Genomic DNA, 86829 nt, shown 5'->3' on the forward strand with positions numbered 1-86829 from the left:
GCCACAGTAGGTATGCGTCACATGTGCTCCGGACCCATATGTCCATGCGGCAAGATGACCGCGTGACCGATCGCGACGCCGCCGCCTCTGACGAACCCATCCTCGACCCCGCCGCGATGCGCAAGCACTACCGGGCCGAGGGACTCGAAGAGCACGACCTGGCCGCCCACCCCATGGACCAGTTCACCCGCTGGTTCGAACAGGCCGCACGGGCCGCCGCCGACGGCATGATCTACGAACCCAACGCGATGATCGTCGCCACCGCCGACGCCGAGGGCCGCCCCAGCTCACGCACGGTCCTCATGAAGCAGTACGACACCCGCGGGTTCGTCTTCTACACCAACTACGGATCCCGCAAGGGCCAGGACCTCGCCGAGAACCCGTACGTCTCGCTGGTCTTCCCCTGGCACGCCATCGCCCGCCAGGTCGTCGTCACCGGCACCGCCCGCCGCACCGGCCGCGACGAGACCGCCGCCTACTTCCGCACCCGCCCGCACGGCTCCCAGCTCGGTGCCTGGGCCAGCACCCAGTCCACGGTGATCCGCTCCCGCGCCGAGCTCGACGCCTCCTACGCGGAGCTCAGCGCCCGTTATCCCGAGGGCGAACAGGTCCCGGTCCCCCCGCACTGGGGCGGCTTCCGCATCGCCCCCCGGACCGTCGAGTTCTGGCAGGGCCGCCAGAACCGCCTCCACGACCGCCTCCGCTACGTGGCCGATCCCGACGGCACCTGGCACGTGGAACGCCTCAGCCCCTGACGCCGCCGCGGGCCCCGCGAACGCGGACGACCCGCGAGCTCGGGTCCCTCCGCCGGGGCGGAGGAGCCGGCCGGACGTACCGGCGAGCTCGCGGGTCGGGTGACTGCTTGGGATTGGGCCGACTGCATGTATCGGTCACATGCTGGTCCGGCACCGCACTGGTGTGGTGACGGGCCGCTAGCCCGCAGCCACCTCACGCGTCCGGTTGTCATACATCTGCCGAACCACCTCCCTTCTCGTGTGCCTCACAGCCTACGAAGCCGGCTGACGGCGCTCAAGGGATTTTTTTGAAGGTGACGTGCTGCGGCGGTAACCCCTACCGTCCCAGCCATGACAGAGCGGCGGGTGATTCTCAGTGGGTCGGTGTTCGAGGAGGAGATCGGGTACGCGCGGGCGGTGGTGGACGGGGACTGGGTGCATGTGTCCGGGACCACCGGGTTCGACTATGCGGCGATGACGATCTCGGACGATGTCGTCGAACAGGCCGAGCAGTGCCTGCGGAACATCGGGGCGGCACTGGCCGAGGCCGGGTGCGGGTTCGAGGACGTGGTACGGGTGCGGTACCTGTTGCCGGCGCGGGAGGACTTCGAGCCGTGCTGGCCGGTGCTGCGGCGGGTGTTCGGGCAGGTGCGGCCGGCCGCGACGATGATGGTGTGCGGGCTGTCCGATCCCCGGATGAGGATCGAGATCGAGGTGTACGCGCGGCGGGCGGCGGGAGACGGCGCGTGAGCGGTCTGCGGGTGGTTCCCGTGGCCGGGGACGAGGCGCTGGAACAGTGGCGGGTACGTGCACAACGTCGTCGTGCCCCCTGCCGCGATGTCGGCGGCGCGGGCGCGGGAGCGGCTCGCGCGGGGGGACCGGCTGGAGAACGCGTACGACGGGGACGTGCTTGTGGGGTGTTCCACGGTGCGGCCTGCCGTCGACGGGGTGGTGACGGTGATCGCGCGGGTGCTGCCGGAGTTCCGGCGGCGGGAGTTGTGAACAGTTGGCTGTCGATGGCTCTTGAGTGCGTTCCGGCGCGAACGGGTGAGTCTCTGGGCGGTGGGCGCGCTCTCCCTTCACGTGGGGAACGAGAGTTCTCGGGTCGAATGTGTGACCTTTGCCGGTGACAGTCGTTGGGTGGGGTGAGGGTTTTCTGCGGCGCGGAACCGGGGGTGAGACAAGGGGTGGGCGGACTACGGCAGGTGGCGGCGCCGTTCGTGGCAGCCGGTCCCTCGGGGGTTGCGATCCGTACGCGGCTCAAGGGCCTGACCGGCGGGGACGAGGAGGTGCTGGGCCTGGTCGGCGATCATCTCGGGGCGCTGGCTTCCCGTGATCTCAGGGCGCGCTGTTCGGCCGGGCCGGAGCATGACAGTGAGGGGTGGGCCGCGCGCAAGCGGGCCTTGACCTTGCAGTCCTCCTCCCGTTGGGCGGGCAGCATCACGAAGGCCAGTCATGACCAGTGGGCGCTGGCCCGGCGTGGTCTGCTCGCGTACATCCACGGTCTGGAGGCCGGTGTGCGCACCATCGGCCACCGGCTGTCGTTGCCCGTGGGTGAGAAGGGATCCAAGCGCGCGCCCGGCGGCTACCGCAGCGGGCGGGAGTGGTTCGCGAAGTCCCGGCGTCTGCGGGTCCTCGAAGACCGGCTTCAGGCGGCATGGGCCGACTGGGAGGCCGGTATCGTGCATGTGGTGCGCGGCGGCAAGCGGCTGCTGAGCACCCGCCACCACCTTGAGGCCGCCGGGCTTTGTGAAGCCGAATGGCGCCGCCGTTGGCGGGCCGGACGCCGCTTCCTCCAGGCGGACGGGGAGTCCGGCAAGCGGTACGGCAACGAGACCCTCCGCGTCACCCCCGACGGTGAGGTCTCCCTCAAGCTCCCGGCTCCGCTGGCGTATCTGGCGAACGCGCCGCACGGCCGGTACGTCCTGGCCGCCCGGGTGTCGTTCGCGCACCGGGGTGAGCAGTGGGCCGACCGCGTCAGCGCGAACCGGGCCGTCGCCTACCGCATCCACGAGGACACCGGACGCTTGCGCTGGTACCTGACCGCGTCCTGGACGCTGCCCCCCCCGTCCAGACGATCCCGCTGGATGCGGCCCGCGCGAGGGGTGTGGTCGGCGTGGACACCAACGCAGACCACCTGGCCGCCTGGCGTCTGGACGAACACGGCAACCCCGTCGGCGAACCGCTGCGCTTCGGCTACGACCTCACCGGCACCGCTTCGCATCGTGACGCACAGGTCAGGCATGCACTGATCCGGTTGCTGCACTGGGCCAGGCGGCATGGCTTGGCGATCGCGGTCGAGGACCTCGATTTCCAGGCGGAGAAGACCCGCGAGAAGCACGGCCACAGGAAGCGGTTCCGGAACCTGATCTCCGGCATGCCCGTGGCCCGGCTCCGGGCTCGGCTGGTGAGTATGGCGGCTGAACTCGGCATCGCTGTGATCGCCGTCGACCCCGCCTGCACCTCCCGGTGGGGTGCCCAGCACTGGCAGCGACCCCTCACCAGCAGCAAAAGGAAACCCACCCGCCACGACGCGGCTGCCGTGGCGATCGGAAGGCGCGCCCTGGGGCACCCGATCCGGCGACGGACGGCACCGCCCCGCACCCACCAGAGCGATGGATGCGGGCATCGGACCGTCCAGGCCGTATCGGTGGCCCCGGGGCGTGAGGGAAACCGCCCCCGCATCCCCGGACCACGGACACGATCCGTGCCGCCCGGACGCGGAGCGAACGCGGTCGACCAGAACGCCCAGCACCGTCCGGGGCGTTCGGCTGAGCACGAGACCTGGCAACAGGACTCACTCCCGCTCAGTCTCTAGGAACGGTTCGGGTCGGCGTTGTACGTGCTCGGGTTATGCGTGCGTGCGGGGTGCCGAGGTGGTCGAGACGTGTGTGCTGGGTGTCAATGAGGACGGGGTGCGGTTCGCCCGGAGGCACGGGTTCGTCGAGGCCGAGCGGTATGTGCTGGACGGGGAGAGCGACGAGTGGGTGGATCTGCGGCTCGTGCTGTGAGGTGGTGGCCGGCGGCGGCTTGCAACGATTCCTTCAATCTTGTGGGAACACAGTGTGGGCTGCGTCACGTTCGAGTTGAATGAAGGCAGTGAGTGAACCGACGCGCCGTGCGTGCGGACGCAGCCTGATGGGGGTCCAGGTGAGTGCTTCCCGGCGTAGTGGGGCCACCGACGAGCTGGGGCCCGACGAGCCCGAGCCGGAACCGGGGCGGGATGCTCCGGAGGACTCGGGCGGCTTTGACCTGCTCGCCGCGCTGCTCGACGGCATGGACGCGGCGCTGTGCGCCTTCGACGCGGACGGTTTCGTCACCCACTGGAACCGTGAGGCCGAGCGGATCCTGGGGTGGACGGCGGCCGAGGCGGTGGGCCGGCACGGGTTCGCCGGGTGGGCGGTGCGCGAGGCGGACGCGGACGAGGTCGAGGGGCGGTTGCTGTCGGCCATGCGCGCCCCGGGGCGGCAGGTGCACGAGTTCGCGCTGGTCACGAAGGACGGCGGGCGGGTGCTCGTACGGACGCAGTCGGCGGCGGTGCGCGGGCCGGACGGGAAGCCGGCCGGCGTGTACTGCGCGTTCAGCGAGGTGCACGCGCAGATCGACCTGGAGCGGTCGATCGCGCTGAGCGAGGCGCTGTTCGAGGACGCGGCCTGGGGTGTCGTGGTCGTGGACGCCGATCTGCGGCCCGCGGTGGTCAACGCATATGCCGCGCGGGCGCTCGGTATCGGCCGGACGTCGGCGCTCGGGCGGCCGCTCGGGGAGTTGCTCGCGCTGGGTGTGGAGGATCTGGAGAGCGCGCTGACGCATGTGCTGGCCGAGGGGGCGCCGCCCGCGCCGGCCGACATGTGGGTGAGCGTGCGCACGGCGGAGGGCGAGCAGCGGCGCTGCTGGCGGTCGGGGTTCCTGCGGCTGGCGTCGCCGCTCACGGAGGAGCCGGTGCCGCTCGGGGTCGGCTGGCTGTTCCAGGACGTCACGGAGGCCAAGCACGTCGAGCAGGAGGCCGCGACGCTGCGCTTCCGGGCGAACCAGCTGCATCGCGCGGCCCGTGCGGCCGCCGAGTGCGAGGATCCGGCGGAGGCGGCCACCGTCCATCTGGACTTCGCGCTGGCCGGGTTCGCCGACCACGCGGTGATCGACCGGGTGGTGGGAGGGTCCCGCGCCGACGGGGAGGTGGGGCCGGTCCGGCTGGTGCGGATCGCGGCCACGCCGTCCGGGACGCCGGGGCCGAGCATGCTGACGGGCTCGGCGGGGCTGCCGGTGCGCTACGAGGAGGGGCATCCGGCGTTGCAGTGCGTGGTGCGGGCCGGGAGTGTCCGGGCGGACGCCGGTTCGGTGCCGCCGGACCGGGCGCGGGCCTGGGCGCTGGACCGGCAGTGGCCGGGTGACGCGGTGCACGCGTTGTGCGCGGTGCTGCGCAGCCGGGGGCGGACGCTGGGCGTGGTGACGTTCCTGCGCGGGGCGGGTCGTACCCGCTTCGAGCGCGCGGACGCGACGTACGCCGAGGACGTGGCGGTCCGTGTCGCGACCGCGCTGGATCTCGCCCATCTCGCGAAGGACCGGCCGCAGTAGCGGTCCGTTCAGCGCTGGTAGAAGATCCGGTCGCGGTACTCCGCGAACACGCGGGCGTTCCATTCGTGGCCGCCGTCGACGTTGCCGGAGCGCAGCAGCGGGGGTTCGGTGCCGCGGTCGGCGAGGGTGGCCGCGGTGGTGGCGAGGACCGCCTGGAGCAGGGCGCTGGTGACGACGGTGGAGGCGGGTGCGAAGGGCGCCGGGATGGTGTCGAGGGTGAGTTCGGCGTCCCCGACGGCGATCTTCGAGTCGAGGACGACGTCGCAGTGGTCCTTGAGGTAGGTGCCGGAGGTGTGCCGGGAGGTGGTCTGGGCGGCGTACGCCACCGATGTCACGCCGATGACCTTGACGCCGCGCCGGCGGGCCTCGACGGCCATCTCGACGGGCAGGGCGTTGCGGCCCGACAGGGAGATGATCAGGAGGGCGTCGCCGGTGCGCAGGGGTGAGGTGTCGAGGACGGCGGTGGCGAGTCCGTCGACGCGTTCGAGGCGGGAGCCGAGGGTGGCGGGCATGACGTCGACGCCGACGAGGCCGGGGGCGGCGAGGAGGTTCATGAGGGCGAGGCCGCCGGCGCGGTAGACGACGTCCTGGGCGGCGAGGGAGGAGTGGCCGGCGCCGAAGGCGAACAGCCGGCCGCCGGAGGTGACGGTGTCGGCGAGGAGGGTGCCTGCGGCGGTGATGGCACCGGCCTCCTCGTCGCGGACCCGTTGCAGGAGGCCGATGGCGGCGTCGAAGAACAGGTCGGCGGGCGTGCCGTCGCTCATGCGGTGCCCCTTCGCAGCGTCAGCGTGGGTGTCTGTGCCTGTGTCGCCGATCACCCTCAGGTCTGGACCAGGGTGGTGTCAATACGGCCGGGGGTCCGTGCGGGTGGTGGGTACCGCGGTGGGGTGGGGCGCTTGCCTCGTGGGTCCTCGGGGCACGGTGGAGGCACGACTGCCCGCGGCCGCAGTGCCCTTCGGGGGCGCGGGGAACCGCGCGGCCGGCTCCCACCGGCCCGCAGGTGGGCGAGGGCCCGTGCCCCGTTCTTCCGGTGTCCCCCGCTTGTCAGTGGGATCCGGCAGAATTGGGGGCAGGGCCAGCGCACGCGGCCGGGGCTTCTGGCGAGGTAATCGAGGGGCACGTATGTCCGGACTGATCGACACCACGGAGATGTATCTCCGTACCATCCTCGAACTCGAAGAGGAAGGCGTTGTCCCCATGCGCGCCCGTATCGCGGAGCGGCTCGACCAGAGCGGGCCGACGGTGAGCCAGACGGTGGCCCGGATGGAGCGGGACGGTCTGGTGTCCGTCGCCGCCGACCGCCATCTGGAGCTGACCGACGAGGGCCGCCGGCTGGCGACGCGCGTGATGCGCAAGCACCGGCTCGCGGAGTGCCTGCTGGTCGATGTGATCGGCCTGGAGTGGGAGCAGGTGCACGCCGAGGCGTGCCGCTGGGAGCACGTGATGAGCGAGGCCGTGGAGCGGCGCGTCCTGGAGCTGCTGCGGCACCCGACCGAGTCGCCGTACGGCAACCCGATCCCGGGTCTGGAGGAGCTGGGCGAGAAGGACGGCGCCGATCCGTTCCTCGACGAGAGCATGGTGTCGCTGGCCGATCTGGATCCGGGCTCGGACGGCAAGACGGTGGTGGTGCGCCGGATCGGCGAGCCCATCCAGACCGACGCGCAGCTGATGTACACGCTGCGGCGGGCGGGTGTGCAGCCCGGTTCGGTGGTGAGCGTGACGGAGGCGGCCGGCGGGGTGCTGGTGGGCAGCGGCGGCGAGGCGGCCGAGCTGGAGGCGGACGTCGCCTCCCACGTGTTCGTCGCCAAGCGCTGAGCGACGGCTGCTGAGCTCCGTTCGGCCTCCTTTGCCCCTGGCGAGGCCGACGCCTCTGTCCGATGCCGTGCCGGCGGGTGTCGAACGCGTCGAATGCAGGATTCAGTGCGTGGAATCGCAGCGCTGGAACGCTTCGCGTGCGAGGCTGTCGCGAGAGGCATATGACCTGAGGGGGGCGGGGAGGATGTGCCGAGGACTTGGTGGGGGGATGGGCCCCGGCACCTTGCGGTGCCGGGGCCTGTCCTCCCCAGTGCTGACCCGGAGCCCCGAGCTCCCAGGGTCATCCCCGCGGACCGTTTTCCCCGAGCGGCCCGCCCCCCGCAGAAGAAATCCCCCCGGCGGCGCCGATCATGCCTGGGGAGGGGTCACTCGAATGAGGGGTGTTGTCCGCCGGAACCCGGTTTTCGAATAGAAGTTCGATAGCCTGCGGTGGTACCGAAGCACCACGAAGTGATGACGAGGCGACACTAGGCACGCGGAGCTAGGGGGGTGCCAGGCCCATGGCACGGCGCATCGACGTGACAGGAGCCGGCGGCGTACACCTCGCCGCCTGGGAGTTCGCGGACCCGCCCAAGACGGAGGAGGCGGACCGCTCGATTCCCGGCGTGCTGTTACTGCACGGCCTGATGGGCCGCGCCTCGCACTGGGCGTCCACCGCCCGCTGGCTCTCCGCGCGGTACCGGGCCGTCGCCCTCGACCAGCGCGGCCACGGCCAGAGCGGCAAGCCCCCGCAGGCCGCCTACACCCGCGATGCGTACATCGAGGACACCGCGGCCGCCGTCGAGCAGCTGGATCTGGCACCGGCCGTGCTCATCGGCCACGGCATGGGCGCGCTGACCGCCTGGCAGCTCGCCGCGAAGCGCCCCGAACTGGTGCGGGGCCTGATCATCTGCGACATGCGGGCGTCCGCGCTCGGCGCGGCCTCGCAGCGCGAGTGGGCCGACTGGTTCAACTCCTGGCCCGTTCCCTTCGCCACGCTCGCCGACGTACGCAAGTGGTTCGGCGAGGACGATCCCTGGGTGGAGCGGCCGAACCCGGCGCGCGGGGAGTTCTACGCCGAGGTGATGCACGAGGGCGCCGATGGCTGGCGGCCCGTGTTCGAGCCCGACCGGATGCTGAGGTCCCGGGAGACCTGGGTGTACGACGCGCACTGGGAGGAGCTGGCCCAGGTGCCGTGCCCCACGCTGGTGGTACGCGGGGTGGACGGGGAGCTGGGGCGGGCGGAGGCGCAGGAGATGGTCCGGGTGCTGCCGAAGGGGGAGTACGCCGAGGTGGCGGACGCCGGCCCGCTGCTGCCCTATGACCGGCCGGAGGCCTGGCGGGCGGCGGTGGAGCCGTTTCTCGACCGGGTGGGGGAGTGAGGAGCGCCTGCCGGGCCGGCGGCTGAGCGGTTTCGGCGGCTGCGGGCGCGCGGTGGTCTCTCGCGCAGTTCCGCCCCCGGCCTCCGGCCGGGGGGACCCCCAGCGCCCCTTGCGGGGCGCCCCTAACCCCTGCTGACAGCCACAAGGATCTCCGGCAGGTTCGCCGCCGCGCGCGGCGCCGCCAGGCGCAGCCCCGCCCATGTGATGCCCGCCCCGTAGACGGCCCCCACCGGCAGCAGCAGCCAGGTCCACTGCGCACCCCCCGCGCGCACGTTCAGCGCGATCGTCAGGGCGATGACCGGGGAGCACAGCAGGCCTGCCGCGACCATGCCGCCGAAGATGGCGATCCAGGCGAGTCCGGCCTGGCCGGGGGCGACGTTGCGGTGACCCTCCTGGGGGATGGAGTAGGGGAAGCGGGCGGAGGTCCAGGCGCCGGTCGCCAGCATCGCGCCGAGCAGGGCGAAGGAGAGGCCGAGCACCTCGGGCAGCCGGGCCCAGTCGCCCAGCATGGCCGTGGTCAGCACGGTCACCAGCGTGGCGTACGGCAGGGTGATCAGCAGCAGGGCCAGCGCCCGCCCGCGCAGTTCGGCGTAGGCGTCCCTGGCGGACGAAATGGTCGTCGCGACCATCCAGAAGGCGGAGGCGTCCTGCCCGAACTGGTTGTACATCTGGATGCCGAGCATCCCCGCGGCGAAGCACGCGAAGTAGATCGAACCGGTGCCCTGCAAGGCGTTGAAGACGGGCACGATCAGGCCGATGGCCAGCGAGGTCACCCAGGCGGCCTTGGTCTTGGGGTCGCGCCAGACGTAGCGCAGGCTGCGCGCCATGACCGTACCGGTGCGTCCGCCGGGCAGCAGCCGTCCGAGGCCGCCGTCCGCGGCGGAGCGGCTCCGGGCGGCCGTGTCGGGCGCCTGGAGGGTGGACCCGTCGGGTGAGGTCATCAGCCGGGTCAGCGTCCGCGCCCACGCGCCGACGAGCAGCGCCAGCGCGGCGAGGGCCAGGCCGAGCTGGAGCACCGCCGTGCCGTACGCCCCCTCGCTCGCCGACCGCACCGCGCCGATCGCCGACGCGGGCGGCAGCCACCGCACCACGTCGGCCACCGGCGCGAGCCGCCCGAGCCCGGCCGAACCGAGGCTCTGGGCGCCGAAGTTGACGAGCTGCGCGCCGACCGCGATCACCAGGCCGCTCAGGACGGCCAGGTCACGGCCCTTGCGGCTGCTGAGCAGCCGTACGTTCGCGGCGGCCACCGCGCGGGCGAGGGCCACGCAGACCAGCAGCGCGAGAGCCACGGCGAGGACCGCGACGCCGTAGCCGGCCGCGCCGTGCGCCACCGACACCGCGCAGCCCACCAGCAGCAACAGGCTGACCAGGGGGCCGATGCCGACCAGCGAGGCGGCCAGCAGGGCCCGGACCAGGGGCCGGGGCCGCAGCGGGAGCATCACCAGCCGGGTCGGGTCCAGGGTCTCGTCGCCGCCCGGGAAGAACAGCGGCATCACCGCCCAGCCCAGCGCCAGCACGGCGGCCCCCAGCACCGCCACCGCGTCCACGTGCGCGTGCCCGCGCAGTAGGACCAGGCCCAGCAGCTGCAGGGCCGCGAACAGCAGCGCGAGGACCGCCGACACGACGAACGCGGCCCGCCGGCCGCCGGACTGCCGCAGCCCGTTGCGCAGCAGCGACAGCTTCAGCCGTACGACGGTGGCGGTCACGTCCGTCATCGGCCCGCCCCGCCGCCCAGCCAGTCCAGATCGGAGGCGGTGTTCCGGCCGCTCGCCCCGACGAGTTCGAGGAACGCCGCCTGGAGGGTGGGATGCGCCCCGCGCACCTCGTCCAGGGTCCCCGTCGCGCGGATCCGGCCGGCCGCCAGCACCGCGACCCAGTCGCACAGCGACTCGACGAGCTCCATCACGTGGGAGGAGAAGACGACGGTCGCGCCGGAGGCGGTGTACCGCTCCAGCACGCCCCGGATGATCTGCGCGGACACCGGGTCGACGCCCTCGAACGGCTCGTCCAGGAAGAGGACTTCGGGGTTGTGGAGGAGAGCCGCGGCGAGCCCGATCTTCTTGCGCATGCCGGTCGAGTAGTCGACGACGAGTTTGTGCTGGGCTCCGGCGAGGTCGAGGACGTCCAGGAGCTGGGTGGCCCGCTTGTCGACCTCGGCGCCGGGGAGGCCGCGCAGCCGGCCGGAGTAGCCGAGCAGTTCGCGTCCGGAGAGCCGTTCGAAGAGACGGAGGCCTTCGGGGAGGACACCGATGCGGGCCTTCACGGCCACCGGGTCCCGCCACACGTCGTGGCCGACGACCTCGACCAGGCCCTGATCGGGGCGCAGCAGCCCGGTCACCATGGAGAGGGTGGTGGTCTTGCCCGCGCCGTTCGGTCCGACGAGTCCGACGAACTTCCCGGCGGGCAGCGACAGGTCGATCCCGCCGACGGCCACCTGTTGCCCAAACCGTTTCCAGAGCCCACGCACACGTACGGCATCGGTCATGGGCCAACCCTATGGGTGCGGCGGGTTCTGGGGGTGCGGGTGGGCGGGGCTGAGGTGGGGGTGGGGACGCTTACCGGCGCTTGCAGGGTGCCTCCCCCAGTCTTCGGCCGGGGGGACCCCAGCGCCCACCCGTGCCGCCCTGCGGCACGCCTGCCCGCGGCTGGGTAGCTGTGACCCTGCCCGCGGCTGTGCAGCTGACGCGACTGCAGCGCCCCTTCAGGGGCGCTGGGGGTACCCCCGGCCGAAGGCTGGGGGAGGAACTGCGCGATCAGCCACGAAGCACCCGCAGTCGCCGACGAAACAGGCACCCGGCAACCCAACAGGCGCTACCGGTCCCTCCCGCACGCATACGCCAGCGGCGAGATCAGTTCCTCCGCATCCGGCAGCCACCGGTTCGCCGGCGTCGGCCGGCAGACCCACTGGACCGCCCCTCGCGAGCCGTACCGGGTGGGCGGGGCGGGGAGGTACGCGCCCTCTCCCAGCGCCGTGAGGTCCAGTGAAGCCGGTGACCAGCCCAGCTTCCGTACCAGGTCCGGCACCTTCGCCGACGCGCCCGGCAGTACGAAGAACTGCATCCGGCGGTCGGGAGTCAGCGTCACCGGCCCCAGCGTCAGCTCCATCCGCTCCATGCGCGCCAGCGCGAGAAACCCCGCCGTCTCCGGGACGGACAGCGCGTCGAAGGTCCGCCCCGTCGGCAGCAGGATCGACGCCGTCGGCTGCCTCTGCCACATCCGGCGCGCCACCGTCGCACTACCGGTCGCCTGCGTCGCCCAGTCCGGGCGCGCCGCGTGCGCGCCGGGCGCCGCGCACGCGAACTCCCCGCAGGAGCAGCGCTGCACCCCCTCGACCGCTTCCAGCCAGGTGCCCGGGAAGACGTCCCAGTGGCGCTCCTCGGCGTAGCGTACGGCGGTGTCCAGCAGCGATTCCCCGCGCTGCTTCGGAATCTGAGCGGCTTCGGTGCCGACGATCGTCTCTTCCACGCTCAACACAACTCCCGCGCCCACCTGGAGTTACGGGCGTAGCGCGCGCGGGGGAGGAGCATCTTCTCGGTAACTGGGGCGCATGGATGCATGTGTGGGGGCGCGCGGGAGGAGCCGGGGCGTGAGCGGGTAGTCACACATGGGGGGTTGGCGGCGGCCGCAGCCACGGTTCCGCCGCGTTTACCCGGCAATCCTCGCATGTCCCGCATTTTCGGTATGTCCGCTGGGCAGTGATCGTAAAGGCCGGATCTTTTCCCTACAGGGAGTTCGCAGGGGGTACGCCATGGCCGCAAGGCCGCTTGTCGCGCGGCAGCCGAACGAACGGTTGCAGGCGCTCATCCAGGAGGCGGGGTGCTCGAACGCCGGGCTCGCCCGCCGGGTCAACATGTGCGGCGCCGAGCACGGTCTCGACCTGCGGTACGACAAGACGTCCGTGGCGCGCTGGCTGCGCGGCCAGCAGCCACGGGGCCGGGCGCCCGCGATCATCGCCGAGGCGCTGGGGCGCAAGCTGGGCCGTACGGTCACGATCGACGAGATCGGCATGGCCAACGGCAAGAACCTCGCCTCCGGTGTCGGTCTCCAGTTCTCGCCGACGGTGCTGGGGGCCATCGAGCAGGTCTGCGAGCTGTGGCGCAGTGACGTGGGGCGCCGGGACTTCCTGTCCGGTTCCTCGGTCGCCGCGTCCGCGCTGGTGGAGCCGAGCCGGGACTGGCTGATCTCGGCGCCGGACGCGCAGGTGGCGCGGCAGGCGGGGCCGCGGGTCGGGCAGTCGGACGTCGCGGCGGTGAAGGCGATGACGCAGGCCCTCACCGACCTCGACCACCAGTTCGGCAGCGGACACGTGCGCCCGGTCGTCGTGCACTACCTCAACAGCGTCGTCTCCGGACTGCTGGCCGGCTCCTACCGGGAGTCCGTGGGGCGGGAGTTGTTCGCCGCCGTCGCCCGGCTCACCGAACTGGCCGGGTACATGGCCGTCGACACCGGTCAACCGGGGCTGGCGCAGCGGTACTACATCCAGTCGCTGCGCCTCGCGCAGGCGGCCGGCGACCGTGGCTACGGCGGCTACGTGCTCGCCTCCTCCATGAGCCACCTCGCCGCGCAGCTCGGAAACCCGCGCGAGATCGCCCAGTTGGCGCGGGCGGCGCAGGAGGGGGCGCGTGGTCGCGTGACGCCGCGCGCGGAGGCGATGTTCTTCGCGGCCGAGGCCCGCGGCCACGCCCTGCTCGGCGATGCGCGGGCGGCCCAACTGGCGACGGGACGGGCGGTGTCGGCGATGGAGGCCGCCGATCCGGCGTCCGGGGACGACCCGGCGTGGATCAGGCACTTCGACGAGGCCTACCTGGCCGACGAGTTGGCGCACTGCCATCGCGACCTGGGCCAGGCCGAGGCGGCCGCCAGGTGCGCGCGGCAGTCGCTGGACGGACACCCGGAGACCCGGGCCCGGCGCCGGGCGATCGGCTATGTGCTCCTCGCCACAGCGCAGGTGCAGCAGCGGGAGATCGAACAGGCCTGTGCCACCGGGACGAAGGCGGTCGAACTGCTGGAGACGGTCCGCTCCAACCGGGGGGCGGAGTACCTGGAGGACTTCCAGCAGCGGCTGGAGCCGTTCCGGGACGAACCGGTGGTCAGGGAGTTCGGCGCGCGCCTGGAGCTGCGGGCGGCCGCGTGAATTCCTGCCCCGCGGCTGCGTGAACGGGTGGGAAACCCCACCCTTCCGTCGGGAGGCGGCGTATACAGCGCACCGCGGGGCGGTTTTGTTACTGCTGTCACAGGGAGCAAGATCGCTCCCCTGGCCGCGTGGCACCCTGCTGAGGTGACCCGGTAGCGTGAGCCCGATTCACAAGGTCCCCCATTAGTAGGAGTCCCGGTGACGCAGAGTGGACAGGGCGAGCCCGCGCGCGAAGGCATCGTGCTGCCCTCGGACGGTGGCGAGCCTCTGTTGCCGGGTATGACGGGCAGCCCCGTCCCCGTCGCGCAGCCGCCCGTCCCGGCCGCCGCGCCGCCAGAGGGCCAGTCCTGGGGCCAGCCGTGGGGCCCCGGCCGGCAGCAGAGCGCGCAGCCGCAGGCGGCCGGCCAGGACTGGCCGCAGGCGGCCGGCCAGGAGTGGGCCGCCCCTGACCAGCCGCAGCCACTGCCGCCGGCCTGGAGCGCCCAGTCGCACGCGCCCCAGAACCACGCCGGCCGGGCCCGGGCCCAGGCCCCCGGTGCCGGCCCGCTTCCGCCGGAGGAGGCGCCGGCCCCGTCGTACGGCGGCGGCTACGAGCAGTCGTACGGCTACGGCGCCGCCCAGCCCCAGCAGTCGTACGGCGCCCCGCTGCCCCCGGCGGCCGGCCACGACCCCTACGGCGCCCCGCAGGCAGGCCACGGCGGCTACGGCGGCGCGCTGCCGCCCGCCGACGAGGGGGCCACCCAGTACATACCGCCGGTGCCGGCCGCGCCGGTGGACGAGGGCGCCACCCAGTACATACCGCCGGTGCCGGCGGCCTCCGAGGGCGCCACCCAGCTGATCCCGCCGGTGGGACCCGGTGCGCTGCCGCCGGAGATCTCCCACGGGCAGAACGCCTTCCCCGGCCACCAGGCCGCCCCCGCGGCGCACTCCGACGCCGAGGCCACGCAGTACATCCCGCCGTACGCGGCCTCCGGTGGCCCGCAGGACGGCGGCGACCGGCAGCCGCCCGCCGAGTTCGACAACCTCTTCCGCAGCGCGCCGGGCGGCGAGCCCCCGGCGGCGTCCACGGCCCAGATGCCGCGCTTCCAGCCGCAGCCCCAGAGCGGCTACCAGCAGCCGCCGGCGTACACCCCGCCCCCCGCGGCGTTCGGCCACGACGACGACGGTGCCGGCGGCGGCCGGGGCGGCCGCAACAAGCCCAAGGTGCCGCTGATCGCGGCCGTCGGGATCGGCATCGTCGTGCTCGGCGTCGGCGCCGGTGCCCTGCTCAGCGGCGGCGGGGGGTCGGACGACGGCAACAAGACGGTCGCCGCCTCCGCCTCGGCCTCCGGCGGGGACTCGTCGGCCGCGGCCGACCCCGCGAAGGCGCAGGCCGTCGCCCTGGACAAGCTGCTCGCCGACAGCGGCAGCAGCCGGGCCTCGGTGATCAACGCCGTCGCCCAGGTGAAACGGTGCGAGAACCTGGACGGCTCCGCCACCGACCTGCGCGACGCCGCCCAGCAGCGCACCCAGCTGGTCACCCGGCTCTCGCAGCTGTCCGTCGACAAGCTGCCGGACAGTGCCGAGCTGAGCACCGCCCTCACCAAGGCCTGGCAGGCCTCCGCGAACGCCGACAACCACTACGCCGCCTGGGCCGACCAGGTCAAGAGCAAGCACGGCTGCCACAAGGGCCAGGCCCGCACCACCGGCCAGACCGCCGCCGGCAACCGTGAGAGCGGCACCGCCAGCAGCCAGAAGGTGAAGGCGGCCGCGCTGTGGAACACGATCGCGAGCAAGTACGGGCTGACCCAGCGGCAGCCGACCCAGCTGTGACGACAGCCGGCCCGCACGTGCAGGTCACGTGCGGGCCGGTCACGTCGTCCGGGCCGGTCATCCGCGGGCCGGTCGCGTGCGGGCGGCCGGTCAGCTGAGGTCGGCGTTCTCCAGGACCTTGGTCATGTCCAGGGCCTGCTTGTTCGCCGACTGCAGCAGGCCGTCCTTGACCGTCTGGACGTTCACGTCGGCGTTGACCAGCCGGGCGAAGCCGGCCGCGGCCAGCTTGCCCTGGTAGGGCCAGGACAGGGACGGGGTGAGGCCGCCGGTGGAGACCTTCAGGCCGTCGTTGAGGGTGCGGCGCACGCTGTCGGCGCTGACCTCGCCGTCGCCGATCTTCTCCAGCGCGGCGGTGAGGACCTGGTAGGCGATCCAGGTGGTCTGCACTCCGGCGTCGGCCGGATCGATCCGGTTGTCGCCGAAGGCCTCCTTGCTGATGACCTTCTTCATCTCGTCCCAGCGTGAGTCCGAGGCCACCGGGTACCAGCCGGTGATGTACGACCCCTCGTACGGGCCGCTCGCACCGCCGGTGGAGTTGATCACCGTCTGGTCGACGCTGCCGACCTCGGCGGCCGTCTTCACCCCCGGATAGCCCTTGCGGGCCCGCTGGAAGTTGTCCATGAAGGTGGCCGTGCGGTCCCCGAGCTCGGGCACCACACAGCCCGTCTTCGGCGTGTCCGAGGTGGCGCTCTCCAGCGCCTTCTGCGACTGCTGGTCGTACTCGCTGAGGTCCTCGGCCGCGAGCTGGTCGACCGCCTTGGCGTGGCCGCCCGCCGTGAGGCCCGAGTCGAGCAGCTGGGGCAGCTGGTCGCCGGCGATGCTGTCCGGGCGGACCAGGGTGACCGGGCCGCAGGAGCCGGCCAGCGCCTCCCCGAGCCCGGCGAGCAGGGTGAGCGAGCCACCGTTGACCGGGTAGGAGACGGGGCTGGTGAACTCCTCGTTCGACGCCCCGTAGCCGCCTATGTAGGGGATGGCCGCGCCCTCCAGCGGGGCGAAGTAGGAGTCGCCGAACTGGCTGTAGGAGCCGACCACCGCGACGACGTTCTCGTCGACCGCCCGTTGGGCGCAGGTCGCCGCGCCCACGCTGCTGTTGTGGTCGTTGCAGGTGACGAGGTCGAGCTTGCGGCCGTTGACGCCGCCCTGGGAGTTGATCCACTTGACGTAGGCGGAGGCCATGGCGGGCATGCCGGGTTTGTTGGTGGCGCTGGTCTCCTGCGGCGCCCAGGTCATCACCTTGATCGTGTCGTCCGTCGAGGTCGACATCCCTGGGACGGCGCCGCACCCGGCGGCGAGTGACGCGCAGGCCGTCATGGCCGCCGCGGACAGGGCGGCGGCTCTGACGCGCCGGTGGGTCGTGGGGAGGACGCTGCTGACGGTGGTGCTGGAGATGGGGCGCCTGCCGGTCATGGACACGCACGATTCCGTCACACCGCGAACCAGGAAGTGACCCACGGTCAATGAAAGGTGACGCACAGGTGAATTACAGGGGTGTGGTGCGGGCGTGTGACGAAGGAACGTACGATCGATGACCGTGCAAGGTTCGGAGAACTCTTCCCGTCGCGGCCGTCGCTCCTCCACCATGGGCGACATGCCACTCAATGACATGCCGTGGTGGCGCTGGCGCAGCAATGTGCGCTCCGCGCTGCACATGCTCTCCGACCCCGACTTCCAGCGGAACGTCTGGCTGGCCGGTCAGGAGGGGTACGGCGACGTGACCGACGCGGTCTACCGGCTGGTCGAGGACACCTGGCTGGACAACTGGTCCGCGGAGAAATACGTCGGGACGATATTCCGCGACTCGCAGGAGGCGGCGCTCGTCGACACCTCCGTGCTGCGGGTGCTGCGGATCATGCACCAGGTGGGGCCGGACGCGCCGGTCTCCGCGTACCTCGACCACCAGGCGTGGCCGGACGCGGTCCGGGCGGCCCGGGACGCGCACATACGCCTGGCGGTGAGCGACGGCGACGACCCGGACATCCCGCCGCGCAGCCTTGAGGTGCTGCGGATCATGACGCGGGCGGCCTGAGCCCGGCCGGTCGGTCCCGGTCCGGTCGGTCCCGGCCTGTTCGGTCCGAGCCCGGTCGGTCCGAGCCCGGTCGTTCCCGGCCTGTTCGGTCCGAGCCCGGTCGTTCCCGGCCCGGTCGGTCCCGGTCCGGCCCGTCCGCGTCGCGGACAGCGGCGGCCGGGGTGAGCGGGGCATGAGATTCTGTGGTGCATGACCGATCAGTCCACCCGAGCCCAGGCCACCCCGGCCGACCAGTACGTCCTCACTCTCTCCTGCCCGGACAAAAAGGGCATCGTGCACGCCGTGTCGAGCTACCTGTTCATGACCGGCTGCAACATCGAGGACAGCCAGCAGTTCGGGGACCACGACACGGGTCTGTTCTTCATGCGCGTGCACTTCTCGGCCGACGCGCCGGTCACGGTCGACAAGCTGCGGGCGAGCTTCGCGGCGATCGGTGACTCCTTCCACATGGACTGGCAGATCAACCGGGCCGACGAGAAGATGCGCATCGTCCTCATGGTCAGCAAGTTCGGGCACTGCCTGAACGACCTGCTCTTCCGCGCCCGCATCGGGGCGCTCCCGGTGGACATCGCGGCCGTGGTCTCCAACCACACCGACTTCGCGGAGCTGGTGGACTCGTACCACGTCCCCTTCCACCACATCCCGGTGACGAAGGAGACGAAGGCCGACGCCGAGGCGCGGCTGCTGGACCTCGTCCGCGAGGAGAACGTCGAGCTGGTGGTGCTGGCCCGCTACATGCAGGTCCTCTCGGACGACCTGTGCAAGCAGCTGAGCGGCCGGATCATCAACATCCACCACTCGTTCCTGCCGAGCTTCAAGGGCGCGAAGCCGTACCACCAGGCGCACGCGCGGGGCGTGAAGCTGATCGGTGCGACGGCGCACTACGTCACGGCCGACCTGGACGAGGGCCCGATCATCGAGCAGGAGGTCGAACGGGTCGGCCACGACGTCACCCCCGACCAGCTGGTCGCGATCGGCCGCGACGTGGAGTGCCAGGCGCTGGCGCGGGCGGTGAAGTGGCATGCGGAGCGCCGCATCCTGCTCAACGGCCGGCGGACGGTCGTCTTCGGCTGACGGTCGCGCGACGGGCTCCGCCCGAGGGGCCGGTGGTTCCGGTCGTGGCGCGAGTGCGGGTGCGTGGGGGCCGTTCGCGCAGTTCCCCGCGCCCCCGAAAGCCAAAAGCGGGGCGCCCCGTCTTTTTTGGGGGCGCGGGGAACTGCGCGGCCGGCCATGAACCACCCGCGGCCGCCGTCTACGGAACCCCCCGCCCCTCGGGCGAACGCCCCTACATCCGGCTCAGGCTCGCGGCAGCGAACAGGACGTCCCTGATCGCCGCCGGATCCCCCAACTGCCCCGCGGCGGCCTCCTCCGGAGGGACATGGCCCGCGGCCAGCCGGCAGAACTCCACGTCGTCCAGCGCCACGTGCGCCACCTCGAACTCCGCGGAGCCCACCGCCCCGGGCGAGTCCAGCGGGATCAGCCACTCGCCGCCGCCGTTGCCCTCGATCTCCAGCCGCAGGCTGCGGCCGGGCCGTCCCGCGGGGACCAGGTGGGGGGCCTGGCCGGGCGCCGCCAGCCCCGCCCGCCGGCGCTCGGCCAGCACGGCGGGCAGCATCCGGGCCGCGAGGTCGATCATCCCGCGCAGGTGTCTGGGGGCCGGCGGCTCGTAGGGATAGTCCACGGCCTCCGCGATGTCCTCCGCGTGCACCCAGCACTCGAAGGCGCGGTCCAGCATCGCGTCGTGCAGGGGCAGTTCGAAGTCGTCGTACGACACCCCGAGCCGCCCGGCGGTGCCGCCGGTGAAGGAGACGGTCTGCACGAGCCGGTGGCTCTGCTCCCGCCAGGGCACCCGCACCGCACGCGTCGGCGGGAAGTGCGAGGCCTGCCAGAACGCCTCGGTGCGGGCGGCCGGGCCCTGTGCCCGGTTCTCCCCGAGCGGGTCGTCGAGGCCCAGTGCCGTCGCCACCAGGCCGTCGACGGACAGCAGATGCGCGATCACGCCGGCGACCGTCGTACGGCGGCTCGCCGCCGCCTCGCCGTCGAACCAGCGCAGCCGCACCGGCGCGTGCCACTCCGCGTCGCCGATGTCCTGGAGCAGGGCGTCCAGGCGGGCGGTCTCCGCGTCGTAGGGCGCCGCCCACGCGGGGACCGGGATCCTGGCCGGCCGGCGGTCCAGGCAGGCCTCCAGGACCCGGGTGCGCAGGCCGGGGTCGAGGTCCAGGCTCTCCGGCTGGTGCAGCAGGCCGACCGCCTCGCGCAGCCGCCGCGCCTCGTCCGCGCAGGCCCCGCAGTCCCCGAGGTGGGCCTCGACGGCGAGCGACTCCGCCGCCGAGCACGCGGCCAGCGCCCACGCCCCGAGCAGCGATTTCAGGACGTCGTGCGACAACTCCGGCGCTGCGGGCGGCGGGTCGGCCGGCGCGGGCAGCGGCTGCCCGCCGTCCTCGACGGAGGCCCGGGGCAGCGGTATGCGCGGCGGCCGGCCGAAGTCGGCGCCGCCGCCCGCCGGCACGCCACCGGTCCCGTCCCCGGTGCCGTCGTGCGCCTCGGAGAACTCGGCGCCGTTCACAGCCCGCCTCCGGGTCCGGGCGGCGTCCCGGCGTCGTGCGCGGTGGACAGCAGTTGCAGGCCCAGGCGCAGCCGGCGGCGGGCCTCGTCCTCGGTGACGCCGAGGTCCACCGCGGTCTGCCGGTAGTCACGGCGCTGGAAGTAGGCCAGATCCAGGGCGGCGCGCAGCGGGGCCGGCATGGAGTGCACGATGTAGTCCGCGCGGGCGGCGACGGAGGCCCGCCGCACCTTGCGCTCCAGCTCCTCCGCGGCCCGCGGGGAGCCGCTGTCGCCCGGCGCGAGCGCGGCGGTCTCGGTGGCCCTGAGGCGCTGCACGGCGAGCCGGTGGGCCAGCGCGGCGAGCCACGAGCGCAACGGCCCCTGCCGGGGGTCGTAGGCGTCGGGATGCTCCCAGACCTGGGCGAAGACCTCGCGGGTTATGCCGTCGGCGGCCCGCTCGTCGCCGAGGACGCGATGCGCGAGCCCGTGCACGAGCGAGGCGAAGCGGTCGTACAGCTCACCGAGGGCGGCCGCCTCGCCGCGTGCGAGCCGTTGCTGCATCTTGCGGTCCCAGCGGGGCGGTACGTCCTTCTTCGCCATGCGGCCCCCTCTCCCTGCTCCTGTCCGTGTCCCTGCCCGTGTCTGTGTCTGTGTCTGTGTCTGTGTCTGTGTCCAGCGTGTCCTCGTCGTCTCCTCGAATGTAGTCGGCACGTCCGGCGGCGCACGCCCCTTTATGCCAATGCGCGCCCCTGGCGGACCGCGGGTGGTAGTGGGCGCTCCGGTTGTCGCCCCGCCGCTCCGCTGCTTCTCTGCTCTCCCGGTCGGGCCCGGCCGACACCTTCTGCTTCTGATCGAACAGGATCGGTAGTGACCGAAACAACCCCCTCCCTGATCGATGCTCGTTTGTCATCCGGGGTTTCGGGGAACGGCCGCTGGGCAGCCGCGCGACAACAAGCGTAGGAACTGGCTCCGTTTCCGGGCGGTTCCGGAGATCCGGCGAGCGGAGGGCTGAGCCGTGGCTTTCAAGGTGACCGGCGTCGAACAGGGCGAGTGGGCCGTGCTCGGGGTGTCGGGCGAACTGGACCTGGTGACCTCGCCGGTGCTGCGCCAGCGGGTGCACGACGTCGTCGCCGACGGCTGCCACAGCGTGGTCCTCGACCTCTCCGACGTCTTCTTCTGCGACTCCAGCGGGGTCGGCGTCCTCATCGCCGCCCGCCGCCTGATCCGCTCCTGCCGGGGCCGGCTGCGGCTGATACTGCCCGCCCAGGGCGCGAGTGACGGTTCGCACGTCAACCGGGTGCTCGGCGCCCTCGGCGTACGGCGGCTGTTCGATGTGTACGCCGACATCGACAGCGCGACCACCGACGAGGAGGACCCGCTGTCCGCGTAGCCGGGGCGGCGGGGCCACGCGGTCCTGTAGCCGAACGATCACGACAGTGCCACGTTGTTGTCGCGGAATTCCCCCGGTCTTGGCACAAGCGTCGTTTTCCGGCGTCCCGGGCGTCGCCGCGTCGTACGCTCCCTGGGAGATGAATCCCCACGTTAAGGCGGCCCGAACAGACATGGTCAGCACCGAGTACGAGCGACGGATCGCCGCCCGGTTCGCAACCTTCGACCAGGACGGCAACGGCTGGATCGCCCGCGAGGACTTCAACGCGGCGGCCAAGGCGCTGCTCGCCGAGTTCGGCGCAGCCGCCCGCTCCGACAAGGGCCAGGCCCTGTACGCCGGTGCCGAGGCCTTCTGGCAGGGCATGGCCGGCATGGCGGACCGGGACGGCGACCAGCGCATCACCCGCCAGGAGTTCGTGAGCGGCGCGGTCAAGCGGCTGCACGACAACCCCGAGCGGTTCGGCGAGATCGCCCGCCCCTTCCTGCACGCGGCCCTCGCCCTCGCGGACACCGAGGGCGACGGCACGGCGGCCGTCGAGGACACCGCGCGCGTGCTGCGCGTCCTCGGGGTCGCCCCGGAGCTCGCGCGGGCGATCGCCGCGGGCCTCGACACGGACGGCGACGGCAGGGTCGCGGAGGCCGAGATCGTCCCGGCGTTCGCCCGCTACTTCACGATCCCGGAGTAGGGCTCCGCGGAGCGGAATCCGCGGCTGCGGAACTCCCGGCTGTAGAACTCCCTGCTGCGGGGATCCCGGCCGGGGCACTCCCCGAGAAACGCTCGCGCAGCTTGTACTTGAGCACCTTGCGCAGCGTCTCGTTGCGCGGCAGGGCGTCCACCACCTCCAGCCGCTCCGGCAGCTTGTGCACCGACAGCCCTTCCGCGCGCAGATACGACACCACCTCCGGGAGCCTCAGCACGGCGGCTCCCGGCGGCTGTTCGACCACCGCGCAGACCAGCTCCCCGCGCTCCGCGTCCGGCAGCCCGACCACCGCCGCGTCGGCCACCGCCGGATGCGCGGCGAGCAGGTCCTCGATCTCCTTCGCCGAGATGTTCTCGCCCTTGCGGATGATCACGTCCTTGAGCCGCCCGGTGAGGACGAGATGCCCCGTCGCGGTCACCCGGCCCAGGTCGCCGGTGCGCAGGAAGCCGTCCTCGTCGAAGGCCGCGGCGGACTGCGCCGGATCCAGGTACCCCTGGCACACCGCCTCCCCGCGCAGCCGTACCTCGCCGCCCTCCGCGATCCTTATCTCCATCCCCGCCGGCGGCCGCCCCTCGGTCGTCGCCAGGTTCTCCGCGGTGTCGTCCGGCGCCCCCATCGTGATCATCGGCACCTCGGTCATGCCGTACCCGTGGGTCAGCTGCACCCCCATCTCGCGCACCACCGCGTGGTACACCTCCGGCGGCTTGGGCGCCCCGCCGCCGGCCAGCAGCCGCAGCGAGGGAATGACCGGCGCCCCCGGCCGCTTGCGCTGCTCGGCCAGGAACATCGAGTAGAACGCCGTGGACCCGCCCGCCACCGTCACCCCGTGCCTGCGGTACTCGGGCAGCGCGTCCGGCAGCGCGAAATGCTCGAACATCACCGCAGGGAACCCGTACAGCAGCAGCATCACGGTGTAGTCCGGGCCCGCGATGTGCGCGTACGGGAACGCCATCGAGCCCACGTCGTCCGCGGTGAGCCGCAGCGCGTGCGCGAGACACGAACCGCCCGCGATGAGCGAGCGGTCCGTGTGCAGAACGCCCTTGGGGTCGGAGGTGGTTCCCGAGGTCCAGTAGATCCACCGGACGGAGGTGCCCTCGGCGGGCGGGGCGGGCAGCGTGGCCGGATCGCCGTCGGGCAGCTCGTCGTACGCCTCGAAGATCCCCTTGGCGCCCAGCCGCCGCGCCATCCCGGTGTGGTCGAAGCCGCGCCACACGCCCGGTACGGCGAAGAACTCGGCCCTGGACTCGCGCAGCGCGAAGCCGACCTCGCGGTCCCGGTAGAAGGGGATGACGGGCGACTGGACGGCGCCCAGCCGGGCCAGCGCGAAGGACAGCACGGCCGTCTCGATCCGGGTGGGGAGCTGCCAGGCGACCACCGTGCCGGGTCGTACGCCCATGCCGTACAGCCCGGCCGCGACGCGTTCGGCACGCGCGCGCAGCCCGCCGAAGGTCAGGGAGCGCTCGCCCTGGAGGAACACCGGCCGGTGGGGGGTGAGTTCGGCGCGCCGGGCGGCCAGGTCCCAGAGCGTCGGGGCGGTGCTGAGTCCGTGCGCGGTGGCGTTCGTGTCGTCCATGACCGGGCCCCCTGCTCGCTCCTGTTAGCTGACGAGTCGTCAGATCGTAGGTCCTGGCGCCTTGCCGGTCCAGGGGTGCGGGGCTAGCCTGCCAGAATCTGACGAACCATCAACTCCATGTCTGACGAACCATCAGCTCCGTGGGGGTGCCTGCCGGTGGACCTGTCGTACACGCCCGAGGAGGAGGACTTCCGGGCGCGGCTGCGGGAGTGGCTCGCCAAGGTGCTGCCCGGCCTCCCGCCCAAGCCGAGGCCCGAGGACTGGCCGGGCCGCCGCGCCTACGACCTCGGCTGGCAGCGCACGCTGTACGACGCCGGGTATGCCGACGTCCACTGGGACGCCTCCCCGACCACCCGGCTGATCTTCCTCGAGGAGACCGAGCGGGCCGGCGCGCCCTATGTGGGCGCCAACTTCGTCGGCCTGCTGCACGCGGGCCCCACCATCGCCGCCGAGGGCACCGAGGCGCAGCGGGCCCGCTGGCTGGCGCCGATCCTGCGCGGCGACGAGGTGTGGTGCCAGGGGTTCAGCGAACCGGACGCCGGCTCCGACCTGGCCGCGCTGCGCACGCGCGCGTGGCGCGACGGCGACGACTACGTGGTGAGCGGATCCAAGATCTGGACCTCGCACGCGGAGGTCGCCGACTGGTGCGAACTGCTGGTGCGCACGGATGCGCAGGCGCCCAGGCACCGGGGCATCACCTGGCTGGCCATGCCCATGGACGCGCCGGGCATCACCGTACGGCCGCTGCGCACGCTCGCCGGATCCGCCGAGTTCGCCGAGGTGTTCCTCGACGAGGTGCGGGTGCCCGTGGCCAACCGGGTGGGCGCCGAGAACGACGGCTGGCGCGTCACCATGGTGACCCTCTCCTTCGAACGCGGCACCGCCTTCGTCGGCGAGGTCGTCGCCTGCCGCCGGGTGCTCGGCGAGCTCGCGCGCGTGGCGCGCGAGAACGGCACCTGGGACGACCCGGAACGCCGTCGCCGCCTCGGCCGCCTGAACGCCGAGTTCCGGGCCCTGTGGCGGCTCACCCAGTGGAACGTCAGCGAGGCGGAGGGCGGGCGCGTGCCCGGTGTCGGCGGCTCGGTCTTCAAGCTGCGCTACTCGCACGCGCGGCAGGAGCTGTACGACGTGGCGGCCGCCGTGCTCGGGCCGGACGCGCTCGACCTGGACCGGCCGTGGGTCCTCGACCGGCTCTCCTCGCTCTCGTACACCATCGCGGCCGGGACCTCGCAGATCCAGCGGAACATCGTGGCCGAGCGGATCCTCGGGCTGCCGAAGGGGCGGTGAGCGGGCGTGCGATTTCGACTGACCCGTGACCAGGAGGCGTTGCGGGAGGGCATGCGGGAGTTGCTCGGGCGCCGGTTCGACGGCGCGGCGCTGCGGGCGGCGGCCGGCGCGCCGGCGCGTCTCGACCGGCGCCTGTGGCGGGAGCTGGGGGCCGCCGGGTTCTTCGCGCTGCGGCTGCCGGAGGCCGACGGCGGGGTCGGACTCGGCCTGCCGGAAGCCGTGTTGGTGTTCGAGGAGGCCGGGCGGGCGCTGCTGCCCGGCCCGCTGCTGGCCACCCACCTCGCCGCGGCCGAGGTGCCCGGCGCGGCCATGGGGGAGACCGTGGTGGCCCGGGTGGACGGCGGCCTGGCCGAGTGGCTGGCCGAGGCGGACGCGGTGACGGGCGACGCGTCGGGGGCTCTGCCGGTGCGCTCGGTGGACCCGTTGACGCCCCTGCACCGGGTCCCGGGGCCGGCCGCCGGGCCGGCCGACCCCGTCGCCGTGCTCCTGACCGCCGCCGAGCAGCTCGGCACGGCCACGCGCGCGTGCGAGCTGGCCGTGCAACACGCCCGCACGCGCGTGCAGTTCGGGCAGCCGATCGGGGCGTTCCAGGCGGTCAAGCATCTGTGCGCCGAGCTGCTGGTGCGCGCCGAGACCGCGCGGGCGGCCGTCTATGCGGCCGCCGTGACCGCCGCGCCCGTGGACATCGCGGCGGCCCGGCTGCTCGCCGACGAGGCCGCGGTGCGCGGCGCCCGGGACTGTCTCCAGGTGCACGGCGGGATGGGGTTCACCTGGGAGTCGGAGGTGCATCTGCATCTGAAACGGGCGTGGGTGCGGGCACAGCGTGGCGGTGGCAACACGGAGAGTGAGGAAATGCTCGCCGTGGAGTTGCTCGGCTGAGCGTTCGATACGGCTCTGGTCTGCGCGGGTGCGGCTCGGGGCGGCCAGGATGTCGCGGATTGTGGCAAAACTGGAATCACGGAGCGTTGATACCGGGTTGTGTCCAACGCGTGACTCGTCACGGCCCGGAGTCGGCCGTCCCCTCGGGTACCTTCTGTGGGATGCGAGTGGTTCCGAGGACGAGCCATGCCGGCGGTGCCGTCGAAGCGGCCCCGCCGCCGATGCTGCGCCTCGCCGCTCGCAGGGCGGTAAGGGCTTGCGTTCCCGCCTGTTCGACTCCCCGCCGCGAGCGTCGCACAGTATGCCGCAGGCGTACTCCTTCGCGCTGGAATATGCCCGAAGCGCTTGTTGGGGTGACTGTACGTCAACCATGCTGTCTCGTAAGGGAATCACGTTCCGTGACCCTTGCTCTGGCCGTTGTTCTGGCCATGCAGAAAATGGCTACGATCGTGGCCCTCGCCGTCCTCGTCGCCGCGGCCCGCGCCGCGGTGACGGCTCGGCGCGGGTTCATGTGTCCGCCGGTTCGGATGGTGTGAGCGGTGCAGGTGCTTCAAGTGCAGCTGGAGATCCGGCCCGACCCCGCGGAGGTGGGGCGGGCCAGGAGATGGGCGCGCTCGCGCCTCGCCGGGTCCGGCATAGCGGCGGACGAACCGCTGGCCGAGACCCTGATCCTGCTCGTCTCCGAACTGGTCACCAACGCGGTGGTGCACACCGGCTGTCCGGCCGTGCTGCGGCTCTTGCTGCCGGGCACGGACCGCTCGGGCGCCGGGGAGTCGGTCACGGTACGGCTGGAGGTCGCCGACGCCAGCGGCCGCGCGCCCGTGCCGCGGTGCGCCGACGGCGACGCCACCGGCGGCCGGGGCCTAGCCCTCGTCGACGGGCTGGCCGACCGCTGGGGCTGGAGCCCCGAGGGCGCGGGCAAGCGCATCTGGTGCGAACTCGACCGGCGTGCGCAGCCCCGGCAGGGCGCGGCGGTGGCGTACGGGCGCGGGTCGGCCTCGCGTGAGGGGCTGGCCTTCGAGGCGGTGTGATCCCCGCTGTGCGGCCATGCGCCCGGCGTTGCATCCGTGCGCGCCCGTGACGAATCGGGGCATAAGTCGTAAAGCTTCACCCGGGTGTTGACGCCTTGTGACCATGTCCTCACGCTTGAGGTCTGCGATTCGCCGCGAGGGGACGACGAGGGACTTGATGACGGGCGCCCTTGTCGAGTGTGGGTCGAGCCGGACGGCGGCGCGCGGGACCGGGCTGGGGGCGGGCCGGTGCGCGCAGCCGTTCGGATGCAGGGGGGAACAGGGGGGAATGGGGGGAGGGCCGGTGTCGCGTCGCCTCGGGCGTGACACCGGCTTTCGCGGGTGGCACCCGCCGCGGCCCGGCGGCGCTCAGAGGACGGCCACGGGGGCGACCGGAGTGCCCGTCGCCCCGACGAACGGCTCGGGCATCGCCGACAGCAGGAACGCGTACCGGCCGGTTTCTCCACAGGCTGTGGACAACTCTTCGAGATTCCAGTTCTGCCCCTGGAGCATCCCCATCTCCACGAGATCCAGGGCGTGCACGGGCAGCCACAGGCCCTCGATCTCGGGCGGGAAGATCTCGAACGTGAGGGTGTCGTTCGCGACGGCGGCCACGTCGCGTGCGTGGAACCATTCCGGGGCGTGCACCGAGAGGCCCGGCGACGGGTAGCCGTACCCGTGCTTGTCCCCGGCGAGGTACACCTGCACCTGCCCGGTCCGTACGAGGACGATGTCGCCGCTGCGGACGGTCGTCCCGGCGAACTCCTCGGCCGCGTCCAGGTCTTCCGGGGTGACCGCGTGGCCGCCCTCCAACCGGTCCACGCCGCGCGCGCGTGCCACGTCCAGCAGCACCCCGCGCGAGACGATGTGCCGGGCCGTGGCGATCCCGCTGAACTGCGCACCGCCGTGCGCGGTCACCGTGTCCGCGGGGCGGCCGTTGTAGAGCTTCCCCGAGTGCGAGACATGGGTGAGCGCGTCCCAGTGGGTGCCGGCCTGCAGCCCCATGGTCACCGCGTCGTCGCTGCACGCGACGGTGCCCGGGCCGAAGAGCTCCTGGTTGATCTGCACCATGGCGTGCAGGGGGTTGACCCGCCCGGGGATCATCCCGGTCTGCACGCCGTCCTGTTGGAGGGGCAGGGCGAGCGGGACACGGCGGCCGGTGCGCACCGTCGCCGCCGCCTCCCGCACCACCTCGTCGGTGATCAGGTTCAGCGTGCCGATCTCGTCGTCGGCGCCCCAGCGCCCCCAGTTGTTGACGCGCTTGGCGATGTCGTGGAACGCGGGATGCAACGCCGGCAGTGACATTTGGGTCCTCCCCAGGCCTTGTGTCCGCACATCTGACGGGACATAAAATCTAACGGTCCGTCAGAAACCGCGGGAAGGGGCCGGGCGTGGGGAACTTCTTGGCAGGCAAGGTCGTCGCCGTGACGGGTGCGGGGCGCGGGATCGGACGGGCGGTGGCGCTGGCGGCGGCGGCCGACGGGGCGAAGGTCGTCGTCAACGACTACGGCGTCGCGGTCGACGGCGCCTCCCCCACGAGCGAGGTCGCCGAGGCCGTCGTCAAGGAGATCGGGGCGGCGGGCGGGGACGCGGTCGCGGTGGCCGACGACATCTCCACGATGGCGGGCGGGCAGCGGGTCGTGGACGCGGCGCTGTCGTCGTACGGCCGGCTCGACGGGGTCGTGTGCGTGGCGGGGATCCTGCGCGAGCGGATGCTGTTCAACATGACCGAGGCGGAGTGGGACCCGGTGGTCGCCACCCACCTCAAGGGCACGTTCACGGTGTTCCGGGCGGCGTCGGCGGTGATGCGCGGGCAACGCGCCGGCACCCTCATCGGCTTCACCAGCGGCAACCACCAGGGCTCGGTCTCGCAGGCCAACTACAGCGCGGCCAAGGGCGGGATCATCTCGCTGGTGCGGAGCGCGGCGCTGGGCCTGCACAAGTACGGGGTGACCGCGAACGCGGTGGCGCCGGTGGCCCGCACCCGGATGTCGGCGGGCGTGCCGACGGAGCTGACGGAGATCGGCGAGCCGGAGGACGTGGCCGCGTTCGTGGTCTACCTGCTCTCGGACGCGGCGCGGGACGCGGGGGTCACCGGGCAGGTCTACACGGTGGCCGGGCCGAAGATCGCGGTATGGGCCCAGCCGAGGGAGTTGCGGGCCGCGTACGCCGACGGGGGCTCCTGGACGCCGGAACGGATCGCGGAGTCGCTGCCCGGGAGCGTGGGGACGGATCCGATGCCGATGCTGGCGCGGCTGGCGGCGATGGAGGCGGCCGCGCGGGCGGGGGAGCGGCCGAACACGTGAGGGGGTGGGCCGGGCGCCTGCTCGCCGTCGCGGGCGGCGGGTTGTGCGCGGCTGCGGCGCCGTCGTGGTTGTTCGCGCAGTTCCCCGCGCCCCTGGGGGGTTGCTCCTGGCGGGGTCTGCGTGTGCGGGTTGTGCGGGCGGCGGGTTGTGGGCGGGTGCGGCGCCGTCGTGGTTGTTCGCGCAGTTCCCCGCGCCCCTTGGGGGTTGCTCCTGGCGGGGTCTGCGTGTGCGGGTTGTGCGGGCGGCGGGTTGTGGGCGGGTGCGGCGCCGTCGTGGTTGTTCGCGCAGTTCCCCGCGCCCCTTGGTTGCTTGTTCGCGCCGGCGTCGACAAGCCCTGGTCGCTGGTTTTGTCTCCGCCGGGACGGCGATCTGCCACGGCGGTGGTGTCCGGCGGGTTTCGTACGGCCGTAACCCCGAAGCGTCTTTGGAGGTCACCGTGGAGTTCGGCTTTGCGCCGGAGGACGAGGAGTTTCGCCGGGAAGTGCGGGGGTGGCTCGACGCGCACGTCGAGAGCGGTGTGGACCGGCGGAGTTGGGAGCGTGCGCTCGGGGCCGCCGGGTGGATCGGGCTCGGCTGGGCGGAGGGGGGGTACGGGAACCGGACGGCCACGCTCACGCAGCAGGTCGCCTGGGCCGAGGAGTACGCCCGGTCGGGCGCGCCGCCCCGCTCCGGGCACATCGGGGAGAACCTGCTGGCCCCGACGCTCCTCGCGCACGGCAGCGGTGAGCAGAAGGCGCGATTCCTGCCGCCCGTCGCCAGGGGCGAAGAGCTGTGGTGCCAGGGGTACAGCGAGCCCGGCGCCGGATCGGACCTCGCGGGTGTGCGCACCTCCGCCGTACGGGAGGCGGACGGCTACCGCGTCGTCGGCCAGAAGATCTGGACCTCGCTCGCGCACGAGGCCGACTGGTGTTTCGTGCTCGCCCGGACCGAGCCCGGCTCGCGGCGCCATCACGGGCTGAGCTTCCTGCTGGTGCCCATGGACCAGCCGGGCCGCATCGAGGTCCGCCCCATCCGGCAGATGACCGGCACCAGCGATTTCAACGAGGTCTTCTTCGACGGGGCGCACGCGCGCGCGGAGCACGTGGTCGGCGGCGAGGGCAACGGCTGGCGCGTCGCCATGAGCCTGCTCGGCTTCGAGCGCGGGGTGTCCACGCTCGCCCAGCAGATCGGGTTCGCGGCGGAGTTGGGGCGGGTGGTGCGGGACGCCGTGGAGAACGGAGCCGTCGACGACCCCGTCGTACGGGAGCGGCTGGTGCGGCAGTGGGCGGAGTTGCGGGTGATGCGGTGGAACGCCCTGCGGACGCTCGGGAACTCCGCCGCCGGGCCCGGTGCGCCCAGTGTGGCCAAGCTGCTCTGGGGCGGCTGGCACCAGCGGCTCGGTGAGCTCGCCGTGCTGGTGCGGGGCGCGGCCGCGAGCGTCGGCCCGGCCGGCTGGTCGGCCGCCGCGCCGTACGAACTGGACCCCGCCCAGCACCTGTTCCTCTTCTCCCGGGCCGACACCATCTACGGCGGCTCGGACCAGGTCCAGCGCACGATCATCGCCGAGCGCGTGCTCGGTCTGCCGAGGGAACCGAAGGGGGTCGAGTCGTGATGCGTGGGGTCGTGTTCGACGGCAAGCAGGTGCAGGTCGTCGACGATCTGGAGGTGCGGGAGCCGGGGCCGGGTGAGGTCCTGGTCGCGGTGTCGGCCGCCGGGCTCTGCCACAGCGATCTGTCGGTGGTGGACGGGACCATACCCTTCCCCGTTCCTGTGGTGCTCGGGCATGAGGGCGCGGGTGTGGTGGAGGCGGTAGGTGTGGGCGTCAGCCATGTGGCGCCGGGCGACCATGTCGCGCTTTCCACGCTCGCCAACTGCGGTGCCTGCGCCGACTGCGACCGGGGCCGGCCGACCATGTGCCGTAAGGCCATAGGGCGGCCGCAGAAGCCGTTCACGCGCGGCGGAAGGGCCGTGTACCAGTTCGCGTGCAACTCCGCCTTCGCGGAACGGACGGTCGTCAAGGCCGTGCAGGCGGTACGGATCCCCAAGGACATCCCCCTGACGTCGGCGGCCCTGATCGGGTGCGGGGTGCTGACCGGGGTGGGTGCCGTACTGAACCGCGCCCGCGTCGACCGCGGTGACACCGTGCTGGTCATCGGCACCGGTGGGATCGGACTCAACGTCATCCAGGGGGCGCGGATCGCGGGCGCGCTGCGGATCGTGGCCGTGGACGCCAACCCGGCCAAGGAGGAGGTGGCCCGGCAGTTCGGCGCGACCGACTTCCTGACCTCGACGCAGGCCGTGAAGGACCTGCTGCCGACCGGGGTGGACCACGCCTTCGAGTGCGTCGGCCGGGTCGAACTGGTCCGGCAGGCCGTCGACCTTCTCGACCGGCACGGCCAGGCCGTCCTGCTCGGCATGCCCGCCGCCACCGCCGAGGCGTCCTTCGTCGTCGCCTCCATGTTCCTCGACAAGTCCATCCTGGGGTGCCGGTACGGCTCCGCGCGGCCCCAGCACGACATCGCGCTCTACGCCGGGCTGTACCGCCAAGGCAGTCTGCTGCTGGACGAGTTGGTGACCGAGACCTACCCGGTGGAGGACTTCGAGAAGGCACGGGCGGACGCGGAGGCGGGGCGGGTGGCGCGGGGGGTGCTCACCTTCCGGTGACGACGCGTCCGGCCCCGGTGCTCCTGGTGCGTGACCGCCCTGGTGGAAGGTCAGCGCGGGGCGCCGGTGACGCCGCGGCCGCCCCCGCCCGGAACGTGCGTCGATACGCGGTCGGGGTGACGCCGAGTGCTGCCTGCAGGTGCTGGCGCATCGACTGGGCGGTGCCGAAGCCGGCGTCCCGGGCCACCTGGTCGACGGAGCGGTCGGTGGACTCCAGGAGGTGGCGGGCGCGTTCGACGCGTTGCTGGGTGAGCCACTGGCCGGGGCTGATGCCGGTCTCCTCGCGGAAGCGGCGTGTGAAGGTCCGTACCGACATGGCCTCCTGCTCGGCCATGTCGCGCAGCTGGAGGGGCTCGTGGAGGCGGCCGAGGGCCCAGGTGCGGGCCGCGGTGGTGGTGGCGACCTGCGGGTCGGGGACCGGGCGGTGGATGTACTGGGCCTGGCCGCCGTCGCGGTGCGGGGGGACGACGGTACGGCGGGCCACGTCGTTGGCGACGGCCGTGCCGTGGTCGCGGCGGACCATGTGCAGGCACAGGTCGATGCCGGCGGCCACCCCGGCGGAGGTGAGGATGTCGCCGTCGTCGATGAAGAGGACGTCCGCGTCCACCTCGATCCGCGGGAACAGGCGCTGCAGATGGTCCGCCTCGGCCCAGTGCGTGGTCGCGGGGCGGCCGTCCAGGTAGCCGGCGGCGGCGAGCACGTAGACGCCCGTGCAGATGGAGGCGAGCCGGGTGCCGGGGCGGATGCGGGCCAGGGCGGCGGCCAGCTCGGGGGTGAGGACGCCCTCCTCGAAGACCGGGCCCAGCTCGTACGACGCCGGGATGACGACCGTGTCGGCGGTGGCCAGCGTCTCCGGGCCGTTCGGCACGTGGATCGCGAAGTCGGCGTCGGTCTCGACCGGGCCCGGCGGCCGGACCGAGCAGGTCACGACCTCGTACAGGTGCCGGCCCCGGGCGTCCTTGGGGCGGCCGAAGATGCGGTGCGGGATGCCCAGCTCGAAGGGGAGCAGGCCGTCGAGGGCGAGGACGACGACGCGGTGCGGACGGAAGCCGGATTCACTGCTCATGGCCCGATCCTAGCGAAGGCTGTCCTTCGGGCCACTCGATGGAGCGAAGCCGCCGGCCCACGCTGTATGGCGTGACCCAGACAACCGAAGCCGCCCCCGCCGAGGACTCGAAGCCGATCCGCGCACCGCGCGTCCACCGTGCCTGGTTCGTCGCCGCCGTCACCTTCGTCACGATCATCGGCGCGGCCGCCTTCCGCTCCCTGCCCGGCCTGCTCATCGACCCGCTCAACCAGGAGTTCGGCTGGTCGCGCGGCACGATCGGCGCGGCAGTCTCCGTCAATCTGGCGCTGTACGGGCTCACCGCGCCCTTCGCGGCCGCGCTGATGGACCGCTTCGGCATACGGCGCGTGGTGGCCGTCGCCCTGACCGTGATCGCGGTCGGCTCGGGCCTGACCGTGTGGATGACGGCGGCCTGGCAGCTGATGCTCTGCTGGGGGCTGCTGGTCGGCCTAGGCTCCGGCTCGATGGCTCTGGCCTTCGCGGCCACGGTCACCAACCGCTGGTTCACCACCCGGCGCGGCCTGGTCAGCGGCATCCTCACCGCCGCCTCCGCCTCGGGCCAGCTGATCTTCCTGCCGTTGCTGTCCTGGATGGTCGAGACGTACGACTGGCGCCCGGCCGCCGTCACCGTCGCCCTCGCCGCCCTCGCGGTGGTCCCCTTCGTCTGGCTGCTGCTGCGCGACCACCCGGCCGACGTGGGCCAGAAGCCGTACGGCGCCACCGAGTTCGTGCCGAAGCCGGCGCCGGTCACCGGGGCCGCCCGCCGCGCGCTCACGGTCCTGTTCTCCGCCGTCCGCACCGGGCCCTTCTGGCTGCTCGCCGGCACCTTCGCGATCTGCGGGGCGTCCACCAACGGCCTGGTGCAGACCCACTTCGTGCCCGCGGCCCACGACCACGGCCTCCCCGTCACGACGGCGGCCTCGCTGCTCGCGGTCGTCGGCGTGTTCGACGTCGTCGGCACCATCGCCTCCGGCTGGTTCACCGACCGCTTCGAAGCCCGCCGCCTGCTCGCCGTCTACTACGCCCTGCGCGGCATCTCCCTGCTGTTCCTGCCGATGCTGCTGGGGCCGGCCGTCCGCCCGTCGATGATCTTCTTCATCATCTTCTACGGCCTCGACTGGGTCGCCACCGTCCCGCCCACCCTGGCCCTGTGCCGGGAGCGGTACGGCGACGACAGCGCCATCGTCTTCGGCTGGGTCCTCGCCTCCCACCAGATCGGCGCGGCCCTCGTCGCCTGGCTCGGTGGCGTCGCCCGCGACGTCTTCGGCTCGTACGACATGGTCTGGTACTTCTCCGGCACCCTGTGCGCGGCGGCCGCCCTGATGGCCCTGCTGATCCGGCGGCGGCCGGTGGCCGTGGCGGGAGACCCGGCGGTCGCGGCCGGACCCCTGCCGGCCTAGCCAGGGCAGGGCCCCGACCGGCTACCGGAAGCGGCCTCTGTGGAACAGCAGCGGTGCCCGGTCCGGGTCCTCGCCCAGGGCGGTCACCCGGCCGACCACGATCAGGTGGTCGCCGCCGGTGTGGACCGCGTGGACCGCGCAGTCGATCCAGGCGGCGGCGCCGGTCAGCCGGGGGGAGCCGGAGACCGGGGCCGCGTCGTAGGGGACGCCGGTGAACTTGTCCGCGCCGCTCACCGCGAAGGCGCGGCACAGCTCGCCCTGCCCCGCGCCGAGGACGTTGACGCAGAAGACGCCGGCGCGGGCGATGCGCGGCCAGGTGGCCGACGTACGGCCGACCATGAAGCAGACCAGCGGCGGGTCGAGGGAGAGGGAGGAGAAGGACTGGCAGGCGAAACCGGCCGGGGAGGGCTCGTCCTCGGCGGCCGGTGCGGTGATCACGGTCACCCCGGTCGCGAAGTTCCCGAGCACACGCCGGAACTCCCCCTGCTCGACCGGCGCCCGCTCGTCCGCGCGCACGCACCGCAACTCCGGGCGCGGCAGCGCCTCCACGGGCCCCGCCCCGGGGACCGACCTCAGATAACGGACGGCGGCCGCGGCCGCCCCTGCGTGTCCCATCACCCCTCCATTGAAGGTGACGGGTCGTCAGATGGGAAGGGACGCGGCCCGGGTATCGCCGTCACCGGCCCTGAAACCGGTCTCATCGGCCCTGGAAGTCGGGGCTTCTGCGCTCCACGAAGGCCCGTACGCCGTCCTGGGCGTCCCGGGTCGTCATGTTGATCTCCTGGGCGGCGGCCTCGGCGGCGAAGGCGGACGCCCGGTCGGTGTCCAGGGACGCGTTGACCAACTGCTTCGTCAGCGCGAGGGCACGGGTCGGGCCGTTCGCCAGGCGGACCGCCCACTCGCGGGCCGCCTTCGGCAGCTCCTCGTCCGGTACGACCCGGTTGACCAGGCCCAGGCGCTCGGCCTCCGGTGCGGAGAGGGCGTCGCCGAAGAACATCAGCTCCTTGGCGCGGTGCGGGCCGATCAGGCGGGGCAGGAGATAGGCGCCGCCGCCGTCGGGGACCAGGCCGCGTCGTACGAACACCTCGATGAACCGGGCCGACTCGGCGGCCAGCACCAGGTCGCAGGCGAGCGCGAGGTGCGCGCCGAGGCCGGCGGCCGTGCCGTTGACCGCCGCGATCACCGGCTTCTCGCAGTCGAGGACGGCGGCGATCAGACGCTGGGCGCCGAGCCGGATGGTGCGGGCCACGTCGCCGGGGATGCGTTCGGCCGTGGTGGGGCCGGGGGCGCGTTCGGCCGTCGTGGTGCCGGTTGTCGTGGTGCCGGTCGCCGTGGTGCCGGTCGGCGTGGTGCCGCGGAGGTCGGCGCCCGTGCAGAAGCCGCGGCCCGTGCCGGTGACGACCACCGCTCCGATCCCGGGGTCCGCGGAGGCCTCGGCGAGGAGGTGGATGACGTGGTCGCGCTGGTCGGGGGTGAGGGCGTTGAGGGCGTCGGGGCGGTTGAGGGTGAGGTGGGCGACCCGCTCCGCGATCACGTACCGGACGGTGTCCATCAGCGGCACACCGCCAGCGCGTCCAGCGCCACCGCGCCCTGGCCCTGCTCCAGCACCATCAGCGGGTTGATGTCGAGCTCGGCGAGCTGGTCGCCCAGTTCCAGGGCCATGCGCTGGACGCGGAGGATCACCTCGACGAGCGCGTCGAGGTCGGCCGGCGGCCGGCCCCGCACCCCGTCCAGCAGGGCCCGCCCGCGCAGCTCCGCGAGCATGTCCCGGGCCTGCTCCTCGCCGAACGGCGGCACGCGTACGGCCGCGTCGTGCAGGACCTCGACCAGCACCCCGCCGAGCCCCACGGTCACGGTCGGCCCGAACAGGTCGTCGTGGCTGACTCCCACCACCATCTCCACGCCCCGCTCCACCATCTGGCAGACCAGTACGCCGTCCAGGGCGACCCCCTCGTAGCGGGCGATGTCGGTCAGGTCGCGGTACGCGTCCCGGACCTGGCTGGCCGAGGTCAGGCCGATCTTCACCAGGCCCAGCTCCGTCTTGTGGGCGATCTGGCCGCCGGACGCCTTCATCACCACCGGGTAGCCGACCAGCCCGGCCGCGCGCACGGCCGCCGCCGCGCTGGTCACCAGCTGCTCGCGCGGCACCCGGATGCCGTACGCGCGCAGCAGCTGCTTCGCCGCGTGCTCGCTCAGCTGCTGCCCGGGCCGCATCAGCGCGAGCGCCTTGCGGAAGGAGGGCGAGGGGGTGCGCGGGGCCTCGTCGAAGGGGGAGCGGTAGTCGCTCACGAAACGGTGGTGGTCCAGGTAGGCGCGGACGGCGGTGAGGCAGTTGCCGACGGTGCGGAAGGTGGCCACCCGGGAGGAGCCGAGCAGTACGTCGCGGTAGGCGGCCTCGGTGCCGACCGGCGAGCCCCACACCACGCACACCAGCTTGTCGGTCGTCTCGGCCGCGTCGACCAGGTCCTGGACCAGCTTGTCGCTGAGCGGCGGGAAGGGGCCGGTGATCGGGCAGATCAGCACCCCGACCTCCGGGTCGGCCAGGATCGAGTCGATGATCTTACGGCCGCGCCAGTCGCCCACCGGGTGTCCGCCGTTGTCGACCGGGTTGGCCACGCTCAGGTAATCGGGTATCCACTGGTGCAGTTCGGCCTGTCGTTGCGGCGACAGCACCGGCAGCTTCAGCCCGAGGCCCGAGGCCAGGTCGGCGACGTGCGCGCCGGTGCCGCCCGAGATGGAGTAGACGACCACCCCGTCGGCGCGCGGCGCCCGCGCCCGGGCCAGCAGGGCGGCGGTGTCCTGGAGTTCGTCGAGGCCGTCGACGCGGATCACGCCGTACTGGCACAGCGCCGCGTCCACCACGTCGTCCGCGCCGGTCAGCTTGCCGGTGTGGGAGGCGGCGGTGCGGGCGCCGGCCTCGGTGCGGCCGACCTTCACGGCGACCACGGGCACCCGGCGGCGGGCCGCCCGGTCGGCGGCGAGCAGGAAGGCGCGGCCGTCCTTGAGGCCCTCGACGTAGCAGGCGATGGCGCCGACCTCGGGGCGCTCGGCGAAGTAGGAGATGAAGTCCGCGGTCTCCAGGTCGGCCTCGTTGCCGGTCGGCGCCCAGTGCGAGAGGCGGATGCCCAGTTCCTGCGCGGCGAAGACCGGCCGGCCCTGGTGGCCGGACTGGGTGATGAGGGCGATCGCGGGGCCCTCCAGGTCGTCGCGGAAGCGCTCGAAGGCGTTGAGGTTGGTGTTCGGACCGAGCAGCCGGAGCCCGGAGCGCCGTACGGCCGCCGCCAGGCGCGTCTGTGCGGCCGCGCCCTCCTCGCCGGTCTCCGCGAACCCGGAGGCGAAGGCGACCGCGAACCTCACCTTGGCCTCGGCCAGTTCCTCGATCACCGGCAGGGGGTCGGCGACCAGGAGTACGGCGAGGTCGACCTGCTCGGGCAGGTCGGCGACGGAGGGGACGCAGGCGATGCCGAAGACCGACGGCCGGGTCGGATGCACCGGGTGCACCCGGGCCCCGACCCGCCCCGCCCAGTCGAGCAGTTGCCGGGTGATGCCGGTGTTGGGCCGCCCCTCGGCGTCCGAGGCGCCGATCACGGCGACGGACTCGGGGCGGAAGAACCTGTCCAGATCCGGTACGTCCGCGTGCAGCGGCCGTCCGCTGACGTCCAGCGCGTCCGCGTCGTCCGTGTCGGCCGCGCGGCCGTGGACGGCGGGACCGGGACGCTGCTCACCGCAGGCGATGACCCGGGCCCGGCGGGAGTCGGTGGTGAGGGTGCCGTGGGTTGATCCAAGCATCGTTCCGCCCGCTCCTGTGTGACAGCCCAATAAACTGACGCAGTGTCAGATTACTGAACTGACACTGCGTCAGGAACTGCTCTGCACACAAAGTTGCCAAAGGAGCGGCCGGAAGTGCCCAGCCGGCTCACCCGAGGGCGGCCAGCACCTCCTTCGCCACCCGCTCGCCCGAGCGCACCGCCCCGTCCATGAACCCGGTCCAGAACGTCGAGGTCTCCGTCCCGGCCCAGTGGATCCCGCCCGCCGGCTCGCGCAGCGCGGCCCCGTACTCGGTCAGCACGCCGGGCGGTGCGTAGGCCACCGGACCGCCCCGCGAGAAGCCCTCATTGTCCCAGCGCTGCAGCACGAAGGAGGTGGGGGATTTGGCCTTGTCGCCGAAGTAGTTGGCGTAGTCGGCCAGTACGGCGGCCTTGACGTCGGCCTCGCTCGCCGCGTCGTACGCCCGCATCGCGTCGGCCTCGATGAAGCCCATCAGCGCGCCGTAGGAGCCGTCCGGCGGGGAGTTGTCGAAGGTCGAGCGGACCGTGCCGGAGTCGCTGACGGCCTGGCCGTTGAGGCCGTCGGCCCGCCAGAACGGGGTGTCGTAGACGGCGACGGCCTTGCCGATCGAGCCCATCGGCATCCGCTGGGTGAGCTGGTCGCGGGCGGCCGGCAGCAGCGGGTCGTAAGCGATCCGGGCGGCCAGCGGGGGCGGCAGGGCGACCACGACCCGGGTGGCGCTGACCGTGATGCCGTCGGCCGTGACGACGTACGCGCTCCCAGACCTGGCGATCGACCGGACCGGTGCGCTCAGCACCACCCGGTCGCCGAGGGTCGCCGCGAGCTTGATCGGGACCTGCTGGGAACCTCCGACGAAACGGGACTCCTGGGCGCCGTTCGCGGTGTCGGTGAGGCGTTCCAGGGTGCCGGGGTGGGACTCGTCACCGGCGGCGGCGATGTAGTAGAGGACGTAGAGCAGGGAGAGCTCGCGGGGCTGGGCCGAGAAGATCGACGTGCAGGCCAGGTCCAGCAGGAACTTGGCGGAGGGCACGACCGCGTTGGCGTTCAGCCAGCTCTCGAAGGTCTGCTTGTCCCACTCGGCGGCCTTGGCGGCCGTCCAGGGCGCGTCCACCGGGACCCGCGCGGCCATGCTGTCCAGTTCGGACTGCACGATCGCCGCGTTGGCGAGCCCGGCCGCGTCCACCGGCGGGACCGAGCCGAGCAGGCCGCTGGTGTCGTACGGGGTGCGCTTGCCGTCCTTGTAGAGGAGGTTGTCGCCCGTGTTGTAGGTGGTGAAGGTGGCGACGCCCAGGGAGTCGGCGAGGGCCTTGATGCGGTTCTGGGTGGGGCCGATGAACTCGCCGCCGCCCTCGGTGACACCCCCGTTGGCCAGCTTCAGGTTCACCACCCGGCCGCCGACCCGGTCCCGGGCCTCCAGGACGGCCACGGTCCTGCCGGCGGCCACCAGGTCGCGGGCCGCGGTGAGGCCGGCGATGCCGCCGCCGACGATCGCGACGTCGACGGTCCGGGAGGCGGCCGCCGCGGCGGTGCCCGCGGAGACCGCGGTCAGGCCCACGGCCCCGGCGGCGGCGCCGCCGAGCAGGGAACGGCGGGAGAGCTGTCTTTCACGAGCCACGTGCGTCCTCCGTGCTGAGCGAGAGGGGTGGAACCGGAAAGTTGAGCAGGGCTCACATTCTGGTCCCGGACGCACCCAGGCGCTACCGCCGGTAACAAACCGCTCCCGTCGCCTGCGTCACATGGGCAACAGGCGTGCTGAGTAGGGAGATTGACGCCTTTTACGCCGTCCGCTGCCGTTTGGCGAGGGCCTTCGCGATCTTCTCCGCGTCGAGGGCCATCTCGCGGAGGTTGCCGCTGATGGGGTTGGTGTAGCCGGTGAAGTAGAGGCCCGGCGCGTGCTTCGGGGTGCGGGGGCCGTGGACGACGGGACGGCCGCGGTCGTCGAGGACGTCGAGGTGGCCGACCAGGCCCTCCAGGGCGCGGACGTAGCCGGTCGCGGCGATCACCGCGTCGGGGGAGACGCGGGTGCCGTCGGCGAGGAGGACCTTGCCGTCCTCGAAACCCTCGACGGCGGCCACGATCTCGACCTTCCCCCGGCGCACCGCGTCGACGAGGCCGACGTCCAGGACCGGGATGGCGCCCTGCTTCACCCGGCTGTAGAGGCCGCTGTCGGGGCGGGGCAGGCCGTGCGCGGTCAGGTCGGGGACGCTGACCTTGGCCATGGTGCGGGCCAGCCGGTCGACGAGGGCCGTCGGGAGCCGTCGTACCAGGATGGAGTTGTACTGGGCGGCCCAGCCGGCGGTGGAGCGGCGGACGATGTGCGGGACGGTGCGGACGGCGAGCCGCACCCGGGAGGCGCCGCCCTCGGTCAGGTCGACGGCGATCTCGGCGCCGGTGTTGCCGACGCCGACGACGAGGACGTCCCGGCCGGCGAAGGGCTCGGCGTTGCGGTACGCGCCGGCGTGCAGGAACTCCCCGCCGAAGCGGTCCCGGCCCGGCCAGTCGGGGATGCGCGGGGTGTGGTTGAAGCCGGTGGCGACCACCACCGCGGAGCCGGTCAGCTCCCGCCCGCCCGAAGCCCGCAGCAGCCAGCCGGCACCCTCGGCCGAGCGCTCCACGCGGGAGACCTCGACGCCGGTGACGATCTCCAGTTCGTGGTGCTCGGCGTACTTCTCCAGATAGCGCACCACGTCGTCGCGGGAGACCCAGCGGCCGAAGCGGCGGGGCATGGGCAGCCCGGGGAGCGCGGACAGGCGCCGGGTGGTGTGGAGGTGGAGACGGTCGTAGTGACGGCGCCAGGACGCGCCGACGTCGTCCGACTTCTCCAGGACCACGGCGCGGATGCCCCGGGCCCGCAGCGCGTACGCGGCGGCGAGCCCTCCGGGGCCGGCGCCGATGACGTACACGGGCGAGCTGGTGGAGGAGAAGACGGCCATGAGCGCGAGCGTAATCACGCTTCACGTTGATGGGTCTCGGTCAAGACCGGAATTGGTTGCGGATTGATCACACCCGTAGGGGAAGTGGGCGGGACTTGTGACGTAGCCCACCTCATCTGCCGGAAAGCGGGCCGAAAAGCGAAAGACCCGTGACATCGGGCCCCGGTGCGCTGGAGCCCGATGCCATTCGTCTTCTGAGCACGCCCCGCGAGCACGGCCGCCTTCGGGCGGATGCTGCTCACGCCCGCGGCGGCCGGTCAATTGTGAGGGGCGCTCGCCTCACCGGATCACTCTTTCGGCGCGACGTCGGTGCAGTAGACGTCCTTGCCCGGCAGGTCGCCGGTGGTCAGGAAGCCGACGGTCGCCTTGTCGGCGCAGGCGGAGCCTTCGTCGTAGACGTAGTGCCCGCCGTTGTCCACGCCGACGAAGGCGGAACTGCCGCCGAGGGCCTGGTGCAGCCCTGTGCCGCCCTCCCACGGAGTGGCGTTGTCCCGGCGGTTCTGGAGGATCAGGGTGTTGCGCGGGCCTTCGTCGCTCACGGTCACAGGCCGCTCGGCCGGCTTCTTCCAGAAGGCGCACGCCCAGATGTTGGCCGGCATACCCGCGGTGAGGGGCCACGCCTTGCGGTCGGCAGCGGTGCGGGTGGCGTAGCCGTCGGTGTCGTGGGGCCACTCGGCGTCGCCGCAGACGAGAGCCAGGAACATGGTGGCCTGGTTGTCCTCGGGGACACCCGGAGCCGGCGGGGTGTCGGCGAGGATCTGCTGGAGAACCGCGTCGTCGGCGTCGGTGGCGCTGCCGTCGGCCAGGTCGGCGGCGGCTTTCCAGAAACGGGCCAGCGGTGCGAGGGTGTCGTTGTGCAGGAGCATGCCGTAGGTGACGGTCCGGAGCAGCGGACCGTCCAACGACAGCGACATGCCGGGCACCGGGACGGGCTCGCGGTCGAGCCGCTCGGCGAGGGTGAGGTAGCTCTGGGTGACCTGCTCGACGCTGTTGCCCAGCCCGAGGGTGCTGTCCTGGGCCGCGGCTGCGGCGGCCGCGTCGGGGAACCGGTCGGCCATGCCCTTGCCCCAGCGGTCCGCCACTTCGTCGGCCCACACCCTGGTGGGGTCGACGTTGCCTTCCAGGATCATCCGGTCGGTCCGGTCCGGGAACAGGGACCTGTAGACGGCTCCGAGGTAGGTGCCGTAGGACTGGCCCCAGTAGGAGATCTTCCGCTCACCGAGCGCCTGGCGGACGCGGTCCATGTCGCGGGCCGTGTTGGCGGTGTTGAAGTACTGCAGCCGGTCGCCCGCCGTGTCGGCGCACGTCTTGGCGTCGGCCTTGGCGAGGGCCACGTTCTTGGTGATCGAGCCGTCCGCGGCGGGGTAGGGGAAGAGCCCGGACACGCTGGGGTCCTTCAGACCGCAGCTCTGCGGCGTGCTGTGCTCGACGCCGCGCGGGTCGAAGCCGATCAGGTCGTAGCGGTCCAGCACGGACTTCGGCAGCGTGGCCGCCATGGTTGCGGGCATGAAGAGACCGCCCAGGGCCGGCCCGCCGGGGTTCAGCAGCAGGACGCCGCGCCGCTTCCCGGGTTCGGCGGTGGCCAGCCGCGAGACCGCCACCTCGATCTTCGTGCCGTTCGGATCGCGGTAGTTCAACGGGACCTTCAGCGTCCCGCAGGTCAGACGAGGATTTCGGGTCGTTCCCCCGGCCGGCTCCGGGCAGGTGCCCCAGTCGATCCCGGCGTAGTCCGCGGTCTGCCCGGCGACCTGGGCCCGCGGCGTGTCCGCGGCGTTCCCGTCGCATGCGGCCAGCCCGGTTCCGGCCAGCGTCGCCACGGCCAGGGCCGTGGCGACACGGCGGCCACCGGGAAATGCGGACTTCCCGGACCTGCGCGTCATCCTCATGGTATAGGCCTCCTGCTGTTCGGCACGGTCGGACCGTCGGCCCGACCGCTGCGTTGACAGTCACGGAGTCAACAGGCGGCCGCCCGTGCCGCGCTTCACCCCTGGGTGGACACATCAGGTAGCTCGCTCGGGGGACAACGCTTCCGAGGACGACGCCTTGACGGTCTCTCACCTGCCGAAGCGGACCGTCAGGCTCGGTCCCCGCGCCCCGTCACGCCCGCCCGGTACGCCAGAACCACTGCCTGGACGCGGTCGCGGAGGTGCAGTTTGGTGAGGATGCGGGAGACGTAGGTCTTCACGGTCTCGGGGCTGATGACCAGTTCGGTGGCTATCTCGGCGTTGGACAGCCCCTCGCTGATGAGGAGGAGGACCTCGTGCTCGCGGGGGGCGAGGATCTTGAGGCGGTCGCGTTCCGGGGACGCGGAGACGGCGGAGGGACGTACCCGTTCGGCGAAGCGGCCGATCAGGGCGCGGGTGACGGCGGGGGCCAGGAGGGACTCCCCACGGGCAACGGTGCGTACCGCGTTGACCAGTTCGTGCGGTGCGGCGTCCTTCAGCATGAAGCCGCTGGCGCCGGCGCGGAGAGCCTCGTACACGTACTCGTCGACGTTGAAGGTGGTGACGACCAGGATCTTCGCGGGACTGAGGGAATCGGGACCGGCCAGGTGGCGGGTGGCCTCGATTCCGTCGAGCAGGGGCATGCGGATGTCCATGAGGACGACGTCCGGCTTCAGTTCCTCCGTGCTCCGGATCGCTGCTCGGCCGTCCACGGCCTCCCCCACGACCTCCATGTCGGGCTGTGCGGACAGGATCGTGACGAAGCCGGTACGTACGAGGGCCTGGTCCTCGCAGACCAGCACCCGGATCGCGGAGGGCGGAACACTCACACGGCACCTCCCGTGGGGATGCGCGCGTACACCCGGAAACCGCCCTCGGAGCGGCGCCCCGCCGCGAACTCGCCGCCCAGCATCTCCACCCTTTCCCTCAGCCCGGTCAGACCCCGGCCTCCCGGGACGTGCGGGCCGCTGTTGCGCAGGGCGGCGGACTCGGTCGTGCCGTCGGCCGTCCCGGCGGTGGTGACCTCGACGTCCGTCCAGCCGGGGGTGTGCGCGAGTCGTATCAGCGTTCGGCTGCCCGCGGCGTACTTCACGGCGTTCGTCAGGGATTCCTGCACGACGCGATACACCGTGAGGTGGGCGCCTACGGCCATGTCCGGCTGCTCTCCGTCCTCGACCAGCTCGATCGGCTGGCCGCCCGCTCGTGCCTGCTCCACCAGGTCGGACACCCGGCCCGGCGACGGCGTCCGGGACGCCGAATCGCCGGTCGCCTCCAGCACGCCGAGCAGGAAACGGAGTTCGGCCAGCGCGCGGCGGCCGGTGCCGTTGATGGCGACGAGGGCCTCGCCCACGCGGTCCGGCGACTCGGCGACATACTGCGCCGCGCCGGCCTGCACCACCATCGCGGTCACATGGTGGGTCACCACGTCGTGCAACTCCCTGGCCATGCGGCTGCGTTCCGCGGCGACCGCCACCCGCGCGGACCGGGCCCGTCGCTCAGCCTCGTGCCCCCGCCGCTCGCGGACCAGGACACCCAGGGCCCACATCGCCGTCAGGGCCATGTAGTAGACCAGAAAGTCGGTCAAGCCGTTGGGCGATCCCAGCGCGTGCAGGGCGACGCAGAGGACCACGTATCCGCCCGTCGCCGCCAGTGGTACGACCCGCCGAAGACGTTCCTGGTGGGCACCCACCGAGTACAGCGCGACGTACAGGCCGAGGCTGGCGAAGGTCGGCGGGCAGCCGAGGGACTCGTGGAGTGCGAACGAGGTCCCCGCCACCGCGAGACAGAGGGCCGGCCACCGGGTGCGCATCGCGAGCGGCAGGGCCTGCCCCAGGGCCAGCAGGACACTCGCGACGGACGCGTCCCGGGCGGGAAGACCACCGAACTGCGCCCCGATCCGCGACAGCGGCGCCACGAACGACAGCACAGTGACGCCGAGCGCGAACACGCGGTCCCTGGCGGCGGGGGCGCGTGATTCCCACCATCGCGACAGCTGGCGGAGCCGGGCGGTTGCGGCGGACACCGGGCTCGTGCGTGCGAGGTCCGCCGGGGCGGGGGATGCAGAGCCCGATGGTTCACGGGCTGCTTGGTCTTCCACCGTCCTCCATGATTCCGCGGGTCCAGCGTTCAGCGGCCTACGGACCGGGCCACAGCCGTCCGCGGGCCGCCCGTTCGGTTCGCCCCGTCCGGCATCTGCACCACACGGTACGGCAGGGCCGGACTGTCTGGTGCTCTGACCGGGATGGTCCACCGGGTCGCGGTTCGCGGTGGTGGGCGCGGGGCCGATCGGATGTGAGCCGACGGGGCCGCACGTCCGACAGACGGAGGTGCGGTGGCTGGGCCCGTTCGAGTCCGCGGGCCGACCGTACGGCGTAGATGCCGCAGTCCACACCGAGCCAGAAGGCCCTCACCCATTTCAAGATCTCTCAGTCGAGAACTGCGTCACCAACCTCCGTGGGCAGAATATCTAGGCCGCCCCGCAGGATCTGACGTAACGTCAGGTCCATGGATGCGACGAGATCTGCCGGGACACGCGGCGAGCCTCCGCGCTACGACCGGCCCGAACCGGACGCCTTCACCCGCCCCTACTGGGAGGCCGCGGCCGAGGGCCGGCTCCTGCTCCGCCGCTGCGGCTCCTGCGGCCGGGCCCACCACTACCCCCGGGAGTTCTGCCCGCACTGCTGGAGCGAGGACGTCACCTGGGAGCGGGCGACCGGCCGCGCGACCCTCTACACCTGGTCCGTCGTCCACCGCAACGACCTCCCGCCGTTCGGTGACCGCGTCCCGTACGTGCCCGCCGTGGTCGACCTCGCCGAGGGCCCGCGCATGATGACCGAGCTGGTGGCCGCCGACCCGGGGACCCTGGACGCCGGACTGGAACTGGAGGTCGCCTTCCGGGAGGGGGTGCCGGTGTTCCGCCCGGCGCCGCCGACGCGCTGAGGCCGGCCGGGCAGCCGCCCGAGGAAGCCGCCGGACCGCCCTCGGCGCCGCGTGGCGACTGGCTGGGCCCTCGCCCGGCAGAGCGCGGACACCCACCGAGCCGCCGCCCGGTGGCGCATGGCGACCGGGCAGCCGCTGCCCGGCGGCGGGGAAACCCGCTGGGCCCTTCCTCGGCGCGCGGGTTTCAATGACCCCATGGCCCTCACCGACGAACAGTCCGCCGCCCGCCGCCCCGACGCCGCCCCGCACGGCCACGGCCTGCGGCTCGACCGCTGGGACCCGGACGCGGAGGCCCACGTCGAGGCGTGGCTGCGTTCCCGTTCCGACCCGGACTTCCGCCGCTGGAACACCCCGCTCGCCGAGGTGACCGACCTCGCGAGCGCCCGCGCCTCCCTGGCCGGCTTGCGGAAGCAGGCGGCGGACGGCACCTGCGCGCCGTTCCGGATCACGGACGCCCGGAGCGGTGCGACCCTCGGTCACATCGGCATCAACTTGATCGACCGCACGTTCCGGACGGCCCGGGTCGGCTACTGGGTACTTCCCGAGGCGCGGGGCCGCCGGGTCGCCACCCACGCCCTGGCCCTGGCGGCGGACTGGGCCTTCGCCGAACTCGGCCTGCACCGGCTGGAGCTGGGGCATGCCCTCGGCCACGAGGCGTCCTGCCGCATAGCGCAGACGTGCGGCTTCCGGTACGAGGGGACGCTGCGCGGCGCCATGTTCGAGGCGGGCCGCCGGGACGCCTTCCGCGACGTACACCTGCACGCCCGCCTGGCCACGGACCCGAGCCCGGACCCGGTCGCGCCCGCGGCCCCGGCGCGGGGCCGGTGAGCGGGTGGCGGGCGACCGCACCGGAGTTGTGTCCTGGCACGTACGAGCGGGCGCACAGCAGGGACCGCCTCCGCACGCGGGCGGATCACGCCGATGCGGTGACCGGGACGGTCCACCGTGCCCGGAAGGCGGCGCACGGGACGGGCGCGTTCCGCGAAGCGACTGGTATTAGTGGTGCATGCAGGAAGAGACCGCGCGGTCCGCGATCGACACGTTCATCTCCGCGTTCAACGCCTCGGACGACAGCTATGTGACGGCGCTGCTCTCCCAGGCCCTGACGTCGGACGTGGTCTTCTGGGGGCCGTTGGGCCGCAGCGAAGGGATCGCGGCGGTCGAGCGGTTCGTGCTGGACATCCGGCGCCACCCGGCGGGGACCGGCACGATGGTGCGCTGCTCGGCGGTGGACATGCCTGACGAGTGGGCCCGGTACCAGTGGGTCTTCAGCACGCCGGACGGCGGCCCCCGCCTGACCGGAACGGACGTCGTCCATCTGCGACGGAGCCTCATCGACCAGGTCATCGTCTTCGCGGGAGAGATCGAGCCGTCCGCCTCCTGAGCCGTCCTGCTTCCGGACCGGCTCCCCTTCGACGCTCCGGGACCACCCGGCCGGTCTCCGCGTCGCGACGCCTCGACCGGCCGTGCCTGGCCACGAGCCGGCCGACGGCGCGGCTGTCACCGCGCAGGTGTCGCGGTCAATTCACGTGCGGAGCACGATGATCCTCCGCGACCATCGAGCATGACTTCTGAGATCACCCGGTCCGACTGGCACTTCACTTCGGACGTCGACGAATTCCTCGCCCACGCCGCCGACTTCCTCCACTCCCGCCCGGACCTGCACACCGTCCACCTCACCGTGACGGCGCAGCTGCGGCGGCGCGGTCCGCGGGCGTACGGCGAGGACCCTCCGTTCTTCGGCTTCCTGACCCGCGCCGATGGCGGCGTGGGCGCGACGCTGCTCCACACGCCCCCCTACGCCCTGAACGTCACCCGCCTCACGGCCGACGAGACCGAGGCGCTGGCCGAGCGCCTGCTCGCCCTCGGCCGTCCGGTGGGCGGGATCTCCGCCGAGCGCGCCACGGCGGAGGCGTTCGTGGCGGAGTGGGCACGGCGGACGGGGCTGCCGGGAAAGCTGGACGAGCTGGAACGCCTCTACCGGCTGGCCGAGTTGACGGCCCCGTCGCCGGCGCCGGAGGGCCGGGCGCGTCCGGCCGGCGCGTCCGACCGGGACCTGCTGATCCGCTGGTACGAGGGGTTCGTGGCCGACGCGGGTGTGCGGGGCGGCCGGGACGCCGGGGAGTGGGCCGACTTCCGGCTCTCGTACGGCGGTGTCACCCTCTGGGAGACGCCCGACGGCACCCCCGTCTCCATGGCCGGTGTGACCCTGGCGGTCGCCGGCCAGGTCCGGGTCGCGCCCGTCTACACCCCGCCGGAGCTGCGCGGCCGCGGTTACGCGGGGGCGGTGACCACGGAGGTCGGCCGGGCGGCGCTGGCCGCGGGCGCCGCCGAGGTGCTGCTCTTCGCGGACCTCGCGAACCCGACGAGCAACGCGCTGTACCAGCGCATCGGCTACCGGCCGGTGGCCGACTGGGCGGTGTACGACCTCGCCGGGCAGGCGCCGTGAGGACGGCCGCTCACGGCCACAGCAGCTGTCTGCGCCAGCCGCCGTCCTCCTCCGCGACATACCGGAGCCGGACGTGCCGCCGGTCCGGGTCGCCCTGGAAGAACTCCGCCTCCTGGGGGCGCAGACGGTAGAGGGTCCAGGTCGGGGAGGGGGCGGCCGGGTCGGTGCGGGCGCGTGCCCAGGCCGCCTCCGACTCCTCGCGCAGCTCCTCCAGCGAGGACAGGGGCCCGCTCTGGCGGCCGGTGAGCGCGGCGGCCAGGGCGCCCGTCGAGCGGGCGTGCAGGTCGGCCTGGCTCTCCTCGGAGGGAGCCGCGGTGACGGGCCCGCGGAGCCGGACCTGGCGGCCCAGCACCGGCCAGTAGAAGGCCAGGGCCGCGTACGGGCGGGCGCTCAGCTGGTGTCCCTTGCGGCTGGTCACATGGGAGCCGAAGGACCAGCCGTGCGGGTCCGCGCCGTGCAGCAGCACGATCCGCACGTCCGCCCGGCCCTCGTCGTCCGTCGTCGCCAGGGACATGGTGTGCGGCTCCGGCTGGCCGGCCGCCACCGCCTCCGCGAACCACGTGGTGAAGAGGGGGAGCGGTGCCGCCGGAGCCGCCGCCGGGTCGAAGGGCCGTAGCTCGGTGGTCCCGGGGGACCAGACGAGGAGCGACCTCAGGAGCGCGTGAAGATCCGTTGCTGCCATGTGCCGAGTATCACTCGGTGCCCCCGGCGGCCGTGTCATCAGCCGCCTCCTGCGGCCGCCGGGTGTCCCCGTGGCCAGACCCGAGGGCACAACATCGCAAATCCCTGCGAACGCCTGTGCCCCGGCCGCACACTGTCCGGCATGAGGGGACCGAAGACCGTGAAAGTGGCCGTACGCCATGTAAGCGGTGATGTCGGACGGCGCAGGACGCGGGCCGTCACCTGGGCCGCCCGCGACTTCCGGCTGGTCCGGCCGGCCGAGGGCCGGGACCGGGTCGAGCTGGAGTGTCCGGTCTGTGCGGTGTCCGTCCTCGCGGAGGTCAGCGATCACGCGCGCACCCGGCGGGTGCGCAACGCCTGGGCGGCCGCGTCGGTCGTCTCGCTCCTGGTGTCCGTCGTCGCCCTCGGCTACGCCGTCCACGAGGGCGGCGGTGTCCTGCCCGGCGGGCAGTCCCCGCTGGTCCTCTTCCCGGCCGGGGTGATCGTCGCCGTCGCCGGGCTCGTCATGACAGCCACGGCATGGGCGCGTGGCCGCCGCCACATCGGCGTCACCCTCCTCGACGCTCCGGGGCCCCGCCGCGGCCACCGGATCGTGGCGGTGCGCGGCTGAGGGCCGTCAGTGCCGGGCGAACTGGACCCCGGTCCGCTGCACCACGTCCGGGCGCACGGCGAGGGCCGGCACGGTGAGCTGCTGGCCGTAGATGTCGGTGAGGCGGATCTCGCCGCCGCATCCGGTGCCCTGCTCGGAGAGGAAGTAGTTGTACCCGGTGCGGGTCAGCGCCAGCCAGCCGCCGCTCGTGCGGACCTCCAGGCGGGCCAGCGGGTTGCGGTGGCCGATCGCCTGGACGCCGCACCAGTACCGGGAGGAACCGGTCTTGTAGCGGATCGAGACGGTGTCGGAGGTGGCCGGGCTCAGCAGGCGCCAGGTGATCGCGATCCGGCCCGCCGACAGCGGCGCCAGCTTCGCGAACGCCTGGTGGCTCAGGTCGAGTTGGCCGGCCGCGCAGGGTGCCGGGCACTCGTTGGTGATGCGTACGGTGATGGACGTACCGCTCGCCGCGCGCACGGAGACGTACGCGCCGCAGGCCTTCGCCGTCTCGTAGTCCGCGGTGTTCATCGCCGCGGTCATCACGTCGGAGGTCGGGCCGTAGGAGCAGGCCCCGTCGCCGTTGCCGACGTCGTAGGAGGTGGCGACCCCCTGGTAGGTGGTGCCGGGGCGGATCCGGCCGGCCGCGGGGGCCGTGGTGGTGGCGGAGGACGCGCGGGCCGTGCCGCCTGCCGGGCGCCTGGCCGGGGTGGTGGCCGGGGCCGCGGACGGGGTGCTGGTCCGCCTGCTCGCCGCCGGGGTCGGTGCGGCCGTGGTGGACGGCTTCGGCGACGGGTCCTTCGGGGTTGCCGCCGTGCTCGTCGCGGTGTGTGACGCGGACCCGGACACCGCCCGGTCCTGTCCGGTGGCACCGGCCGCGGCGCCGGGGCGGAAGGCCACGGCCAGGGTCACGACCAGGGCGGCGGCGGCGACGGCGGCCACCGCGGCCAACGGGCCGCGCACCGGGCGCCAGTCGAAGTCCCGGTCCGGCTTCGGCCGCGGGCGGCGGCGGGGTGAGGAGGAGGCCACGGAGGGATCCTTACGCGATTCGGCGGTGCGTGTCCTTCGAACATCGAAGCTTCCGGTACAGCAGTGGCCGCCGGGGCCGGAAAAGGTTGCCGCCGCGGCGTAAGAGTCTGCCGCCGCCCGATGCGGGGCCTCACCCCCGCCCCAGTACCACCGTCCCCGACGAGCAGAACCAGCCGCCCGTCCCCGACGCCACCCCCAGCTCCGGGCGCCCCCGTCCGCCCGCCGAGTCTGCCGCCGCCCGATGCGGGGCCTCACCCCCGCCCCAGTACCACCGTCCCCGACGAGCAGAACCAGCCGCCCGTCCCCGACGCCACCCCCAGCTCCGGCAGTGCCCCGTCCGCCTGCCGCACCTGCCGCCGCCCGGCCTCGCCGCGCAGCTGCCGTACCGCCTCCACGAGCAGGAACAGTCCCCGCATCCCGGGGTGCTGGGCCGACAGGCCGCCCCCGTCGGTGTTCACCGGGAGCTCGCCGCCCTCGACCAGCAGCCGCCCCTTCTCCACGAACGCCCCGCCCTCACCCTTCGCGCAGAAGCCCAGGTCCTCCAGGGTGACGAGGGTCATGTAGGTGAAGGCGTCGTAGATCTCCGCGAAGTCGATGTCACCGGCGGTGACTCCGGCCCGGCGGAAGGCCAGTTCGCCGCTCACCGCCGCCGGGGACACCGTGAAGTCCTCCCACTCCGACATCGTGGCGTGGGAGAGGCACTCACCCGTGCCGAGGACCCACACCGGGGCGGTCCGGCAGTCCTGTACGTACTCCTCGGCCGCCAGCAGCACGGCCGCGCCGCCGTCCGAGCGGACGCAGCAGTGCAGTTTGGTGAAGGGGTCGGCGATCATCGGGCCGGACAGGACCTCGTCGACCGTGACGGGGGTGCGGAACATCGCGTCCGGGTTCAGCGCCGCGTTGGCCCGTGCCTGGACCGCGACCTGTGCCAACTGCTCGATCGTGGTGCCGTGTTCGATCATGTGGCGGCGGGCGGCCATCGCGTACTTGGCGATCAGGGTGTGGCCGTAGGGGACCTCGAACTGCAGGGGGCCGCGGGCACCGAAGGACAGGTTCCCGGTGCGCCGCCCCGTCCGGATGTCGGCGCGGGCCGTCGAGCCGTAGACCAGCAGGACCGCGTTGGCGTGGCCGGCGGCTATCGCGTCCGCCGCGTGGGCCGCCATGACCTCCCAGGTGGAGCCGCCGACGGAGGTGGAGTCGGCCCAGGTGGGGCGCAGGCCCAGGTACTCGGCCACCTCCACCGGGGCGAGGGTGCCGAGGCCCGCCGAGGCGAAGCCGTCCACCACCTCCCGGGCGAGGCCCGCGTCGGCCAGCGCGCGGCGGGCCGCCTGGGCGTGCAGGGCGTAGGGGGTGGCGTCGTCCACCCGGCCGCAGTCGGAGAGGGCCACGCCGACCACGGCGACCTTGCGGGGTCCAGTCATAAATCTGACGGTACATCAGATACCCTGCACTCCGCCCCTGTGCATCTGTGTCCGGCGCCCCTAGCATGACGGACCGTCAGATCGTCAGGAGGTCCGGTCATGGACGCCCGCTTCACCGACGAGCAGGACGAGATCCGGCGCGCCCTGCGTGAACTGCTCCACAAACGCTGCCGTCCGGAGGACGTGCGGGCCGCCGTCGACAGGGCGGAGGGGTACGACCCCGGCCTGTGGACGGCCCTCGGCGAGCAGCTGGGCCTGCCCGGCCTCGCCCTTCCCGAGACGTACGGCGGCGCCGGCTGCACGCGCACCGAAGCCGCCCTCGCCGCGGAGGAACTGGGGCGGGCCCTCGCTCCCACCCCGTTCCTCGCCACCGCCGTGCTCGCCGCCCCGCTGCTGCTCGCCCTCGGCACCGACGCCCAGCGGGCCGAACTGCTCCCGAGGATCGCCGACGGCCGCCTCACCGCCGCCCTCGCCGTCCCCGGCACCAGCCTCGCCGCCGCCCTCGCGCTCACCGGCCCGGCCGGCGCCGACTGGGCCGGCGGCGGGCGGGCCGGGGGCGTGCAGGCGTGGCGCACGGCGGGCGGCTGGCGGCTGTACGGACAGGCCGACCAGGTGCTCGACGGGCACAGCGCCGGACTGCTCCTGGTCCCCGCGCACACCGGGGGGTACGCCCGCTCGCGCGTCCTGCTCTTCCTGGTGGCGGGGGACGCCGCCGGGGTGGTACGGACCCGGCGCACCAGCCTGGACCCCACCCGCGGCCAGGCGTGCGTGCAACTGCGCGATGTGCAGGCCGAGCTGCTCGGCTCCGACGAGGACACCGACGTCCAGGCCGCCCTCGCCGGCCTCGGCGACTTCGTGGCCGCCGTGCTCGCGGCCGAGGCCGTGGGCGCCGCCGACCGGGCGCTGGAGCGGACCGTGGAGTACGTGAAGCAGCGGGAGCAGTTCGGGCGGCCGATCGGGTCGTTCCAGGCGGTCAAGCACCGGCTGGCCGACGTGTACGTGGCGGTACGGGCGGCCCGGTCGGCGGCCTACTACGCGGCCTGGGCGACCGGCCGCGCATCAGGTGGCGCGGCGCGGAACGCCGCTGGGGAAGAGCGGGTCGGCGGGCTGGCGCTCGCCCAGGCGCTGGAGGCGCTGCGGACCGCCGCGGGCGAGGGCATCCAGTTGCACGGCGGGATCGGTTTCACCTGGGAGCACGAGGCGCATCTGTACTTCAAGCGGGCAGCCGGGGACGAGCTGCTGTTCGGGCCGGGGCACCGGCTGCGCGGGCACGCGGCGGAAGCGGCCGGACTGTTCGCGGGACAGGAGGTGGCGGTGTGATCGGCAGGCGGCTGGTGCAGAAGGTCTCAGCGACCAGGGGGTTCGCCAAGGTGGCCCCGCACGTGGTCCCGGCCATGGACCGGGCCGTGCACCGGCTCAGCCGCGGCCGGGTGCTGCTCAGCGCCCAGATGCTGCCCGGGGTGATCCTCACCTCCACCGGCGCGCGCAGCGGACGGCCCCGCCGGACGCCGCTGGCGTGCATGCCCGAGGGTGACGGCTGGTTCCTCGTCGGATCCAACTTCGGGCGCACCGGCCATCCCGCCTGGACGTACAACCTCCTCACGCATCCCGCCGCCGAGATCAGCTGGAAGGGGCAGGACATCCCGGTCACCGCCCGGCTGCTGGAGGGAGCGGAGCGGGCGGAGGCCTGGCGGCGGCTGCTGGAGTTCTGGCCGCCGTACGCCGCGTACCAGGAGCGGGTGGACCGGGAGATCCGGATCTTCCGCCTCACGCGCGGCACCTCATAGCGCGTCCTGCGCGAGCGACAGCCCGTCCGATGCCCACCATCGCCGCCCCGAGGCGCGACTGACCCCGCGGACCGCCACCGGTCGGGCCACCAGGATGCGGTGGGCCGGGGAAGGGCGGCGGTCAGGCAGGCGGTGGTGGAGCCGGTGGTGGAGGGGGCAGGGCATGGTCGTGCGGGGGTGGTGGGCCGGGGAAGGGCGGCGATCAGGCAGGCGGAGGTGGAACAGGGGCGTGTGGAAGGGGCCGGACAGGGGTGTCCGGACGCGCAGCGGTTCTTCGGTGAACCCGGCTGCCTGCTGCGGCGGTCACCGTCGGCCTCGTCGGCTTCCTGCGGCTCTGCGGCTCTGCGGCGAACGGTCCGCGACCCTGCAGGGCGTGCGGCGCCCGGCCTCGGCGCTGGTGATGAGGCGCGTGGTCCGCGACCGGCCGCTGCCCGTGTAGGACGACAGGCGGTGGTCCACCGCTGTGTGTGAACCACCGCCTGCCAGACAGGACCCAGGGCGCGGGCTACTTCGTGGGCTTCTTCCCGGTCACGCCCAGATGCACCAAAAGCGCCAGGTTCGGCTTGAGTTCGGCCTGCTTCACGCCCCAGGTCTGGAATCCCTTCTGGTGCGCGGCGACCGCCGCGAGCATCGCGACCAGCGAACCGGCCACGGCCGCCGGGTTCACGTCCTTGTCGACCCTGCCCTTGGCCTGCAACTCCGTGATGGAGTCGGTCAGGGAGTTGTTCACCGAGTTCAGGATCTTCATACGGATCTTGTAGAACCGTTTGTCCCCCTCGGCCGCCCCGAGGTCGACCACGCGCAGGATCGCGTCGTTCCTGCGCCAGAACTCCAGGAAACCGTCCACGAGTTCCTGCGCGGTCGCCCAGCCGGCCTTGCCGACCCAGGAGCGCCCCGCCAGCAGCTCGGTCAACTGGCCGCCCTCGGCGGCCATTTGCTCGGCGATCTCCAGGACGGCGCCTTCGACGTCCGGGAAGTACTGATAGAAGGTCGCGGGCGAAGTCCCCGCCTTCCGGGCGACATCGATGACCTTGACGTCCCGGTAAGGGGAGGAGCTGAGCATCTCGCTGAGGCAGTCGAGCAGCTTCTGCCGGGTCGCCTGCCCACGTCGGCCGGCCACGCGGCCGTCGACGGTACGCACTTGTCCTGTCATGCCGTCAGCTTACCGAGGGGTGATCGGAGCGCGATTCGGCCGACTGCAAATGGGGTGCACGGGGGTACGGAGCGGCCGCACGGCGGCGAAGCGGAAGGGAAAGCGCCGGTCACTCCGGGTGGGTGCGGCTGGTCTGCGCGGTGCGGGCCGGGCGGTTACTTTGACGACATGGCCGAAAACAGGGCATCCGGATACCCCGAGGGCGTCCCGTGCTGGGTGGACGCGCAGCTCCCCGACGTGGAGGCGGGCAAGCGGTTCTACGGCGGGCTCTTCGGGTGGACCTTCGAGGACGCCGACGGACCCGCGGGAGCGGCGGTGTGGGCCCGCCTCGGCGGCGCGGCCGTCGCCAGGCTGGCGCGGAAGCGGGACGGCCGGATGCCCACCGTCTGGACGGTGTACTTCGCGACCCCGGACGCCCGGGACCTCGCCCGCCGGATCGTCGCCGCCGGCGGGCAGATCGTGAACGACCCCGTCCCCGTCCGCGACCTCGGCACCGCCGCGCTGGCCGCCGACCCCACCGGCGCCGTCTTCGGCCTCTGGCAGGCCGCGAGCCACGTCGGCTTCGGCGTCCGGCACGCGCCCGGCGCCTTCGCCTGGGCGCAGCTCTACACCAGCGACACCGACGCGGCCAACGCCTTCTACGGCCGCCTCTTCACCGACGCCCTCTTCGGCGCCGGCGCCGAACCGGACTTCGGCCGCGCCCCCGTGACCGAGGTGTTCGCGGCCGGGATGCCGTCCCAGTTCGTCGTCCACTTCCGCACCGGGGACGTGACGGCGGCGGTCGGGGCCGTGCAGCAGCTGGGCGGCCGGGTCCAGGCGCCGCCCTTCGAGACGTCGTACGGAAGAGTCGCCGTCGTGACCGACAATCAAGGGGCGTCCTTCGCGCTGCTGGAACGCTGAGGCCGGAAAAACCGGAAAAACGCGACTCTGAGCGGGTAAATGTCTGACTTTGTCATGAGACACCCCGATTGGTCACCGGGTTCGCAACCTGCGCCCGGGCCAGGAAGAATCGGGGTGCGTGCCGCCATGGCGGTGCGGTGGTGAGACGCTGCACGGGGTCGCGTACATATGTGGGTGGACGAGGCCCGTACGGGGAGGTGGCAGGCAAGTGGTGGATCAGCTGACGCAGCACGATCCGCGGCGGATCGGGCCGTTCGAGGTGCTGGGACGGCTGGGGGCCGGCGGCATGGGGCTGGTCTATCTGGCACGCTCGGCGTCCGGCCGGCGCGTGGCGATCAAGACCGTCCGGACCGAGCTCGCCGAGGACCAGCTGTTCCGGGTCCGCTTCACGCGCGAGGTGGAGGCGGCCCGCGCGGTCTCCGGCTTCTACACGGCGGCCGTCGTCGACGCCGACCCGCGCGCCGCCGTGCCGTGGCTGGCGACCGCCTACGTGCCGGCGCCCTCCCTCGAAGAGATAGTGAACGACTGCGGCCCGCTCCCGGCCCAGGCGGTCCGCTGGCTCGCGGCGGGCGTCGCCGAGGCGCTCCAGTCGATCCACGGCGCCGGACTCGTCCACCGTGACCTCAAGCCCTCCAACGTCCTCGTCGTCGAGGACGGCCCCCGGGTCATCGACTTCGGAATCGCCTCCGGTGTCTCGAACACCCGGCTGACGATGACGAACGTCGCGGTCGGCACGCCCGCCTACATGTCGCCGGAGCAGGCGAAGGACTCCCGGTCCGTGACCGGCGCGAGCGACGTCTTCTCCCTCGGCTCCATGCTCGTCTTCGCCGCCACCGGCCACCCGCCCTTCCACGGCGCCAACCCGGTCGAGACCGTCTTCATGCTGCTGCGCGAGGGCCCGGACCTCGAAGGCCTCCCGGACGAACTGCGCCCCCTCATCGAGTCCTGCATGCAGATGGAGGCCGCCGCCCGCCCCAACCCGGCCGACCTCCAGGCCCAGCTCGCCCCCCACCTGTTCGGCTCCGGCTCCGACGACAGCGGTACGGCGTCCGCCTGGCTGCCCGAGAAGGCGGTCGGGCTGATCGAGTCCCGCCGCGGTGGCCGCCCGGCCGTGAAACCCTCCGCCGCCCCGTCCGGCCCCCGCGGCGGCGGCCGCCCCGCGGTCCCCCCGCCGCCCTCCTACGACCCCGCGCCCCCGGTCCCGGCCCCGGTCCCCGCCGGCGCCCCCGACGCCGGCCCGATCCGCCTCGCCGGCGCCCAGGTGCCGATCGGCCCCGGCCCGCGCGTCGCCGACGCCCGCGCCGCCGCCGTGAAGGCGCCTCCGCCCGAGGCCGGCCTGGTGGCCAGCTGGTCGCGCCCGCACCCCGGCGTCAACGGCGCCGACCCCGCCGTACCGCCGGTCCCCGCCCTGCCCCCGGAGACGGCGTCCGGCTGGCGGCCCTGGCGGTTCCGGATGTCCAACGACGTCTGGGGCACCCCGGCCGTCGACGGCGACCTCGTCTACGTCACCTCCTTCGAGGTGCACGCCCTCGACGTGGCCACCGGCCGCCGCCGCTTCAAGACGCGCGACGTCGCCTGGTCCATGGCGGTCGCGGACGGCCGTATCCACGCCTCCGACGGCCCCACCCTGTTCGCCGTGGAGGCCCGCGAGGGCGGCGACCTGTGGCGGCTGTCCACCGACGCCTGGGTGTACGCCCTCAAGGCCGACCGCGGCACCCTCGTCACCGGCACCCGGGGCGGCGGCGTCCAGGCCTGGGAGGCGTCCACCGGGCGGAAGCTCTGGGAACTGTCGGGTGCCCAGACCGACTTCGAGGTCCCCGAGTCCGGCCCCGCCCTGCACGACGGCACGGTCTACGTCTGGCAGGACGCGAGACTGCGCGCCCTCGACGCCCGCACCGGCGACGAACGGTGGTCCTACCCCATCGGCGACGCGGCCTCCTGCGGCGGCGTCCCGGTCCGCCTCACCCACGCCGACGACGGCTTCGTGTACGCCTCCGCGGGCACCCGCGTCATCGCCCTCGACACCGCGACCGGGCGCGTGCGCTGGCACTTCGAGGCCCCGGCCGTCTTCCTCTCCCCGCCCGCCTTCGTCCCCGGCCCCGCCGTCACCGGCGGCGGCATCTACCTCGCCGACTACCTCGGCACCGTCTACGCCCTCGACGCCACCGACGGCCGCGACCGCTGGCGCATCGCGACGGAGGCCCGCGCCTCCATCGAGCCGGTGCTCGTCGCCGCCGGCCACGTCCACGTCGGCAGCGGCAAGGGGCTCTACACCCTGGACGCGGTCACCGGCACACCCAAGTGGCGCTTCCAGGCGGGCGGCGACGTGGTGGGCGCCCCGGCGGTGGCCGAGGGCCGCATCCACTTCGGTTCGACGGACCACCTGCTGTACACCCTGAAGGCCGACGACGGCCGCCTGCGCTGGAAGCTGGCGACGGGCGGGGAGATCACCGGGTCGCCGCTGGTGCGCGACGGGGTGGTGTACGCGTGCAGCAAGGACCGGTGCGTTTATGCCTTGGACGCCGAGAAGGGCACCGGTACGGCACGGACCGCGTGAGCGCCGTGAGGGCGCGCGCCGCAGGGCCCCCGCAGGTCCGTCGTGGCTTGTCGCGCAGTTCCCCGCGCCCCTGAAGGGGCGCTGGCGCAGCGCCCTGCTTTTCAGGGGCGCGGGGAACTGCGCGAACGGCCACGACGGGCCCGCAGTCGCGTGGCGGCAGTCAGTGACACCCCTCTGGGCGGTGTCTCAGCGGGTACGAGGGACGGTGCCGCGCTCCCGGTCGGCGAACAGCTCCGACTGGCGCTCGCCGGGCAGGTTGCCCAGGGTGATCAGGTGCGGCGCCTGGGCCCACCCCCGCTCCCGGTCCGCCCCCTTCGCCGCCCACAGCGCCCGTACGCTGCCCTGCACACCCTCCGTCGGATACCCGGCGATCACGGTCGCGCACCGCACGGCCGCCGCCGGCGCCTCCCCGGCGGGCGTCACCTCGGACACCAGCCCCACCTCGTACGCCCTGCGCGCCCCCATCCGCTCGGCGTTGCCCATGAGCACCATCCGGGCCACCTCCCCGTACGGCATCCGCTGCGCCATCAGCACCGACTCGTAGGCGCTGACCATGCCGTAGGAGGTGTGCGGGTCGAAGAAGGCCGCCGTCTCGTCGGCGATCACGAAGTCGCACTCGCCCAGCAGGTAGAAGGCGCCCCCGCAGGCCATCCCGGCCACGGCGGCGATCACCGGCTTCCACAGGTCGTTCGACTTCGGCCCGACGGCGATCAGCGGATCGTCCTGGCTGTACGGCGAGGACGGCTGCGGCACGACGGCGTCCCGGTCGAGCCCGGTGCTGAAGGCGCGCCCGCCGGCCCCGGTGAGGACGACCGCCCGGACGGTGTCGTCGAAGCGCAGCGCCCGCCAGGCGGCGGAGAGCTCGGCGGCCGTCGCGAGGTCGATGGCGTTGAGCCTCGCGGGGCGGTCGAGGGTGAGGACGGCGACCCCGCTCTCCTTGTCGGTGTCCAGCCGCAGGCTCACGGACGCTCCAGGACCCACTGCGGCAGACCGTCCGCGAAGACCGCCTGCACCCGGGCGCCGATCCTGATCCGGTCCGGCGGGAGGGAGTCGAGCGGGGCTCCCGCTCCGCTCACCACGTTCCCCACCATCCGCACCCGGGGCGCGTCGTCCAGTTCCACGACGACGACGTTGTACGGCGCCTGGGCGGCGTAGTCGGGCAGGAGCGGCGGGTGCGGGACGACGTACGACCAGATCCGGCCCCGTCCGCTCGTCGGCCGCCACTCGCTCGCGAAGGACTGGCAGTGCGGGCAGCAGGGCCGGGGCGGAAAGCGGGGTTCGCCGCAGTCGGCGCAGGCCTGGACGCGGAGTTCGCCGCGGGCCGCGTACTCCCAGAAGGGGGCGCCGTCGGTGTCGGTGGCCGGTCGCAGCATCTCAGCTCCGGTTGGTGAGGAGGAGGGCGGAGGTCGGGACGCCCTCGCCGGCGGTGACCAGGCAGGTGGCGGCCCCCGGCACCTGGGCGGTGCTGGTGCCGCGCAACTGCTTGACGCCCTCGGTGATGAGGTTGAACCCGTGCACGTAGGCCTCGGAGAGCCCGCCGCCCCCGGTGTTGATGGGCAGCCGCCCGCCGATCTCCAGCGCCCCCTGCTCGGTGAACGCCCCGCCCTCCCCGCGCCCGCAGAAGCCGTAGCCCTCCAGGGAGAGCGGGATCAGCGCGGTGAACGCGTCGTAGATCTGGGCGACGTCGACGTCCTCGGGGGTGAGGTCGGCGTGCTTCCACAGGTGGCGGGCGGCGGTCCAGGCGGGACCGGTGAGCGGGTCGTCGTTCCAGTAGTTGACCATGCCGTGGTGCTGGGCGGGCAGGCCCTGGGCGGCCGAGTGGACGTAGACCGGGGTCCGCCGGCAGTCCCGGGCCCGTTCGCTGCTGACCACCACACACGCCAGGGCCCCGTCCGTCTCCAGGCAGTTGTCGAAGAGGCAGAGGGGCTCGCTGATCCACCGGGAGGTCATGTACATCTCGCGGGTGAGGGGGCGGTCGTACATGACGGCGGCGGGGTTCTGGTTGGCGCGGTTGCGGCAGGCGAGGGCGACGTTGAAGAGATGGTCGCGGGTGGCGCCGTACTCGTGCATGTAGCGGCGGGTGAGCATGGCTATCTCGTCGGCGGGCCGGAGCAGGCCGAAGGGGCGGGTCCACTGGGCGGGGGTCGGGAGCTGGACGGTGGTGTTGGTCCAGGGCCGGGGCCCGGACCCCCGCTTCCGGGACCGCCACGCCACCCCCACGGTGGCCTGGCCGGAGGCGATGGCCGCGGCGAGGTGCGCGACGGTCGCACAGGAGCCGCCGCCCCCGTACCCCACCTTGCTGAAGAAGGTCAGATCCCCGAGCCCGACCGCCTTCGCCAGCTCCACCTCGTCGGTCTCCTCCATGGTGAAGGAGGCGAGGGCGTCGACCTCGCCGGGCGCGATGCCGGCGTCGTCGAGGGCGGCGAGGACGGCCCGGCAGGCGAGGGTCTTCTCGTCCTCGCCGAGCCGTTTGGCGAAGGGGGTCTGCCCGATCCCGACGATGGCGGTGGCGTCCTTGATGCCTCTGAGACCGGCCATGTCCCCGCACCTCCACGGCAGTCGCGGTTTGCTGACAGGCCGTCAGGCTACCGCTAATCTGACGGACAGTCAGCTATGCGTCCGGGGAGGCCGGTTGTGCGCGGTGACATGGAGTGGGGGACCGTTCCGGGGCTGGTGCGGTCGGCGGCGAAGCGGTACGCGGACGTCGAGGCGGTGGTGGACGGCCGGACCCGGATCACCTACGCCGAGCTGGGCGCCCGGGTGGAACGGGCGGCGGCCGCCTGCCTGGCCGCCGGCGTCGGGGCGGGCGACCGGGTGGGCATCTGGGCGCCGAACTCGCTCGACTGGATCGTCGCGGCGCTGGGCGCGGTGTCGGCGGGCGGGGTGCTGGTCCCGCTGAACACCCGCTTCAAGGGCAAGGAGGCGGCGGACGTGCTGCGCAGGAGCGGGGCCCGGCTGCTCTTCGTGACGGGGACGTTCCTGGGGACCTCGTACGTGGCGTCGCTGCGGCGGGCGGCGGGGGAGGGAGCCGGGGACGGCCAGGTGCCGCTGCCGGGTCTGCCCGGCCTGCGGGACGTGGTGGTGCTGTCGGAGGACGCGCCGGCCGGCTTCCGCACCTGGAAGGACTTCCTGGCGGCCGGAGAGGGCGTCGGCGCCGGCCAGGTCGCCGCCCGTGCGGCGGAGCTGGACGGCACCTGCCTCTCCGACATCATCTTCACGTCCGGTACGACGGGCCGCCCGAAGGGCGCGATGATCACCCACGCGCAGACGCTCCGCGCGTACGAGATCTGGGCGGACCTGGCGGGCCTGCGGAACGGTGACCGCTACCTGATCGTCAACCCGTTCTTCCACACCTTCGGTTACAAGGCCGGGGTGATCGCGTGCCTGATGCGCGGGGCGACGATGATCCCGCAGCCGGTGTTCAGCGTGGAGACGGTCCTGGCGAACGTCGCCGCGGAGCGGGTGTCGGTGCTGCCCGGCCCGCCGACCCTGCACCAGTCGCTCCTGGACCACCCGGCCAGGGACGCCCACGACCTCTCCGCCCTGCGGCTGGTGGTGACGGGCGCGGCCGTCGTACCCCTCCGCCTCGTGGAGCGGCTGCGCGGCGAACTCGGCGTCGAGACGGTCCTCACCGCCTACGGCCTCTCCGAGGCGAGCGGGATCGTGACGATGTGCCGCCGGGGCGACGATCCGACGGTGATCGCGTCGACGTCGGGGCGGGCGATACCCGGGACGCAGGTGCGGGTGGACGAGGCCGGGGAGGTGCTGGTCCGCGGCTTCAACGTCATGCGCGGCTACTTCGAGGACGCGGCGGCGACGGCCGAGACGCTCACGGAGGACGGCTGGCTGCGCACCGGCGACGTCGGCGTGCTGGACCCGGACGGCAACCTCCGCATCACCGACCGCCTGAAGGACATGTTCATCGTCGGCGGCTTCAACGCCTACCCGGCGGAGATAGAGCAACTGCTGGGCCTGCACCCGGAGGTGGCGGACGTCGCGGTGATCGGCGTACCGGACGGGCGGCTCGGCGAGGTCGGCAAGGCGTTCGTGGTGCGGCGGGCGGGAGCGGTGCTGACGTCCGACGACCTGATCGCCTGGGCCCGCCGCGAGATGGCGAACTACAAGGTCCCGAGGACCGTCGAGTTCGTCCGAGAGCTCCCCCGCAACGCTGGCGGAAAGGTCCTGAAGGGCGAACTCAGGACAGGCGACCGGGCCGCTCGTTGACATGCGCCCGCGGGCGCGGCCTGACGGCCCGAAGGCGCGGCTCCGAAGGCGGCTCCGAAGGCGCCGTCCCGAAGACACGGCCCCCAAGGCGCGGCCCCCAAGACGCGGTTGGAAGATATGGGCCATCCCCCCCCGCAGCGACCTGCGACATTGCCACCCCCCGCTTGCCCATATCTTCCCATCCCGGGTGAGCTGTTACCGGTGCGGCCGACCTGGCTCGGGCGACTGGTCGCGGTGGCACTCACCGCAGGCCCTGAGTCGTCCCTGCGGGCCGCCATTCACGAGCGGTGACGCCCGGCTTACGGGCGAGGTGGGACCCGCCCACGGCCCGGGCGAGCGGTCCGGCCGAACGCGGGTACACCGACCGGGGCGGCGAACGGTCACCGCTGGTCGGCGGCGAGTGCGTCAAGGGCAGCCCGGATCTCCTCGATCATGCGGGCGGGCCGGTGGAAGACGTCCTCAGCGCCGAAGCGGAGCAGGCTGCGGATTTCGGCGGATCGGAGGATCTGGTTGAAGCGGGTCATGTCCCGTCGATGGGAGTCGCGGGTGCCGTGGTAGGTGTAACCCTCGATCTCCACCCCCAGCCCCTCCTTCCGGAAGAGGAAGTCGAGGAAGCGGGGGCGGCCGTCCGGGGTGCGTACCTCGGCCTGGCTCTCGGGGCGGAGCCCGGCGTCGTACATGCGCAGCCGGGCGACGGTCTCGGCGGGCGAGCCGGCGAGCGGGTCGGTCAACCGCAGCCGTTCCCGGCCGCCTCTCGCACGCCGTGGCATCGCTTCGAGGGCGTTCGCGATCGAAGCAGGACCGAGGATCGGGGGACGGCGGAGCCGCCCGACCCTCCGGTGGGAGAGGGCCGAGTCCACGGCTACGACCGCTTCGTCCCGTGGGCTGTCCCGGAGCAGGTCGGCGAGCGTGCGGGCAGGTGGGGTGAGCCGCAGCCCCTGCCGTTCCCACACGTCCTGAGTGCTGAGCGGGAGTCGGTGTACGCGTACGCCGCTGCCCACGCGACGGATGCTCAGCTGCGGGTCCGTGAACTCCAGGGGCGCGTCGGAGGCGCCGCTCAGGGTCTCGATGCGCCAGATCGGCGCCGCCGAGAGGTGGCTCACGACCAGCCGGGGTTCGAGGAGCTGCACTGCCCGCAGCCGGGTGAGCAGGTCGGGGTCGCGCCCGGGCTCGGCCCAGGCGCCGTACCGGAGCCGTGTCCAGCCCTCGTCCCGTAGCGCACGTGTCAGACTCCGCCGGGGCCAGCCGGCCGCGACGGCCCGTGAGGTGAGGAGGATGCCCAACTCCGTCAGCGTGCGTAAGTCCCTGCGTTCCACCCGGTGAAGATCGCAGATTCCCGGAATCGCCGCCCGGCCTGTGGACAACTCGTGGGTTCAGCCCTTCAGAGAGCCGAGAAAGGCGGTCCAGGCGAGCGGACGGAAGAGAAGGACAGAGCCGTCCTGGTCCTTCTTCGAGTCACGGACGGGGACCACGTCCGGGTGCGGGGCGGCGACCTCGACGCACTCGCCGCCGCTGCCGTTGCTGTAACTGCTCCTGCGCCACACGGCGTTGCTCAGGTCAATCCCGGTGCTTGCCATCTCGGTAGTCCTCCGCCGCTCGTTCGACCATGGCCAGGGACGCCTCTGGCGGGAGTGCCGCCGCCCTGAGTAGATCGTACGACCTGCGGTAGTCCTTCACGAGCGCCGGATAGTCGATGAGTTGGCCGTTATGGAGTCCCTCGGTATAGGCCACCGGCGGGGCGTCCGGGAAGGTCATCACTCGCATCATGCCCATCATGAACGGATGGGCATGTGCCGTTTCCGGAAGGATCTGCAGAACGCCCTGCGTGGAGCGGATGACCTGGGCGATGTGCTCCAGCTGGACCGCCATCTCCGCCGGGGGCAGGAGAGGCCTGCGGACGACGGACTCGTGCAGGACCGCCCAGAACGACGGCCGCTCCTCCTGCTTCCAGATCTCCGCACGCTTCAGCCGGGCGCGGACCTGCTTGTCGACCGTCTCGGGCGCCAGCCAGGGCAGCGACGTGTGTACGACCGCCTCGGCGTACGCCGGGGTCTGCAACAGCCCCGGCACCAGCATCGGAGCCCAGTCCTCGATCGTCTCCGCCCGCGGCTCCATCTCCGCCACGTCCGCGAAGTACTCCGCGTGCCCCGACTGCCGTGCCCGGCGGGCGTCTTCACAGCGACGCTCGAAAAACCCGTCCGTCTTCAGCACCTTGTCGACGTGCCGGGCGAGATCGAGCGGCATGCGCCGCTCGCCGCGCTCGATCTGGCTCAGGAAGGGGACGCCGCGGAAGCTTCCTTCCGCGAGCTGTTCGAGCGTGAGGCCCGCGAGTTCCCGCTGGTAGCGCAACTCGGCGCCGTAGAAGGAGGGGACATTGGCCGACGCGTCGGGATCCTTGCGTGGGGGCACAACTCATCACCGCCGTTTGCCTGTTGCGCTTGCGTAGTCGAAGCCTCTTCAACGATACGCGGGTATGCGCCACTCTGTGACCGAATCATCACAGAGCGCACAGGAAGGTGTACGCGACCGTGTCCTCTCAGTTCACCCCCGCCCCCGCCCCGGCTGCCGATTCCGCCTATGACACGACCCTCTGTGTGGAGGAACTGCGGGACGCCCTCGCCGCCCATGGCATCACGCTGCCGTCCATGCGGGTGGACCTGCCGAGTTTCGCGGCCACGTACGGACCGTCGCCGGGCTTGGTGGCACTCGGCAACTGCAACGTGGCGACGGCGCGGAGACTGACCGCGCTGTTGCGGGTGGACGACGGGGCGCCGTGCCCGCCGCCGCTGGACCTCGATCTCCTGGCTGTCCCCGAGGCGGTGCCCGGACTACGGCGTACCGTCCGCCGGTATCTCGGAGCACCCTGCGCCGATGTCCAGCTCTGTGTCACGGAACTCGTGGCCAACGTTGTCCGTCACGTGGGGGAGGGCACCCCGATCCGCGTGCGGGTGGTCCGAGTGGCGGGAGCCTGTCTACGCGTCGAGGTCAGCGACGCCGATGCCCGCGCTCGTCCCGTGCTCCGACGTGCCGGCGCCGACGACGAAACCGGGCGCGGCCTCGCGCTGCTCGACGCCGTGACCTTGCGCTGGGGTGTGGAACACGGCGCCGAGGGCAAGACGGTGTGGTGCGAGTTGGGCCAGGCCGAGACCAGGACGGGCGGGCGGTGGAACGACCCGGTCACCGGGCCCGCACGTTCTTGAACACGTCGGCCGCGACGGCTTCCCCTCCGCGCCGCCGCGGCCTGTCCCCCTGGTGGGCGCGGGTCACGCCTTCTCGGTGCCGGCGTGGTTCTCCAGCGTCGTCACGACGGACTCCGGCAGGATGCCGGCGTGGTTCTCCAGCGGCTTGACGGTTTCGTTCTCCGTGACACTGCCGGCGTGGTTCTCCAGCGGCTCGACCGTCGAGGAACCGTCGTCCGGGCTGCCGGCGTGGTTCTCCAGCGTGGCGATCTTCGGCTTCTTCGTGGCTTCGGTCATCGTCGGCACCTCTCTGCTGAGCTTCTGAGAAAGCGATGTGCCCGTCCGGTGACTCCCCCGGGTGTCGCCGGACGGGCACATCAAGGCCGCTCACCCTAAACGGTGGGGCCGGGTGCCGAGCCGTCTGCCCCCCGACGCGGCGGCTGGCACTCATGAGAATGGCGTGCGGCGATAAACAAACCATGAACGCGCAGTCCGCCCGGCTCCTCAGGCCGCCGCGGCCGGCCTGAGGAGTGCCCTCACCTGCTCGGCCTCGGCCGCCCCGAACTGCTCGTGGATGGTGAGCGCCTCGCTCCAGCACGCGCGGGCCCGGTCGGTCTGCCCCAGGTGGCTGAGGGCCTGCCCGAGCGTGGTCAGTACGTTGGCCCGCATCCAGTCACCTCCGATGACCTGGAGGGCGAGTGCCTGCTCCGCGTGCCGTGCCGCCAGGGCGAGGTGGCCCCCGACGAGATGGGCCTCGGAGATACGGAAGTTCGCCGTGCCCTCCCAGAGGCGCTGCCGGTTCTCCCGGAAGAGCCGCAGGGCTTCGTGGAGTTGCTCCAGCGCCTCGGGTACCCGGCCTGCCGCGCTGAGCGCGATCCCGAGAGCGAGACGGGCGTTGGCGACGCGCACGGTCATACCGAGCTGGTCGTAGATGGCGAGTCCCCGCTCGGCCAGTTCGACGGCGGTCGTCAGCCGTCCCAGCTTGACGTGGATACGGGAGAGGTTGCACAGGGCACTGGCCTCGCCGGGCAGGTTGCCGTCGGCGCGGTAGTTGTCGATCGCCTCGCGCAGGTGCCGCTCTCCGTCGTCGTTGCGTCCCTGGTAGAGGGCGATGATCCCGCGGTCGTTCGGAGCCCAGCAGCAGGGCGCGAGGTCTCCCGCGGCCTGGGCGAGCCCGATGGCGAGCCGGGCCTCCTCGTCGGCCTGCGTGAACTTGTCGGAGACCAGGAGGGCGTTGGTCAGCGCGGTGCGGGCCCGGCCCTCGGCGCGCTGGTCGCCCAGCTCGTGGGCCAGGTCGCGGAGTGCCACGGCGGTCGCCTCGTACCGGTGCGAGTTGGCACCGGACTCCGCGAGGTCCTTGGCGACCCACAGCAGGTCGACGGCGCGCCTGAGCATTCCGAGGGCCGCGCTCTGCCGGACACAGGCCAGGAGGCAGTCACCCTCGGCGTAGAGCCAGTCGACCGCGGTCTTGGAGTCGGTGATGGGCAGGCCGGGATAGGAGGTCGGCTCCAGGTGGTTCACCAGCCGGTCTCCCGGCCGTTCGATCGCGTACACCCCCGCCGCCGTCGCCAGGTAGAAGTCCAGGAGGCGGGACATGGCCGCCTCCTTCCCCCACTGCCCGGGAGGTGTGGGAGGTACCCCCGTGCCCGGCGGCTGCTCGTCCCGCTCCGCGCACGCACGCGCGTACAGCCGCACGAGGTCGTGGAAGCGGTAACGGCCCGGAGCCGCCGATTCCAGCAACGACGTGTCGACCAGGGTCTCCAGCAGGTCCTCGGCCGCCTCCACCGGCAGATCGAGCACCGCCGCGGCCGCCGCCAGCGAGATGTCCGGTCCGTCGGCCAGGCCGAGGAGGCGGAAGGCCCGGGCCTGGGCCGGTTCCAGGGCGCCGTAGCCCAGTTCGAAGGTCGCCTTCACCGCCAGGTCGCCGGCCTGGAGTTCGTCGAGGCGGCGGCGCTCGTCGGCGAGCTTCTCCGCCAGGACGCAGACCGTCCAGGTGCGGCGGGCCGCGAGACGCGACGCGGCGATGCGGATGGCGAGGGGGAGGAAGCCGCAGGCCGCCACCACGTCCAGGGCGGCCTTGCGCTCGGCGGCGACCCGCTCCGCACCGACGATCTTCGTGAAGAGCTGCAGCGCCTCGTCGGGGGACATCACGTCCAGGTCCACCAGGTGGGCCCCGGCCAGGTCCACCATGCGGACGCGTGACGTCACCAGGGCCGCGCAGCCCTCCGTGCCCGGCAGCAGCGGACGTACCTGGGCCGCGTCCTTCGCGTTGTCCAGCAGGACGAGGACCCGGCGGCCGTCCAGGACCGAGCGGTACAGGGCCGCCCGGTCGTCCAGGGAGTCGGGGACGGACGCGTCCGGGGTGCCCAGGGCGCGCAGGAAGGAGCCCAGGACCGTCTCCGGTTCCGCCGCCCGCGGGCCCGCGCCCTGCAGGTCCACGTACAACTGGCCGTCCGGGAAGGCGGAGCGGGCCTGGTGCGCCACATGGACGGCCAGGGTCGTCTTGCCGACGCCTCCGATGCCCGCCAGCGCCGAAACGGCCATCACCCGGCCCTCCGCCGACGTCAGCGCCTCGCTCAGCTGGGCGACGAAGGCGGACCGGCCCGTGAAGTCGGGGACCGTCGCCGGGAGCTGGGCGGGGCGGACGGGGGCGGACGGGGGAGCCGGCGCGGGGGAGGAGGGCTCGGCCAGGGCCGGGTCGGCCTGGAGGATGCGCTGTTGCAGGTCGCGCAGGCCGGACCGCGGGTCGACGCCGAGTTCCTCGGCGAGCAGGCGGCGGGTGTCGGCGTACACCGCGAGGGCCTCCGCCTGGCGGCCGCTGCGGTACAGGGCGAGCATGAGGAGTTCGCGGAGGCGCTCGCGGAGGGGGTGGGCCGCGGTGAGGGCCGTCAGCTCCGACACCGCCTCCGCGTGGCAGCCTTGCTCCAGGTCCATGTCAAGGCGGGATTCGAGGAGCTGGAGCCGCCACTCCTGCAGCCGGGTCCGCTGGGTGTCGGCGTACGGGCCCGGCACCCCGGCCAGCGGTTCGCCCTCCCACAGGGCGAGCGCCCGGTTCAGCTCCTCCCGGGCCTGACCCAGGTCCCCGGCGCCGCGCGCCTTCTCGGCCGCCGCCGCCAGGTCCTGCGCCACGGCCAGGTCCAGGGCGCCCTCGCCGAGCCCGCGCACCGCGTACCCGCCGGACTCGCTGACCAGGACGCCGGGGTCCAGGACCTTGCGCAGCCGGGAGGCGTACGTGCGCACCGCCGCCAGCGCCTGCGACGGCGGCTCGGGACCCCACAGCGCGTCGATCAGCTCGGCCGCGGTCGCCGTCCGGCCCTCGCGGAGCAACAGGGCGGCCAGCAGCGCGCGTTGCTGCGGTGAGCCGGTGGTGAGCGGCGCCTCCGCGCGCCAGGCGCGCACCGGACCGAGCACACTGAAGCGCACCGTCGCGGCCTCCGCCGAGGAGGAGGCGCGCCGCTGCTCCGGCACCCGCGGTCCACCGTCCATGCATGTCTCCCTAGACATCCCGCTTCACCCCGTCAGTCTGCCTTGTCCGGGCGGGTTGCGTCAGCCGGGGGAGATGCCGATCACAGGCCGACACGCGGTGGTCCACACAGTCTTCACGCGGCGGCCTCCGTGAGCGGGTCCGGTTCGTGGCGGAACGGCGTCGGGGACGGGGTCGTCCCCGGCGCCGCCGCCGCTCTTCATTCGTCTGACGAACCGTCATTCCGATAGCTGACGGTTCGTCAGATCGGCGCTACCGTGAGCGCCATGGACACCCAGGACGGCACCTTCCCGCTGATCATCTCCGTCGACGACCACACCGTGGAGCCGCCGGACGTCTGGCAGTCCCGCCTCCCGAAGAAGTACCTGGACACCGGTCCGCGCATCGTCCGGGCCCCGCTGCGGGAGATGAGCTTCCTCGGCGGCCGCTTCAAGCCCGTCATGGGCAGGCCGGGCGAGGACGGGCCGACCGGCGACTGGTGGATCTACGAGGACCTGCACCGCCCCCTCACCCGCCTCGACACCGCCGTCGGCTACGGGCGCGACGAGATCAAGCTCGAAGTGATCACGTACGAGCAGATGCGGGCGGGGTCGTACGACGTCCCGCAGCGGCTCGCCGACATGGACGTCAACCACGTCCAGTCCGCGCTCTGCTTCCCGACCTTCCCCCGCTTCTGCGGGCAGACCTTCACCGAGGCCAAGGACCGCGAGCTGGCGCTGCTGTGTGTGCAGGCCTACAACGACTGGATGGTGGAGGAGTGGTGCGGCCCGCTGGCCCAGGGCCGCCTGATACCCCTCATCCTCATCCCGCTGTGGGACGCCCGACTGGCCGCCGCCGAGGTCCGCCGCAACGCGGCCCGCGGGGTCCGCGCCGTCGCCTTCTCCGAGATACCCCCGCACCTGGGGCTCCCCTCCGTGCACACCGACGACTGGGACCCCTTCCTCGCAGCCTGCGACGAGACCGGCACGGTCGTCGCCATGCACATCGGCTCCAGCAGCCGGATGCCCTCCACCTCCGCCGACGCCCCGCCCGCCGTCGGCTCCACCATCACCTTCGCCAACTGCTGCTTCTCGATGGTCGACTGGCTGATGAGCGGCAAGTTCGAGCGCTTCCCGAACCTCAAGGTGATGTACGCGGAGGGTCAGATCGGCTGGATCCCCTACATCCTGGAGCGCGCCGACGTCGTCTGGGAGGAGAACCGCGCCTGGGGCGGCGTCGCCGACAAGGTCACCCGCCCGCCGTCCGAACTCTTCGCCGAGCACGTCTACGGCTGCTTCTTCGACGACGCCTTCGGCCTGAAGAACCTCGACGCGATCGGCGTCGGCAACGTCCTCTACGAGACCGACTACCCGCACTCCGACTCCACCTGGCCGAAGTCGAGGGAGGTCGGGGAGGCGCAGATGGGTCATCTGGCGCCGGACGTGGTGGAGCGGATCGTCCGGGGCAACGCGATCGAGCTGCTGGGGCTGACTCCCGACGGGCTCTGGGGCGGTCCGCGGTGAGCCTCGACTACGGCATCCAGCTCCCCGTCCAGTCCCAGTCCACCCTCTACGCCGAGGACTGGGAGGCCGGGGCGGGCGCCGCGGACCTGGTCGAGATCGCGCGGGCCGTCGACCGGGCCGGCTTCGCCTACCTCGCCGTCTGCGACCACGTGGCGATCCCGCGCCGGCTGGCCGAGGCCATGAGCACCGTCTGGTACGACCCGGTGGCCACCCTCGCCCACCTGGCCGCCGTGACCGAGCGGGTACGGCTGCTCAGCCATGTCGCCGTCGTGGGACTGCGCCACCCCCTGCTCTCCGCCAAGCAGTACGCGACCCTCGACCACCTCTCCGGCGGCCGCCTGGTCCTCGGCGTCGGGGCCGGGCACGTGCGGGAGGAGTTCGAGGTGCTGGGGGTGGACTTCGGGCGGCGCGGAGCGGTGCTGGACGAGGTGATCGACGCGTTGCGGGCGGCTCTGGGGGCGGACGAGTTCCCGTCCCACCACGGGAAGTTCTACGACTTCGACGGGCTCGGGCAGCGGCCCCGGCCCGCGCAGGAGCGGGTACCGGTGTGGGTCGGCGGGTCGTCGCCGGCCGCGGTACGGCGGGCCGCGCTCAAGGGCGACGGCTGGCTGCCGCAGGGCGACCCCAGGGACCGGCTCCCGGACCAGATCGCCCGGCTGCGACGGCTGCGCGAGGAGGCGGGCCTCGAAGAGCCGATCACCATCGGCGCGATCACCGAGCCGCTGTACGTCGGCACGCCCGACTGGGCGGTGGGCCGCCGCACGCTCAGCGGTGCCCCCGAGGCCCTCGCCGAGTCGCTGCGGGCGTACGGCGCGATGGGCGTGCACCAGGTCCAGGTGCGGTTCCGCAGCCGGAGCCGGGCCGAACTCATCGACCAGATCGAGGCGTTCGGGGCGGATGTCGCGCCCCTTCTCACCTGAGGGAGTGGCATGGGCAAGCTGGACGGGCGGGTCGTCATCGTCACCGGGGCGGCGCGCGGACAGGGCGAGCAGGAGGCGCGGCTCTTCGTCGCCGAGGGCGCGAGAGTCGTCGTCGCCGATGTGCTGGACGACCAGGGCCAGGCACTCGCCAAGGAGATCGGGGCGGTCTACGTCCACCTGGACGTGGGGGTGGAGGCGGAGTGGCAGGCCGCCGTCGCCGCCGCGAAGACGGCGTACGGGCGTCTCGACGGGCTGGTGAACAACGCGGGCATCCTGCGCTTCAACGCGCTCGTGGACACGCCCCTCGACGAGTTCATGCAGGTGGTGCAGGTCAACCAGGTCGGCTGCTTCCTGGGCATGAAGACGGTGGCGCCCGAGCTGGACGACGGCGGGACCATCGTCAACACGGCCTCCTACACCGCGCTGACCGGCATGGCGGCGGTCGGCACCTACGCCGCCACCAAGCACGCGGTGCTCGGGCTCACCCGGGTCGCCGCCCTGGAACTCGCCGACCGGCGCATCCGCGTCAACGCGATCTGCCCCGGCGCCATCGACACCGCGATGTCCAACCCGGCCCGGCTGGACCCGGCCGCCGACCCGGCGGAGATGAGCCGCGCGCTGGACGAGCTGTACCGCAAGCTCGTGCCGCTGGGCCGGATCGGGCGGGCGGAGGAGGTGGCCAAGCTGGCGCTCTTCCTGACCTCGGACGACTCGTCGTACATCACCGGGCAGCCGTTCGTGATCGACGGGGGCTGGCTGGCGGGAGTCAGTGTCATCTGACGAGCCATCAGCTATTGACGAATCTGACGCAACGTCAGAAAGTCGTAGGACTCAGAGGACCACAGGGACCACCTGGAAATGGGACGGTGAACCGCCTTGGAATTCGGGCTCTTTGTACAGGGATACGTGGGCAAGCGAGCCGAGACAGACCCGCTGGCCGAGCACAAGGCACTGATGGAGGAGACCGAGTACGTCATCCAGGCGGACAAGTCCGGCTTCAAGTACGCCTGGGCCTCCGAGCACCACTTCCTCGACGAGTACTCGCACCTGTCCGCCAACGACGTGTACCTGGGCTACCTGGCACACGCCACCGACCGGATCCACCTCGGCTCCGGGATCTTCAACCCCCTCGCCCAGGTCAACCACCCCGTGAAGGTGGCCGAGAAGGTCGCCATGCTCGACCATCTCAGCGGTAACCGCTTCGAGTTCGGCAGCGGGCGGGGCGCAGGCTCCCACGAGATCCTCGGGTTCATCCCTGGTGTGACCGACATGAACTACACCAAGGAGATCTGGGAGGAGACCATCGCCGAGTTCCCCAAGATGTGGCTCCAGGACGAGTACGTCGGCTTCCAGGGCAAGCACTGGCAGCTGCCGCCGCGCAAGGTGCTGCCGAAGCCGTACGGCAAGTCGCACCCGGCGATGTGGTACGCGGCCGGGTCGCCGCCGTCGTACGCCATGGCGGCGAAGAAGGGGCTCGGGGTGCTGGGGTTCAGCATCCAGAAGGTCTCGGACATGGAGTGGGTGCTCGAGCAGTACAAGACGGCGATCGTGAACGCGGAACCGGTCGGGGACTTCGTCAACGACAACGTCATGGTGACGACGACGGCGATCTGCGCGCCGACCCACGACGAGGCGATCCGCATCGCCGCGTCCGGCGGGCTGCACTACCTCCCCTCGCTGGTGTTCCGGTACCACGACACCTTCCCGCGGCCCGAGGGCTTCCCGGAGTGGCCGGAGACGCTGCCGGAGTACACGCCGGAGTTCGTGGAGCTGCTGGTCGAGGAGGAGCTGCTGATCTGCGGCGACCCGGACGAGGTGCTGCGGCAGTGCAAGCGGTGGGAGCAGGCCGGGGCGGACCAGCTGAGCTTCGGGCTGCCGGTGGGGGTGCCGAAGGAGGAGACGCTGCAGACGATCCGGTTGATCGGGGAGCACGTGATTCCGAAGATCGACACGGATCCGGTGCACCGGACCACGCGGTTCCGGGAAGCCGCCTGAGGTCGTACCGCGGCTGCGGGTGCGTGGGGGCTGATCGCGCAGTTCCCCGCGCCCCTTTGGGTGGGTTGAGTCCCCTCAGTTGAAAGGGAGCCCCATGCTCGATCACGTCATCAAGGGCGCGTCCGTTGTCGACGGAACCGGCGCGCCCGCCCACACCGCCGACGTCGGTATCCGTGACGGCCGGATCGCCGTCATCGGCGCCGTCACCGAGGAATCGCGTACCAGCGAGGACGCGGCCGGGCTCGTGCTGGCGCCCGGCTTCGTCGATCCGCACACGCACTACGACGCGCAGCTCTTCTGGGACCCGTACGCGACGCCTTCGCTGAACCACGGAGTGACGACGGTCGCCGCCGGCAACTGCGGGTTCACCCTCGCGCCGCTGAACCCGGAACGTCCCGCCGACGCCGACTACACCCGCCGCATGATGTCCAAGGTCGAGGGCATGTCCCTGGTCGCCCTGGAGGAAGGGGCGCCCTGGAGCTGGAACTCCTTCGGGGAGTACCTGGACGCGCTCGAAGGGCGGATCGCCGTCAACGCCGGGTTCATGGTGGGGCACTGCGCTCTGCGCCGGTACGTGATGGGGGCGGACGCGGTCGGCGGGCAGCCCAGTGAGGAGCAGCTGGCCCAGATCGTAAGGCTGTTGCACGAGGCCATGGACGCGGGGGCGTGGGGGTTCTCCACCACCCAGTCCAGCACGCACTCGGACGGGGACGGGCAGCCGGTGGCGTCGCGGCACGCGCTGCCCGCGGAGCTGCTCGCGCTGTCGCGCGCCGTCGGGGAGCACGAGGGGACGCAGATCGAGGCGATCGTGGCCGGGTGCCTCGACCAGTTCAGCGACGCCGAGATCGAGCTGTTCGCCGAGATGAGCGCGGTGGCCGGGCGGCCCCTGAACTGGAACGTGCTGACCGTGGACGCCGCCGTGCCCGAGCGGGTGCCCAGGCAGCTCCAGGCCAGTGAGCGGGCCCGGAAGGCGGGCGGCAGGGTCGTGGCGCTGACCATGCCGATCCTCACGCCGATGAACATGTCGCTGGGGACCTTCTGCGCGCTGAACCTCATCCCCGGGTGGGGGCCGGTACTCGGGCTGCCGGTTCCGGAGCGGATCGAGCAGCTCCGGGATCCCGCGGTGCGGGCGGAGATGCTGCGGCGTGCCCAGTCGAAGGAGGCCGGGGTCTTCCGGCGGCTCGCGAACTTCGGGCGGTACGTCATCGGGGACACGTACAGCGAGGCGAACGCCGGGCTGTCGGGCCGGGTGGTGCGTGACATAGCCCAGGAGCGGGGCCAGGACCCCTTCCACACCCTGGTCGAGATCTGCGCCGCCGACGACCTCCGTACCGTCCTGTGGCCCATGCCCACCGACAACGACCCCGCGTCCTGGGCGCTGCGCGCCGAGACCTGGCAGCACGAGGACGTCATGCTCGGCGGGTCGGACGCCGGGGCGCATCTGGACCGGATGTGCGGAGCCCCGTACACCACCCGCTTCATCGGTGACTGTCTGCGCGGCCGGAAGCTGCTCGGTCTGGAACAGGCCGTGAAGATGCTGACCGACGATCCCGCCCGGCTCTTCGGGCTGCGGGAGCGGGGCCGGATCGCGGAGGGCTTCCATGCCGACCTGGTGCTCTTCGACCCGGAGCGGATCGCCGCCGGCCAGGCCACCCTGGTGCACGACCTGCCGGGAGACAGCCCGCGCCTGGACGCGAAGGCGATCGGGGTGCGGGCGGTCTGGGTCAACGGCGTCGAGGCCATCCGGGACGACGTGGTGAGCGGGGCCGTACCGGGGAAGGTACTGCGGTCCGGGCGGGACACCAGGACGGTGAGCACCCGGTGAGCGGGACGGCGGCGGACGGGCAGCGGCTGTTCGTCGGGGGCCGGTGGGTGGCGCCCGACGACGGGTACTACGAGGTCGTCGACCCGGCGACCGAGGAGACCGTGGGCCGGGCCCCGGAGGCCTCCCGTGAGCAGGTGCTGGCCGCGTGCGCGGCCGCCAGGGAGGCCTTCGACGGCTGGGCGCGCACGCCGGCGGGGGAGCGGGCGGCGGTGCTCGGCCGGGCCGCCGACATCATCCGCGGCCGGCTGGGCGAGTACGCGGACCTCGCCCGCGCCGAGACGGGCGCGACCACCGGGACCGCCCGCGCCATGCAGGTGGGGGTGGCCGCGGCCCGGTTCCGGCGGTACGCGACCGTCGAGCCTGCCGAGTGGGCGATCCCGCCGCAGATCAACGAGGCCGGGCCGATGGGGAAGGCCGGGGTGATGGGCGCGCTCGCCGTGCGCCAGCCGGTCGGCGTGGTCAGCTGCATCACCTCGTACAACAACCCGTGGGCCAACCCGGCGGGCAAGGTCGCGCCGGCGCTGGCGATGGGCAACACGGTGGTGGTGAAACCCGCCCCGCAGGATCCCCTCTCCGTCTACCGGATGGCCGAGGCCCTGGAGGCGGCGGGGGCTCCGGCCGGGGTGGTGAACGTCGTCTCCGGGCGGGCCACCGGTGTCGGTGAGGCGGCCGTGGCCTCCCCCGACGTCGACATGGTGAGCTTCACCGGCTCCACGGCCGTCGGGCAGCGCATCGCCGAAGTGTGCGGGCGTGACATGAAACGCCAGTTGATGGAGCTGGGCGGAAAGGGCGCGGCGGTCGTCTTCGCGGACGCGGACGTCGGCTCGGCGGTGGCGGGCATCGGCACCACCTTCTCCTTCTACAGCGGGCAGATCTGCACGGCGCCGACGCGGGTGCTGGTGCAGCGCGGGCTGTACGACCGGCTGGTCACCGAACTGGCCGAGTACGCCGCCCGGTTGAAGGTCGGGGACCCGGCGGCTCCCGGCACGGTGGTCGGCCCGGTGATCACCGCCGAACACCGGTCCCGCGTCGAGTCGTACGTCGAACTCGCCCGGAAGGAAGGGGCGACGGTGGTCACCGGTGGCGAACGCCCGTCACTGGAGCGGGGTTTCTACGTCACCCCCACCCTCCTCGCCGACTGCACGAACGACATGCGCGCGGCGCGGGAGGAGATCTTCGGCCCGGTCGTCTGCGTCATCCCCTTCGACGACGAGGAGGAGGGCATCGCCCTCGCCAACGACTCCGAGTTCGGCCTCATCGACTACGTCTGGTCCGGGGACGTGGCCCGGGGCTTCCGGGTGGCCCGGCGGCTGCGGGCGGGCGGAGTCGGCGTCAACACGGTGGGCCGCAACATGGAGGCGCCGTTCGGGGGCTTCAAGAAGAGCGGAGTCGGCCGGGACGTGGGCTCCTACGCCCTGCACGCCTACAGCGAGGTACAGGCGATCGTCTGGCCTGGGTGAGGTGACAACTGGGCCCCTTTTCTTGCCCGTTGGGGATCGGCGGGGTGTCCCGTGCGGGCAGGGATCGGGAAACCGGTTCCGGAACCGGCGACGAGTCCGTAGCGTCCGGAGCTGACAAGGGGGACCGCCGGTTTCCGGATCGTCGACGTCCGGCCGCTCCCTTCCCCGAACAGGCACGGAATCCCTGGAGCCCACTCCATGAAGCTCGCCAAGAAAATCGCTCTGACCACCACGGCCGTCGCCGCCGCGGCCGCCGCCACCCTGCTGGGCACGACCGCCGTCCAGGCCTACTCCGCGCGGCCCGCCCACCTCCCGGCCGTCCACGCCCCCGCCGCGCTCGCCGTGCCCGACGGCAACAAGCTGACCGGCGTGTACGCCGCGCACGGTGTGCAGACCTACACCTGCACCGACGGCGCCTGGAAGCTCCTGGAGCCCGCCGCCACCCTCTCCGACAAGCGGGACCGCGCCCACCGCCCGGTCGCCCTGCACTCCCGCGGCCCGGTCTGGGTCTCCACGGTCGACGGCAGCGCGGTGAACGCCTCGGCGATCGCCACGTCCCCCAAGGACGGCGCCGTCCCCGAGCTGCTCCTGAAGGCCACGGCCACCCGCGGCGCCGGCACCTTCGAGGGCGTCACCTACGTCCAGCGCCTGGACACGGAGGGCGGCGTGGCCCCGGCGGCGACGTGCACCGGCACGGACCAGATCTCGGTGCCGTACTCGGCGACGTACGCGTTCTACAAGGCCGCCAGCTGACCTGAGCGGGTCCGGCGCCCCGCAGGGGCGCGGGGAAACCGTGCGACCAGCCACGTCGGCGCCGCGGTCGGCGGTCGGCATGCCGCGGCACTTCCGGCAGAGCGCTCAGTCGGTGAGGTCGACCCGGATCGTCAGGAGCTGCGTGCCCAGCGCCTTCACGGCCATGCTGTTGCCCCTGGGCAGGGTGCGCAGCCGGGCGACCGGGTCGTCGTCGGGCAGCAGGTGGGCGGTGCCGTGATGCCACCGCCCGCCGATCCGCACCCGCACCCGCGGATCGGCCTGGATGTTCCGCACGTACTGCGCCTTCACCCCGAACTCCGACACCAGCCAGAAACTGTCCCCGACCCGCCGCCCGCCCAGCGGGGTGCGGCGAGGCTGCCCGGAGACCCGGCCGGTGGTCTCCAGCAGGGTCTGGAAGGGCATGAGCCGGGTCAGCGGGTTGGCGACGTGCCGCTGGAACGCGGTGGTGACACGAAATCTGCGATCGGACATGGTTCCCCTGTTTCGGAGGCGGGCCCTGGCCTCACCGTACGTCGGCCGACTTCACCAGGTCGAGCAGGGCGGCGAACGCCGCGGCGCCGACCGTGCGGACGTTCCGGGGCGGGGTGGCGTCGGCTGTGCGGACGGTGGTGGGGGAGTTGGGGGGCGGTGCACCACCCAGTCGAGGTCGGTGAGATCCACCGGCCTTCTCGCGATGGGCTCGACACACGCGTCGATCAGCGCGACCCTTTCCGCGAGCTCCGTCAGTTCCCCCACGGTGTCAGGCCAGGTGTTCGACCGGAGCCGGCCAGCTGCCCCGTGCGGAGAGGTGAAGCACGAGGGTCGCGATGTTCCAGGCGTCGTCCTCGCCCCGGTGGTGGCGGCCTTCGAGCCGCAGGCCGGCGATCCGCAGGGCCTGTGCCATGCCGGGGCGCTTGCGCAGACCGTACGCCTCGGTGAAGGCAGCCTTGGCGTTGGTGTGTCGGCGGCTGAAGGGGTAGGGCGTCCCGGTGGCCTGGCACTGGCGGGTGAACTGGTGGCGGTCGTAGTCGCCCCAGCTGACCCACGGCCGGGCGCCCGCGTGGTGCTCGGCCGCCAGCAGCCGGCACGCCTCGGTGAAGGTGGTTCCCTCGTCGACCTCAGGCTGGGTGAGGCCCGTCAGCTCCGTGCAGAACTCACTGACCGTGGACCGGGCGGGCCGCACCAGGATCCGGTGCCGGGCGAGGCGTTCGCCGGCGGCCGGATCGATGACGGTCAGTCCGATCTCGATGATCTCGCTGACCTCGCCGGGCGGCGGGGAACCGGCCCAGCAGGTCGCCTCGACGTCCACGACGTTGACGAGATCCCCGGCCCAGGCGCTGTCCATGACGGGAAGCGTAAGGAGGAGCAGGGCTGGGGGCACGTGGTTTTCGGGGCTGCTCCGTCACCGGCCCGCTCTCCGCCTCCGCCGGAGCCACGGAGTTTCTTGCCCTCCCCGACATGGGCCGGACCGGGTGCGCGGGCCGCCCTCGCCCGGCCGGGCACGGCGCGAGTGCGACGATGCCCCGGTGAGCTACTTCTCGTATGCGCGTACCGGCCCTGGCCATGACCGGCAGCCCCGCCCGGAGCCCAGGCGGGCCGGGCCCGGTGAGTGGCCGAAGCTGGAGGCCGCGCTCGCCGTGGTCAACCGTGACCTGACGGCGACCTTGCCGGGGCAGGACGCGCTGGTACTGATGATCGACCCACGACCGACCCTGCCCCCGGGCGGAGTCGACAGGGGACAGGTCTACGTGGCGATGCCCGACGGCCGTTGGCAGGGCAACGCGGTGAACCCGTGGGACCCCGAGGAGGACGACCCTCTGGAGCCGGACGACGAGGCGACCGTGCTGACCGTGGTCGCGGAAGCGGCGCAGGAGACGGTCATGGAGCTGCTCTGGCAGGTCTGGCCGGTCTGCTGGGAACACAAGCTCGGCGTGCACCCTCGTCCCCCGGGGACCGCCGCCGACTGGTACGGGGGCGCGACGGACGCGGCCGGTGCGCCGGTGTGGTGGTGCCGGGGCGGCCGTGACGGCGCATGTCACGACGTCGCCCCGGTGGGCGAGCTGGCCGCCACCCTGCCGGGAAAGCAGCGGCGCGCACTGCGGCGCGGCGAGCGCCGACGGGAGGGCCGCCAGTAGCGGCGGGACCGGACGACGACCAACTCCGGTCACCCTGGGGCGGATCGCCGGGCAGGTCGGGACCGCGGGCGGGCGCGACGACCTGCGGGCCGCCGTGGAGCGGCTGGACGCGGACGGCTTTGATGCTTTTTGACGCGCTTCGGTGCACTTTGGTGCGGCTTCAGCATTGAACTGGGCGTGCGGCGGAGACCCGAGGCCGCCGGGAGACCGCACGGCGGGTCAGTTCGTCACGATGCCGTGCAGGAGGAGGTCGATCAGCCTGGTGGCCAGGGCGCGCTGCTCCTCGCTGGCGGCGATGAGGCTGATCCCGCCCAGGGCCATCAGCACGTCCTGGGCGGCGACCCCCGGTCGTGCCACCGACTGTCCTTCGGCCGCATCCAGCAGGTGGGTGAGGGCGTCGGCGAGCAGAGTCCGGGTGTGCAGCTTGTCGCTGTCGTCCGTCAGCACCACGGCCAGCGCCTCGGCCATGCCCTGCTTGGCGGCCATGAAGTCGGTGAAGCGCTCCATCCAGGTCCGCAGCGCCTGAGCCGGTGGCAGGACGGCCGTGAGCTCCGGTGCCGCCTCGCACAGGCGCCGTACCTCCTGTCGGTAGATCGCCTCGATGAGGAGTTCCTTGGACGGGAACCGGCGGTAGAGGGTGCCGACGCCCACGCCGGCCGCTCGGGCGATGTCCTTGACCGAGGCCCCCGCTCCCTGCCGGGCGAAGGCGGCCGCGGCGGCCTCCAGCAGCCGGTCCTCGTTGCGTTGCGCGTCCGCGCGCAGCGGCCTGCGGGGCCGCGCCGTGTCCCCCTCGTGGCCGGTCACAGCCGACCCCCTTCCTGCCGCCCTTGCAAACCGGAACCGGTTCCGCTTACTCTCGGAACGTCAACCGGAACCGGTTCCGGTTCGCGTTCCGGATGTGAGGGTACGGCGGCAGCCCGCGCTCGCGCCACCGGCGGCCCGGAGTCAACCCGGTCCGAACCCTCCCGATCCCCGGTTCTCCCGAGCCGAGCCCTCCCGATCTGAATCAAGGAGACGGTCATGACCGCACGTCTGCAGAACACCGTTGCCCTCGTGACCGGCGCCAGCAGCGGTATCGGCGCGGCGGTCGCCCTGGGCCTCGCCGCCGAGGGGGCCGCGGTCGCGGTCCTGGCCCGGCGCCGCGACCGGCTCGACGAGCTCGCCGGAAAGATCGTCGCCACCGGCGGGACGGCGCTCGTGGTGGTGGCCGACATCACGGATCAGGGGCAGGCGGCCGCCGCCGTGGAGCGGGTGGTGGCCGAACTCGGCCGCCTGGACGTTCTGGTCAACAACGCCGGCACGGGGCTGCCCGGACCGGTCCTCGACGCGCCCGCCCAGGAATGGGAACGCATGCTGGCGGTGAACGTGCACGGCCTCCTGCACGTCACCCACGCCGCGCTGCCGCATCTGCTGCGCGCGGCGGAGGACTCGCCCCGCCGGGTGGCGGACCTGGTCAACATCAGCTCGACCGCCGGGCGGGTGGCCCGGCCGGGCACGGCGGTGTACAGCATGACGAAGTTCGGCGTGAACGGGTTCACCGAGGCCCTGCGCCAGGAGGTCATGCGGCAGCGCCTGCGGGTGAGCGTGATCGAACCGGGGACCGTGGACACCGAGTTCGTCACGCACTCGCGGGACCACATCAGGGCCTCGCTGGACCAGCAGCTGGCCGGGATGGAGATGCTGCGTCCCGAGGACGTCGCGGACACGGTCTCGTTCGTGGTCACCCGCCACCGCCGGGTCTCCGTCAACGAGGTCCTCGTCCGCGCTTCCGAGCAGACCTGGTGAGCACCGCGGAGCCTCGCCGCCGACGGTGACCGCCGGCGCCTCGGAGACGGCCCTTTTCTCGTGTGGCTACCGCCACGTGGCGGTAGCACCGAGTAACTTCCCTGGCCCTCGTTTCCCCGCCCCGGCCGCCACGTTGAGCCGGACGAGTGGCGGCGAGGGGTGGGGTGGGTGCGGGAGGACCGATCCGAAGTGGGCAGCACGCCTCACCGACGCGGACCGCGGGGCGCTGTCGCCGCTGTTCTGGACTCACGTGAATCCGTACGACCGGTTCGAGCTGGACATGAGCACCCGCCTCGATCTCGACCTGTCCGTCCGAGCGACGGTCCAATCCTGCTCGGATCCCGGCGGGGGCAACCCTTTCCACTCCATCCGATGTGCGGCAAGACAACAATTGAGCGAATACGGGCAGAAATTCCCGGGACGGTCAAATCATCTTCTCCCTGACCAGACTTCCATCGATTCGTCAAGACTGGACTCGCCATTTATCTCGGCAGTCGCTGCGGGAGTACGAGATCAGTGAAGAACAGCACATCAGAGGGATGATCCGCTGTTGATGGCGGGCTTTCGGTGTACGCTTTCAAGGCACACGAAATTGCTTTCCGGTTGGTAGTCCGGACCGCAGGCACCGGGTTTCCGCTCTGCTGCGTCAACGTCCTCCCCTTTAGGGGAGTCCTGGTGTGCTCCGAGTACGAGAAGAAATCTGCACTGGGAGTACTGTGTCTGGAATGCGTATCGTCGTCGCCGGCGGCGGACTCGCCGGGCTGACGCTGGCCCACCACCTGAACCGGAACGGCCTGGACGTGGCCGTCTACGAGCGCGACGCCGACGTGGCGGCACGCGAGGCCGGGTACCGAATCCACATCAATTCCACCGGCACGTCCGCGCTGCACGCAGCGCTGGAGCCGCGTCTGTGGGAGCTGTTCCTGGCGACCTGCGGCATGCCGAGCGATGACATGCTGCTGTTCGACGAACAGTTCAACCTTCGCCCTGGCCGGGACAGGTCGGCCACCGAGGGCACCGGGGTGCCCACCGATATCCCCGAGCACCTGGTGGTGTGCCGCTCGACCCTGCGCCGCATCCTCCACCTCGGCCTGGAGAAGGCCGCGCACTTCGGTTCCCGGGTCACCGGCTACCGCACCAACCCCGACTCGACGATCACCGTGCTACTGGAAGGCGGGGCCACGGCCGAGGCCGACGTGCTGATCGCCGCGGACGGCATCAACTCCTCCGTGCGCGCCCAGCGCCTACCCCAGGTCCGGATCGCCGATCTCGGCTCGCGGCACATCGCCGCGAAGATCCACCTCACCGACGAGGCCAAGGCCAAGCTGCCGGAGCAGATGTTCAACGCCTTCTCGCTTGCCTACGCCGCCGACTTCACCGGGCTGACCCTTGGCCCGCTGGAGCGCACCGACCCCGCCTCGCCACTGATCGCGGAGCAGGAGCCCGACTTCCGGCGTGAGGCCACCGCGAACTACGCGCTAAGCATCTTCAACTCCCTCGCCGGCCAGATGCTCCCCGACGACGAGCTGTTCACCGCCGGCCCGGACAAACTCAAGGCGCATGCCCTGCAGCGCGTCGCCACCTGGCACCCCGCCCTGGTCGACACGGTCCGACTGTGGGACACCGCCACCGTGCAGGCCCTCAAGTGCCGCAGCTGCGTACCCGTCGACGCCTGGGAACCCTCCAACGTGACCGTCATGGGCGACGCGATCCACGCCATGAGCCCCGCCCTGGGCATCGGAGCCAACACCGCGCTGCGCGACGCGCACACCCTGGGCGAGCAACTGCTCGCCGTCGCCCACGGCGACAAACCTCTCCTCGACGGCATCGGCACCTACGAGGACACCATGCGTGACTACGCCTACCACGCGGTGCGGACGTCCGCATTCGTCGGCCAGAAGGTGATCGGGCACCTCCCCCTGCCTGAATAGTCACCGCGCTGCTCGGGTGGTGCGTATGGACGCACCACCCGAACCCGCCGACAGCTCGCGGCGGACGAAGCAACACCGGATCGACCGCCAAGACGAGACCGCGCCGCGCGGGCATCCGCGTCCGCCGCCGAGCCGCGCAGGGGTCGTAGCGCGCCGCCGGGCCGGCAGCGGTTGGTGTAAGCCCGGTTCCGCTTCGGTCCTCTCACAAACGACGACCCTTTGCCCGAGCGAGATCAGACAGGACCGGCCGGAGATCACCAGGGAGCGGATCCGCTCTCAGAACCCTTCGGCTTCTTCGCCGCGATGGCCGAGACGGAGCGGGAGAACATCCGGGAGCCGACGCTGGAGGGGCTGGAGACCGCAGCCCGCAAGGGCAAGTACGGCGGCCGGCTCCCGGTCATCACCGACGACATGCTGCACACCGTGCTGCGGCGCAAGGCGCTCGGCGGGTCCGTCGAGCAGATCCAGCCCGGCCTGATCATCCCAACCGGCAAGCGCAAGGGACAGAACCCGTCCGTCGCCGGCATCTACCGGGCCCTCGCCGAGCACGAGAGGACCCAGGCGTACCCGGAGGCCGTCGATACGGCACGCGCCGACTTCGCCGCTCTTCAGCAGCGCGACCGCGGCCCCGTGTAGTTACTCAGCGCCACACGCCACCTGGCGGTGGATATACGAGAACAGGGCCGAGACGGGTGCCGCGGCGAGGCGGTGTCAACGCCCCAGGAAAATCGGGTTGGTGAGGGCCGCGAGGGCGCCGGGGACGGGGCCCGCGGCCGTTTCGTGGCGGACCTCGGCCCGTACGTACGCCGCGTACGACGGGGTCGTCCGCCACTCCACCACGCCCGACCCGGCGACCGGCAGCGGATCGCTGGTGAGCAGGACGCCCTCGTCGGTGACGAAGCGGACCGTGCAGCGCGGCACGCCGGAGGCCGCCAGGCGGACGGTCACCGGGGTGTCGGGGGCGACGGCGAGGCGTTCGCCGATGCCCGCCCGTTCGCCGCGGCCGCCCGTCGCCGTGAAGTTCAGCGTCACGTTCTTCGACTCGGCGATGTAGGAGCGGCCCGCGCGCAGGCCCGCCTGGACGGCCGCGCGGCTCAGGTCGTCGGCGAGGACGACCGTCTGGGGCATGCCGACGGCGTCGGGATCGCGGTGGGCGTCGCTGTTGCCCATCGCCGGGAGCCACTGCCGGTTGTCGCGCACCGAGGCGACCAGGGTGGCGTCCCAGGCGGACAGCGCCACCTCGTCGTCGGGGGTGTAGGGCCCGTTCCAGACCTCGACGGCGTCGGCCTCGCCGAAGCCGAACTTCCAGGCACAGCCCACGCACGTGGCGTGCGGATGCGCCGGTACGACCAGGCCGCCCGCCTTGTGGATCCGGTGGGCGAAGTGGCCGAAGCGGTTGTCGCGGGCCCGGTAGCGCCAGTCGACGAAGGTTCCGGGGTCGGTGCCGAGGGCGACGACGTGGCCGTTGCGCGTCGTGACCTCCTCGCCGAGCATGATCAGCAGGTCGTCGCCGGCCTGGTCCGCCCAGTGGGCGTGCGCCGAGTGGGTGTTGTGCTCGGAGGAGTTGATGAAGTCCAGGCCGGCGGCGCGGGCGAGGGCCGCGATCTCGGCGGGGGTGCGGCGGCCGTCGGAGTACCAGGAGTGCAGGTGACAGTCGCCCCGGTACCAGTCCCGGCCGCGGCCCTTGGCGCGGGAGGGCGGGTAGACCGGGCGGACGGGGGTGCCGGGTTCGCCGTACGTGAGGGTGATCGTCAGCTCGTACGACAGGCCTTGCGGGGCCACGGTGTAGGGGCCGAGGGCGACGTACCAGGTGCCGGCGCCGACCGGGCCGGGGAGGTAGCCGGGGGTCGCGTCGTCGGCGCGGACGAAGAACTCCGTGCGGGCGCCGCCGGACCAGCCGCGGAAGCCCTTGCCGCCGAGGTCGGTGCCGTGCTGGTCGAAGAGGCCGATGTCGAGCGCGTTGCCCGTGGTGCCGGCCGGGACGCCCGGCCTGTCGTAGGTGTAGGCGACCTTGATCTCGCGTACGCCGGCCGGTACTTCGACCGGTACGTACACGAAGTCCGGGCAGCCGGGCGGCAGTGTGCCGCTCACCGTCCGGGTCTCCTGGTCCTGACCGTCGTCCGCCGCCGCGAAGCTCACGGGTCCCAACGTAAGGGCTGCCGCGGCGCCCGTCACGAACAGAGCCCGTCTGCCGATGCCGTGCGTCTCCTCACACATGCCGGTCACTCTCCCCTCTCGACGTGAACTCCCCTGGAAGGACAGGGAATCCACAGGCGTCCGTCTGCCCTGTGCATAGCCGTGTGAAAGGCGGGACGGGTGATGCCGACTGGTCGGTATGGACATATCGCGCCACCGCCGGTACAGATGGGGCATGCGCATAGCCGTCACGATCTTCCTCACCGACGAGACCATCGCCCCGGTCCGGCTCGCTCGTGAGCTGGAGGCCCGTGGGTTCGCCGGGCTGTACCTGCCCGAGCACACGCACATCCCCGTGGAGCGGACCACCCCGTACCCGGTGGGCGGCGACCTGCCCCGTGAGTACGGCCGTACCGTCGACCCCTTCGTCGCCCTCGGCCAGGCCGCCGCCGTCACCGGGAGCCTCGGTCTCGGCACCGGCGTCACCCTGGTCGCCCAGCACGACCCGATCGGCCTCGCCAAGCAGATCGCCACCCTGGACCACCTGTCCGGCGGCCGCTTCACCCTCGGCGTCGGCTTCGGCTGGAACGTCGAGGAGGCCGCCGACCACGGGGTGCGCTGGCGCGACCGGCGTGAACTGGGCCGGGACCGGATGGCGTTGATGCGGGCCCTGTGGGCGGACGAACCCACCGCCTACGAAGGGGAGTTCGGGAGCGTACGGGCGTCGTCCGCGTACCCCAAGCCGGTCCAGAAGCCGCGCGGGCCGGTCACCGGGCCGCGCACGCTGATCGGCGGGGCCGCGGGGCCGAAGCTGTTCGCGCACATCGCGGAGTACGCCGACGGGTGGCTGCCGATCGGCGGCCGCGGGCTCACCGAGTCACTGCCGGTGCTGCGGGGCGTGTGGGCGGACGCGGGGCGGGACCCGGCCGCCCTCCAGGTCGTCCCGTACGCGGTGCTGCCCGCGCCGGGGAAGCTCGCGCACTACGCCGAGCTGGGCGTCGAGGAGGTCGTGCTCCAACTGCCGCCGGCCGGGGAGGCGGAGGTGCTGGCGGTGCTGGACGCCTACGCCGAGTACCTCTG

76 protein-coding genes and 3 pseudogenes are annotated in these 86829 nt (G+C 72.7%); 45 read left to right on the top strand and 34 right to left on the bottom strand.

The features are described from left to right. The first annotated feature begins 62 nt into the window (after positions 1-62). The 6 genes and pseudogenes from pdxH to LQ326_RS28450 all read left to right on the top strand — a co-directional run bounded on the left by pdxH (position 63) and on the right by LQ326_RS28450 (position 5306). Entirely contained in the window at positions 63-755 is a 693-nt protein-coding gene (gene pdxH / locus LQ326_RS28425) for a pyridoxamine 5'-phosphate oxidase (RefSeq protein ID WP_372496978.1), read from the top strand. A gap of 330 nt (positions 756-1085) precedes the next feature. After that, the gene (locus LQ326_RS28430) at positions 1086-1484 is read left to right on the top strand and encodes a RidA family protein (protein ID WP_234541511.1); all 399 of its coding nucleotides are present in this window, start codon (positions 1086-1088) and stop codon (positions 1482-1484) included. Beyond that, positions 1481-1727 (top strand): annotated as a pseudogene (locus LQ326_RS28435) (GNAT family N-acetyltransferase); the annotation flags it as partial. The gene LQ326_RS28430 and the pseudogene LQ326_RS28435, both read left to right, overlap by 4 nt. Before the next feature lie 194 nt (positions 1728-1921). Then, positions 1922-3552, top strand: a pseudogene (locus LQ326_RS28440) (transposase family protein). A 34-nt stretch (positions 3553-3586) separates the two neighbouring features. Beyond that, positions 3587-3745: pseudogene (locus LQ326_RS28445) on the top strand (GNAT family N-acetyltransferase); the annotation flags it as partial. Positions 3746-3884: 139 nt separating this feature from the next. Then, positions 3885-5306: a PAS domain-containing protein gene (locus tag LQ326_RS28450; protein WP_234541512.1), complete on the top strand. Its 1422-nt coding sequence runs from the start codon at positions 3885-3887 to the stop codon at positions 5304-5306. 8 nt (positions 5307-5314) lie between these two features. Here LQ326_RS28450 and LQ326_RS28455 read toward each other — a convergent pair whose 3' ends face one another. Further along, positions 5315-6070 carry an SIS domain-containing protein gene (locus tag LQ326_RS28455; RefSeq protein ID WP_234541515.1) on the bottom strand — a complete coding sequence of 252 codons (756 nt, stop codon included), beginning with the start codon at positions 6068-6070 and terminating at the stop codon, positions 5315-5317. 358 nt (positions 6071-6428) lie between these two features. Here LQ326_RS28455 and LQ326_RS28460 point away from each other — a divergent pair, with 358 nt between their 5' ends. Continuing rightward, on the top strand, positions 6429-7121 hold the full coding sequence (locus tag LQ326_RS28460; protein ID WP_181808690.1) for an iron-dependent transcriptional repressor DtxR: 693 nt from the start codon (positions 6429-6431) through the stop codon (positions 7119-7121). Between the two features lie 500 nt (positions 7122-7621). After that, positions 7622-8482 carry an alpha/beta fold hydrolase gene (locus LQ326_RS28465; protein ID WP_234541517.1) on the top strand — a complete coding sequence of 287 codons (861 nt, stop codon included), beginning with the start codon at positions 7622-7624 and terminating at the stop codon, positions 8480-8482. A gap of 122 nt (positions 8483-8604) precedes the next feature. Here LQ326_RS28465 and LQ326_RS28470 read toward each other — a convergent pair whose 3' ends face one another. From LQ326_RS28470 to LQ326_RS28480, 3 genes are all read right to left on the bottom strand, one after another. Further along, positions 8605-10197 carry a transporter gene (locus LQ326_RS28470; RefSeq protein ID WP_234541519.1) on the bottom strand — a complete coding sequence of 531 codons (1593 nt, stop codon included), beginning with the start codon at positions 10195-10197 and terminating at the stop codon, positions 8605-8607. Beyond that, entirely contained in the window at positions 10194-10967 is a 774-nt protein-coding gene (locus LQ326_RS28475; protein WP_234541520.1) for an ABC transporter ATP-binding protein, read from the bottom strand. Before LQ326_RS28475 ends, LQ326_RS28470 begins: the two co-directional genes overlap by 4 nt. 326 nt (positions 10968-11293) lie before the next feature. Continuing rightward, entirely contained in the window at positions 11294-11956 is a 663-nt protein-coding gene (locus tag LQ326_RS28480; protein WP_234541521.1) for a bifunctional DNA primase/polymerase, read from the bottom strand. Between the two features lie 274 nt (positions 11957-12230). Between LQ326_RS28480 and LQ326_RS28485 the strand changes: the two genes are divergently transcribed. After that, a complete protein-coding gene (locus tag LQ326_RS28485) occupies positions 12231-13616 on the top strand; it encodes an NsdA family TPR-like regulatory protein (RefSeq protein WP_234541523.1) in 1386 nt (461 codons plus the stop codon). Positions 13617-13814: 198 nt separating this feature from the next. After that, positions 13815-15428: a hypothetical protein gene (locus tag LQ326_RS28490; RefSeq protein ID WP_234541525.1), complete on the top strand. Its 1614-nt coding sequence runs from the start codon at positions 13815-13817 to the stop codon at positions 15426-15428. A 90-nt stretch (positions 15429-15518) separates the two neighbouring features. Here the strand turns inward: LQ326_RS28490 and LQ326_RS28495 are convergent, their stop codons facing one another. Next, positions 15519-16835 carry an ABC transporter substrate-binding protein gene (locus LQ326_RS28495; RefSeq protein ID WP_234541526.1) on the bottom strand — a complete coding sequence of 439 codons (1317 nt, stop codon included), beginning with the start codon at positions 16833-16835 and terminating at the stop codon, positions 15519-15521. 118 nt (positions 16836-16953) lie between these two features. Here LQ326_RS28495 and LQ326_RS28500 point away from each other — a divergent pair, with 118 nt between their 5' ends. Both LQ326_RS28500 and purU read left to right on the top strand, forming a co-directional pair. Continuing rightward, positions 16954-17454 carry an SCO4402 family protein gene (locus LQ326_RS28500; RefSeq protein WP_234541528.1) on the top strand — a complete coding sequence of 167 codons (501 nt, stop codon included), beginning with the start codon at positions 16954-16956 and terminating at the stop codon, positions 17452-17454. Positions 17455-17643: 189 nt separating this feature from the next. Further along, a complete protein-coding gene (purU, locus tag LQ326_RS28505) occupies positions 17644-18528 on the top strand; it encodes a formyltetrahydrofolate deformylase (protein ID WP_234541530.1) in 885 nt (294 codons plus the stop codon). Positions 18529-18739: 211 nt separating this feature from the next. Here purU and LQ326_RS28510 read toward each other — a convergent pair whose 3' ends face one another. After that, positions 18740-19963 carry a maleylpyruvate isomerase N-terminal domain-containing protein gene (locus tag LQ326_RS28510; protein ID WP_234541711.1) on the bottom strand — a complete coding sequence of 408 codons (1224 nt, stop codon included), beginning with the start codon at positions 19961-19963 and terminating at the stop codon, positions 18740-18742. Positions 19964-20016: 53 nt separating this feature from the next. Next, positions 20017-20598, bottom strand: coding sequence for a sigma-70 family RNA polymerase sigma factor (locus tag LQ326_RS28515; protein WP_234541535.1), 582 nt, complete (start codon positions 20596-20598; stop codon positions 20017-20019). 415 nt (positions 20599-21013) lie between these two features. On the opposite strand from LQ326_RS28515, the gene LQ326_RS28520 reads away from it, so the two are divergent. After that, complete coding sequence (locus LQ326_RS28520; protein ID WP_234541537.1) at positions 21014-21388, top strand: STAS domain-containing protein; 375 nt, start codon at positions 21014-21016, stop codon at positions 21386-21388. Between the two features lie 172 nt (positions 21389-21560). After that, the gene (locus LQ326_RS28525) at positions 21561-22073 is read left to right on the top strand and encodes an EF-hand domain-containing protein (RefSeq protein WP_234541539.1); all 513 of its coding nucleotides are present in this window, start codon (positions 21561-21563) and stop codon (positions 22071-22073) included. Here LQ326_RS28525 and LQ326_RS28530 read toward each other — a convergent pair. Beyond that, positions 22057-23661: a class I adenylate-forming enzyme family protein gene (locus tag LQ326_RS28530; protein ID WP_234541541.1), complete on the bottom strand. Its 1605-nt coding sequence runs from the start codon at positions 23659-23661 to the stop codon at positions 22057-22059. The genes LQ326_RS28525 and LQ326_RS28530 overlap by 17 nt on opposite strands. Before the next feature lie 156 nt (positions 23662-23817). Between LQ326_RS28530 and LQ326_RS28535 the strand changes: the two genes are divergently transcribed. The 4 genes from LQ326_RS28535 to LQ326_RS28550 all read left to right on the top strand — a co-directional run bounded on the left by LQ326_RS28535 (position 23818) and on the right by LQ326_RS28550 (position 26858). Next, complete coding sequence (locus tag LQ326_RS28535) at positions 23818-24948, top strand: acyl-CoA dehydrogenase family protein (protein WP_234541720.1); 1131 nt, start codon at positions 23818-23820, stop codon at positions 24946-24948. A 6-nt stretch (positions 24949-24954) separates the two neighbouring features. Then, complete coding sequence (locus tag LQ326_RS28540; RefSeq protein ID WP_234541544.1) at positions 24955-25827, top strand: acyl-CoA dehydrogenase family protein; 873 nt, start codon at positions 24955-24957, stop codon at positions 25825-25827. Between the two features lie 398 nt (positions 25828-26225). After that, positions 26226-26363: a hypothetical protein gene (locus LQ326_RS28545; protein WP_234541546.1), complete on the top strand. Its 138-nt coding sequence runs from the start codon at positions 26226-26228 to the stop codon at positions 26361-26363. 18 nt (positions 26364-26381) lie between these two features. Further along, entirely contained in the window at positions 26382-26858 is a 477-nt protein-coding gene (locus LQ326_RS28550; protein WP_234541721.1) for an ATP-binding protein, read from the top strand. 348 nt (positions 26859-27206) lie between these two features. Here the strand turns inward: LQ326_RS28550 and LQ326_RS28555 are convergent, their stop codons facing one another. Next, positions 27207-28142 (bottom strand): cyclase family protein, encoded by a 936-nt coding sequence (locus LQ326_RS28555; RefSeq protein ID WP_234541549.1) that lies wholly within the window; start codon positions 28140-28142, stop codon positions 27207-27209. Between the two features lie 86 nt (positions 28143-28228). On the opposite strand from LQ326_RS28555, the gene LQ326_RS28560 reads away from it, so the two are divergent. The 3 genes from LQ326_RS28560 (at position 28229) to LQ326_RS28570 (ending at position 31786) form a co-directional block, all read left to right on the top strand. Continuing rightward, positions 28229-29143 carry an SDR family NAD(P)-dependent oxidoreductase gene (locus LQ326_RS28560; RefSeq protein WP_234541551.1) on the top strand — a complete coding sequence of 305 codons (915 nt, stop codon included), beginning with the start codon at positions 28229-28231 and terminating at the stop codon, positions 29141-29143. A 436-nt stretch (positions 29144-29579) separates the two neighbouring features. Further along, positions 29580-30734 (top strand): acyl-CoA dehydrogenase family protein, encoded by a 1155-nt coding sequence (locus LQ326_RS28565; RefSeq protein WP_234541554.1) that lies wholly within the window; start codon positions 29580-29582, stop codon positions 30732-30734. Then, positions 30734-31786 (top strand): Zn-dependent alcohol dehydrogenase, encoded by a 1053-nt coding sequence (locus tag LQ326_RS28570; RefSeq protein ID WP_234541723.1) that lies wholly within the window; start codon positions 30734-30736, stop codon positions 31784-31786. Before LQ326_RS28565 ends, LQ326_RS28570 begins: the two co-directional genes overlap by 1 nt. On the opposite strand, the gene LQ326_RS28575 is transcribed toward LQ326_RS28570, so the two are convergent. Continuing rightward, positions 31773-32852 carry a GlxA family transcriptional regulator gene (locus tag LQ326_RS28575; RefSeq protein WP_234541558.1) on the bottom strand — a complete coding sequence of 360 codons (1080 nt, stop codon included), beginning with the start codon at positions 32850-32852 and terminating at the stop codon, positions 31773-31775. The genes LQ326_RS28570 and LQ326_RS28575 overlap by 14 nt on opposite strands. 71 nt (positions 32853-32923) lie before the next feature. Here LQ326_RS28575 and LQ326_RS28580 point away from each other — a divergent pair, with 71 nt between their 5' ends. After that, positions 32924-34252, top strand: a complete 1329-nt coding sequence (locus LQ326_RS28580; RefSeq protein WP_234541560.1) for an MFS transporter — start codon at positions 32924-32926, stop codon at positions 34250-34252. Between the two features lie 21 nt (positions 34253-34273). Here the strand turns inward: LQ326_RS28580 and LQ326_RS28585 are convergent, their stop codons facing one another. The 8 genes from LQ326_RS28585 to LQ326_RS28620 all read right to left on the bottom strand — a co-directional run bounded on the left by LQ326_RS28585 (position 34274) and on the right by LQ326_RS28620 (position 44940). Beyond that, complete coding sequence (locus LQ326_RS28585; RefSeq protein WP_234541562.1) at positions 34274-34867, bottom strand: flavin reductase family protein; 594 nt, start codon at positions 34865-34867, stop codon at positions 34274-34276. A gap of 82 nt (positions 34868-34949) precedes the next feature. Further along, entirely contained in the window at positions 34950-35804 is an 855-nt protein-coding gene (locus LQ326_RS28590) for an enoyl-CoA hydratase/isomerase family protein (protein WP_234541564.1), read from the bottom strand. Further along, positions 35804-38041 carry an acetate--CoA ligase family protein gene (locus tag LQ326_RS28595; protein WP_234541565.1) on the bottom strand — a complete coding sequence of 746 codons (2238 nt, stop codon included), beginning with the start codon at positions 38039-38041 and terminating at the stop codon, positions 35804-35806. Before LQ326_RS28595 ends, LQ326_RS28590 begins: the two co-directional genes overlap by 1 nt. A 127-nt stretch (positions 38042-38168) precedes the next feature. Beyond that, positions 38169-39656, bottom strand: coding sequence for a flavin monoamine oxidase family protein (locus tag LQ326_RS28600; protein ID WP_234541567.1), 1488 nt, complete (start codon positions 39654-39656; stop codon positions 38169-38171). A 160-nt stretch (positions 39657-39816) separates the two neighbouring features. Further along, on the bottom strand, positions 39817-40974 hold the full coding sequence (locus LQ326_RS28605) for a flavin-containing monooxygenase (RefSeq protein ID WP_234541570.1): 1158 nt from the start codon (positions 40972-40974) through the stop codon (positions 39817-39819). Between the two features lie 287 nt (positions 40975-41261). Then, on the bottom strand, positions 41262-42860 hold the full coding sequence (locus LQ326_RS28610) for an alpha/beta hydrolase (RefSeq protein WP_234541571.1): 1599 nt from the start codon (positions 42858-42860) through the stop codon (positions 41262-41264). A 188-nt stretch (positions 42861-43048) separates the two neighbouring features. Next, a complete protein-coding gene (locus tag LQ326_RS28615) occupies positions 43049-43747 on the bottom strand; it encodes a response regulator (RefSeq protein WP_234541572.1) in 699 nt (232 codons plus the stop codon). Continuing rightward, positions 43744-44940 carry a sensor histidine kinase gene (locus LQ326_RS28620; RefSeq protein WP_234541576.1) on the bottom strand — a complete coding sequence of 399 codons (1197 nt, stop codon included), beginning with the start codon at positions 44938-44940 and terminating at the stop codon, positions 43744-43746. The genes LQ326_RS28615 and LQ326_RS28620 overlap by 4 nt, the downstream gene beginning before the upstream one ends. A 482-nt stretch (positions 44941-45422) precedes the next feature. Between LQ326_RS28620 and LQ326_RS28625 the strand changes: the two genes are divergently transcribed. The 4 genes from LQ326_RS28625 to LQ326_RS28640 all read left to right on the top strand — a co-directional run bounded on the left by LQ326_RS28625 (position 45423) and on the right by LQ326_RS28640 (position 48306). After that, positions 45423-45857: a Zn-ribbon domain-containing OB-fold protein gene (locus LQ326_RS28625; protein ID WP_234541577.1), complete on the top strand. Its 435-nt coding sequence runs from the start codon at positions 45423-45425 to the stop codon at positions 45855-45857. 195 nt (positions 45858-46052) lie between these two features. Further along, complete coding sequence (locus LQ326_RS28630) at positions 46053-46685, top strand: GNAT family N-acetyltransferase (protein ID WP_234541579.1); 633 nt, start codon at positions 46053-46055, stop codon at positions 46683-46685. Positions 46686-46863: 178 nt separating this feature from the next. Further along, positions 46864-47241 carry a nuclear transport factor 2 family protein gene (locus LQ326_RS28635; RefSeq protein ID WP_234541580.1) on the top strand — a complete coding sequence of 126 codons (378 nt, stop codon included), beginning with the start codon at positions 46864-46866 and terminating at the stop codon, positions 47239-47241. 180 nt (positions 47242-47421) lie between these two features. After that, positions 47422-48306, top strand: a complete 885-nt coding sequence (locus LQ326_RS28640; RefSeq protein WP_234541581.1) for a GNAT family N-acetyltransferase — start codon at positions 47422-47424, stop codon at positions 48304-48306. A gap of 10 nt (positions 48307-48316) precedes the next feature. Here the strand turns inward: LQ326_RS28640 and LQ326_RS28645 are convergent, their stop codons facing one another. Next, positions 48317-48988, bottom strand: coding sequence for a pyridoxine/pyridoxamine 5'-phosphate oxidase (locus LQ326_RS28645; protein WP_234541583.1), 672 nt, complete (start codon positions 48986-48988; stop codon positions 48317-48319). A 141-nt stretch (positions 48989-49129) separates the two neighbouring features. Between LQ326_RS28645 and LQ326_RS28650 the strand changes: the two genes are divergently transcribed. Continuing rightward, positions 49130-49597, top strand: a complete 468-nt coding sequence (locus LQ326_RS28650; protein WP_234541584.1) for a hypothetical protein — start codon at positions 49130-49132, stop codon at positions 49595-49597. A 6-nt stretch (positions 49598-49603) separates the two neighbouring features. Here the strand turns inward: LQ326_RS28650 and LQ326_RS28655 are convergent, their stop codons facing one another. Both LQ326_RS28655 and LQ326_RS28660 read right to left on the bottom strand, forming a co-directional pair. After that, positions 49604-50602 carry an expansin EXLX1 family cellulose-binding protein gene (locus tag LQ326_RS28655; protein ID WP_234541586.1) on the bottom strand — a complete coding sequence of 333 codons (999 nt, stop codon included), beginning with the start codon at positions 50600-50602 and terminating at the stop codon, positions 49604-49606. Between the two features lie 251 nt (positions 50603-50853). Then, the gene (locus LQ326_RS28660) at positions 50854-52023 is read right to left on the bottom strand and encodes a thiolase C-terminal domain-containing protein (protein WP_234541587.1); all 1170 of its coding nucleotides are present in this window, start codon (positions 52021-52023) and stop codon (positions 50854-50856) included. Between the two features lie 99 nt (positions 52024-52122). On the opposite strand from LQ326_RS28660, the gene LQ326_RS28665 reads away from it, so the two are divergent. Both LQ326_RS28665 and LQ326_RS28670 read left to right on the top strand, forming a co-directional pair. Next, positions 52123-53343 (top strand): acyl-CoA dehydrogenase family protein, encoded by a 1221-nt coding sequence (locus LQ326_RS28665; protein ID WP_234541590.1) that lies wholly within the window; start codon positions 52123-52125, stop codon positions 53341-53343. Further along, the gene (locus LQ326_RS28670; RefSeq protein WP_234541592.1) at positions 53340-53810 is read left to right on the top strand and encodes a nitroreductase family deazaflavin-dependent oxidoreductase; all 471 of its coding nucleotides are present in this window, start codon (positions 53340-53342) and stop codon (positions 53808-53810) included. Before LQ326_RS28665 ends, LQ326_RS28670 begins: the two co-directional genes overlap by 4 nt. Positions 53811-54315: 505 nt before the next feature. Here the strand turns inward: LQ326_RS28670 and LQ326_RS28675 are convergent. After that, on the bottom strand, positions 54316-54951 hold the full coding sequence (locus LQ326_RS28675) for a TetR family transcriptional regulator (RefSeq protein ID WP_181806137.1): 636 nt from the start codon (positions 54949-54951) through the stop codon (positions 54316-54318). Positions 54952-55131: 180 nt separating this feature from the next. Between LQ326_RS28675 and kbpA the strand changes: the two genes are divergently transcribed. Both kbpA and afsK read left to right on the top strand, forming a co-directional pair. After that, a complete protein-coding gene (kbpA, locus tag LQ326_RS28680) occupies positions 55132-55863 on the top strand; it encodes an AfsK-binding protein KbpA (protein WP_234541594.1) in 732 nt (243 codons plus the stop codon). Between the two features lie 208 nt (positions 55864-56071). Next, positions 56072-58420: a protein serine/threonine kinase AfsK gene (afsK, locus tag LQ326_RS28685; RefSeq protein ID WP_234541595.1), complete on the top strand. Its 2349-nt coding sequence runs from the start codon at positions 56072-56074 to the stop codon at positions 58418-58420. A 186-nt stretch (positions 58421-58606) separates the two neighbouring features. Here the strand turns inward: afsK and LQ326_RS28690 are convergent, their stop codons facing one another. From LQ326_RS28690 to LQ326_RS28700, 3 genes are read right to left on the bottom strand one after another with little or no spacing between them, the layout of a single operon-like run. Then, positions 58607-59383, bottom strand: a complete 777-nt coding sequence (locus tag LQ326_RS28690) for an enoyl-CoA hydratase/isomerase family protein (RefSeq protein WP_234541598.1) — start codon at positions 59381-59383, stop codon at positions 58607-58609. Further along, positions 59380-59793, bottom strand: coding sequence for a Zn-ribbon domain-containing OB-fold protein (locus tag LQ326_RS28695; protein ID WP_181805591.1), 414 nt, complete (start codon positions 59791-59793; stop codon positions 59380-59382). The genes LQ326_RS28690 and LQ326_RS28695 overlap by 4 nt, the downstream gene beginning before the upstream one ends. Position 59794: 1 nt before the next feature. Next, positions 59795-60958: a lipid-transfer protein gene (locus tag LQ326_RS28700; RefSeq protein ID WP_181805590.1), complete on the bottom strand. Its 1164-nt coding sequence runs from the start codon at positions 60956-60958 to the stop codon at positions 59795-59797. A 96-nt stretch (positions 60959-61054) separates the two neighbouring features. Here LQ326_RS28700 and LQ326_RS28705 point away from each other — a divergent pair, with 96 nt between their 5' ends. Further along, positions 61055-62644 carry a FadD3 family acyl-CoA ligase gene (locus LQ326_RS28705; protein ID WP_308402038.1) on the top strand — a complete coding sequence of 530 codons (1590 nt, stop codon included), beginning with the start codon at positions 61055-61057 and terminating at the stop codon, positions 62642-62644. 380 nt (positions 62645-63024) lie between these two features. On the opposite strand, the gene LQ326_RS28710 is transcribed toward LQ326_RS28705, so the two are convergent. The 3 genes from LQ326_RS28710 to LQ326_RS28720 are packed head-to-tail and all read right to left on the bottom strand — an operon-like array spanning position 63025 to position 65053. Next, the gene (locus LQ326_RS28710; RefSeq protein WP_234541600.1) at positions 63025-63960 is read right to left on the bottom strand and encodes an endonuclease domain-containing protein; all 936 of its coding nucleotides are present in this window, start codon (positions 63958-63960) and stop codon (positions 63025-63027) included. 57 nt (positions 63961-64017) lie between these two features. Next, the gene (locus LQ326_RS28715; protein WP_234541603.1) at positions 64018-64221 is read right to left on the bottom strand and encodes a DUF397 domain-containing protein; all 204 of its coding nucleotides are present in this window, start codon (positions 64219-64221) and stop codon (positions 64018-64020) included. Next, positions 64202-65053: a helix-turn-helix domain-containing protein gene (locus LQ326_RS28720; protein WP_234541607.1), complete on the bottom strand. Its 852-nt coding sequence runs from the start codon at positions 65051-65053 to the stop codon at positions 64202-64204. Before LQ326_RS28720 ends, LQ326_RS28715 begins: the two co-directional genes overlap by 20 nt. Before the next feature lie 119 nt (positions 65054-65172). On the opposite strand from LQ326_RS28720, the gene LQ326_RS48395 reads away from it, so the two are divergent. Continuing rightward, positions 65173-65844 carry an ATP-binding protein gene (locus tag LQ326_RS48395; RefSeq protein WP_308402039.1) on the top strand — a complete coding sequence of 224 codons (672 nt, stop codon included), beginning with the start codon at positions 65173-65175 and terminating at the stop codon, positions 65842-65844. 63 nt (positions 65845-65907) lie between these two features. Here the strand turns inward: LQ326_RS48395 and LQ326_RS28730 are convergent, their stop codons facing one another. Beyond that, positions 65908-66120, bottom strand: a complete 213-nt coding sequence (locus LQ326_RS28730; protein WP_234541608.1) for a hypothetical protein — start codon at positions 66118-66120, stop codon at positions 65908-65910. A gap of 207 nt (positions 66121-66327) precedes the next feature. Next, complete coding sequence (gene afsR / locus LQ326_RS28735) at positions 66328-69309, bottom strand: SARP-family global regulator AfsR (RefSeq protein WP_234541609.1); 2982 nt, start codon at positions 69307-69309, stop codon at positions 66328-66330. Between the two features lie 264 nt (positions 69310-69573). On the opposite strand from afsR, the gene LQ326_RS28740 reads away from it, so the two are divergent. The 7 genes from LQ326_RS28740 (at position 69574) to LQ326_RS28770 (ending at position 77762) form a co-directional block, all read left to right on the top strand. Then, positions 69574-70809: an amidohydrolase family protein gene (locus LQ326_RS28740; protein WP_234541610.1), complete on the top strand. Its 1236-nt coding sequence runs from the start codon at positions 69574-69576 to the stop codon at positions 70807-70809. Then, positions 70806-71729 (top strand): LLM class F420-dependent oxidoreductase, encoded by a 924-nt coding sequence (locus tag LQ326_RS28745; RefSeq protein ID WP_234541612.1) that lies wholly within the window; start codon positions 70806-70808, stop codon positions 71727-71729. The genes LQ326_RS28740 and LQ326_RS28745 overlap by 4 nt, the downstream gene beginning before the upstream one ends. Positions 71730-71738: 9 nt before the next feature. Further along, positions 71739-72509 carry an SDR family NAD(P)-dependent oxidoreductase gene (locus LQ326_RS28750; protein ID WP_234541613.1) on the top strand — a complete coding sequence of 257 codons (771 nt, stop codon included), beginning with the start codon at positions 71739-71741 and terminating at the stop codon, positions 72507-72509. Between the two features lie 96 nt (positions 72510-72605). Then, positions 72606-73724, top strand: a complete 1119-nt coding sequence (locus tag LQ326_RS28755) for an LLM class flavin-dependent oxidoreductase (protein WP_268207665.1) — start codon at positions 72606-72608, stop codon at positions 73722-73724. Between the two features lie 94 nt (positions 73725-73818). After that, entirely contained in the window at positions 73819-75549 is a 1731-nt protein-coding gene (locus LQ326_RS28760) for an N-acyl-D-amino-acid deacylase family protein (RefSeq protein ID WP_234541616.1), read from the top strand. Next, positions 75546-77009 (top strand): aldehyde dehydrogenase family protein, encoded by a 1464-nt coding sequence (locus LQ326_RS28765; protein ID WP_234541618.1) that lies wholly within the window; start codon positions 75546-75548, stop codon positions 77007-77009. Before LQ326_RS28760 ends, LQ326_RS28765 begins: the two co-directional genes overlap by 4 nt. 198 nt (positions 77010-77207) lie before the next feature. Beyond that, positions 77208-77762, top strand: a complete 555-nt coding sequence (locus tag LQ326_RS28770; protein WP_234541619.1) for a DUF3455 domain-containing protein — start codon at positions 77208-77210, stop codon at positions 77760-77762. Between the two features lie 105 nt (positions 77763-77867). Here LQ326_RS28770 and LQ326_RS28775 read toward each other — a convergent pair whose 3' ends face one another. Both LQ326_RS28775 and LQ326_RS28780 read right to left on the bottom strand, forming a co-directional pair. Beyond that, positions 77868-78254, bottom strand: a complete 387-nt coding sequence (locus LQ326_RS28775; RefSeq protein WP_234541635.1) for a nitroreductase/quinone reductase family protein — start codon at positions 78252-78254, stop codon at positions 77868-77870. A gap of 268 nt (positions 78255-78522) precedes the next feature. Further along, positions 78523-79107, bottom strand: coding sequence for a 3'-5' exonuclease (locus LQ326_RS28780; protein ID WP_234541637.1), 585 nt, complete (start codon positions 79105-79107; stop codon positions 78523-78525). Positions 79108-79288: 181 nt separating this feature from the next. Between LQ326_RS28780 and LQ326_RS28785 the strand changes: the two genes are divergently transcribed. Beyond that, positions 79289-79897, top strand: coding sequence for a hypothetical protein (locus LQ326_RS28785; RefSeq protein ID WP_234541639.1), 609 nt, complete (start codon positions 79289-79291; stop codon positions 79895-79897). A 219-nt stretch (positions 79898-80116) separates the two neighbouring features. Here the strand turns inward: LQ326_RS28785 and LQ326_RS28790 are convergent, their stop codons facing one another. Further along, positions 80117-80701 carry a TetR/AcrR family transcriptional regulator gene (locus LQ326_RS28790; RefSeq protein ID WP_234541649.1) on the bottom strand — a complete coding sequence of 195 codons (585 nt, stop codon included), beginning with the start codon at positions 80699-80701 and terminating at the stop codon, positions 80117-80119. A gap of 216 nt (positions 80702-80917) precedes the next feature. Between LQ326_RS28790 and LQ326_RS28795 the strand changes: the two genes are divergently transcribed. From LQ326_RS28795 to LQ326_RS28805, 3 genes are all read left to right on the top strand, one after another. Then, positions 80918-81682 carry an SDR family NAD(P)-dependent oxidoreductase gene (locus tag LQ326_RS28795; RefSeq protein WP_234541651.1) on the top strand — a complete coding sequence of 255 codons (765 nt, stop codon included), beginning with the start codon at positions 80918-80920 and terminating at the stop codon, positions 81680-81682. Positions 81683-82407: 725 nt separating this feature from the next. Then, complete coding sequence (locus LQ326_RS28800; RefSeq protein WP_234541661.1) at positions 82408-83613, top strand: FAD-dependent oxidoreductase; 1206 nt, start codon at positions 82408-82410, stop codon at positions 83611-83613. A 303-nt stretch (positions 83614-83916) separates the two neighbouring features. After that, positions 83917-84249, top strand: a complete 333-nt coding sequence (locus LQ326_RS28805) for a hypothetical protein (protein ID WP_234541663.1) — start codon at positions 83917-83919, stop codon at positions 84247-84249. 75 nt (positions 84250-84324) lie between these two features. Here the strand turns inward: LQ326_RS28805 and LQ326_RS28810 are convergent, their stop codons facing one another. Further along, entirely contained in the window at positions 84325-85830 is a 1506-nt protein-coding gene (locus LQ326_RS28810; protein ID WP_234541706.1) for a CehA/McbA family metallohydrolase, read from the bottom strand. Positions 85831-85984: 154 nt separating this feature from the next. On the opposite strand from LQ326_RS28810, the gene LQ326_RS28815 reads away from it, so the two are divergent. After that, positions 85985-86829, top strand: an 845-nt coding sequence (locus LQ326_RS28815) for an LLM class F420-dependent oxidoreductase (protein WP_234541707.1), incomplete at its 3' end; no start/stop codon positions are given.

It is taken from the genome of Streptomyces shenzhenensis (assembly GCF_021462265.1).
Classification (GTDB): Bacteria; Actinomycetota; Actinomycetes; order Streptomycetales; family Streptomycetaceae; genus Streptomyces; species Streptomyces shenzhenensis.

Bases quoted from the DNA above. Each gene is read 5' to 3' on its own strand.
- LQ326_RS28430 (WP_234541511.1), top strand. From the start codon at position 1,086: ATGACAGAGCGGCGGGTGATTCTCAGTGGGTCGGTGTTCGAGGAGGAG.
- LQ326_RS28455 (WP_234541515.1), bottom strand. From the start codon at position 6,070: ATGAGCGACGGCACGCCCGCCGACCTGTTCTTCGACGCCGCCATCGGC.
- LQ326_RS28460 (WP_181808690.1), top strand. From the start codon at position 6,429: ATGTCCGGACTGATCGACACCACGGAGATGTATCTCCGTACCATCCTC.
- LQ326_RS28465 (WP_234541517.1), top strand. From the start codon at position 7,622: ATGGCACGGCGCATCGACGTGACAGGAGCCGGCGGCGTACACCTCGCC.
- LQ326_RS28470 (WP_234541519.1), bottom strand. From the start codon at position 10,197: ATGACGGACGTGACCGCCACCGTCGTACGGCTGAAGCTGTCGCTGCTG.
- LQ326_RS28475 (WP_234541520.1), bottom strand. From the start codon at position 10,967: ATGACCGATGCCGTACGTGTGCGTGGGCTCTGGAAACGGTTTGGGCAA.
- LQ326_RS28485 (WP_234541523.1), top strand. From the start codon at position 12,231: ATGGCCGCAAGGCCGCTTGTCGCGCGGCAGCCGAACGAACGGTTGCAG.
- LQ326_RS28495 (WP_234541526.1), bottom strand. From the start codon at position 16,835: ATGACCGGCAGGCGCCCCATCTCCAGCACCACCGTCAGCAGCGTCCTC.
- LQ326_RS28500 (WP_234541528.1), top strand. From the start codon at position 16,954: ATGACCGTGCAAGGTTCGGAGAACTCTTCCCGTCGCGGCCGTCGCTCC.
- purU (WP_234541530.1), top strand. From the start codon at position 17,644: ATGACCGATCAGTCCACCCGAGCCCAGGCCACCCCGGCCGACCAGTAC.
- LQ326_RS28515 (WP_234541535.1), bottom strand. From the start codon at position 20,598: ATGGCGAAGAAGGACGTACCGCCCCGCTGGGACCGCAAGATGCAGCAA.
- LQ326_RS28525 (WP_234541539.1), top strand. From the start codon at position 21,561: ATGGTCAGCACCGAGTACGAGCGACGGATCGCCGCCCGGTTCGCAACC.
- LQ326_RS28530 (WP_234541541.1), bottom strand. From the start codon at position 23,661: ATGGACGACACGAACGCCACCGCGCACGGACTCAGCACCGCCCCGACG.
- LQ326_RS28555 (WP_234541549.1), bottom strand. From the start codon at position 28,142: ATGTCACTGCCGGCGTTGCATCCCGCGTTCCACGACATCGCCAAGCGC.
- LQ326_RS28570 (WP_234541723.1), top strand. From the start codon at position 30,734: ATGCGTGGGGTCGTGTTCGACGGCAAGCAGGTGCAGGTCGTCGACGAT.
- LQ326_RS28575 (WP_234541558.1), bottom strand. From the start codon at position 32,852: ATGAGCAGTGAATCCGGCTTCCGTCCGCACCGCGTCGTCGTCCTCGCC.
- LQ326_RS28585 (WP_234541562.1), bottom strand. From the start codon at position 34,867: ATGGGACACGCAGGGGCGGCCGCGGCCGCCGTCCGTTATCTGAGGTCG.
- LQ326_RS28590 (WP_234541564.1), bottom strand. From the start codon at position 35,804: ATGGACACCGTCCGGTACGTGATCGCGGAGCGGGTCGCCCACCTCACC.
- LQ326_RS28595 (WP_234541565.1), bottom strand. From the start codon at position 38,041: ATGCTTGGATCAACCCACGGCACCCTCACCACCGACTCCCGCCGGGCC.
- LQ326_RS28605 (WP_234541570.1), bottom strand. From the start codon at position 40,974: ATGGCCGTCTTCTCCTCCACCAGCTCGCCCGTGTACGTCATCGGCGCC.
- LQ326_RS28610 (WP_234541571.1), bottom strand. From the start codon at position 42,860: ATGAGGATGACGCGCAGGTCCGGGAAGTCCGCATTTCCCGGTGGCCGC.
- LQ326_RS28625 (WP_234541577.1), top strand. From the start codon at position 45,423: ATGGATGCGACGAGATCTGCCGGGACACGCGGCGAGCCTCCGCGCTAC.
- LQ326_RS28630 (WP_234541579.1), top strand. From the start codon at position 46,053: ATGGCCCTCACCGACGAACAGTCCGCCGCCCGCCGCCCCGACGCCGCC.
- LQ326_RS28635 (WP_234541580.1), top strand. From the start codon at position 46,864: ATGCAGGAAGAGACCGCGCGGTCCGCGATCGACACGTTCATCTCCGCG.
- LQ326_RS28640 (WP_234541581.1), top strand. From the start codon at position 47,422: ATGACTTCTGAGATCACCCGGTCCGACTGGCACTTCACTTCGGACGTC.
- LQ326_RS28645 (WP_234541583.1), bottom strand. From the start codon at position 48,988: ATGGCAGCAACGGATCTTCACGCGCTCCTGAGGTCGCTCCTCGTCTGG.
- LQ326_RS28650 (WP_234541584.1), top strand. From the start codon at position 49,130: ATGAGGGGACCGAAGACCGTGAAAGTGGCCGTACGCCATGTAAGCGGT.
- LQ326_RS28660 (WP_234541587.1), bottom strand. From the start codon at position 52,023: ATGACTGGACCCCGCAAGGTCGCCGTGGTCGGCGTGGCCCTCTCCGAC.
- LQ326_RS28665 (WP_234541590.1), top strand. From the start codon at position 52,123: ATGGACGCCCGCTTCACCGACGAGCAGGACGAGATCCGGCGCGCCCTG.
- kbpA (WP_234541594.1), top strand. From the start codon at position 55,132: ATGGCCGAAAACAGGGCATCCGGATACCCCGAGGGCGTCCCGTGCTGG.
- LQ326_RS28695 (WP_181805591.1), bottom strand. From the start codon at position 59,793: ATGCTGCGACCGGCCACCGACACCGACGGCGCCCCCTTCTGGGAGTAC.
- LQ326_RS28700 (WP_181805590.1), bottom strand. From the start codon at position 60,958: ATGGCCGGTCTCAGAGGCATCAAGGACGCCACCGCCATCGTCGGGATC.
- LQ326_RS28715 (WP_234541603.1), bottom strand. From the start codon at position 64,221: ATGGCAAGCACCGGGATTGACCTGAGCAACGCCGTGTGGCGCAGGAGC.
- LQ326_RS28730 (WP_234541608.1), bottom strand. From the start codon at position 66,120: ATGACCGAAGCCACGAAGAAGCCGAAGATCGCCACGCTGGAGAACCAC.
- afsR (WP_234541609.1), bottom strand. From the start codon at position 69,309: ATGGACGGTGGACCGCGGGTGCCGGAGCAGCGGCGCGCCTCCTCCTCG.
- LQ326_RS28740 (WP_234541610.1), top strand. From the start codon at position 69,574: ATGGACACCCAGGACGGCACCTTCCCGCTGATCATCTCCGTCGACGAC.
- LQ326_RS28750 (WP_234541613.1), top strand. From the start codon at position 71,739: ATGGGCAAGCTGGACGGGCGGGTCGTCATCGTCACCGGGGCGGCGCGC.
- LQ326_RS28760 (WP_234541616.1), top strand. From the start codon at position 73,819: ATGCTCGATCACGTCATCAAGGGCGCGTCCGTTGTCGACGGAACCGGC.
- LQ326_RS28770 (WP_234541619.1), top strand. From the start codon at position 77,208: ATGAAGCTCGCCAAGAAAATCGCTCTGACCACCACGGCCGTCGCCGCC.
- LQ326_RS28775 (WP_234541635.1), bottom strand. From the start codon at position 78,254: ATGTCCGATCGCAGATTTCGTGTCACCACCGCGTTCCAGCGGCACGTC.
- LQ326_RS28780 (WP_234541637.1), bottom strand. From the start codon at position 79,107: ATGGACAGCGCCTGGGCCGGGGATCTCGTCAACGTCGTGGACGTCGAG.
- LQ326_RS28795 (WP_234541651.1), top strand. From the start codon at position 80,918: ATGACCGCACGTCTGCAGAACACCGTTGCCCTCGTGACCGGCGCCAGC.
- LQ326_RS28800 (WP_234541661.1), top strand. From the start codon at position 82,408: ATGCGTATCGTCGTCGCCGGCGGCGGACTCGCCGGGCTGACGCTGGCC.
- LQ326_RS28805 (WP_234541663.1), top strand. From the start codon at position 83,917: ATGGCCGAGACGGAGCGGGAGAACATCCGGGAGCCGACGCTGGAGGGG.
- LQ326_RS28810 (WP_234541706.1), bottom strand. From the start codon at position 85,830: ATGTGTGAGGAGACGCACGGCATCGGCAGACGGGCTCTGTTCGTGACG.